This window comes from Klebsiella sp. BIGb0138, from assembly GCF_004342285.1.
Taxonomy (GTDB): domain Bacteria; phylum Pseudomonadota; class Gammaproteobacteria; order Enterobacterales; family Enterobacteriaceae; genus Klebsiella.
In genome coordinates this window covers 56,022-170,230 of record NZ_SMCV01000002.1, presented here as the reverse complement: position 1 = coordinate 170,230, position 114,209 = coordinate 56,022, and the positions used below count along the sequence as shown (strand labels likewise).

Sequence of the window (114,209 nt, the reverse complement as noted above, 5' to 3'; positions counted from 1 at the left end):
CCCCTGTTTTTCCAGAATCGTCAGCGGGATATTAATTTTACCAATATCGTGCAAATAGCCAGCAATCTCTATTTTTTGGCACTCTCTTTTCGCAAGCCCCAGCCAGGCGGCGAGCCGGTAGGATATTTCGCCGACCATAAGACTGTGGCTGGCGGTGAAGCTGCTGTAAGTGTCGACAATATTAGCTATCAATAAGCAAATATCTTTCAGACCAGCAATATCGATATACCGATCGTTAATCGGGCCGATAATTTCCAGCATCCTCTGGATATGCCCGGGGTGAAGGTGCTGCCAGAAATGCTCTTTTTGCGCGAGCTGACACAGGGTATGGCAAAGCTGCGGATCAATCTGCTGGTACAGCGAGCGGAAGGTAGCAATGATAACCGCGGGTTGACATTCCACCGCACCATCCCTGGATGACAGCAGACGTTCGAAAACGTCGGCAAAATAGACAATATGCTCTTCCTGGCTCCCGGTATGCGTCGGGCTAAAATGATGATGGCGAATAATCGGCAGGACAGGGGCAAAGGTGGGCAACCCTGCGAGCATTTCCGCGCCACGACCCTGGTGAGGATCTTCAATATTATCAATGTCATTCAGCGAGGTGATAACCCGCTTATCGCCCAGGACGCCGATGTCATGAAGCAGCGCGGCGCAAAAGATCGTTTGCTGCTGCTGGCGCGACAATCGCAGCGCCAGCGCAAGTTCGAGGGCGATTAACGCCGTTCGCTGCATATGCAGCTGTAATTCGGGGTTGATTATCGCTATAACGCGCGTAGTTAGCATCAATGCTGATTTTAAGGCGAGACGCATCGTTTTTCTCCATCCGCATGACCGGGATACTATCGTTTCATTCTGGTCGTGTGTGCCGCGATAAATTAATCGTGATGAGCGATCGCCAGTGCGATATGAAAGGGTGAGCGCGTGAATCCTGCCGTTTTTCCATTTGCCCAGATATGCATTGCCGGAGCGCGATGGCGTCAACGGCGTGCGCAAAAGTGAAAAAGCCTTGAGTGACCGTTAGTTAATCATTTTGCCGGTGAAAAGAAAATACATTGTGGTCCGCGCTCCGGGCTAATCCGCCGTCACGTTGATAGACAATGAACGATATATCGCTCCGGCAAACTGATGGATAACGCACCGGCGGGACTGGCGCTATTTCACCACGCACATCGGGCGGCGCGCGATCGGCTCAGGATGAATTTCGGCCTCAAGCCGGAACACTTCGCGTAACAGCGCGGGCGTCAGCACCCTTTCCGGGTCGCCTTCGGCCTGCAGCTGACCGCGCTCCAGCACCACCAGATGGTCGCAGTAACGGCTGGCCTGGTTGAGATCGTGCAGCACCGCGACCACCGTTTTACCGGCCTGCTGTAGCTCGCGCATCAGCTTCATTAACTCCACCTGATGATTGATATCCAGCCAGGTGGTCGGCTCATCAAGCAACACCAGCGGCGTATCCTGGGCCAGGATTAGCGCCAGAAAGGCGCGCTGCCGCTGCCCGCCGGAAAGGGCGCTGAGCGGCCGTTCGGCAAGGGCGGCTACGCCGGTTCGGGCGAGGGCTGCTTCGACGCGCAGATGATCCTGGGCGGTGAGTCGCCCCCACAGCGGGAGCCACGGGCTGCGGCCATACCCGACCAGTTCGCGCACGGTGATCCCTTCCGGCGTCAGATGTTGCTGAGGCAGCAGCGCCAGGTGGCGGGCCAATTGACGAGGGCTTAAGACGGAGAGCGGGCGATCGTCCAGCCATATTTTCCCCGCCGTCGGCGTCAGCAGCCGTGAGAAACATTTTAGCAGCGTGGATTTACCGCAGCCGTTTGGCCCCAGCAGGGCGGTGACTTTTCCCGCGGGAAGCGTCAGGCTGAGTCCGTCGATAATCCGTTTTGCGCCGTAGCCGGCGGTCAGATCTTCCGTTTTTAGTTCCATTCAACGCATTCTCACAAGTAACCAGATAAACCACGGAGCGCCGATAATCGCGGTTAATACGCCCGCCGGCAGCTCCATCGGGGGATGCAGCGTTCGCGCCAGCAGATCCGCCAGCAGCAGTACCAGCCCGCCCATCAGCGCTGAATATGGCAGCAGATAGCGATGGCTTGCGCCCGTCAAACGCCGCATGAGATGAGGCACCACCAGGCTGATAAAGGCGATCGGGCCGCATACCGCGACGCCCACCGAAGCCAGGGCGACCGCCAGGACCAGGCCATAAACGTTGAGGCGTATGATATTGACGCCAAGCGTTCCGGCACGGTCGTTGCCCAGCGCCAGCAGATCAAGATCGCGACTCAGAACGAGGCTCAACGGCAGCAAAATCGCCAGAATCGGCAGAGCGATGATGACGAATGAACCGTCTCTGGCCCACAGACTCCCGGTCAGCCACAGCAGCGCGTTGTTGATCTCCTGCGGCTGCGACAGCAGGAGATAGTCGGTGATGCTGGCCCAGCATGCCGACAGCGCCACCCCGCTTAACGCCAGGCGCATTGGTCGGGAGAAACCTGCCAGCGCGACCAGCGCCAGCATCGCCGCCATTCCGCCGACGAAGGCCAGAGCCGGCAGCCAGATGGGCGATAATGTCGGCAGAAAATAGAGGGTGGTGACCGACGCCAGGCTGGCGGCGTGATTGACGCCAAGAATATCCGGCGACGCCAGCGGGTTGCGGACGATGCCCTGAATCAGCACCCCGGAGACGGCTAACGCGGCGCCGACAATCACCGCCAGCACCACCCGCGGCAGGCGATATTGCATCAGGACATAATGGAATTCGCTATCGGCGCGCCAGCCGTCGAACAATGCGCGCCAGGGCAGGGCAATCGCCCCCATCCGCAGTGACAACCCGGTTAGAATGAGCAGCGCCAGCAGCAGGAGACAGAACCGCGTTTTCATCCGCTCCTCCTGACCAGCCAGACAAAGCAGGGGGCGCCAACCAGCGCCAGCACCGCGCCCGCCGGCAGCTCTCCAGGCCAGGCCAGCGCCCGGGCGAGAATATCGGCCAGCTGCATACCGGCCGCCCCCAATAGCGCGCTCATCGGAAGTAAGCGTCGGCGATCGTGGCCCACCCACAGGCGGGCGAGATGCGGCATCAGCAGGCCGATAAATGCGACCGGACCGGCCACGCTGACGCAGGCCCCGGTCAACAGCAGCACCGCGAGATGGATAAGTAGCCGCAGGCGCGGCAGGTTCACTCCGAGCGAATGGGCCGCCGTATCGCTGACGTTGAGTAAATTCAGCGCGTGGGCGAAAACCAATACCGCGGGGATAATCAGCAGCGCAAAGGGGAAAAGCTGCCAGAATTCCGGCCAGCGCACGTGAGAAACGCCTCCCGCCAGCCAGAACAAAATCCCGAAGGCCTGATCTTCTGCGAGCAGCAGCGTGAGCCGGGTCAACGCCATACACAGAGCGGAAAGGGCGATACCGGCAAGAATCAGCCGGTTGCGATCCTGCTCATGACGCCAGCCGCCGCCTGCGGTCATCACCAGCAGCCAGCTGATGCCGCCGCCGCAGGCGGCGATTAAGGCCAGCGAATAGCCCGCCAGCGGTGCCGGACTCAGGGCGCTGGTTAACGCCATCGCCAGCGCCGCGCCGCTATTAATCCCGAGCAGTGACGGTGAGGCCAGCGGGTTATGGGTCAGGGTCTGCAGCAGCGTCCCGGAGAACGCCAGGCTCGCGCCAAGCAGCAGCGCCACCAGGCTACGCGGCAGCCGAAGATTAAGCACCAGCGCCTGCGCAAGGGACGGCTTTGCAGGGGCGAACAGAGCCTGCAGGGCCTCCAGCGGTGAAATCGCTATCGCTGAATAACAAAACAGACTCCACCAGAACAGGCCCGCCAGCGTCAGCAGCGGCAGGCCCCAGATCCACGCCGTGGAATGCGAAGGCTTCATGGCGTTACGTCGACCGCCTGATGGTGAACGAGGTTGACCAGATCGCCGGCAATGCGTTCGGCGGCAAAAATGCCGCGCATCCGCGCCCAGCTGTTACTGTCAACGGCGGCCACCTGGTGTTGTTGCTGCGCCTGCAGCATCTGCCATAGCGGGTCCTGCTGCCATTTGCGCACGATACTTTCCGTACGGTAATGCGCGACAAGCAGCCACCGTGGGTTGATAGCCAGCAACTGCTCAAGATTGATGGCCGCCATCGGCGCGCCGCCGATGGCGGCCGGGACCTTCAGCCCCAGCGCGCTGAGGACGCTGCCGGTATAGGTTTCGCGGGAATGCAGGTTGAACTGCTGTTCGCGGGAGGTACCAAAAACGACCTCCGCCCCGGCGGGAAGGCGGCGGGCGAAATCGGCCATCCGCTGGTGGTGCCGCGCCAGGCGCTCCTGCATCTGCGCTTCGCGACCCACGACCTGGCCGATAATGGCCGCCGAAGCCAGATTCCCGGTATAGGTTTCGTTGCGCGATTTCAGCAGCAGGACCGGCGCGATTTGCCGCAGGGTGGCGTAAATTCCCCGGTGTCGGCTGCTGTCGGCGATGATCACATCGGGATGCAGAGCGCTGATGGCTTCCAGGGAGGGCTGAGCGCGGGTACCGACGGACTGCCACGGTTTCAGGTGCGCGCGGACCTCCGGCAAAATACGCGTGGGATCGCTATCGTCGGCAATCCCAACGGGAGAGACGTCGACCGCCGCCAGCGCGTCGGCAAAGGAGAGTTCCAGCACCACGATACGCTGCGGTACCTTATCAAGGGAAAATACGCCGTGTTCATCCTTAACGGTGACGGCAAACGCCGGCAAGCTGCACACCAGCAAACCGGTCAAAAGGAGACGTAAACAGGTCAACATACTCACTCCGGCAAAAGACGATTAAAAACGCCAGCTATCCTCGCCGCCCCAGGGGCGGGGCGGCGACAGAACACCGTCAGAACTTCATCGAACCCTGCAGATACAAGGTGCGCGGCTGACCGGCATAAATGCCTTTGTTGTTATCGTCATATGAGCGGGTGTAATACTCATGGTCGAAAATATTCTTCACGCCGAATGCGAGGTTGAGATTGGCCATCTGCGGCCCGAAATCGTAAGCCACGCGCGCCCCCCACAGCATATATCCGGGAATACGCCCGTTACTGCCGTCCGCACTCTCTTTCACGGTGTTGGCGTTGTCAGCGAACTGGCTGGACTGGAAGTCGCTATTGAGGTTGAACGTCCAGCTGCCTGGCTTATAGTCCACTCCCAGGGTCCCTTTATGCTTCGGTGAGAACGGAACCTGATTACCGTAGGTATCGCCTTTCTCGCGAATTTCAGCATTCACGTAGGCATAGCTGGCATAGACCGACAGGTTTTCCAGCCGTGGATTAAGATCGCCGAGATCGTAGCGGGTTTGCGCTTCCAGCCCGCTGTGGCGGGTTTTGCCGCGTGCGGTGACGGTATCGTTAGTCTGGTTGGAGTCGTACTGATTATTAAAGTTAATCAGAAACAGCCCCATTTCCGCGCTCAGCGCGCCGTTGTCGTAGCGGGTGCCGACTTCCCAGGTGCGGGCTTTTTCCGGCTCCACATTGCCGCTTTGCACAGCCTTGCCAATCTGGCTGTACTGTACGGTGCCGAACGATCCTTCGGTATTGGCATAAAGATTCCAGCTGTCAGTGAGGTGATAAAGTACGTTCAGCGCCGGCAGCGGAGCGTTATAGCTGACCTGCTGGTGAGTGCCTTTCAGACTGTCGTTCTGGTATGACTCGATGTGCTCGAAACGCATGCCCGGGACGATCGTCCAGTTGCCAATATCAATGCGGTCGTCGATATACCAGGCGTGCGCCTCGGTACCGGAACGGGTATCGCGATCGTAAGGGCTGGCGGTGCTCGGCAGCTCGCCGCTGGCGGTAGTGGCGTAGTAGCGCATCTCGTGCGTGGATTCATTGACGTAGCGATAGCCGACGCCGACTTCATGCGCGGATGGGCCGATCATAAAGCTCTGGCTGTAGCGCGGCTCAACTCCGCGGACCCAGTATTCACGCGGGGAAAGCGTGGTGTTTTTCCCCTGATCCAGATAGCCGCTGCGTAGGGTATGGGTATAGAAGCCCTGAATGTTGAACTTATGCTGCGCGTCCGGCTGGAACTGGTAGCCGAGGCTGGCGAGCTGGCGACGTCCCCAGAAACGATCGTTTGGCCGGGTGGACTGCCAGCGGTCGGCATGATAGTCGGCGCGGGAGAGGCCGCCGGGCATATCGGCTTCGCCATCGTAGTATTGCAGCAGGCTGTTAAAGGTATGCACCTCGTTCGGCGCATATTTGCTTTTCAGCATCAGGTCATCAATACGCGTGGCGCTGTGCTCACGCCAGTCGCTGCCGCGGGTGCCGGAATAGAGCAGGGCGGCGCCCAGACCATTATCGGCCGTCCCGCCGAACATCAGGTTGTGGGTCTCTTTGGGATTGTTTTGTGAAGAGGTCGGGCTGAGCTGACCCTCCACACCGCCGGCGATAGCAAAATCCTGCGGAATGGCGCGGGTGACGAAGTTGACGACGCCGCCTACGCTTTGCGGCCCGTAGCGCACGGCGCCGGCACCGCGGACGACGTCCACCGCATCCATATTCCCGAGCGACACCGGAGCCAGCGACAGCTGAGGCTGGCCGTAAGGCGCGAAAGGTACCGGAATGCCGTCCATCAATACCGTGGAGCGGCTGGCGAGGCGGGGGTTAAGGCCGCGAATACCGAAGTTCATCGCCAGGTCGTGGCTACCGGTACCGGTGTTTTCCGGCGCATTGACGCCAGGAATGCGGTTCAGCACTTCGCGCATGGTGGTGGCGCCGGTTTTGGCGAAATCTTCACGGCGGATAACATCGCGGGCGCCGGCGTGTTCAAAGACATCATTTTCCCGCGCATCGCCGAGCCAGTCGCCGACCACCGTCAGCGTCGATTCACTATTGACCGCAGCGGGTTCCAGCGTCCAGGCGTTATTGCCCAGCGATTTGAGCTGCAGGCCGCTGCCGCTGAGCAGCGTTTGCAGACCCGCTTCGACATCATAACTGCCGTGCAGACCGTCGCTGTGTTTACCGCGCGTCAGGCTGGCGTCCGCCGACAGCGAGATCCCGCTGCGGATGGCATATTGGTTAAGTGCGGTGTCTAAATCCCCGGCGGCAATGTCAAACTGTGCGGCGGCAAACGCCGGCGCGACGGTCAGCCCCACGAGCGGCAGCAGGCCGAAACGGATTGCCATTACCAGAGGCATCGGTTTGCGTAAAACGCGAAAAGCTGTCATGTGTTCTCCATGATCGTTTTTGGTTGTCTTCATCTATCAAGTCGAACGAGCAGGGAAAAAGGGATAATGGAGAATGAGAATTTTTTCTGTTTTTTTCTCAGGCGGGAATAACGGTGACCCAATAGCGGGTCGTGAACTGCAGTTTTACCGGCAGCGTCTGCGCGATAATGTGCAGTATCGCGTCGGTATTGCCCAGCGGGAAAGTGCCGCTCAGCCGTAAACCGGCGACGGCGGGATCGCAGCGCAAAACGCCGGGACGATAGCGGGACAAGGTGGCGATCGCCTCGTGTAAGGGTTGGTCGCGGAAACTGAGCACGCCCTGCGCCCAGCTATCCTCGCCGCTGTTAAGCGGCAGGAGGCGGGAGAAGAGGTCGCGGCTAAACCACTGGCTTTCGCCGGCGTGGATAATTTTGCGCTGCCCGTTCGCCAGTCGCACCTCAACGGCATGCTGTTGTACCGTCAGGCGCGTCTCATCGGTAAACTGGCGGACGCTAAACTCCGTCCCCAGCGCGGTGAGCAGCCCGTCGCGAGTCTGGACGCGAAACGGCCGCTGACGGCTGTCCCGGGCGGTGGTGATGGCGATTTCGCCGTAGCGCAGGCGCACCAGGCGCTGCCGCGCGTCGAAACGAACGTCGGCTGCGCTGTCGGTATTGAGCGTGAGCTGGGTGCCATCTTCGAGCGTGCGGCGCAGAACCATCCCTTTTGCCGCACGGTAATCCGCGCGTAGCCCTTCCGCCAGCTCGCTGCGCCACAGCTGCCAGCCGCCGCCGGCGGCAACCAGCAACAGCAACCCTTTCAGCACCTGACGGCGCGCGAGGCGGCTGTCGTTGAGAGTCCGGCTGGCGAGACCGCCGGGGAGCTGCCCCATCTGCTGGCGCAGGTTTTCCACCTGTTGCCACGCCCATTGATTATCGTGGTCCTGCTCATACCACTGCTGCCAGCGCGCTTCCTGCTGCGGGTTGGCGCGGCCATCGCTTAATACCGCATACCAGTGCGAAGCGGAACGCAGCGCCTGACGACGGGATTCACTTAATGTCGCGCCGCTCATAGTCCATGCTCCAGGCGAAAAAGCAGACAATGCTCGGTCGCTTTCGCCACGTACTTTTTCACCGAACTGACCGATACCGCCAGCCGTCCGGCGATCTCGGCATAGGTCAGACCTTCAAGCTGAGAAAGCAAAAAGGCCTCGCGGGCTTTCCTGCTCAGACCATCCAGCATGGCGTCTATCTGTTGCAACGTTTCGAGCTGGCTTTGCTGCAGCTCGGGGGAGGGGGCCAGCTCTTCCGGCAGTTGAGCGATCATCTCCAGCCAGGCGCGCTCCAGCGCGTTGCGGCGAAACAGATCGATCATCACCCGTTTGGCGATGGTACAGAGAAAAGATTTAGGATCGCGGATGGTGATTAAGGATTCACCGCCCATCACCCGCAGAAAGGTATCCTGGGCGACATCGTCGGCATCGAAGGAGGATTGCAGCTTGCGGGTCAGCCAGTTCTTCAGCCAACCATGGTGGGCGTGATAAAGCGACGCAAGCGTCAACGGGGCGGCGGTGGCGGTAGGCTGGGACATAACCGGGTTCGGAACAGGTGGACAATAGGGGATATGTTAATATGAGAATGGTTCTCATTACAATTGAAACCCACCGCCGGCAGCAGAGGAAAACGCAATAGTGACTATAAGTAATTGTTAACTATTTTAATTACATTGCGATCTTTTTCACCTGCGCAGGCGGAAATCTCCAGTACCGGGCGTCAATGCAAATAAAATTCATTCTCACCATTCCCTCATCAATCATAATGATGTATTTATAATGCATCTTTTTGGGAGGTGACGATGAATGCGAGTGACAAAGCCGGCCATACCTTTTTGGCCAGCCTGGGCAAAACCCGCTTACGCCCGGGCGGAATAGAAGCAACGGAGTGGCTGTTTCAGCAGGCCAGTCTGTCATCTGACGGTAAGGTACTGGAGGTAGCCTGTAATATGGGGACCACCTCGGTTGCGTTGGTGAAACGTTTTGCCTGCTGCGTGTATGCCATCGATATGGATAAAGAGGCATTGGCGAAAGCCCGACAAAACATTGTCAGGGAAGGGGTGGATAATAAGGTCATCGTGATGGAAGCCAACGCCAGCCGTTTACCGTTTGCCGATAACACATTCGATGTGGTGATTAATGAGGCGATGCTGACGATGTATGCCGATAAAGCCAAAGAAAAGCTGGTGGCGGAATATTATCGGGTCCTTAAACCCGGCGGTCGGTTGTTGACCCACGATATTATGTATACCGAGAATATGCTGGAAGAAGACGCCAGAATGACGTTGCAGGGCGTAGTGAAATCTCACGTTAGCCCCCTGAGTCGGGAAGGCTGGCAGGGGCTGTTCGCCCGCGGCGGCTTCACGACCTTTCGCTGTCATCACGGGCCGATGTCACTGATGTCGCCGCGGGGGCTTATCAAAGATGAAGGCGTTAAACAGGCGCTAAAAATTGTCTGTAATGGCCTGTTGAAACGTGAGAATCGCCCGCGATTTTTGGCGATGATGCGTTTTTTTCAAAGTCAAAAGCGGCGTCTGAATTTTATCGCCTGTTGTTCAGTTAAAGATGCGACGGCTGGAAGCGATCGTCTGAAATAAATGCATGGAAGAGCGTGAATTCATCTGAGCGTCATTTAATGTCAGTAAAGTAAAATAAGGTAATTCTTAATTCATACGCGATATTGATAATTAGTTTTTCTTATGAAAAGCGGTTAAGGGATATTCCCATTGACCCTCCCGGCAATCAGTCAGAGGCCAATATATTCCGGGCAACGGTATTATTACCTGATTCAGGGAAAACGCGCGATGATGCCGGCAACGCCAGCAGTGAAGGGGGCTGCGCCGGCATCGTGATGGCTAACCGAGCGGCTATTTTGTCATCTGTGTGCTCATCTGCTGAATGATTAGCTTGAGAACGGTTATACTCGTAAATATTTGTAATAAACGACTGAGCTTTATTTTACATTTTGTTACAAGTGTGCGGGTATTGTGTTTTTTTCGGTTGAAGTTGTTTTTTACTTGCCGGAGTGAATTTCACCGGATTACTATTGTCATACTTGCTATACGTACCGCCTAACGACTGATGAAGGGACTTCGTTTTTTCCTTAAGCGCTACCTCATTTCCAGACGTTTACAGGAATAATCATGTCTTGCGCTTTTAATAAAAGTCTTCTGCACCCTCGCAACTGGGGAACCTGGTTCGGCCTCTCAATCCTGTGGTTAATCGTGCAATTACCCTACCCGCTGTTGCATATCATTGGTACCAGCGCGGGCAAGGCGTCACGTCGTTTCCTTAAGCGCCGGGAGCATATTGCCCGTCGCAACCTCGAACTCTGTTTTCCCGACATGGCGCTGCAGGCGCGTGAAAAGATGATCGAGCAAAACTTCATGTCGCTGGGAATGGGGCTTATTGAGACCGGGATGGCCTGGTTCTGGAGCGACGAACGGGTCAAGAAATGGTTTAACGTTGAAGGCTTCGACAACCTGAGCAAAGCGCTTTGCGCCGAACAAGGCGTGATGGTCGTAGGCGTGCACTTTATGTCGCTGGAGCTTGGCGGCCGTACCATGGGGTTATGCCGTCCGATGATGGCGACCTATCGGCCGCATAACAGTCCGCTGATGGAATGGGTGCAAACCCGCGGGCGCCTGCGTTCGAATAAAGCGATGATCGATCGCCGTAATTTATCCGGCCTGGTGCATGCGCTGAAAGCAGGGGAAGCGGTATGGTTTGCCCCGGATCAGGACTACGGTCCTAAAGGCAGCGTTTTTGCGCCGTTTTTCTCGGTCCCTCAGGCGGCAACCACTAACGGTACCTATGTGCTGTCCCGACTCTCCGGGGCGAAGATGCTGAGTATCAGCATGGTGCGCAAAATGGACAGAAAAGGTTACACCTTGCATATCAGCGATGTGCTGAATGATTATCCAGGTGAGGATAAACAGGATGCGGCCAGCTATATCAACAAAGTCATCGAAAAAGAGATTTTGCGCGCGCCGGAGCAGTACCTGTGGGTCCATCGTCGTTTCAAAACCCGGCCGCTGGGTGAAGCTTCACTCTACTAAGTCAACAAGCACGGTAAGCGCTTTCAAAATCACGACAGTTGCGTTAACGTGAGCGCGATCATGTTTTTTGTTGAACGCGAAGGAGTGCAGTGTGTTCGCTGAGTTTGGTGTATTGAATTATCTGACCTATCTGGTCGGGGCGATTTTTATCATTCTGGTTCCGGGCCCCAATACCTTTTTCGTCCTCAAAACCGGCATTGCTCACGGGGTTAAAAAGGGGTATCTGGCGGCGGCCGGGGTGTTTATCGGTGATGCGGTGCTGATGCTGCTGGCTTTTGCCGGTGTCGCAACCCTGATTAAGACCACGCCGGTGCTGTTTAATATCGTTCGCTATCTGGGGGCGATTTATCTGCTGTGGCTCGGTGGTAAGATGCTTTATGCGGTGCTGACCCAGCGGGAAGGGCAGGCCGATGCCGGCGCGGAACCGGGGAGCGCGATTCTGAAACGCTCGCTGACCCTGAGCCTGACCAACCCCAAAGCGATTCTTTTCTATGTCTCGTTTTTCGTCCAGTTCATCGACGTTAACGCCAGAACGCCGGGAGTGGCGTTCTTTATCCTTGCGCTGACGCTGGAAGTGATTAGCTTCATGTATATGAGTTTTTTAATTCTCTCCGGCTCCTTCGTCACCCGCTATGTGAAAACGAAAAAGAAACTGGCGAAAATTGGCAACAGCCTGATTGGTCTGGTCTTTGTCGGTTTTGCCGCCCGTCTGGCTACCCTGCAATCGTAACGGCGCGGCCGGTATTCATACCGGCCCGGCAGTGTTAACCTCTGTATTGTAACAAAAAACCTTCAATTTTTATTGCATTGATGTTACATATACAGCCGATTATCGGTCAGAGAAAAGGGAACCTGGATGATTCTGCAAAAACTTACCAGCAATAAAAACAGTAAGAAATTCTTCCTGGCAATAGGGATTGTGTTTGCCATCGCGCTCACCGTGGTCGGACGCGCGACGTTCGGTGGCGTCGTCAGCGAATACAATATGCCGTACTCAGAATGGAGTACGTCAATGTTCTTCCTGCAAGGGGCGATGGTGACCGTTTACAGCATCGTGTTTACCCTGCTATTTTCTATTCCGCTAGGCTTCTTCTTTTTAGGTTCTGACCGCCAGGACTAAATAAAACAAGGCGAACTCACGTTCGCCTTGTTCCACTCTGCGATCACCAGCCTCGACCGTCATAATGATGGTGGTGGTGCCTGTGGTGATAACCATGATCAACAATGCATCCCGATAACAGCGTGCATAGCGCAAGAATCAACGATAACACGATCGGTTTTTTCATTTCTCACTTCTCCGGTTGCCTGCCGTCCGCTGGCAATGGGCTTGCGGAATCGGCTGAGGAAGTGAGTGTATCGCGCTAACTTATTGAGTGGATAAGACAACTCTGCAATATTGCACGAGTGAAAAAAAGTGTCGCAACGATTACCACCAGCCGAACTGAACGCCAGCGAGGGCGATGATGGCGATGATAATCATCAGCATGGTGCTTTTTTTCATTACGCGCCGCCCGGAGCCGCATAACCGCTGACAAAAAACCAACCGAGAAAAACAACGGCGACGATAAAGATAACCACCGGAAAAAGAATACCCACTCTCATTATATTGCCCCTGAAACTCAAAGTTACGTCTGTTAAACACCGACCCCTTCAGGCGCATCAAGCCTGATTTGCGCTGAGAAAATGCGGGTTCCCGCGGCCTGGCTTGCGCAACGCGGGCCCGGAATAGCGTGGAAAATCCGCCGCCAGCATAGAGGCCGCCTGAAGGATAACCTGGCTATCATACTGGATATTCCCGCATCTGAGTCAATATGAACGTACAATTCCCATCATCGGGCGTTAGCGCCAGCCGATAGGCTGCGATTTACTGCGAAAAACAATCGCAGATGCAACGAAGGTTAGATCATGGGCTGCGGGAACAGCGGTTAGGGGAAGGAAAAAAAAGCCCCGCCGGGGGCGGCGGGGAAAACTCATTGATTATGGAATGATCTGTTCTCTGGTCAGTCTGAGAACAAGCGCTACTCTAAGGGGCAAAAGTGTAGTTAAAATGGAGAAACCATGAAGAATCAGGGCGAATGGGTGCTCTGTGCAAAGAAGGAGTCAATATGAAGTGGATGACCATTATGCTGCCGCTGGCCCTGGCGGGGTGCGCGCAACAACAGGATGCGCCGCCTCCGCCGCAGTCCATCGGTATGGCTAACCCGGCTTCGGTTTACTGTACCCAGCAGGGGGGGAACCTGATCCCGGTACAGACCCCGCAGGGCGTACGCTCAGATTGCAAACTGCCCGGCGGTGAAACGCTCGACGAATGGGCGTTATGGCGGCGCGACCATCCCGCGAAGTCGTAATTGCCCCGCGATCAGGCGAGATTTTCCAGCCAGTTTGCCAGCACCCGCGCGTGATTTTGCCGGGTATCTTTCGCGGCATACAGCAAGGTTAACGGCTGCTGGCGAGCCAGCGCGGCGAGGCGCAGCCCTTCGTCGCGATGGGCATCGAGCTCCTCGCGGTACTGTTGAGTGAAGTGGGTAAAATCGATGGCCTCACCGTGCAGCGCTTTACGCAGCGCCGACGAAGGGGTGAGTGATTTACACCATTCATCGTAGCGCAGCGCCTCTTTTTTGATGCCTCGCGGCCAGAGCCGGTCGACCAGCACACGATAGCCATCGCTGGTTTCTGGCGGATCGTAAACGCGTTTACACTGAATCATCGCTGTTCTCCTTTTGTGCCATCCAGGCAAGCAGCTGGGGTATTTGCCGGTCGGAAAAAACCGTAATGCCGTGCTCGCGCAGCAGAGCGGCGGCAACGCCGGAACCCGGCTTTCTCTGCCCGCTGAAGGTGCCATCATAGATAAACTGGCTGCCGCAGGTGGGGCTGCCGTCGGTCAACAATGCGGCTGCACAGCCGGCTTCCTGAGCGGCCCGCAATGCCAGCCAGGCGGCCAGCTGATAGTGGGCGGTGACGTCATGGCCGTCGCTTTCGACGATGCGCCCGCGATCCCGCATCACATCCGCCCCCTGGGCGTTGAGAATTTCTGCCGGGAGTCGGGGAACCGGCAAACCGGCGGCCAGTTCCGGGCAGTGAATCACCAGCCGGTTGTCGCGCTGCCAGCGGGCCAGCGTTTCGGTGAGCTGTGCTTTATCACTGCCGTTATAGCGCACCTGAAAACCCATCAGGCAGGCGCTGACCAGAATCTTGCTCTTCATCATTCCGTCCACGATATCTCCTCTGCGCTATACAATAGCGCCTCTCAAGGTAAATTGCCCGAACCGAAAGCAACCAAATATGGCGATGCGTCGGACAGTTACGAGATAAAATAAGGATTGTGTTCCGCGCAGGAGATCGCTAATCTGAGGCTCCTTGTGTTGACCGAAAAACGCCCTGACATAAGGACCCTGCTATGAACACCCCCCTGCGTATTGCCCTGGTTGGCGACTACCATCCCGACGTGATTGCACATAAAGCGATTCCCCTTGCTATCGATGATGCCGCCGCCGTGCTGGAACTGCCCGTTCGCTATGACTGGCTGGCAACCAGCGATATTCATCATGCCGACGCCGTTGCCGATTACGACGCGATTTGGCTGGTTCCCGCCAGCCCGTACAAGAACGCCGAGGGCGCGTTTATCGCCATTCGTCATGCCCGCGAAAATAGCGTCCCTTTCCTCGGTACCTGCGGGGGCTTTCAGCACGCGATTATCGAATATGCGCGTAACGTGATGGGCTGGGAAGATGCGGCGCATGCGGAAACCGACACCGAAGGGCGCATGATCATTGCGCCGTTAAGCTGCTCGCTGGTTGAAAAGTCGGATACGATTGAACTGCGCGCGAATACCCTGATTGCCCGGGCCTACGGCCGCGATAAAATCGAAGAGGGTTACCACTGTAACTACGGCATTGCTGACGACTTTGCCCGTGAGCTGGAGCAGGGCGACCTGCGGGTGACCGGCTGGGATGAAGAGGGGGAGATTCGGGCGGTGGAACTGGTCACCCATCCGTTCTTTGTGGCGACATTGTTCCAGCATGAACGCAACGCGCTGGAAGGGCGCCCATCGCCGCTGGTACAGGCGTTTTTACATACCGCGGCTCAATAACCTCAGCATGGCTTAAGGCCGTTCCCGGACGGCTTCACCTCCCCGGACGCGGTGCTGGTCGGGGAGGTGAAGCCGTCAGCCGCGTGGCGGCCAACGGGGAATGGCAACGCGTTACCCGTTAATCTCCCGGCTGCGCCCGGCGAGGGCGCCACACACGGCCATCGCGACGGAAATTAACGCGACGGCAATCAGGGGGATATGCCAGTCGCCGTTGGCGTCATGAATTTTCCCCATCACCGGCGGCCCGCAGGCGGCCAGCAGGTAACCGACCGTTTGCGCCATGCCAGACAGCGCTGCCGCCTGGTGCGCGGAGCTGGCGCGCAGGCCAATAAAGGTCAGCCCCAGAATCATCGTCGCCCCTGAACCGAAACCGAAGATCAGCGTCCACAGCACCGCCTGGCCGGGCCAGAACCACAAACCTCCGGCGCTGACTGCGCACATCAGGGCCACCAGGATCGCGATGCCGCGCTGATCCTTCAGCCGGTGGAGAATCAGTGGGATCGCGATACCCGGGGCGGCGGTCGCCAGCTGGAGTAAGCCATGCAGGGAGCCGGCCTGCGCTTCACTGTAGCCGAGGCTCTGCAGGATCGCCGGCAGCCAGCCGACAACCACATAATAGACCAGCGAGTTGATGCCGAGGAACAACGTCACCTGCCAGGCCAGCGCCGAACGCCAGATCCCACGATTGTGCATCGCGCCGGAACCGGTGAGCGGTGCGGTGGCCTGCTTACGCGCCTGCGGTAGCCAGAACAGCAGCGCGAGCAACGGGAAGGCCATCAGCATAAAGAGCGCGCCGCGCCAGCCAAAACCGGCGAGCGCCAGGGGGACGACCATTGCCGACCCCAGTGCGGCCGCGCCGCCCATGGTGAGCGAGTACGCGCCGGTCATTTTGGCGACATGTTGCGCGAAATCACGCTTGATTAAGCCCGGCAACAGCACGTTACCTAATGCGATGCCGCAGCCGATGATGGCGGTGCCGATAAAAAGCAGAGCGGTGGACGGCAGGGAACGTAATCCAATCCCCAGGCAAATCAGCACCAATGCTAACAGCAGGCTCCGTTCGATGCCCAAACGGCGGGCGACGCCTGCCGCCAGCGGGGAGACCAGGCCAAAGGCCAGCAGTGGTAGGGTGGTTAACATCCCGGTTTGCGCGGTGGTGAGGCCGTACTCCGCGCGAATCGCATCCAGCAGCGGGGCGGCGCCGGTAAAGGTCACCCGCAGGGTGGTGGCAATTAATAAAATTCCGGCAATCAACAGCAGATTACGGCGGCCGGCAGAAGGCAGAACAGAACTCATAGCGATCTCTGACGAGTGAACAGGAGGGCTACAATAGCGCGTTTACCGACTGTTTAAATCAAGCTAAAATGACAGATTATCGCTAAAATCGGACAATGTGATGATTGGACTTGGTCTGGATGGCTATGACCCGGACAGCGGCCACGAAGCGGCCCTCGCTTTTCGCATTCAGGTGGTGGAGGACGAGCAGTTTATCCCCCAGCATCAGCACCGCAAAGGGCAGCTGATCCTCGCGTTGCATGGTGCATTGACCTGTGAGGTGGAAAACGCCATGTGGATGGTGCCGCCACAATATGCGGTGTGGGTTCCGGGGCGGGTGCCCCACAGCAACCGCGCGACGCCGGGAGCGCAAATCAGCTTTTTGTTTATTGAACCCGGCGCGGCGCCGATGCCGCCGCACTGCTGCACGTTAAAGATTTCTCCGCTGGTGCGCGAGCTGATTCTGACGCTTGCCGGGCGTAACGGGGCGCTGTTCGACCAGCCGGCGACGCAAAGGCTGGTGCAGGTGCTGTTTGATGAACTGCCGCAGCAGCCGCAGGAGCATCTGCAGCTACCGGTTTCCGGTCATCCTAAGATTCGCCAGATGGCGGATGTGATGGCGATCGATCCGGCCCGATGGCAGACGCTGGGGCAATGGGCGGCGGAGTTCGCGATGAGCGAACGCAATCTGGCGCGGCTGGTGGTTCGCGAGACCGGCCTGAGCTTTCGTCGCTGGCGGCACCAGCTGCAGCTGATCCTCGCGCTGCAAATGCTGATTCGCGGGCAAACGGTGCAGCAGACCGCGCAAAGCCTGGGATATGACTCCACCACCGCTTTTATCACCATGTTTAAAAAGGGGCTGGGGCAGACCCCGGGGCGCTATCTGGCGAGCCTGACTACGACTTCCCGATAAACAGCGAGATGATCCCGGCGGCAATCAGCGGGCCGACCGGCACGCCGCGAAACAGCGCCACGCCCAGCACCGTGCCGACCAGCAGCCCGGCGACCAGCTGCGGCTGCGACCCCATCAGCGCCACGCCGCGGCCGCCGAGCCAGGAGACAAATACGCCAATGGCAATCGCCAGCAGCGACTTCCAGTTGACAAAAGAGTGGAGCAACGTTGAGGGCGGCAGCGTACCGCTGGCAATGGGGGCCATGACGCCGATAGTCAGAATAATAATGCCGATCGTCAGCCCCTGTTTTTCAATCCACGGGAAGAAGACGTTGAGCGGGGTGACGCGGACGATAATTAATATGAGGATAGAGATTGCCACGGTGGTGTTATGACTCACAAAACCCAGCGCGGCCAGCCCCAGAAGAATAAACAGGGTCGTATCGAACATGTCGGGAGATCCTTGCCAGAATAATAAGCCCGTCTACTTTACGCGTAATAGCGTGAGTAAACAGGCTTTTTTTGGCGCCAGAATGTTCTTTCTGGCATCTGCATAATGCCGGGCGACAGGCTGGCGTCAGTCTTCGCGGCGGAAGACCACCAGTTCCGGGCGGGCAATGCGCAGATAATCCTCGGTATTCATGATGATCGACTTCTCCAGCAGACCGGCGTTAAAGGCAATTTCACTGAAGCGGTCGAACAGCAGCGGGTCGGCAATTAGCCGTAAGGCGGGGTGAAAGCTGAACGGCGGAATGGCGCCAAAAACGCAGGCGGTTAGCGCATCGACCTCCGCCGGGCTGGCCAGCGAGGCTTTGCTGCCGCCGATATGCCGCGCGACGCGCGATAAATCGGCCTGCCGATCGGCGGCGAGGATCGCCAGAACGTGCTGGTTGACGCCGTTGCCTTTGACCTTACAGACCAGCGCTTTGGCTCCCTGGCCCAGGGCGGTTCCGCGAATCTCAGAAACGGCCTCGCATTGGCCCACCGCTTCATGCTCCACAACCCGATAGCGCGCCTGCTGTTCTGCCAGTAATTCAAGGAGCTGCTGATGCGTGTTCGACCGTGCCGGCATGTTCATGTTGTCCTTCCCGTGATGGCAAAACGGTAAGCTTAATCCTCTTCCTGGCGGATGAAAACCTCAGCGTGCCGCCGCCGATCGGTTCGATGGTCTGTTGCTGAATGAGGAGGTCAGGGAATATCGCCGCCCGCGCAGGAATTATCGTCGCGACACCCGATGTCCATTTCTTTTTTTAGCCGGCGTTATCCATATTTAATTCATGATCAACTCATTTTATCTTCAATAAAAAATGCTGGCGTGGTGAAAGCAAGAAAATGTTATTAAGCAATCGAACTTTTCTTATTTTATTGAGTCCTTAACAAAACGAATAGTAGGGCCGTTGAGGGTTGTAACGAGATGATGATGATGGAGAAACACGCGGTGCAAGGTTCCCCAGGGAAGTTTAAAAAAATAAGAGAGCTGAACAGGCGCCGTAACTATTTTACCAAAAAAGTTCGCAATGCTATGCGCGTGTATATCGCGAAAACGCTTTGGGATAGACATACGCGTAGCGCAGCGGATTTGTCCTCGGCGAAAACGGTGCTGTTGATGCGTAACGAAGGCGCGATAGGCGACGTGGTCGTGGATTCTGCTCTGGTTAAATGTCTCTATGAGTCGGGGTATGTCGTTGATTTTCTTCTGGCGCAGTCGAACAGCCAGGTGATGCGATATCATCCGGGGATTCGCTATATTTATGAAGCTGAGAATGTGGATTCCGCCAGTTTTCTGCGTAAATTTAGGCACAATGTCCCTAAGTCGGTTATTAATGAGCTGGCGAATAATAAGTACGATATTGTTATCGATCCCTCCCTGTTCGATATTCCCGTACATAGAATGTTGCTGTTACGACAGATAAAAGCAAAGGCGGTGTTAGGCTTTAATAAATGGGCCTCGATTAATCACTATACAAAGTCTTTTGAATTTGATTGCGCAAACTGGCACGTCAGCAAAACATTTGCCCTTATTGCCGACTATTTGCAACTGGAGCAAAGGCATCTGCAGACATATGACCTGCATATTCCGCAGGAAGTTTCCCGGCAGGTCGCTCAGTATCTCGCCAGCGTCGAGGGGCGCAAGGTGGTCATTAATATTTTTGCCGGGCATCCGGATCGCAGTCTGTCGCAGGAGCAACTGGCGATAATCATCAGCCGGCTACGCGAATCTTACCCCGATGTGCATATTATTTTGCTGGATCACCGGGATGAAATCCGCATCCCGTTACCTGAGAGAGTCAGCGTTAACCCCTTTAAGACCCTGCATCACGCGATGGGGTTAATTGCCGGGGCCGATATGATTATCTCGCCGGATACGTCAGTGGTGCATATGGCGGCGGCGTGGAACAAGCCCCTCATCGCTATCTACAAAGATGTCCAGTTGAATAACCGGCTGTGGGCGCCGGGATATGACAACGCGCGGCAGATCGTGGTCAAATGCGGCAAGGTTCACCAGAGCCAGGAGGTTGTCGATCTGGTAATGGCGGAGATTGCGAACGGCGCGCTGAAAAAAGAGCCTGGGCGCGATGAGCTGGTCTGCCAGGATAGGTGATAACCCTTAAGCCGGTGAAGAAACGGCCGACAGCAATCTGCCGGCCGTTAAGTTAATTACTGGCGGTCGTACCCTGCTTATGAAACAGCTCGCGGAAGACCGGGTAGATATCTTCCTGGTCGCGGATATGCTGCATGGCGAAGTTTTCGAAGGTCTCCTGCAGGTGTTCATATTCGCGCCACAGGGTCTGGTGCGCGCGGCGGGTTATCTCTATGTAGCTGTAGTAACGCACCACCGGCAGGATATTTTTCGCCAGCAGTTCGTGACACAGCGGTGAATCGTCCGCCCAGTTGTCGCCGTCCGATGCCTGCGCGGCGTAGATATTCCACTGCGCCGGATCGTAACGCGCTTTCACGACTTCATCCATAAGCTTCAGCGCGCTGGAAACAATGGTGCCGCCGGTTTCCTGCGAATAGAAAAACTCGTGTTCGTCGACCTCTTTGGCCTGCGTATGGTGGCGAATGTAGACCACCTCGACGTTTTTATAGGTCCGGCTGAGGAACAGATACAGCAGGATGTAAAAACGTTTGGCCATATCCTTGGTGACCTGGTCCATCGAACCCGACACATCCATCAGGCAGAACATTACCGCCTGGCTGGAGGGTTCAGGTCGTTTTTCGTAATTCTTGTAGCGCAGGTCGAAGGTATCGATAAACGGCACCCGGTCTATTTTTGCCCGCAGTTCGGCAATTTCCTGGCGCAGCCGTTCTTCTTCCAGCAGCTGTGCCGGTTCACTTTTGGCAATGGTGTCCAGGTCCTCCTCCAGCGCCCGCAGCTCGCGTCGCTTGCCGGCGGTCATCGCCGTGCGTCGCGCCAGCGAGTTCTGCAGGGAGCGAACCACGCTGATATTGGCCGGCACCCCGTTGGCGGTGAAGCCTGCCCGGTGGGTTTTAAACTCGGTAAGCTGCCGCTGCTGGTTTTTCTTCAGATTCGGCAGGGCGAGGTCTTCGAACAACAGATCCAGATACTCGTCTTTGGAGATCTGAAAGACAAATTCATCCTGGCCTTCGCCATCGGCGCTGGCTTGCCCTTGACCGCTACCGCCTCCGCCGCCTCCACCCTGGGGTCGTTCGATGCGGTCATTTTGCACAAAGTGGTCGTTTCCGGGGTGTACGCGGTTGCGCAGCCCGCCGCGACCCTGGTGAAACATCGGCTCGTTGATATCGTCCGTCGGAATGGAGACGGACTCACCGCTGTCGATATCGGTCACCGAACGTTTATTAATCGCCTCGGAGATCGATTGTTTAATCTGCGCCTTATAACGGCGCAAAAAGCGCTGGCGATTCACCGCGCTTTTATTCTTTCCGTTCAGGCGCCGGTCTATGAACCAGGTCATATGCCCTCCTGTACTGCCATTGCCAACTCTGCCTTTCGTCATTCGCGGCAGGGCATTAGCGGCGCTTGCCCACCAGGTCGCTGACCTGAGTCTGCTCATCGCCTGCCTGCCATCGACTGATTACGGGCATACGCAGTTGTTATATGCCCGGTAGTTGTCTCACTACCGGGCTTGTACATCAGGACGATTTACGTACGCGCAGATACCATTCGCACAGCAGACGGACCTGCTTACGGGTATAGCCTTTTTCCATCATACGGTCGACAAAATCGTCGTGCTTCTTCTGCTCATCGGTTGAGGTTTTGGCGTTGAACGAAATCACCGGCAACAGCTCTTCGGTATTGGAGAACATTTTCTTCTCAATAACCGTGCGCAGTTTTTCATAGCTGGTCCAGTTCGGGTTCCGTCCGTTGTTGTTGGCTCTGGCGCGCAGCACGAAGTTGACTATCTCATTACGGAAGTCTTTCGGGTTGCTGATCCCGGCGGGCTTCTCAATTTTTTCCAGTTCTGCGTTCAACGACTCGCGGTCGAACAGCTGGCCGGTATCCGGATCGCGGTATTCCTGATCCTGAATCCAGAAGTCCGCATAGGTGACATAGCGGTCAAAGATGTTCTGCCCATATTCGGAATAGGATTCCAGATAGGCGGTCTGGATCTCTTTGCCGATAAACTCGGCGTATTTCGGGATCAGATAGCCTTTGAGGAATTCCAGATAGCGCTCCGACTGCTCCTGCGGGAACTGTTCGCGCTCGATTTGTTGCTCCAGGACATAGAACAGATGGACCGGGTTCGCGGCAACCTCGGCATGGTCGAAGTTAAATACGCGTGACAATATCTTAAAGGCGAAGCGGGTGGACAGACCGTTCATCCCTTCATCGACGCCGGCATAATCGCGATATTCCTGATAGGATTTCGCTTTCGGGTCGGTATCTTTCAGACTTTCGCCGTCATAGACGCGCATTTTCGAGTAAATGCTCGAGTTTTCCGGCTCTTTCAGGCGCGACAGAATCGAGAAGCGCGACAGGGTCTCGAGGGTGCCGGGGGCGCAGGGCGCATGGGCCAGCTCGCTGTTGTTCAACAGTTTCTCATAGATACGCATCTCTTCGGAAATGCGCAGGCAATAAGGCACTTTGACGATATAGACACGGTCAAGGAAGGCCTCATTGTTTTTGTTATTACGGAAGGTCACCCACTCGGATTCGTTTGAGTGCGCGAGAATAATCCCGTTGAACGGCAGGGCGGAAATCCCTTCGGTACCGTTATAGTTACCTTCCTGGGTCGCGGTCAGCAGCGGATGCAGCACCTTAATCGGCGCTTTAAACATCTCGACGAACTCCATAATCCCCTGGTTGGCGCGGCACAGGGCGCCGGAGTAGCCGTAGGCGTCCGGATCGTTCTGGGCATAGTGCTCCAGCTTACGAATATCCACCTTACCGACCAGCGCGGAGATATCCTGGTTATTCTCATCACCGGGTTCGGTCTTCGCGATGGCAATCTGTTCAAGGATCGACGGCCAGACTTTGATGACGCGGAATTTGGTGATATCGCCGCCGAATTCATGCAGACGTTTGGCGGCCCACGGCGACATAATCGTTCCGAGATAGCGGTTAGGTACGCCGTATTCTTTCTCCAGAATCTGCGCATCTTCCTGCGGGTTAAACAGGCACAGCGGATGGTCGTTTACCGGACTGCGTTCGCCGTTAGCGCTCAGGACGTAGATAGGCACGCGCTGCATCAACGATTTCAGGCGTTCGGCAAGCGAAGATTTGCCGCCGCCCACCGGGCCCAGCAGATACAGAATCTGTTTCTTCTCTTCCAGGCCCTGTGCGGCATGTTTCAGGTAAGAGACTATCTGCTCGATAGCATCTTCCATACCGTAAAACTCTTCAAATGCCGGATAGCGAGCGACAACCCGGTTTGAAAAGAGACGGGACAGCCTTGGCTCCAGGGCCGTATCGACCATGACTGGTTCACCGATGGCCATCAGCAGCCGTTCTGCCGCGTTGGCATAAGCACTGCGATCTTGCCGGCAGATGGTAAGAAACTCCTGCAGTGTGAACTCTTCGTCCTTGGCAGCTTCATAACGCTGGCGATAGTGATCGAATATATTCATGGCATGCCGTCCTTTCGTTTTTAGCACAAGTTGAGAGCCGTTCATATGAATAGTGGGAGCTCCCGGAAGAGGTAAGCTGAGCGACGTTCACCGAATCTCCAGCAACCCTTATGCCAGGTTGGCGGAGCGATATAGATAACGTGCGCCACAATTACCTCTTCTAAATTAAAGCGTAGATGCATTTAGAAAACTTGCATGCCGCCAAAAATCAATTTCAATGACATATCAATAACTCATCCGGAAAAAAGGTGCTTTTTCGCACGTCTTGCCAGGTTGCGTCATGCGGTTGTCATCCTGCTGCAAGTTTGTGGTCATCTGTTGATGAGAGATTGGATGGTTTTATGTAATGACGGGTAAAAAATTTGAGGCATGAGGTGCACGACGTTACACTGCCCTCGCGTATATTTGACAAACGGGAATATGGATTGTGAATAAGATCAAACCTCTGGCACTAGGTGTGTGTCTTGTAGCCTCGGTATCGGCTGCGCACGCTGAAGGGAAGCTCACGTTAGGGGCCGGCGTGGGTATCGTCGAGAACCCTTATAAACAATATGATGCTGATATTTACCCTGTCCCTGCGATTAGCTACGAGAGCGAGAATTTTTGGTTCCGTGGGTTAGGCGGCGGCTACTATTTGTGGAATGACGACGCTGACAAGCTCTCCATTACCGCCTACTGGTCTCCGTTGTACTTCAAGCCGGGCGACAGCGACAGCGAGCAGATGCGCAAGCTGGATCGGCGTAAATCGACCATGATGGCCGGGCTGTCTTACGTCCACAACACGCAGTATGGCTTCCTGCGAACCACGCTCGCCGGCGATACGCTGGATAACAGCAACGGTATCACCTGGGACATGGCCTGGCTGTATCGCTATACCAATGGCAACCTGACTTTAACGCCGGGGATCGGCGTAGAGTGGAATAGCGATAATCAGAATGAATACTACTACGGTGTTTCAAAGCATGAGTCGAATCGCAGCGGGATGCGCAGCTACGACCCGGATAGCAGCTGGAACCCGTATCTGGAACTGTCGGCGAACTATCGCTTCCTCGGCGACTGGAGCGTCTATGGCGCGGCGCGTTACACCCGTCTGTCCGATGAAATCACCGACAGCCCGATGGTGGACAAATCCTGGAGCGGCGTGATCTCCACGGGGATCACCTACACCTTCTGATTGTGCACCAATATGAAGATATTTGTGCATCAAAACAGGGCGTCAGGCCCTGTTTTGCATTACGGTGGTGCAGAGGCATAACGGGAGGGTCGATGATGAAAAGAACATTGCGTTTTGGCGATCGTGCGGCGGTTCCTGCCATCGGGCAGGGCACCTGGTATATGGGCGAAAGCGCGGCCCGGCGGGCGCAGGAGGTCGCTGCACTACGAGCGGGCGTCGAGCTGGGACTGACGGTCATCGATACCGCCGAGATGTACGCCAATGGCGGGGCGGAAGAGGTGGTGGGCGAAGCGATTCGCGGCCTGCGTGACCGGGTGGTACTGGTCTCCAAAGTCTATCCGTGGAATGCCGGCGGGCGCAAGATGATCGGCGCCTGTGAAGCCAGTTTACGCCGCCTGGAGACCGATTATCTCGATATGTACCTGCTGCACTGGCGCGGAGACTTCCCCCTTGAGGAAACGGTTGAAGCGATGGAGACGCTGGTGGCGCAGGGTAAAATTCGCCGCTGGGGGGTATCGAATCTCGACCGCGACGATATGCAGGCGTTGTGGCGGGTCGCCGGCGGCAGGCAGTGCGCCACCGATCAGGTGCTTTATCACCTCGCGTCGCGCGGTATCGAACATGATCTGCTGCCGTGGTGCCAGCAACAGCAGGTTCCGGTGATGGCCTACTGCCCGCTGGCCCAGGCCGGGCGCCTGCGCGATGGTTTAATGCATCATCCGGCCCTCAGCAACCTGGCGCGGGAAAAGGGCGTCACCGTGGCGCAGCTATTGTTAGCGTGGGTAATTAGCCACCAGGGGGTGATGGCGATTCCCAAAGCCGGGAGCATTGCGCACGTTAAAGAGAATGCGGGCGCGCTCGACGTGGCGCTGGCTGAGAAAGATATAGCGGTGATGGAACAGGCCTTTCCGGCACCGGGGCGTAAAACGCCCTTAGACATGGTTTAACGGTGCTGATTTTGTGCGGGCTATCTGCGTGATTCGTTGATGAATATCAATGTTCAGTGGTGATTATCCTCCTAAAGATAAAAGAAAAAGGAGAATAACATGACTGAACCTAACAAGCCTCTGGAAGTGAAACTGGCTTTCCCCCTCTGGAAAGCCGCTCTGACGATACTGTTCGGCGCGATTATCTGGTTTACCCCGCCCCCTGATGGGTTGTCCCTCCACGCCTGGCAAATGTTTGCTATTTTTGCCGCGACCATCTTTGCCATCATCCTTAAGGTGCTGCCTATGGGGGCGGTGACGATGATCGCGCTGATCGTCTCCGCGTTTTTGGGGGTGACGCCTCTCTCGCCGGGTAAAAGCGACAAAGTCGCCGCGTTATCCGGGTTTGCTAACGCTACGATCTGGTTGATTGGTATCGCGATGTTTATCTCCCGGGCGGTGATCAAGACCGGGCTGGGGAAGCGGGTGGCGCTGTGGTTTATTGCCAAATGTGGTTCCAGCATGCTGGGCGTGGCCTATGGTCTGGCCCTGTCGGACGTGGTTCTCGGGCCGGGGATCCCCTCAGCGTCAGCGAGGGGCGGCGGCATTATGTACCCCATTACGCAGTCCATCGCGACCGCATACCAGTCAGAACCTGGCGCGACGGCCAGAAAAGCCGGCGCCTTTTTAATGATCTGCGTTTCGCAGATTGACGCCATTGTCTGTACGATGTTTTTAACCGCGATGGCGGGTAACCCGCTGGTCGCCGAACTGGCGCGCAGCCAGGGCATTGAAATCACCTGGACGACCTGGTTTATCGGGGCTATCGTACCCGGGATAGCCTCCTTGATCCTGTTGCCGCTGGTGATTTATGCGATTTATCCGCCGCAGCTGAAAAAAACGCCGGAAATTCCGGCGATCGCCAGAGAGGAGCTGCGCAAAATGGGGCCGATGTCGCTGGCGGAAAAAATCCTTGCGCTGGATTTTATCCTGCTGATAGTGCTCTGGACCGTGGGCGATATTTTCTTTGCCATTCCCGCTACGCTTTCCGCGTTTATTGGACTGATGGTGCTCCTGGTCAGCAATATCATGTCGTGGAAAAATATCATTGAAGAAAAAACGGCCTGGGACACCATGTTCTGGTTTGCCGTGCTGGTGATGATGGCCAACGCGCTGAATAAATATGGCATGATTAGCTGGATATCGGCGCGAATTGTCGATTATGTCGGTCACTTTGAATGGATAACGGTCTTTTTACTGCTGGTCGTCGTGTATTTCTATACCCGCTATTTCTTCGCGTCGGCGATGGCGCATATTTCCGCGATGTATCTGGCGTTTCTTGCCGTTGCCGTGTCAGTCGGCGTACCGCCGCTTTTCGCCGCCCTGGTGCTGGGCTATACGTCTAACTTGTCGATGGGGCTGACGCAATACTCGGGGGGCCCGGGGCCGGCTCTGTTTGGCTCCGGATATAACACCACGGGTCAGTGGTGGGGCGTCAGTTTCGTGGTGTCGATAGCGTCTATTTTCATCTGGCTGGCGCTGGGCGGCGCGTGGATGAAGCTGGTGGGTTTCTGGTAACGCACCAATGCCGGATGTGTCATCAGTAAAAAAACAGGGCGATTTCGCCCTGTTTTTGATCCATTCCGCATTGCGCGAGAAGGGCGGTGTTATCCGCGTTTTACCACCCGAATAGTCTGCGCCAGGCGCGACGGTTTTTCTTCGCTGGCCGTCTGCGGTTCGGTGACGCAACAGGTTTCGACGCAAACGAAGGTTTTGTAACCGTCATCCGGCATATCGCCCATGCTGACGGACAGGGCCGGGCCCGGGTTCCAGCCGACCACGTTGCTGTGGTGATGATGGACGACGTCGATATTGCGGTTCAGCGCATCGTCGTGAATGACGCTGCAGGCTTCGGCATTCAAATACACCCGATCGGTACGGTCAGGGAAAGTTTGTACGCCATCGCTCAACACGCCTTCTTCGGCATGGTTCACTTTATCGATATAGCGATCGCCAAGGCCGCTGACTTTCACCGCCGCGATATCGCCGACGTTGAAGTAGGTGTGCAGCGCCGAGGTGGTGGTAAATTCGCCGTGCGCTTCCAGCTCGATCTCACAAGTTTTACCCAGTTTGAAACGCGCATAGAGGGTGAATTCGTGCGGCCAGTATTTGCGGGTCTCTTCGCTACTTTGCAGCTCAAAGGTCAGCAGCACGCCGCTGTCGTCTTCGTCGTGGCCTTTCAGCGCCCACGGTAGGTTACGGGCGAAACCGTGAGAAGGGAAGCCCTGCTGTGCTGACGGGCCGAACCACGGCCAGCAGATCGGTACGCCGCCGCGCAGCGCGACGCCGGTTTTGAACGGAGTATTCCCGCTGAGCCACAGGACCTCCTCTTCCCCGGCGGGTTTCCAGCAGAGCAGGTGTGCGCCCTGGAAGGCCACGGAGGCTTTGACCTGGGGGTGGTCAACAACGATCAGTTCGAGATCGTCGAGCCGGCGACGGGAAAGGACTGGCGAAATATCTTCAATAACCGGGAGAGCAAAAATTTTGTTAATCATGGTGCAATCCTTGGTGTGCAGGTACTGAGTTAAGCCATAAAAAAAGGCGACCGAAGTCGCCTTTATGGATCAGGTTCTCATCTCAACTTATTTGGAGATGTGAGCGATCAGGTCCAGAACTTTGTTGGAGTAACCCGTTTCGTTGTCGTACCAGGAAACCAGTTTCACGAAGTTGTCGTTCAGAGCGATACCGGCTTTAGCATCGAACACGGAAGTGCAAACTTCGCCGTTGAAATCGGTAGAGACAACGTCGTCTTCGGTGTAGCCCAGAACGCCTTTCATTGCGCCTTCGGAAGCCGCTTTGATGGCTTTCTTAATTTCTTCATAAGAAGCCGCTTTTTCCAGACGAACGGTCAGGTCAACAACGGATACGTTCGGGGTCGGAACGCGGAACGCCATACCGGTCAGTTTGCCATTCAGTTCTGGCAGGACTTTACCTACAGCTTTAGCCGCACCGGTAGAGGACGGGATGATGTTCTGCGCCGCGCCGCGGCCGCCGCGCCAGTCTTTGTGAGACGGGCCATCAACGGTTTTCTGAGTCGCGGTGGTCGCGTGTACAGTGGTCATCAGACCTTCGATGATGCCGAAGTTGTCGTTGATAACTTTAGCCAGCGGTGCCAGGCAGTTGGTGGTGCAGGAAGCGTTGGAAACGATGTCCTGGCCTTCGTATTTGTCAAAGTTAGCGCCTCTAACAAACATCGGAGTATTGTCTTTAGACGGGCCAGTCAGAACGACTTTTTTCGCGCCAGCAGTGATGTGTTTACGAGCGGTTTCGTCAGTCAGGAACAGACCGGTTGCTTCTGCAACCACGTCAACGCCTGCTTCGTTCCACTTCAGGTTAGCCGGATCACGTTCAGCGGTAACACGGATTTTTTTACCGTTAACGATCAGATGACCGTCTTTCACTTCAACGGTACCGTTGAAACGGCCGTGAGTGGAGTCATACTTCAGCATGTATGCCATGTAGTCAGCGTCTAACAGGTCGTTGATTGCAACGATCTCGATGTCAGAACGTTCCTGAGCAGCACGGAAAACAATGCGACCGATACGGCCAAAACCGTTGATACCTACTTTGATAGTCATATATTCCACCAGCTATTTGTTAGTGAATAAAAGGTTGCCTGTAAAATTACAAAAACCTTACGCAGCGTCAAGCGGAATCGTGTCAATCATTGCGACAAATCAATCCTGAGCATACCTTTGCATGATTGATTTGCCTCACTCTCCCTTTGAGCCCAATTCCATATTGGGGCCGCGCCCGGAATTTTAAAGGTCGTTAAAGATAAAAATGTGATGCAAATCACAATTATCTGGGCTGCCTTTTGGCATCGAATAAGTTTAGAACAAAAGTCCACGCTTCATTGTTAATGTTTTGTTAGAATCGACGGGTAAAGTTGTCCTTTCCACAGTGAGAAGCAAGCACATGGCGAATAAACCCACCCCGGACGAGCTCAAAAAAAATTTGAGCGAGATGCAGTTTTACGTGACGCAGAATCACGGTACTGAGCCGCCGTTCACCGGGCGACTGCTCCACAACAAACGAGACGGCGTCTATCACTGCCTGGTGTGCGACGCGGCGCTGTTTCACTCGCAAACCAAATACGATTCCGGCTGCGGTTGGCCGAGCTTTTATGAGCCGGTCAGCGAGGAGGCCATTCGTTATCTGAATGATTACTCCCACGGTATGCAGCGCACTGAAATTCGCTGCGGAAACTGCGATGCGCATCTGGGTCATGTGTTTCCTGACGGCCCGCAGCCTACGGGGGAACGCTTTTGTGTGAATTCGGCCTCATTAAGCTTCAATGATGAGGATAACGGCGAGCAAATCAAAGGTTAAAGAAACGATTCAGCAAATTATTCCAAAGCGGAGTTGAGCGGACGATGGAAATCGAGCAAATTATCGACAGTATGACGCCGGAAGTGTATCAGCGTCTGGCGACGGCGGTAGAGCTGGGTAAGTGGCCGGATGGCGTGGCGTTAACCGCAGAACAGAAAGAGAACAGTCTGCAGCTGGTGATGTTATATCAGGCGCGGCATAACAGCGACGCTCAGCACATGACCATCGACACCAACGGCCAGATGGTGATGAAGAGCAAACAGCAGTTGAAAGAAGATTTTGGCATCGCCCCGAAGCCGATTGCGACATTAAAGCTGCAGTAAGCCGCCGCTGTGCGGCAGGGATTTCCCCCGGCGGGCCGGGGGAAGCATCGGTTAGTGCTTAATGCCGAGCGAGGTGGCCAGCTGCGTCGCCAGCTGGTTTTGCTCATCGGCGCCATACTCCCAGAACATCGCCCCCGCCAGACCTTTTTGCCTGATGTATTCGGCTTTAAGCGCCACGGAACGCAGATTCTCATATGATAGCGCAAACAGCGCCTGGCCATCAGCCGACTGCACCGACAGCCACGGCACCTTCGCTTCATCATCCCAGTGTTCGCTAAAGCGCTTTTGCGGGTCGTTAAGCAATTTGGCGACAATATCGTTGTACTTCACGTAGGTATCTTTGCTGAGATCGAATCCCAGAGCGTTAAATAGCGCCATCTGCTGTGGCCCGAAGTAAGGCCGGGTGACGGGATTTTTTTGCGCATCCGCTTGACTCCAGTCAATGCCCGGCTCGACGGCCCGTTTCGGCACCCGACCATAGAAACCGATCCCCAAATTCATCTGGCCCGCTTTTAAGCCGGCGGCCAGATAGTTATTGACCACAAAATCCACGCTGTATTTGTCGGCGGCGGCGACCGTCGGCCAACGTGTTGAATCATAGAGATTGGCATTGAAGTACTGGGTGCCATAGGCCATGTCATAGGTCATCAGGTTGATGTAATCCAGTAGCGGGGCGATCGCTTGTACATCCACCCAGCTTTTAGGGCTTTCGGCGTTAGCGCCGACGGCGATGGTCACCAGCTTATGCTGACCGAATGCTGCGCGTAGCTCTTTGAGCAGGGCGGTGAAGTTATCGCGATCGCTCGCCTGGCTCTCCACCAGCCCCCAGGCGCCGTTGACCGGATATTCCCAGTCCAGATCGATACCATCGAGGCCATACTTATGGACGATCTCTTGCGCAGAGCGGATAAACACCGCGCGGGTTTCTTTGCTTGCCGCGGCGCCGGAGAAGCCGCGCGCTCCCCATCCGCCGACGGATAGCAGGACCTTCAGCTGCGGATTCTGCTGACGTAAGACGGGGATTTTCGCCAGGTCAGACTGTACTTTCCCGGATAACCAAATTTGGTGCAGCCGGGCAGGATCTTTCAGGGCGTCGTTGGTTTCGTCTTTTTCGTTGTTGTAGACCAGACCGAACGAGTAATTGAGATGGGTTATCTGGCGCACGTCCAGCTTATCAATATCCCCACCGGGGCCTGCGGTGACGTCACCGCCGCCGTTGAAATAGCCGACGGAGAGCAATGAACCGGCGGAGACTATGGAAGCGCAGAGCAGGGGTAATGCTGCCAGCAAAGGCAAAAGTTTCATCGGTAATCCTCTTTGACATAAAAAAAGCCAACACGCCACAGCAAGGGCGTGGCGAAAAAACAACCCGTTAACATTATCAACAATAATGTGTGGAATCTGCGAGTTAGCTCAATTTATGCGCGTAAGCGAGGCGAGGAAAAAAGGCCCGCAGCGGGTGCTCCGGGCGCGAAGATTAAGCCTGAGTTTCCAGCCAGTCGTCGAGGGTGTACAGCGTGGCGCCAGCGGCGGCCATCTCCATAAAGGCGTGCACGCTATCTTGCGGCTGGATGTTGACTCCGCGGCAGCCGTCGGTAATCACGTTGACGGCATAGCCGAGGTCCAGCGCGTCGAGAACGGTAAATTTAACGCAGTAATCGGTCGCCAGACCCACGACGATAAGCTCGCGAATCCCACGCTCCCGCAGCCAGTCATCGAGCCGGGTTTTCTGCCGGTGCCCATTGTCGAAAAAAGCGCTGTAGCTGTCGATCGCCGGATTTTCGCCTTTGTGGAACACCGCTGCGATCGCCTGCTGCTTAAGCAGCGGATGCAGCGCCGCGCCTTCGCTATTCTGCACGCAGTGATCCGGCCAGAAGGTTTGCGCCAGCCCGTCCAGCTCACCCTGCGTGTAGGGTTCCGCCTGATGCTGGCTGGCGAAACTGCCGTGGTTTGCCGGGTGCCAGTCCTGGCTGGCGACGACGGTTTCGTCGCGGGCAAGGCACCAGTCAATCAGCCGGTTGGCGATATCGATGGTGCTGTCGCCCTCCGGGACGGCGAGGGCGCCGCCCGCGCAGAAATCATTCTGTAAATCCACCAGCAGTAGTGCGCGATTGTTCATCGGGATCTCCTTACTCGTCAGGGGTCAGTTCACCACGCAGGTTTTCCTGCATCAGGCCGCGAATCTCCTCGACGCCCAGATTCTGGCTCAGCAGGTAGTGTAGCTTGGTCAGCGTGGCCTCAACGGTCATATCAAACCCGCTAATCACCCCCGCCTGGGCGAGGGCGTTACCGGTGGCGTAGCCGCCCATGTTAACCTTCCCGGACATGCACTGGGTCAGGTTAATCACCAGGATCCCGCGCTGGCTGGCCTCCGCCAGCACCTGAATAAACTCGCCGTTTTGCGGAGCGTTACCGACGCCGTAGGAGCGGAGGATCAGCGCTTTTACCGGCTGGCGCAGGAAGTTTCTCACCACATCGGCGGAGATCCCGGGATAAATCGTCACCACGCCAATCGGCTGAGGGGTGATGGGGTGCACAATCAGCTCGCCGCTGCCGTGCGGCGCCGGCGGGGTACCGAGGCGGCGAATGTGGATCCCGGCTTCCAGTAAAGGGGCCAGATTGGGCGAGGCAAAGGCATCGAAACCGTCGGCATGGGCTTTGGTGGTGCGGTTCCCGCGATACAGACGATTGTTGAAGAACAGTGTCACTTCATTAATCGGGTAATTGGCGGCGACGTACAGCGCATTGAGCAAATTAATTTGTCCGTCGGAACGCAGTTCGGCTAACGGTATTTGTGACCCTGTCACAATGACCGGTTTACCCAGATGTTCCAGCATGAACGACAGCGCCGAGGCGGTAAAAGCCATCGTGTCGGTACCGTGCAGGATAACGAAGCCGTCGTACTCGTCGTAATGGGTGCGGATATCGTCGGCGATATGCTGCCAGTCTTCCGGCGTCATGTCGGAAGAGTCCATCAGCGGCGCATATTCGTGAATGGTAAAGTCCGGCATCTCCGGGCGATGGAACTCAGGCATCAGCGCCAGCTGGCGCTGCAGGTGACCGGAAACGGGGATATAGCCGTGTTCAGAGCGCTGCATACCGATGGTCCCACCGGTGTAGGCAACGTAAATCGATTTCTTTTGCATATCATCGCTTAGGTTGGACGTAGACAGGCGCAGTATAAAGTGACAGGTAAAAAAATACAGCGTCTGTACCCGTCATACTTCGGGTTATGCGTGCGTTGGCGCATGGGGGATGGGTTCACCCCGGTGACATGGTAAACGGTGTCACCGGGGCTTTGCGCTGCGCAATTAACGGATATTGGCGCAGGTCAGGCAGAAGGCGTAACGGTTTTGCGGGTCGTTAAACGCCGCCAGCTTGTCGCTTTCGGCTTTCAATGTATCGGCGGCAGCGGCAACCGGCGCCGGCAGGTAGGCCTGCAGCGCGGCCGGCAGCGACGCGCGCACCGAGCCGGTCAGGCTATCAAGCACCATGGAGAAGAACGTTGGCTCTTCCTGGTAGTAGTTGATATGCCACTGTTTCAGCTTCGCCAGTTCCGCCGCTTTCGCCACGGCGTCGTCAAAGTCGCCAAGGCTATCGACCAGCCCGTTGGCTTTCGCATCTTCACCCGTCCAGACGTGACCCTGGGCGATCTGGTCGATTTTCTCCGGCGTACTCTGGCGCGCATTGGCGACCAGGGTGATAAAGCGTTTATAGCCATTTTCGATGCTCAGCTGCATCAGCTGTTGCACTTCGGGCGGCAGCGATTTGGTGGTTGAGACATCGGCCAGCGCGGAGGTCGCCACGCCGTCGGTATGCACGCCGATCGAGCCGAGGGTATTTTCGACGGTGTTAATGACGCCGAAGATCCCGATTGAGCCGGTGAGAGTGCTCGGGTTAGCCACGATGTAACTGGCCGGGGTGGAGATCCAGTAACCACCGGAAGCCGCCATGCCGCCCATGGAGACCACTACCGGTTTACCGGCGTCTTTCGCCGCGGCCAGCTCTTCACGAATGACTTCCGAGGCGCTGACGCTGCCGCCTGGGCTGTTGACGCGCAGGACGATTGCTTTGACTTTCGGATCGAGGCGGGCGTCGCGGATCTGCGCGGCGGTGGTGTCGCCACCAACGTTGCCCGGGGTTTCTTCCCCATCCATGATCGCGCCGTTGGCGAAGATCACCGCGATGGCGGCACCCTGTTCGGACGGCGTTTTGACGTTGTAATCGTAATAGCTGATGGCGCGATAGTTGTTATCCGCTTTGCTCCAGCCGAACTGTTTGGTAAGCGCTTTTTCCACCTCGGTGGCGGTCCCCAGTTCATCAACCAGTTTGTTGTCCAGCGCGTATTTCGCCGTATCGCCGTCGACTTTACGCAGGCCGTCGAGGATGCCCTGCGCGCCAGGGAACAGCTGCTGCGCGGTGATCTGACGGTTAGCGGCGATCGTATTCAGGTAGTTCTGCCACAGCTCTCCGATCCAGCGGCTATCGGCTTCGCGCGCGGCAGGTGACATATCGTCGCGGATGAACGGCTCTACTGCCGATTTATAGGTCCCGACGCGGAAAACGTGGGTAGAGACCTTCAGCTTATCGAGCAGCGATTTGTAATACAGGCCGTTGGTGGCGAAACCGTGCAGGTCGACTTCACCCTGCGGCGAGAGCCAGATTTTATTGGCGAAGCTCGCCAGATAATACTGCCCCTGGCTGTAGCTGTTGCCGATGGCATACACCGGTTTACCGCTATCGCGGAACTCGCGCAGCGCCTTGCCGATATACTGCATCGAAGGCTGATCGCCGCCGGCAAAATTCTTCAGATCCAGCACGATACCGGTGATATTCCGGTCATCTTTCGCCTGACGAATGGTTTGCACAATATCAAACAGCGAGTTTTCCTGAAGACGATCGGAGCTGGCGCCAAAGAGCTGACGACCAATGACGCCGAGTTTGCTGCTGGCGGACGGTTTATCGACCACCACGCCGGTAATATCCATCAGCAGCGCGCCGCGCGCGGCATGTTCGGTGGTGTTGCTGCTGAACTGCGCCCAGATGCCGACGCAAACCAGCACCAGCAGCAGGAAAACCAGGTTCAGTGCGAGCTGGCGAATGAAATTGAGTACCCGCCATGTCCATTTAAAAAATCCGGCGAGCAGCCGCCAAAGAGTTCGCATGTATTCTCCCTAACATAATTAAAAATGGGCTAACCGCGTGGGTTGCCGCGTCTGGCTATCCTAAAGAGACGACCGGCGGTTGTCAGCAGGAATCAGCCATCGTGCTGTAACAAAATTCTTGCTCATGTTAATTTTATGAAAAATGACCTCACAGGAGTAACACAGATGGATGCTCTCGAGCTACTGGTTAACCGCCGCAGCGCTTCTCGCCTGGCTGACCCGGCGCCGGTCGGTGAACAACTGGAAAACATTCTGCGCGCTGGCCTGCGCGCGCCGGACCACGGGACGCTGCAGCCCTGGCGTTTCTTTATTATTGCTGACGAAGGCCGCGAGCGTTTCAGCCGACTGTTGGAGAAAGGGGCGATAGCGGCCGGGCAGGATGACAAAGGAATTGAAAAAGCCCGCAGCGCGCCGTTCCGCGCGCCGCTGATTATCACCGTCGTCGCGCGCTGCGAAGAGCACCCCAAGGTGCCGATGTGGGAGCAGGAGATGTCGGCCGGATGTGCGGTGATGGCGATGCAGATGGCGGCGGTGGCTCAGGGCTTTAACGGCATCTGGCGCAGTGGCGCTTTGACCGACAGCCCGGTGGTGCGTGAAGGCTTTGCCTGCCGCGAACAGGATAAAATCGTCGGTTTTCTCTATCTGGGGACGCCGCAGCTGAAAGCGTCGACCACCGTTTCCCAGCCGGACACCGCGCCGTTTGTCGTTCGTTTCTGATGAAAGCAGGGCCCGGCAGGCGTTTTCCGCCGGGCCGTCTCTCAGTCTATTTCTGCCGTTTGGCAAACTCGTCTTTGGCTTTCTGTAACTGCTGCTGGAACGCCGGATTGGTGTGCAGCGTCGCGACGACCGCTGAACCCACGATCCGCGCGGCGTCGACATCGCTCTGCCAGTGGTAGCCGCAGATCACCCGACTTTCACCGAGCTCATACCCGCGCTTGAGAATTTCATTCTGCCGCTGCGGATTGATTTCAGCCAGCACCAGCGCGGTGGCCCAGCCGATAGAGGTGTGACCGGAAGGATAGGAGCCGTTCTTCGCCAGCTTATCCTGTTCTGTGGTATTACAGGTGGCGACGCCGTAGAAGGCAAATGGACGAATGCGCATATACTTCTCTTTCGCGCTACGGGTGGCCAGGTCGCCCGCGTCTTCAATCATGTTGGTGAGCAGTTTGTGTAACGCCGGGGCGTCCTTTTCGGTGATCGGGGAGCCGAACGCGCCAGAGAAGGCGTTTGCCACACCGCCGGCGCTCAGGTTCGCATCCTCGGCGGCCAGCTTGCCGCGCTCGGTGGCGCGCAGCAGACGGCCTTTCTCATACATCGCCTGATCGTTTAGAAAGGCGAGGCTGCCCACTTCCGGCGGCGGCGGGAGCAGCGCCAGGCTGTCGATGGCCTGGGCATTTTTCAGATAGTAGAGATCGGGTTTGGTGGTGGCATCGTTACCGGCTGGAACCAGAGCAAAAGCGCTAACGGAAAAGAGGCTGGCAAGACAAAGGGCGAGAACACGCTTTTTCATCAATATATCCTTACTGTGTGATATGTCCGGAGTAACCGTTTTTCGTTGTCACATTGCTGTCATCTTTCAGTAAAAGTGAAAACGGCGATGAAAAAATTGTTGTCTATCGCAAAATCGCCTATTTGTCTGCTTAATGAGCAACCATTCGCGATTTCAGACTGTCGCACTTACCACTCCGCCGTTTGAGCGCTACCATAGCGGGATTGCAATGACAGGAGATGTCCATGAGCGAGCAAGCTATTCGTTTAACGCAATACAGCCACGGAGCCGGTTGCGGTTGTAAAATTTCCCCTAAAGTACTGGAGACGATCCTCAAGAGCGATCAGGCGAAGTTTATCGATCCGCAGCTGCTGGTGGGTAATGAGACAAGTGATGATGCCGCGGTCTATGACCTCGGCAACGGGACGTCCATTATCAGCACCACCGACTTTTTTATGCCGATTGTCGACAGCCCGTTCGACTTTGGCCGCATCGCCGCGACCAACGCCATCAGCGACGTTTTCGCGATGGGCGGTAAACCGATTATGGCAATAGCGATTCTCGGCTGGCCGATTAATACCCTGGCGCCGGAAATTGCCCGTGAAGTGGTTGATGGCGGCCGTTTTGCCTGCCAGCAGGCGGGGATCGCGCTGGCGGGCGGCCACTCGATCGACGCGCCGGAGCCGATTTTCGGCCTCGCGGTCACCGGCGTGGTGCCCACGGAGCGCATCAAGAAAAACAGCACCGCTCAGGCGGGCTGCAAACTGTATCTCACCAAGCCGTTAGGTATTGGCGTGCTGACCACCGCAGAGAAAAAAGCGCTGCTTAAACCGGAACACCAGGGGCTGGCGACGGAAACCATGTGCCAGATGAACCTCGCCGGCGCGGCCTTCGCCACTCTCGACGGCGTCAAAGCGATGACCGACGTGACCGGGTTCGGTCTGCTGGGCCACCTGAGCGAAGTGTGCCGCGGCGCCGGGCTACAGGCTCAGCTGAACTACGCGGCGATTCCGAAACTGCCGGGCGTTGAAGAGTATATTGCCGCGGGTGCGGTGCCGGGCGGAACCGGGCGCAACTTTGCCAGCTATGGCCATCTGATGGGCGAAATGCCGCCGGAGTGGCGCGATCTGCTGTGCGATCCGCAAACCTCCGGCGGTCTGCTGCTGGCGGTGACGCCGGAGGCTGAAGCCGAGGTGCAAGCGGCGGCCGACAAGTTCGGGATTACGCTTGCCGCCATTGGCGAGCTGGTCACCGCTCGCGGCGGGCGCCCGATGATCGAGATTCGTTGATTACATGCGGCTGTTTATTGCGGAAAAACCGAGCCTCGGGCGCGCCATTGCCGATGTACTGCCTAAGCCCCATCGTAAAGGCGATGGCTACATTGAGTGTGGCAATGGGCAGGTGGTCACCTGGTGTATCGGCCATCTGCTGGAGCAGGCCCAGCCGGACGTGTATGACGGGCGCTATGCGCGCTGGAACCTGCTCGACCTGCCGATTGTGCCGGAAAAGTGGCAGCTTCAGCCTAAATCGTCGGTCAGCAAACAGCTCAACGTCATCAAGCGCCTGCTTGGCGATGCCCAGGAGGTGATCCACGCGGGCGACCCGGACAGAGAAGGGCAGCTGCTGGTGGATGAGGTGCTCGACTATCTGCAGCTGGCGCCGGAAAAGCGCCAGCAGGTACAGCGTTGCCTGATTAACGATCTCAACCCGCAGGCGGTCGAGCGGGCGATTTCCCGTCTGCGCGCCAACAGCGAGTTTATTCCGCTGTGCGTGTCGGCGCTGGCGCGCGCCCGCGCCGACTGGCTATACGGGATCAACATGACCCGCGCCTATACCCTGCTGGGCCGCAATGCCGGCTATCAGGGAGTGCTGTCGGTCGGGCGGGTGCAGACGCCGGTGCTGGGGCTGGTGGTGCGTCGCGATGAAGAGATCGAGAACTTCGTGGCCAAAGACTTCTTTGACGTGAAGGCGCATATCGTCACCCCGAAGGATGAGCGTTTTGTGGCGACCTGGCAGCCGAGCGAAGCCTGCGAGCCGTATCAGGATGAAGAGGGCCGGTTGCTGCATCGCCCGCTGGCTGAGCACGTGGTGGCGCGGATCGAGGGCCAGCCGGCGCGGGTAACCGCCTATAACGATAAGCGGGATTCGGAACCGGCCCCGCTGCCGTTTTCCCTCTCGGCGCTGCAGATTGAAGCGGCGAAACGTTTTGGCTTCAGCGCGCAAAATGTGCTGGATATCTGCCAGAAACTGTATGAAACCCATAAGCTGATTACCTATCCACGTTCGGATAGCCGCTATTTGCCGGAGGAACATTTCGCCGGTCGTCATGCGGTACTGAACGCGATCGGCGTGCATGCTGCGGATCTGCTCCCGCAGCCGGTCGTCAACCCGGAGATCCGCAACCGCTGCTGGGATGATAAAAAAGTCGATGCTCACCACGCGATTATCCCTACCGCCCGCAGCAGTCAGGTGAAGCTGTCGGATAACGAAGAAAAGGTCTACGGCCTGATCGCGCGGCAGTATCTGATGCAATTCTGCCCGGATGCGGTATTCCGCAAATGCCAGATCGACCTCGATATCGCCAACGGTAAGTTTGTGGCGAAAGCCCGTTTCCTGGCGGAAGCCGGCTGGCGCGCGCTGCTGGGCAATAAAGAGCGCGATGAAGAGAACGACGGTACGCCGCTGCCTGTCGTGGCGAAGGATGATGAGCTGCTGTGTGAAAAAGGCGAGGTGGTGGAGCGGCAAACGCAGCCGCCGCGCTATTTTACCGATGCTACGCTGCTGTCGGCGATGACCGGGATCGCCCGTTTTGTGCAGGATAAAGATCTGAAAAAAATTCTGCGCGCCACCGACGGTCTGGGAACGGAAGCCACCCGCGCCGGGATTATCGAGCTGCTGTTTAAGCGCGGTTTCCTGGTCAAAAAAGGGCGCTATATTCACTCCTCCGACGCGGGGCGGGCGTTAATCCACTCCCTGCCTGAGATGGCCGCCCGGCCGGATATGACGGCCCACTGGGAGTCGGTGCTGACGCAGATTAGCGAGAAGCAGTGCCGTTATCAGGACTTTATGCAGCCGCTGGTCGGCACGCTCTACCAGCTGATTGAGCAAGCGCGGAGTACGCCGGTGCGTCAGTTCCGCGGTATCGTCGCCCCGGGCGGCGCGAAGAAGAGCTTCAGTAAAGGGAAAGGCAAAAGCAAAGGGAAAGATAAAAAGCCCGCCGCGGATCCCGCCTCTGAAAATCCGTAATAAAAAACCGCTTAGCCTGATGCTGGTTACTTAAGGTAACCAGCATATATTGATGGCTTATCGTGGGCTTGCGTGATGCCGGTAAACGGTGGTTTGGGCGAAGCATATATTTGTGGTTCGTTATGTGGAATATTTCACAGCATAAGCGAAGACCACCGTTAAAGCGAAATTCCGCCTTAACGGCGACGTCAGGCTCAGACTCGCCTGCCAGATGTGCCGGAAACCAGGCTGAACAGCATAAAAAAATCCGTAATCGCACAGAGATTACGGATTCTTAAACAGCCCCCGGCTGGTCCACCGATCCTTAACCGATCGGCATTACCGCTCAGCCGGTTTCTTATACGTTGTTTGCGCCTGCGTGCTGAGCGACAGGGCGGTCTTAAATCACGCCCTGCGCCAGCATGGCGTCAGCCACTTTAACGAAACCGGCGATGTTGGCGCCGCGCACGTAGTTGGTCTGCTGCGCTTCGCCGCCGTACTCCACGCAGGCGTGGTGAATGTCGAGCATAATGTGATGCAGACGGGCGTCCACCTTCTCCGCTTTCCAGCTCATACGGGCCGCGTTTTGCGCCATCTCGAGGCCGGATGTCGCCACGCCGCCGGCGTTAGCGGCTTTGCCCGGGGCGAACAGCACCCCCGCTTCGAGGAACAGATCGGTTGCTGCGATGGTGGTCGGCATATTGGCGCCTTCGGCAACGGCCTTCACACCGTTAGCAATCAGCAGCCGCGCGGCGTCGACGTCCAGTTCGTTTTGCGTGGCGCAAGGCAGGGCGATATCGACAGGAACGGACCACGGCTGTTTGCCTTCCAGATAGGTCAAACCATACTCGCGGGCATAGTCGGCGACGCGGCCATCGCGGCTGGCCTTAATGGCGCACAGGCGGGCCAGTTTTTCCGGGGTAAAACCGGCTTCATCCACGACGGTGCCGCTGGAGTCGGACGCGGTAATCACCCGCGCGCCGAGCGCCATCGCTTTTTCGATGGCGTACTGCGCGACGTTACCGGAGCCGGAAACCGCGACCCGCATGCCTTCAAAGCCCAGACCATGGCGCTTGAGCATCGCATCGGTGAAGTAAACCAGACCGTAGCCGGTTGCTTCCGGGCGAATCAGGCTGCCGCCGAAGGAGAGCCCTTTACCGGTGAACACGCAGGCGCTGTTGTTGGAGAGCTTACGCATCATCCCGGCCATAAAGCCGACTTCACGGCCGCCAACGCCAATATCGCCTGCCGGGACGTCGGTATCCGGGCCTAAATGACGATACAGCTCGGTCATCAGCGCCTGGCAGAAGCGCATGACTTCACCATCGCTTTTTCCTTTCGGATCGAAATCACTGCCGCCTTTACCGCCGCCCATTGGCAGGGTGGTCAGGGCATTTTTAAAGGTCTGTTCGAAACCAAGGAACTTCAGAATCGACAGGTTAACCGATGGATGGAAGCGCATGCCGCCTTTGTAAGGGCCAATCGCCGAGTTGAACTGCACGCGCCAGGCGCGGTTGACCTGGACCTGATTGCGGTCATCGATCCAGACGACACGGAACTGAATCGCACGCTCTGGTTCAACCAGACGTTCCAGCAGCGAGAGCTGACGATAGCGCGGGTTTTCCTCAAGGAAGGGCCACAGGGTGGTCATCACCTCGCGGACGGCCTGAGCAAATTCGGTTTGATTAGGATCGCGCTGTTGAACGCGGGTGAGAAAATCTTCCAGAGTGCACATCTGATCCATAGATATAAGTTCCCCTTATGGTTGTGGTTGCATGTATACGCGTCATTTTCCAGCGCGCCTCATTTACCGCCCGGAAGCGCGTCCGCGGCCGGCCTGTTGCAAGCTGAATGATTTTGCGTATATTTTTTATTATTCGCCCCTTGAAAAGGGCGTATTTCCGACTATAACACCGGCAATCATCAGGCCAGCAAGGAAAAATTATCCTGACAGGAAAATTTATAATCGGCCGGCGGTCATAACTAAAAACGATGACGCCGCAGGGGAAGCCTTAGCGGAGAAGGTCGTCGGCGCGTTGGGCGATAAAGGCGTGTAGCAGCGGAATATCGGCCGGTGCGAGGTCAAAGGTCAGAGCCTGTTGCGGGGAACACCAGCGCAGCTGGCGATGATAATGCGCGACGGGAACGCCGCTAAAGCGCGGTACCCACCAGGCGTGAAGATGGATCGGCCGGCCGGAGACTTCCCGCTGGTGGCTGGCGATATAGCGTTCGACGTGGGCGGCGATACCCAGCTCCTCCTGCAGTTCGCGGATTAGCGCCTGCGGCTGACTTTCGCCTGGCTCCACTTTGCCGCCGGCAAATTCCCACATTCCGGGCTGATCGGCGTGGTCAGGGCGCTGAGCGAGCAGAATTTTGCCGTCCTGTTCAATAATGGCGGCCACAACATCAAGCTTTTTTGGCATCTGAATCATCGTTTCATGCAGGGCAGAGCAGCAGACAAAAACGGACTCTGCGCCCGGCAGAGCCCGCTGCACGACTTTTAAGGTTTAAATGACGCCCATACCGGCGCGTGATCGGACGGTTTTTCCATGCCGCGAATATCATAATCGATGCCGGTTTCGACACAGCGCTGCGCCAGCGGCGAGCTTGCCAGCAGCAGGTCAATACGCAGCCCGCGGTTATCGTCGAAGCCTTTGGAGCGGTAGTCGAACCATGAGAAACGGTCCTGGCTTTCCGGGTTGGCATGGCGCCAGGTGTCGACCAGACCCCAGCTAAGCAGGCGCTCCATCCATTCACGCTCTTCCGGCAGGAATGAGCACTTACCGGTACGCAGCCAGCGCTTACGGTTCTCTTCGCCAATACCGATGTCCAGATCGGTCGGGCTGATATTCATATCGCCCATGATCAATACCGGATTGTCTTTGTTGAGTTCAGTATCGAGATAGTGCTGCAGATTCTGATAAAACGCCGCTTTTGCCGGGAACTTGGTCGCGTGGTCGCGGCTTTCGCCCTGCGGGAAATAGCCGTTGATCACCGTAACGTTGCCGAAGGCGGACGGAATTTCCGCCATGATGATGCGCCGCTGGGCCTCTTCACCGTCGTCGGGAAAACCGCGACGCACGGAAACCGGCGTCTCTTTGGTCAGCAGGGCCACGCCGTAGTGACCTTTTTGTCCGTGGTAGAACACGTTGTAACCGAGTTTCGCCACCTCTTCGAGGGGGAACATGTCGTCGTGAACTTTGGTTTCCTGTAGGCCAATGACGTCGGGCTGGTGCTTGTCGACGATGGCGGCCAGCTGGTGGGGGCGGGCACGCAGGCCGTTGATATTAAAAGAGACAAATTTCATAGTCGCTGCCACTGTGCAAGGTGAATAGTGCAGGGATGGTAGCAGAAATTCGCCGGGCTGGCTGCCGGAAGCTGTTTTATTGTGCCTGTCGCTCTGATTGGCGGGGCAAGTGGACATATTGTGCACCACGCTGGCGCAGGCTGCGCCAAAAAAGGGCGAATATCTACGATAAATTTCGTAGGGGATCACAAATGCAGAATTATATCTTACCGATGCATAACCTTTCTGATTTATTCACTGTTATCGCCCCTTTATCGGATATTTATTCACTATTTATGCATTTGAATTGCATAGATCATGTCTGTAACTCGTTGATATTTCGTGATCAATCTCGGTTTATGCATTTTTACCTCTGGCTGGCACGAAGCGTGCAATCTACATTTACAGCGTAATAACCCATAATTTTTAACATTATTCATACTTTTTATTTACCGGAAGAGGTCGATATGTCTCAGACAATTACGCGTAGCAACTTTGATGAATGGATGATGCCGGTATACGCGCCGGCGGCTTTTATTCCGGTACGCGGTGAGGGTTCACGCCTGTGGGATCAGCAGGGAAAAGAGTATATCGATTTTGCCGGCGGCATTGCGGTCAATGCCCTGGGGCACGCCAATCCGCAGTTGATTAACGCGCTGACGGAACAAGCCGGGAAATTCTGGCACACCGGCAACGGTTATACCAATGAGCCGGTTCTGCGTCTGGCGAAACAGCTGATCGACGCGACCTTCGCCGATCGCGTCTTCTTCTGTAACTCCGGCGCCGAGGCTAACGAAGCGGCGCTTAAGCTGGCGCGTAAATACGCCCACGATCGTTTCGGTAGCCATAAAAGCGGGATCGTCGCGTTCAAAAACGCCTTCCATGGTCGGACGTTGTTTACCGTCTCCGCGGGCGGCCAGCCGGCCTATTCTCAGGATTTTGCTCCACTGCCGCCGCAGATCCAACATGCCGTTTACAACGATCTCGAATCAGCCCGCGCGCTTATCGATGACAACACCTGCGCGGTGATCGTTGAGCCCATGCAGGGTGAAGGGGGCGTGGTGCCAGCGGACCCGGCTTTCCTGCGCGGTCTGCGTGAACTGTGCGATGCCCACCATGCGCTGCTGATTTTTGATGAAGTCCAGACCGGGGTTGGCCGTACCGGCGAGCTGTATGCGTATATGCACTATGGCGTCACGCCGGATGTGCTGTCGACGGCGAAAGCGCTGGGCGGCGGTTTCCCGATCGGCGCGCTGCTGGCGACGGAAAGCTGCGCCAGCGTGATGACGGTCGGGACACATGGCACCACCTACGGCGGTAACCCGCTGGCCAGCGCGGTGGCCGGAGAAGTGCTCTCTATCGTCAATACGCCGGCGGTATTGAATGGCGTGAAGCAGCGTCATCAGTGGTTTAGCGAACGGCTGAGCGCCATTAACGCCCGCTATGGCCTGTTCAAAGAGATCCGCGGCCTGGGGCTGCTGATCGGCTGCGTGCTGAACGACGAGTATGCCGGTAAAGCGAAGGCCATCAGTACTCAGGCGGCGGAAGACGGAGTGATGATTTTGATTGCCGGCGCCAACGTGGTGCGTTTCGCGCCGGCGTTGATTGTCAGCGAGGAAGAGGTGAAGAGCGGGCTGGATCGTTTTGAACTGGCCTGCCGCCACTTTCTTGCGGGAGTGTCATCATGATGGTGATCCGTCCGGTTGCAGCAGAGGATCTGGCTGGCCTGCTGGCCCTGGCCGGCGAAACCGGCGGCGGGCTGACGTCGCTGCCCGCTGATGAAGAGACGCTGGCGGCGCGGATTGAACGTTCGCAGAAAACCTGGCGAGGGGAACTGCCAAAAAGCGAACAGGGCTACGTCTTTGTTCTTGAAGATAGCGTCAGCGGCGCGGTGGTCGGCATTTGCGCCATCGAGGTCGCGGTAGGGCTGAACGATCCCTGGTATAACTATCGCGTCGGGACTCAGGTCCACGCCTCGAAAGAGCTGAACGTTTACAACGCGCTGCCGACGCTGTTTCTCAGTAACGATCACACCGGCAGCAGCGAGCTGTGTACGCTGTTTCTTGACCCGGCGTGGCGGAAAGAGGGCAACGGCTATCTGCTGTCGAAATCGCGCTTTATGTTTATGGCCGCCTTCCGTGAGCGCTTTAACGAAAAAGTGGTGGCGGAGATGCGCGGCGTGATTGACGAACACGGCTACTCTCCGTTCTGGGAAAGCCTGGGCAAACGTTTCTTTGCGATGGAATTTTCGCGCGCCGACTATCTGTGCGGGACCGGGCAAAAAGCGTTTATTGCCGCACTGATGCCAAAACATCCGCTGTATATCGACTTCTTATCTGATGAGGCGCGGGCGGTGATTGGTGAGGTGCATCCGCAAACGGCGCCGGCCCGCGCGGTGCTGGAGAAAGAAGGTTTCCGTTATCGTAACTATATCGATATTTTCGACGGCGGCCCGACGCTGGAGTGCGATATTGACCGGGTGCGGGCGATTCGGAAAAGCCGTCTGGTGACGGTGGCCGAAGGGCAGCCGGCGCCGGGGGAATGGCCGCTTTGTCTGGTTGCTAATGAGCAGTATCAGCAATTTCGCGCCACGCTGGTCCATGCCGACCCGGATACCGATCGTTTGTTATTAAGTGCCCGCGAACTGGATGCCCTGAAATGTCACGTCGGCGACCGTCTGCGGCTGGTTCGTCTGATCCCGGAGGAGAAAAAATCATGAGTTTATGGATTAACGGCGACTGGCAGAGCGGACATGGCCCGGCGCGCACGAAAACTAACCCGGTTAGCCAGGCGCTGCTGTGGCAGGGCAACGATGCCGATGCCGCACAGGTTGCCCAGGCGGTCAGCGCCGCGCGTCGGGCTTTTCCGGGGTGGGCCAGACAGCCGTTTAGCGTGCGCCAGGCGATTGCCGAAAAATTTGCCGCGCTGCTCGAGGCGCACAAAACGGAGCTGACGGCCATCATCGCCGGAGAAACCGGGAAGCCGCAGTGGGAAGCGGCGACGGAAATCGGCGCGATGATTAACAAAATCGCTATTTCGGTGAAAGCCTACCATAGCCGCACCGGCGAAGCGCATACCGCCATGGGCGACGGCGCGGCGACGCTACGCCATCGTCCGCACGGCGTGCTGGCGGTATTTGGCCCCTACAATTTTCCCGGTCATCTGCCCAATGGCCATATCGTGCCGGCGCTGCTGGCAGGCAACACGCTGGTGTTTAAGCCCAGCGAGCTGACGCCGCAAAGCGGTGAGGCGGTGGTGAAGCTGTGGGCGGAAGCGGGACTCCCGGCGGGGGTACTCAACTTATTGCAGGGAGGGCGGGAAACCGGCGAGGCGCTGAGCGCCCAGCCGGACATCGACGGGCTGCTGTTTACCGGCAGCTCGGCGACCGGTTTTCAGCTGCATCGCCAGCTTGCCGGACAGCCGGAGAAGATCCTCGCGCTCGAAATGGGGGGCAATAATCCGCTGATTGTCGATGAACCGCAGAATATTGATGCCGCCGTACACCTGACGATTCAGTCGGCGTTTATCACCGCCGGCCAGCGCTGTACCTGCGCGCGTCGCCTGTTGGTGAAACGGGGGGCCGCGGGCGATGCGTTTCTTGCACGACTAGTGACAGTGTCACAGCGATTGATTCCCGGCCGATGGGATGCCTCGCCGCAGCCGTTCCTTGGCGGCCTGATCTCCCCGCAGGCGGCGCAAAAAGTCCACCAGGCCTGGCTGCGGCATGTGGCCAACGGTGGGAAAACGCTGCTTGAGCCGCGGCTGCTGCAGGCCGGGACCTCATTACTGACCCCGGGGATCATTGAGATGAGCGACGTGGCAGAAGTGGCCGATGAGGAAGTCTTTGGGCCGCTGCTCTGCGTCTGGCGCTATGACAATTTTGATGAAGCGATCGCCCGGGCGAATGCCACCCGCTTCGGGCTTTCATGTGGGCTGATCTCCGCCGAGCGTGAGAAATTCGAGCGCCTGCTGCTGGAAGCCCGGGCCGGGATCGTCAACTGGAATAAGCCGCTGACCGGCGCGGCCAGCACCGCCCCGTTTGGCGGAACCGGGGCATCCGGCAACCACCGTCCGGGGGCGTGGTATGCGGCCGATTATTGCGCGTGGCCGATGGCCAGCCTGGAGACGGCGGAACTGACGCTGCCGGAAACGCTGAGCCCGGGTCTCGACTTTCAGCAGGAGTCCGCGCGATGAAAGCCTGGGAGGTCAACTTTGACGGTCTGCCCGGCCTGACCCACCACTACGCCGGGCTCTCTTTTGGCAACGAAGCATCGATCCGCCATCGCTACCGGGTTTCCAATCCGCAGCTGGCGGCGAAACAGGGGCTGAAGAAAATGAAGGCGCTGGCGGATGCCGGGTATCCGCAGGCGCTGATCCCCCCGCAGGAACGGCCGAATGTGCCGCTGTTGCGCCAGCTTGGTTTTAGCGGCAGCGACCCGCAGATCCTCGAAAAGGCGGCGCAGCAGGCCCCGGATCTGCTATCGGCGGTCAGCTCTGCTTCCTCAATGTGGGTGGCCAACGCGGCGACGGTGTCGCCGTCCGCCGACTCGCTGGACGGCCGGGTACACCTCACCGTGGCCAATCTGAATGACAAATTCCACCGCGCCAGCGAAGCGTCAACCACCGAAGCGTTGCTGCGCGCGCTCTTTCCCGATGAGCAGCGCTTTGCCGTCCATCCGGCGCTTCCGCAGGTCGCGCTGTTTGGCGACGAAGGGGCGGCAAACCATAACCGGCTGGGCGGCGAGTATGGCGCACCGGGCGTCCAGCTGTTTGTTTATGGTCGCCAGCAGGGCGGCGAGGGCATACCGCAGCGCTACCCGGCCAGACAGACGCTGGAAGCCAGCCAGGCGGTAGCGCGGCTGAATCAGGTGAATCCGCGGCAGCTGATTTTTGCCCGACAGAATCCGGCGGTCATCGACAAAGGCGTATTTCACAATGATGTCATTGCGGTGAGCAATCAGCAGGTCCTGTTTTGTCATCAGCAGGCGTTTGTCGATCAGCCGCAGCTGCTGCGCCAGCTTGCCGAACGGGTGCCGGGGTTTACCCCCGTTGTCGTGCCGGCCAGCGCGGTGACGGTAGAAGAGGCGGTGGCGACCTATCTGTTTAACAGCCAGCTGTTGAGTAAGCCCGATGGCGCGATGCGGTTGATTCTGCCCCGGGAGGCGCAAGAGCATGCCGCGGTCTGGCGCTATCTGAACGGGCTGCTGGCGGAAGATAACCCGATTGATGAACTGCAGGTTTACGATCTGCGCGAAAGCATGGCCAACGGCGGCGGTCCGGCCTGTCTGCGCCTGAGAGTGGTGCTGACCGAAGAGGAGCGGCGGGCTGTTAATCCAGCGGTATTTATGACCGACGCGCTGTTTGCGACGCTGAACGACTGGGTCGAACGCTACTATCGCGATCGTCTGACCCAGGCGGATCTGGCGGATCCACAGTTGCTCAACGAAGGGCGTGAGGCCCTCGACCGGCTGACGCAAATTCTGCAGCTCGGCTCGGTTTATCCGTTTCAGCACTAGTTACGGTTTTCGGTATCAAGGAGGCGTCGTGGACGACTTTCTGGCATTAACTCTGGCGGGGCGTCTGCCCCACCATTTTCACGGTGAAACGGCGCATTTTCGCTGGCACTGGCTCGATTGCGGCATCCTGCAGCTGACGCCGCACGCGCGCTGCGAGCGGTCGTTAGTGCTGTCATCAGGCATTCATGGCAATGAAACCGCGCCGGTAGAAATGACCCATCTCTTGCTCCAGCAGCTGTTTAGCGGGGCGCTCCCTCTGCGCTGGCGTCTGCTGGTGATTTTTGGCAACCCGCAGGCGTTACGGGAGAATAAGCGCTATCTGGATAGCGATATGAACCGGATGTTTGGCGGGCGCTGGCAAACATTTCCCGCCAGCGATGAAACGATAAGAGCGCGTCAGCTGGAGCGGGCGCTGACGCGCTTTTATCGCGCCGCGGACGACACTCGCTGGCATCTCGATCTGCATACCGCCATCCGCGGCTCGCATCACACCCGTTTTGGCGTGCTTCCGGTAAGGGAGGAGCCATGGAACGAGGGATTTCTCAGCTGGCTGGGCGCCGCCGGGCTGGAGGCACTGGTTTTCCACCGCCAGCCCGCGGGAACGTTTACCCATTTTAGCTGCGCGCGTTTCGCCGCGCTCTCCTGCACGCTGGAACTGGGGAAAGCGCTGCCGTTTGGTGATAACGATCTGCACCAGTTTGCCGCCACCCAGCGCGCGCTGATGCGTTTGCTGGTGGGCGATCTGGCGGTGGTTGAGGAGGGGCCGGGTCCGCTGCGTTATCAGGTGGTGCAGCAAATCACCCGCAGCAGTGAACATTTCCGCCTGCATATGTCGGCGCAGACGCTCAATTTTACCGCCTTTAAGGCCGGGACCTTACTGGCTGAAGATGGCGATACCCGCTATGTGGTGGAGAAAGCAGAGGAATTTGTCCTGTTTCCTAATCCGTCGGTGGCGCTGGGGCTGCGGGCGGGATTGATGCTGGAGCGCTTACCGTCGCTCCGTACGTAAAATATCGCTGCCGCTCGCCCGCGCGGCGGCGTTAATTCTCCGGCCGGTGTCTACCTCGCGCACCTTATTTTTTTTGTGCCTTTAGTATTGATTGCAGATTATTCCTGGTTAAATGCTTTATTTTTAATCCCTCGTGTTTTATAATCCTAATAATTTCTTTATAAAACACTCTCTTATATATTTTTAGTTGCAATTATCTCCTTAATTTCCTTATTTTCTCCACAATTGGCGAGAAAATGTTTTTTACACTTTCATTGTTTTACGCTTGCTCTGACTAATTGACGATAAACGTCGTAAAGTTTATCTCGTCAACACGGCAATGCGCCGTAAGAATAACTTAAAGTAAGGACTCGATATGAAGAAGATTACTGCTCTGTTTGTTGCCTCTACTCTGGCTCTGGGTGCGGCTAACCTGGCTCACGCTGCGGATACCACCACCACTCAAACCGATAGCAAACCGATGATGCACCATAAAGGTATGCCTCACGGTCAGCACGATATGATGTTTAAAGGGCTGAATCTGACCGATGCGCAGAAACAGCAGATCCGTGACATCATGAAAAGCCAGCGCGCCAACATGAAACGTCCGTCCCTTGACGAACGCCGTGCGATGCATGAGCTGATCGCCAGCGATACCTTCGATAAAGCGAAGGCGGAAGCGCAAATCGATAAGATGGAAGCGCAGCATAAAGAGATGGCGCTTGCGCGGATCGAGACCCAGAACAAGATTTACAACATTCTGACGCCGGAACAGAAAAAACAGTTCAATGCCAATTTTGAGAAGCATCTGACAGACCGCAAAGCGCCGGAAGGTAAAATGCCTGCATCTGCTGAGTAATTCAGCGCACGGAATGAAGACCGCCGGTCTTGCCCAACATACGCCGACAGGCATTGGGCAGGATCGGCGGTTTTTTTTGTGCTAACAACCGGATGGCGCCAGCGGATGCAGCGTAAAACGGCCGCTCAATAGCGGTTTGCAGAGAATTTTATAGCCATCATGGTCAAAGCCAGCCGGCAGGCGCGTTAAGGCCTGGGCCTGCGCCAGCGTATCCACCGCGCCCAGCCACAGCCAGTTATAAATGACGTGATACTGGGTGAGATCGGGGCCCGTTTCTTCCAGCGCGACGGGGCCGGGCCACGGCCAGCACACCACCTGCATTTTGGCCATCTGCGCCTGCAGCCTCTCGTGATGTGCGGCAAGACTTTCCTTGCCGCAGCAGGCGCCGGCGCAGCGCCCTAATGCCGAACGAAAGCAGGCCCGGCCGCGGCTAAGTGCCTCCAGTCCCAGCAGTCCGTAGCACAGACGATGTTCGTCAGCGAGCGTTTTTAACGCCTGCAGCGCCGCCCGGCGGTTGGCAAACAGGCCATACAGATGATTCTGACGGGAGAAGTCCACCTCGCGGGCATACACCACCTGCGGGCGGAGCGCGTCGAGCTGTAACGAGCACAGCTGTTTATTGCGCCGCAGCCGCTTATTGAATAACGGTTGCCGCTCTTTGATAAGTTGCGCCTCCAGCAGCAGCGCCCCCAGCTCCCCGGCGGTTCGTTGCCAGCTGATGCTTCGCGCCTGGCGCAACATCGCCGCTTCATCCGGCGTACGCAGGTGTGAAAGCACCCGGCTGCGGATGTTCACGCTTTTGCCGATATACAGTGGGAGGGTTTCGCTCTCGCCGTGAAACAGGTAGATGCCCGGCAGCCTGGGTAACGCCTCCAGCCAGGGGCGCAGATGTTCGGGATATTCATAGATAGCCGCCGCTTCAAACTCCAGACGCGGGGCGGATTGCTTTCTGACCACAAAGGCTCCTGGTGCTGTTTATTTATCCAGTATAGCAAGCCGGGCCGGGAGCGAAAAGGGCAAAAAATAACCCCGGCAGCGGCCGGGGTTGGGGAAAGCAGGGAGAAGTTATTTTTTCCAGAAGTCGTCGAAGACGGTAATCGGCGGGCGGCGCTTATGCTCGGTTTTCAGATACCAGCCTTCGATAGTGCTGGCGATTTTCTCGTCCAGCGTTTTGCCTTCCAGATAGTCATCAATATTCTCGTAGGTTACTCCGAGGGCGACTTCATCCGGCAGGGATGGACGATCGTCTTCCAGGTCGGCGGTCGGCAGCTTCTTATACAGATGCTCCGGGCAGCCAAGCAGCGCCAGCAGCTGCTTGCCCTGGCGTTTATTGAGGCGGAAGATCGGGTTGATATCGGTGCCACCATCGCCGTACTTGGTAAAGAAACCGGTGACCGCTTCCGCGGCATGGTCGGTACCGACCACTACGCCTTTGGTCATCCCGGCAATGCTGTACTGTGCCTTCATGCGCTCACGGGCTTTCTCATTGCCGCGAACGAAGTCGCTCAGTTCAATGCCTGCTTCACGTAATGCCTGCTCGCTGGCCAGCACGGCGCCTTTAATATTCACCGTCAGCACCCGGTCCGGCTGGATGAAGGCGATGGCGTCCTGGCAGTCCTGTTCATCCGCCTGGACACCATACGGCAGGCGTACGGCAATAAACTGCAAACTTTGATCGCCGGTTTCTGCGCGCAGTTCATTAATGGCCTGCTGACAGAGCTTTCCGGTCAGAGTGGAATCCTGGCCGCCGCTGATCCCGAGTACCAGTGACTTAATAAAAGGGTAGGTCTGCAAATACGACTTTAAAAAATCCACGCTGCGGCGAATTTCACCCTCAGCATCAATCTGGGGCTGTACGCCCAGCGCCTGAATAATCTCTTGTTGTAGCGTCATCGCGCCCTCCGGGAAGTGAATCTGTTTGGCTGCTATTAAGGGTTAAAACTACCTCTTTGACGGTAAAACGACAAGGATCACAGATTTGACTGGTGCAAAAGAAGGCAATCAATGACATAGGATTTTTTTATTAGAAAGATCTTAAATTTAGGCCATTTGTACCTTCAGCTTGAAAAATAACGGTATTTATTCCAGGCTTACTAACACGCCGAATAAAAGAGGACGGAATATGAACAAGAACTTAGCAGGATTTTTGGGCGCAGCGGCAGTTTTAACCATGCTGGCTGGCTGTACGGCTTACGATCGTACCGCTGACCAGTTTACACAGCCGGTGGTGAAAGATGTCAAAAAAGGCATGTCGCGGGATCAGGTCCTGCAGATCGCGGGTAAGCCGGCTTCTGAAGTAACCATGATCCACGCGCGCGGAACCTGTCAGACCTACATCCTGGGTCAACGAGATGGTAAAATGGAGACCTACTTTGTGGCGCTTGACGATACTGGCCACGTGATGAACTCCGGCTATCAGACCTGTGCGGAATACGACACCGACCCGCGTAACAGCAAGTAGCACATCATACTGAGCTCTACGAAAGCCCGACGTCAGGTCGGGCTTTTTTATGTCCACAGACGCTTATTTAATTGCGCGAATTATTTGAGTGAAATGTGAAGGTAGTCAAAACGCGAGGTCAATGAGAGACAATTTTGCCTCGCCAGGAATTATCCAGCGCCTGAACGATGCCGTATACTCAACGCATAAACAATACTCATCGAATGATGACACGTCTTACCCGGTTGTCAGGCATAAGACGATGCTGAGGCCGCCAGGTCTTACACATTGAGGAAGCGCTCATGGAAAAGAAACACATTTACTTGTTTTGCTCGGCTGGAATGTCTACTTCACTGCTGGTGTCGAAAATGCGTGCGCAGGCAGAAAAATATGCAGTACCGGTCATCATCGAAGCCTTTCCGGAAACGCTTGCCGGAGAGAAAGGGCCGCAGGCGGATGTCGTATTATTAGGCCCGCAAATCGCATATATGCTCCCGGAAATTCAACGGCTGCTGTCAAATAAGCCGGTGGAAGTGATCGACTCTGTGCTGTATGGCAAAGTCGATGGTTTAGGTGTCCTGAAAGCGGCCGTTGCGGCCATTAAGAAAGCTGCTGCACAATAATTTAATTTTAAAACTCGCTAGCCTTTTGGGTTTCCGGTGAAATGGTAACATGCTGCGGCATTATCATATTGCCGGTTAGCACAGGGTGAGAGTTTATTTTCCCGTCAAAGAGTAATTTCATACATCATGCCGTAATTATTCAATTACGGCTTTAAAGGGTATTTGCTATGAGTAAAGTGATTGACTCGCTTGAAAAGGTACTCCTTCCTTTTGCTGTTAAAATAGGAAAGCAACCGCACATCAATGCGATTAAAAACGGCTTTATTAAATTAATGCCGCTGACCCTCGCGGGGGCCATGTTCGTATTAATCAACAACGTATTTCTGAGTTTTGGTGAAGGTTCTTTCTTCTATTCAATGGGTGTTCGCCTGGATGGCTCAACCATTGAAACGTTAAATAGCTTTAAAGCCATCGGCGGTAATGTTTATAACGGCACGTTAGGCATTATGTCGTTGATGGCGCCATTCTTTATCGGGATGGCGCTGGCTGAAGAACGTAAGGTCGATCCGCTGGCGGCAGGGTTATTATCGGTGGCGGCATTTATGACCGTGACGCCGTACAGCGTCGGTGAGGCCTATGCGGTAGGCGCCAACTGGCTGGGCGGGCAAAATATTATCTCCGGGATGATCATTGGTCTGGTCGTCGCAGAGCTGTTTACTTTCGTTATTCGCCGCAACTGGGTGATTACTTTACCAGATAGCGTGCCTTCATCGGTATCCCGCTCCTTCTCGGCGCTGATTCCTGGGTTCCTGATCCTCTCGGTGTTCGGGATTATCTCGTGGATCCTCTCCTCCTATGGCAGCAACTTCCATCAGATCATCATGGACTCGATTTCGACGCCGCTGGCGGCGATGGGGAGTGTGGTGGGTTGGGCCTACGTCATTTTCAACTCCCTGCTGTGGTTCTTCGGGGTCCACGGTTCGCTGGCTTTGACCGCGCTGGACAATGGGATTATGACCCCGTGGGCGCTGGAAAACATCGCGCTGTACAACCAGTACGGTTCTGTCGATGCGGCGATTGAGGCAGGCAAACAGTTCCACTTCTGGGCCAAGCCGATGCTCGACTCCTACATTCTGCTGGGCGGTTCCGGTGCGACTTTAGGCCTGATTATCGCCATCTTTATTGCCTCACGCCGCGCTGACCATCGTCAGGTGGCAAAACTGGCGCTGCCGTCAGGTATCTTCCAGATTAACGAACCGATTCTGTTCGGCCTGCCGATCATCATGAATCCGGTGATGTTCATACCGTTTGTGCTGGTTCAACCGATTCTGGCGGCCATTACCCTGGCGGCCTATAGCATGGGGATTATTCCACCGGTCACTAACCTGGCTCCGTGGACCATGCCTACCGGTCTCGGCGCCTTCTTTAACAGTAACGGCAGCGTCGCTGCGCTGTTTGTCGCGCTGTTCAACCTCGGGGTCGCCACGCTGGTCTACATGCCGTTCGTGGTGATTTCGAACAAAGCGCAGAGCACCATCGAGCAGGAAGAGAGCGAAGAAGATATTGCTAACGCACTGAAATTCTGATGTCGAGCGGTACGGGAGGCTTCCCGTACCGTCTGAGAAACGAGGGAATACTATGTTTGATCTGGATAATATCGAAGCGGTAGAGACCCCTGAAAACGACCTCGAAGAGGTGGTGATGGGGCTGATTATCAACTCCGGGCAGGCCCGTAGCCTGGCCTATGCCGCGCTGAAGCAGGCCAAGCAGGGGGATTTCGCCGCCGCAAAAAACATGATGGAACAGTCGCGCATGGCGCTGAGTGAAGCGCATCGCGTGCAGACTCAGCTGATTGAAAGCGATGAAGGCGAAGGCAAAATGAAGGTCAGTCTGGTACTGGTTCATGCGCAGGATCATCTGATGACCTCAATGCTGGCCCGTGAGCTGGTTGCCGAATTGATTGAGCTGCATGAGAAGGTACAATAGGCCATCAACACGATGAGGCAGCCAAAGATGATGACCACAGAGATCAGTACCGCGCGGGAACAGCAGCTGTTTAACGGGAAAAACTTTCATGTGGTCATCTATAACAAAACAGAAAGCGTAAGCGGGCTTCACCAGCATGATTATTACGAGTACACCATCGTGTTAACCGGCCGCTATTATCAGGAGATCAATGGCAAACGGGTGCTGCTGGAGCGCGGGGATTTTGTCTTTATCCCGATGGGGTCGCACCACCAAAGTTTTTACGCCTTTGGCGCGACGCGCATTCTTAACGTTGGCATCAGTAAGCGTTTCTTCGAGAAACACTATTTGCCGCTGTTGCCGTTTGGCCTGGTGGCCTCGCAGGTCTACGCTGTCAAAAGTACCTTTCTCAGCTATATCGAGTCGGTTATCGCTTCGCTGAATTTTCGCGAAACTGAATTTGACGAATTTATTGAACTGGTGTCGTTTTATACCATTAACCGTTTACGGCATTACCGCGAAGAGCCGGCACAGGATGTTATTCCGCAGTGGCTGAAAAATACCGTTGAGGATATGCACGATAAACTTAAATTTGGCGAAGGGGCGCTGGAGCAGATGGTCGAACTCTCCGGGAAAACCCAGGAGTATTTAACCCGGGCGACCCAACGCTATTATGGTAAAACGCCGATGCAGATAATTAATGATATTCGCATCAATTTCGCCAAGAAGCAGCTGGAAATTACCAATTATTCAGTGACCGATATTGCCTACGAGTCGGGGTACAGTAGCCCAAGTCTGTTTATTAAAACATTCAAGAAACTGACCTCATTTACGCCAAGCAATTATCGTAAAAAACTGACCAGTATTAATTAACCCGGAGCGGATTATTCCGCGTCAGGACCTATTCAAGTTAACTGTCCGTATTAATACGGAGAGTAGGCTACGTGCAATTCGTGGCGCCACGAGGGAGAAGATAATGAGCCAGAAATTAAAAGTTGTCACTATTGGCGGCGGCAGCAGCTATACCCCGGAGTTACTGGAAGGGTTTCTCAAGCGCTATCATGAACTGCCGGTAACGGAATTGTGGCTGGTGGATGTGGCGGAAGGCCAGGAGAAGCTCGATATTATCCACGCGCTGTGCCAGCGGATGGTCGAAAAAGCCGGCGTGCCGATGCAGGTCTACAAAACGCTGGACCGCCGCGCGGCGCTGGAAGGCGCCGACTTCGTGACCACGCAGCTGCGGGTGGGCCAGCTGAAGGCGCGCGAGAAAGACGAGCGTATTCCGCTCAGCCACGGCTATCTCGGTCAGGAGACCAACGGCGCCGGCGGCCTGTTTAAGGGCCTGCGTACCATTCCAGTCATTTTTGATATCGTCAAGGATGTACAGGAGATCTGCCCGGATGCCTGGATCATCAACTTTACCAACCCGGCGGGAATGGTCACCGAAGCGGTGTACCGCCACACGGACTTTAAGCGCTTTATCGGCGTGTGCAATATTCCGATCGGTATGAAAATGTTTATTACCGATGTGCTGCAGCTGACCTCGGAAGATGAACTGCATATCGATCTGTTTGGCCTCAATCACCTGGTGTTCGTCCGCGATGTGCTGGTGAACGGCGAGTCGCGCTTTGATGAGCTGCTGGACGGCGTCGCCTCCGGCAGCCTGAGCGCCAACTCGGTGAAAAATATCTTTGATTTGCCGTTCAGCGAAGGGCTAATCCGTTCGCTGCGCCTGATCCCATGCTCCTATCTGCTGTACTACTTTAAGCCAAAAGAGATGCTGGCGATTGAAATGGGTGAGTACTATAAGGGCGGCGCTCGTGCCCAGGTGGTGCAGAAGGTGGAAAAACAGCTGTTTGAGCTGTACAAAAATCCGGATCTGAATGTGAAGCCGAAAGAGCTGGAGCTGCGCGGCGGCGCATATTATTCCGATGCGGCCTGCGAGGTGATTAACGCCATCTACAATGACAAGCAGGCCGAGCACTACGTTAACATTCCGCATCATGGCCATATTGATAACATCCCCGCGGACTGGGCGGTGGAAATGACCTGTACGTTGGGGCGCGAAGGGGCAACGCCGACGCCGCGCATCGCGCATTTCGATGAGAAAGTGCTGGGGCTGATTTATACCATCAAAGGCTTCGAGGTGGCGGCCAGCCAGGCGGCGATGAGCGGTGAGCTGGACGATGTGCTGCTGGCGCTCAATTTGAGCCCGCTGATTCACTCTGACCGCGATGCTGAGCAGCTGGCGCGGGAAATGATTCTTGCGCATGAAAAATGGCTGCCCAACTTTGCAGCGACGATTGAGAAACTGAAACAGTAACGGGAGCGGCTGATGGAACGCGTGTTAATCGTTAATGCCGACGACTTTGGCCTGAGCAAGGGCCAGAACTACGGCATTATTGAAGCCTGTAAAAATGGCCTGGTCACCTCGACAACGGCGCTGGTTAACGGGGCGGCGATTAGCCACGCGGCCCAGCTGAGCCGCTGCGTGCCGGAGCTGGGGGTCGGGATGCATTTTGTCCTGACTCTGGGGGAACCGTTGTCGGCGATGCCGGGGCTGACCCGCGAAGGGCGTCTCGGGAAGTGGATCTGGCAGATGGCGGAAGAGGGGAGCCTGCCGCTGGAGGAAATTGCGCATGAGCTGGTGTGCCAGTATCGCCGTTTTATCGCGCTGTTTGGCTGCGAACCGACGCATATCGATAGCCATCACCATGTGCATATGATTGCCCCGATTTACCCGATCGTGGCCGCATTCGCCCGGGAAAACGGGGTGGCGCTACGTATCGATCGTCAGCTGGCGCAGCGTGACGGCCTGGCGCAGGATGCGGCGCGCAGCAGCGAGGGGTTTACCAGCGAATTTTACGGTGACGCTATTTCTGAGGCACTGTTTCTGCAAACCCTTGATGCGTCTCTCCAGCGTGAAGAGACGTCGCTGGAGGTGATGTGCCACCCGGCGTTTGTTGATAATACCATCATGGGCAGCGCCTATTGCTACCCGCGGCTGACAGAACTGGAAGTGCTGACCTCGGCGTCACTTAAGTACGCGGTTGCCGAGCGCGGGTACCGTTTAGGGACCTACCGCGACGTTTAGCGCGAGGGTTAAAGGGAAGCGCATTGCTTCCCCTGGTTTCACCCGTGCAGCGAATCGCGTGCGATCTGACATCCGCTGAACGGGATCCCGCCCCGCGCTCCGCTATCAGGCAGGAATAGCCGCCGTTTTGCCGGCGCGGGACCACACCCGATGCGCCGCCATCAGCGCGAACAGCGTATCCATCGCCGGAGCGTCAATGGCGTCCGTCTCGACCAGGCCTTCTTCTCCCTGACTGGCGACCTGCAGCAGGGTCTTAAACTGGCGACCGTCGCCCGCCAGCAGTATCGGTTTTAAATGCTTATAAGCCTCCAGCAGGTAGTAATGCAGTTCCCCGCTGTTGCTGAGAAGGGACAAGTCGCCGCCCGGGACGATCACCGCATCGACCGTCAGCGATGGCGAGCCGCTAAAGGTCCCGGCGATAGGCAGCCGCGTGCCGTCATCGGCGATCGCTTCCCCCATCCGTGAATAAAGCAGTCTGGCATGAACGCCTTTCGCCTTCAGGGATTGCAGCAGGGTCAGCACATCGTGCGCTGCCGGGCGCTCGTTGAGCAACACGGCGACAACGCGGCCCTTAATCTCCCCGCCGGGGATGGCATACAGGCTCAGGCTGGGATCCTTTTTCACACCGTTAACGTCCGGCGGCGGCGTGATCTGGCATTGCTCGTCGCTGAGCGTTATGCCTAAATTTTTGCCGACGGCCTGCGCCAGCGGGATATCGATGTGCGCCAGCTGATCGACCACCCGTTCACGGATCCATCCCCGGACCACTTTGCTTAACTCAAAGCTAAAGGCATCGATAATATGCTGTTGCTCAATCGGCGTCTGGCTGCGCCAGAACAGCAGCGGCTGGGCGTAATACTCGGCGAACGAGGGGCTGCGCTGGCGAATTTTCTCACCGTCGACACGCTCGGCGTACGTCTCAAAACCGCCGCGCTTAGGGGCCGGGGGCGTTTCGCGCGGCCAGTTATCGTTGATCGAGTTCGGCTCGTAGTTGGCGGGGTTGGTATCAATATCCATCCGGTGCATGCCGTCGCGCTGGAAGTTGTGATACGGGCAGGTGGGTTTGTTAATCGGGATTTCATGAAAGTTAGGCCCGCCCAGACGGCTAATCTGCGTATCGGTATACGAGAAAAGGCGGCCCTGCAGTAACGGGTCGTTGCTGAAATCTATCCCCGGTACGATATGGCCTGGGTGGAACGCCACCTGTTCATTTTCGGCGAAGAAGTTATCCGGATTGCGGTTAAGCACCATTTTTCCGACCCTCTGTACCGGAACCAGCGCCTCGGGGATCAGCTTGGTGGGATCCAGCAGATCGAAGTCAAACGCCTGTTCATCCTCCTCCGGGATCAGCTGCAGGCCCAGCTCATATTCCGGATAATCGCCGGCTTCTATCGCTTCCCACAGATCGCGGCGATGGAAATCCGGGTCCCGACCGGTCAGCTTTTGCGACTCATCCCAGAGTAAAGAGGCTTTCCCGGCCAGCGGTTTCCAGTGAAAACGGACAAAGGTGGCCTTACCGTCGGCATTGATCAGGCGGAAAGTGTGAATGCCAAAGCCTTCCATGGTGCGATAGCTGCGCGGTAGCCCGCGGTCGGACATCGCCCACATCACGTTATGTAACGTTTCCGGCTGCAGCGAGACGTAATCCCAGAAGGTGTCATGGGCGCTTTGTCCTTGCGGGATAGCCCAGTGCGGTTCAGGCTTCACGGCATGCACAAAATCGGGGAATTTCAGCGCATCCTGGATGAAGAAGATTGGGGTGTTGTTCCCGACCAGGTCAAAAATACCTTCATCGGTATAAAATTTGGTGGCGAAGCCGCGAATGTCGCGCACCGTATCGGCCGAACCGGCCCCGCCCTGGACGGTAGAGAAACGTACGAATACCGGGGTTTTCTTTGCGGGATCGGAGAGGAAATCTGCTTTTGTGACGTCGCTCAGGTTGCGATAGGGCTGAAAATAACCGTGCGCCGCCGATCCGCGCGCATGGACGATTCGTTCCGGGATCCGCTCATGGTCAAAGTGGGTAATTTTTTCACGCAGAATAAAGTCTTCCAGCAGCGTGGGCCCCCGGTTCCCCGCGCGTAGCGAATTCTGATCGTCGGCAATACGTACCCCTTGATTGGTGGTCAGGGGGACGTTTTCGCTGTCTTTGCGCTGATGAGCCAGCGCGTCAAGTTTACGGCTGTGGATATCGGGCGCTTTGAGGCTTCCCGGCGCGCTGGGTTCTTCCCCGGGCGCCGTGGGGTGCGGCGTCGGGCGCCATGATTGATCATCCGGAGCCAGAGAATCCAGACCGGGTTGCGATTCGCTGGCGTCGTGGGGCGCTTTGTGGTTTTGTGATTTATGGTTCTTATCAGACATTGCTCGTCTCCTGTTTTCATTACTGAAAAATGGTCGTTGCGGTACCAAAACCCTTCTAACTATAGAACATCTCACCAGATGAACCGGCTGGAGGCGTGAAAACTATCGCCCGGCGGGGAGAACAGAACACACGTAAGGGGCGACGAAAGGTCAGGCAATCGGCTATGATAGCTGTTTCTGTTTCCCGCTTTGTTTAGTGAATCTATTGGTTATGAAAACACTTCGCCAACAAAACCGCCCTGTCATTAGCTACGTGCCTCGGGTGGAACCAGCCCCTCCGGAACACGCCGTCAAAATGGACGGTTTTCGCGATGTGTGGCTGCTGCGCGGTAAGTATGTCGCCTTTGTTCTGATGGGCGAGCATTTCCGTCGCTCCCCGCCGTTTAGCGTACCGGAAGCGGCGCAGCGTTGGGCCGTGCAGACGCGGCAGGATGGCGAAATGGCCTCCTGACCGGGGCGCGAGAAATAAAAAAAACCGCAGAGGGCTATCTGCGGTTTTTTTGTGCCTGGCGGCTTAGCGATGCGCCAGTTCGGCGTCTTCTTCGCTGTCGAGAATCGTTTTGTCGGTCTGGCGCAGCCATTGGCTGGTCAGGGTACCGGCCGTCATTGAACCGTTCACGTTCAATGCCGTACGGCCCATGTCGATCAGCGGTTCGACGGAAATAAGCAGCGCCACCAGCGTCACCGGCAGACCCATGGCCGGCAGGACGATCAGCGCCGCAAAGGTTGCGCCGCCGCCGACGCCCGCGACCCCTGCGGAACTCACGGTGACGATGCCGACCAGCGTCGCAATCCACAGCGGGTCAAACGGGTTGATTCCCACCGTCGGCGCGACCATCACCGCCAGCATTGCCGGGTAGAGGCCGGCACAGCCGTTCTGACCGATAGTGGCGCCAAAAGAGGCGGAGAAGCTGGCGATAGATTCCGGGACGCCCAGGCGACGGGTTTGCGCTTCGACGTTCAGCGGAATAGACGCGGCGCTGGAACGGCTGGTGAAGGCGAAAGTCAGCACCGGCCACACTTTACGGAAGTATTTCAGCGGGCTCACGCCGTTAACCGCCAGCAGCAGACCGTGAACCACAAACATGATCCCCAGGCCGAGGTAAGAGGCGACAACGAAGCTACCGAGCTTGATGATGTCCTGCAGGTTCGAACCGGCAACGACTTTGGTCATCAGCGCCAGCACGCCGTACGGGGTGAGCTGCATCACCAGACGCACCAGTTTCATCACCCATCCTTGCAGGGTGTCAATGGCGGTCAGGACGCGTTGACCTTTCTCCACGTCATCTTTCAACAGCTTCAGCGCGGCGACGCCGAGGAAGGCGGAGAAGATAACGATGCTGATGATCGAGGTCGGATTGGCGCCGGTCAGGTCAGCAAACGGGTTTTTCGGCACGAAGGAGAGGATCAGCTGCGGTACGCTGAGGTCAGCCACTTTACCGACGTAGTTGCTCTGAATCGCGTTCAGACGTGCGGTCTCCGCGCTCCCCTGAACCAGACCTTCGGCGGTCAGACCGAACAGATTGGTCACCAGCACACCGACCAGCGCCGCAATCAGCGTGGTGAACAGCAGCGTACCGATGCTCAGGAAGCTGATTTTACCCAGCTGAGACGCATTGTGCAGACGGGCGACCGCGCTGAGGATTGAGGCGAATACCAACGGCATCACGATCATCTGCAGCAGCTGTACATAGCCGTTACCGACGATATTGAACCATTGAATGGAATCTTTCAGCACCTGGCTGTCAGCGCCATAAATAAGCTGCAGCGCCAGGCCGAACACCACGCCAATGACGAGGCCGACCAGTACTTTTTTGGCGAGGCTCCACTGCTTGTGGCGGGTTTGGGCCAGCGCAAACAGCAAAACCGCGAACACGACAACGTTCGCTATTAATGGAAAGTTCATCCCCGTTCTCCTGATAGATTTTTATTCCGGCTGGTCTGGTACCAGCTTTAATGGCGCAAGGTTAGCAGAAGAGGCTTTCATTACTTATATTCAAATGGAATTGCTTATAACTATTTTGCTTGTTTTGTCTGTTTATCGCCCGCTCTGGTGACTAATAAAGCGATTGAAGGTGATCTGCAGTGAATTAATCATCCCCGATGACCAGCGCACGGCGCTGTTTTCGGCGATCGTTTGCGGCATCCAGACGGCGTAGACAAACAGCGCCATACACAGCGCCCGCTCCAGCTGGTTGCCTTTACGCGGCGCGAGGATCGGCAGACGAAAACGCCAGCGGCAGGGCCACAGCAGCGGTACGCCTGCGGGGGTGAGCATATCGGCAAGAATATGGCTGAGATAGCCGAGAACCAGCCCCTGGAGGGCATCGGCGGGCACAAACCAGCTCTCGGGTACTTTCAGATAGAATAGCGTCATCGCGCCAAATACCGCCAGCAGGCTATGGGTAAATCCCCGGTGGCCAAACGCGCGGGCCACCGGTTTTGATATCCAGCTTAAGCGCTGCCCGAGAAATGACTTCGGATGGTCGATATCCGGCAGCAGGCAGGTCAGCACCGCGGAGGGGACAATGTGCCACCAGTCGCCCTGTGCCAGTACGGGGGTGAGTTCCGCATTTTTAGCAAATACCGCACAGGCGATAGAAAAGAAGAGATGGCCTTCCGCCGTCATGATAAAAACCCTAAACTGTCAATCCATACAGTATAGGGTTTTTATACAGTGTGTGAAAGAGGTGACGGTGTAACTCTTTGTCACAAAATCATTAACGTGCCAGCCAACCGCCATCTACCGCCAGGGTGTAGCCATTGACGTAATCCGCCGCCCTGGAGGCCAGGAACACCACCGGCCCTTGCAGATCGTCCGCTACCCCCCAGCGCCCGGCCGGAATACGGTCAAGTATCTCCTTGCTGCGATCGGCATCATCGCGCAGCGGCTGGGTATTATTGGTGGCCATATATCCCGGCGCGATGGCGTTGACGTTGATCTGATGCCCGGCCCATTCGTTAGCCAGCAGGCGGGTCAATCCCAGAACGCCGCTCTTGGAGGCGGTATAAGAGGGCACGCGAATGCCTCCCTGGAAAGAGAGCATCGAGGCGATATTAATAATTTTCCCACCGCTGCCTTGCTCAATGAACTGCCTGGCCACCGCCTGCGATAAAAAAAACACCGATTTCAGATTGAGATCAACGACGTCGTCCCAGTCTTTTTCGCTAAAGGTCAGCGCATCGGCGCGGCGAATCGTGCCGGCGTTATTCACCAGAATATCCACATGGCCCATGGCGGCGACCGCAGTCTCCACGATCCCGGTCACTTCATCCTGACGGCTGAGGTCGGCCTGAATCGCGGTGAACCGACGGCCCAGCGCCTGAACCTTTTCGGCGGTTTCATGTGGAATCTTGCGATTGACGCCGACAATATCGCACCCGGCCTGCGCGAGGCCCAACGTCATTCCCTGGCCTAGTCCGGTGTCACATCCCGTCACGATAGCGACCTTACCCGTAAGGTCGAAGGCGTTAAGTACCATATGCACCTCTGTATGCTGATTGCTGCGTTAAACCACGCTGTTTTGCTCAAGCATAGAGGCTGAAGGAGGAAAAAACAATTTAAATTGAAACGGTGTTTTATTTCTTTAATGGCGAGACAGCCTTTGCTCCCTCGCCATGCGGCAGGCGTTTAGCCGAGAAGATCGGCGGCGACAAGTGATTCCAGCGATGTCAGTTTAACGTCTGCGAGAACAAAGCGCGGGTCGTGGCTGTTCTCCCTGGCAGGAACGACGATGGAGCGCATACGCGCCGCTTTGCTGGCGATCATGCCGTTAACGGAATCTTCCAGCGCGACACAGCTCATCGGGTCAACGCCCAGGCTGGCGGCGCAGTTGAGATAGACCTGAGGATGCGGTTTGCTGTAGGGCAGCGATTCTGCGGAGGCAAGGGCGTCGAACTGGTCACGCAGTTCAAACATGGCGAGCACTTTTTCCAGCATCCGCAGCGGCGACGCGGATGCCAGGCCAACTTTCAACCCCTGCGCTTTACATAGCGCTACGGCATCGCGTACGCCGGGCAGCAGCGGACGGGACGCTTCCACCAGTTCAATCGCCCGGCTGATAATCCGGGCGGTGACGTCGTCGCGATCCGGGCCTGGCCATGGCTGTTGGGCAAACCACAGGTCGACGACTAAATCGATGCGCAGTCCCAGCGTGTCGGGCAGTTCGCCGCGGCGGCTGATATCGACTCCGAGGCTTGCGACCACCTCCAGCTCCGCCTGATCCCAGAGCGGCTCGGAATCAATCAGTAATCCATCCATATCGAAAATAGCGGCATGAATTTGTCGCCTGGCTGACATAAGTCCCTCTCCTGTAGCGTAAGTAGATAACGAATTTGTTCTCATGGTATATCATACCGCGCATTATTGGGCGAAATTCGCCGCTGAGGGTAGACTTAGGGTGGATAAGGCGTCTTCAACAAGGGGAATCCATGACGTATCAACAAGCTGGACGCATTGCGGTACTTAAACGTATTTTGGGCTGGGTGATTTTTATTCCAACGGTGATTTCAACGCTGATTTCGGTACTGAAGTTTATGTACGAGCACAGCGAAAAAAAGCCGGGCATTGATGCGGTAATGATGGATTTTGCGCATGTGATGATCGAAATGATGCGCTTCAATACGCCGTTTCTTAACTTTTTCTGGTACAACTCGCCGCTGCCGGATTTTAAACACAGCCTGAATATTGGCTTCTGGATTATCTATATCCTGGTGTTTGTCGGTATGGCGCTGCAGGCTTCCGGCGCGCGTATGGCGCGTCAGGCGAAATTCCTCCGCGAAGGCATTGAGGATCAGCTGATTCTGGAACAGGCGAAAGGGGCGGAAGGCTTAACGCGTGAGCAAATTGCTGAACGTATCGTGGTGCCTCGCCATACCATTCTGGTGCAATATTTTCCGCTGTACGTGCTGCCGGTGGTGATTATCGTTCTTGGCTATAGTTTCTTCTCTCTGCTCGGCTTCCTGTAGAGGAATGGCCCGGCACGCCGGGCACTCTGTTACTCGCCCGGTATCGCGCGCGGCTTACCCTGATTATCCACGGCCACGTAGATAAACAGCGCTTCCGTGGCTTTGTAACGCTGGCCAATCGGCTCTGACGACACCTTCTTCACCCACACTTCGATATTGATGGTGATCGAGGTATTGCCGCGCTTCACGCAGCGCGCGTAGCAGCATACGACGTCGCCCACCGCCACCGGCCGCAAAAAGGTCATCCCGTCGACGCGCACGGTTACCACGCGACCGTGCGCAATCTCTTTGGCCATAATCGCGCCGCCGATATCCATCTGCGACATCAGCCAGCCGCCAAAAATATCGCCATTGGCGTTGGTATCCGCCGGCATGGCCAGGGTGCGTAAAACCATTTCGCCCTTCGGGGCGAGATCTGTTGTAGTCATTCTGTACTCTGTGCTGGTCAAAGAAGATCAGCGCGATGCTACTATGAAAATGGCAGGGAGAAAACAGGGGAATACGCCCGCAGAAGCGGGCGCTGGGGATCAGAAGGAGAGGGTGACGCCGGCGTAATAGGCGCGACCGGGTTCGTTATAGGTCGAAGCCCCTTCGTTTTCGCGATAAATTTGCTTATCGAAAAGGTTGCTGATGCCGGCGTTCAGGCGCAGATCTTTCATCAGCTGATAGTTCGCGCCGATACCGACAACGGAATAGGCGCCGACTTCATTGGTGGCGAGCGAGCCGGTTTCATTGCGGATTTCCGCGTACTGGCGCGGCTTCTGGCGGCCGTACATGGTCCAGTTCACGTTTGCCGACAGCTTGCTGTTCACCTGCCAGTCGAGCATGGTGTTGATGGTATATTTCGGAATGATCGACAGCGGGTTGCCGGTATCTTTGTTTTCCGATTTGATCATATAGGTCGCGTTGGTACGCCAGTTAAGGGTATCGGCAATGAGCGGAACCAGCAGATTTCCTTCCAGCCCTTCCACCACCGCTTTTCCGCCGTTTTGCCACTGCAGTATATTATTCCCGCCGGAGGTATAGCCAAGCACCTCGGTACCGGAGACGATTTTGTTTTTGTAATCGTTGCGGAACCAGGTAATCCCGGCGTTATAGCCGTTGAGGTTAAATTCCAGGCCGAGCTCTTTGTTGATGCTGATTTCCGGGTCGAGATCCGGGTTGCCCAGCAGATAGCAGCTGCCGGTGCTGATGGTGTTCGGGCAGCCGTTACCGCGGGTAGACAGCAGATAGCCTTCGCTGGACTGGTAGAGGTTAGGAGCCTTGAAGACGCGGGCGATACCGGCTTTCACTTTGAACATCTCGCCAAGTTCCTGCGACAGGTTCAGGCTTGGACTCCAGTTGCTGCCAAACTCATTGTGGTAGTCAAAGCGCAGGCCCGGGATAATATTGGTGCCCGGCGTCGCTTCGATATTATCTTCCAGATAGAGGCCGGTAAGGGTGGCGCTGTTTTTGGTGTTGCGCTGCGAAGGATCGCCCGAGGTACCGGGAATGGTCTCGTTGGTGACGCTGGTCGACTGCATCGAAGCCGGATCGTTGAGTTCATCCCGGTTCCACTCCATGCCGAGGGTCAGGGTCTGAGCGGTCAGCCAGTGGAAGGGGAGATTCAGCTCGCCGGTCGACCGCCAGGACTCGAGGCGGCTGGTGGCGTACTCATCGCTGTTGATCATCCCTTCCACGCGCCCGGTCGATCCCTCCTGCAGCCGGGTATTATTGGTTTTTTCGTAGTAGACCCCGGCTTTTGACTGCCCCCAGTCCCAAAGGCCGTTATAGGTCACTCCCCAGCTCTGGCGATACATACGGTTGGTCTCATGGCCGTAGAGATTACTCACCAGGCCGTCGGGACTCAGGTTGCCGTTGCTGTATTGGGTATCGCCAGCGTAAATGTTGCCCTGGCGGCTATAGGCATAGTTAAAATCAACGATCTGCTGCGGCGTCAGTTTCCATGACAGCAGGGCGTTGATATCTTTATTCCGCACCCCTTCGCGCCCGGCGGCATAGGAACCGTTTTGCGCGTGGTTAATGTCCCAGGCGTCAGCGTCGGTTTTATTGATGTTACCGTACAGGCGCATGGTCAGCGCATCGCCGGCCAGCGGCCCGCTGAGGTTAAAGTTAGCGCGATTGGTGGCGCCCTCTTTGTTATTTTCCGGCTGATTGGTGTAAAGCGAGAGCGAGCCATGCCAGTCGTTGGTGGGGCGTTTGGTGATGATGTTGACGACGCCGCCGGCCGCGCCCGAACCGTAGCGAGCCGCCGCCGGGCCGCGCAGAACTTCAATGCGTTCGACCATTTCCGCCGGCACCCAGTTACTGTCGCCGCGGGTATCGCGTTCTCCACGCCAGCTGTAACGTACCGAATTACGCGAGGTAGTGGGAACGCCGTCAATCAGAATCAGCGTGTTTTCCGGGCCCATACCGCGAATATCAATTTGTCGGTTGTTGCCGCGGCTGCCGCTGGCGCTGTTGCCGGTCAAATTGACGCCCGGCATCTTGCGAATAATCTCTGAAAGATCGTTGACCGGCGGGTCCTTAGCGATATCTTCAGCGGTAATGATCGACACGCCAGGCTGTTGCTTCAGCGCCTCTTCAGCCGTGCTGTGCACCACCAGGGTTTCGGTATCTTGTTCTGTTTCTTCAGCAAAGGCATCAGGAGTGAGTAAGCCAGCAAACGCCAGGGCAAGGGGAGTAAGGGCATAATATTTGTGTGGTCTCATTGTAAAAATCCATATCAAATCGTTAAAAAATGAGACTGGGAATATCAATGATAATAATTATCATTACAATATGTGAGGCGCGATCTCCATTAAATCCTCACAATTGGCGCAATTTTCCCTTGTTGTAGCAGAAAGAGTGAATAAAAAAACAGGATGCTCAGATGGCAGAAAGGGGCTTATTGGCGCAGAGGTGGCCTAAAGCCGGGGTATGATAGCGCGAGCGAAATAGCTGGGGAAAACACCGGAAAAGCGACACGCGGGGAGCGATGCGTGTCGCGATAGCGCAGCTTAGTGGTTATCGTCCTGGGGCATGTGGCGATAGATGTAAACGCCGCTCAGCAGGGTGAAAACCAGCGTCAGCGCCGTGAGACCGAAGACCTTGAAATTGACCCAGATATTCTGTGGCAACCAGAACGCGATATAGATATTCGCCAGCCCGCAGAGAATGAAAAACAGCGCCCAGGCGAGGTTCAGACGCGACCAGACCTGCTGCGGCAGGGTCAGCTCTTTGCCCAGCATGCGCTGAATCAGCGGCTTTTTCATGACCCATTGGCTGAACAGCAGCGCGCCGGCAAACAGGGCGTAGATGACGGTGACCTTCCATTTAATAAACTCATCGTTATGGAAGAAAATCGTCAGACCGCCAAAAACGGCCACCAGCACAAAGGTGATCAGCGCCATTTTCTCGACTTTGCGATAGCGTACCCAGGTGTAGATCAGCACGATAGCGGTGGCGATAATAAGGGCGGTGGTCGCGGCGTAGATATCATAGAGCTTGTAGAATGCGAAGAAGACTACCAGCGGTAAAAAATCGAGAAACTGCTTCATACATCGGGCCCGTCGTTCAGGTTGGGCCGGGAATGCTCCCGGCCCAGATTAAGTTTAGTTGCGGATAAGCATATACAAGCGGAACAAATAGATCAGCAACAGTGCGGAAATCAGATTACTGAGGGTATTGATCACCACCGCGCCGACGTTCGGCGTCAGCACCGCGAAGCTGGATGCGAACAGCAGCAGCAGCGTTTTCGCCAGCAGCCAGCCGAGCACCGCCGGAGCGACCAGGCGCATATTGGCCCACACCAGGCGAATGCTGCTGCGCATGGCGCTGAATATCCCCAGCTTGTCCTGCACCAGCATGATGGGGGCAAAGGCGAGGACGATAGCCAACAACACGCCCGGCACCAGTACCAGCATCATGCCTATCTGCACCACAAAGGTGGTGAACAGGATCAGCAGCAGCAGTTTCGGCAGCACCGGCGCGGAAGCGCCGATAGCGCGCAGCGCGCTGACTCGCTGCCCGGCCGAGATCAGCTGAATCATCAGCAGCACGCCGCCGGCAAGAATGGCGTTCCCCACCAGACCGGAGAAGGTCGATGCGGCCGAGGCGCGCAGCAGGATCTGCTGTTGCTCGGGGGTCATATTCTGTACCAGCTCAAACAACCCGGCGCTACCCGCCAGATTATCCCCTTCGCTCAGAATCGAGAGCTGCTCTTCGCTGGGTGAAAAAGCATGGCCAAGGACTACCGTAATTAACGCGCATAACAACGCAATCAGTAAAATGGTGACGAACTGATTACGAAAAAAATTCCCCGTGTCACGGTAGACGGACTTCGCCGTGATAGACATGCACTCTCCTTGAGTATTGCAGGTGTTAACTAGCCGGCGATTGTACCGCAAATCCCTCCTGGGTAGCAGCCTCTGCCGTTGTCAGTCCAGGTATATCTTTGTAAAGAGGGATGAGCGGCGGCAGGCCGTAGCGCGCGCGGGCCCGGTTGCAGGCTTCATTCACCTCGCCGTGTTCACCGGACAGGGCGAATTCGCGGCAGGGAGAGGGGCGATTCGGATAAATCGAGCAGTGCACCGATTGACCGATTTCGCCCTGCAGGGCGGTGCAGCGGCTCTGGCGTTGGTTGGTGCCGCTCATGCAGCGCAGAAAAGGGGTCAGCGGCTCGGTAAGCTGCGTTGGCACAACGCCGCCGGCGTCGTCGGCTTCCGTCCAGTAGAAGGAGACTCGAAAATACGCACAACAGGCACCGCACGTCATGCACGGGTTGATTTCACTCATGATTACACCTGATAAAAACGCATCAACACAGATTGTCGGCAGATAAATTATCCAGACGCCTCGCGGCCGGCAAGAGGAGGCGAAAAATTTTTTTTGCTGTCTGGAAACTGAAAATTGATGCGAAAGTGAGTTTTCCGGTATTGCTATGAAAGTAAAAATTAATCTGGATCAATAAATGTTAAATCTCACGACTTTATGTGATCCAGAACGGATCAAAAGTAACTCGTTATGGGTATATTGACCCGCGCTGAATAACCATAATGAGGAAGTGGATATGAAGAAGTTAGCAGCGGTTGGCATCATTTTAAGTACGCTTTCCGGCAGCGTCTGGGCGCATGAAGCCGGGGAGTTTTTTATTCGGGCAGGTTCGGCCACCGTCCGTCCGACGGAAGGCTCTGATAATGTGTTAGGCAGCCTCGGTGGGTTTAACGTCAGTAACAACACTCAGCTGGGGTTAACCTTTACCTATATGGCGACAGACAATATCGGCGTTGAACTGCTGGCGGCCACGCCGTTTCGCCACAAGGTGGGGACCGGGCCGACGGGCACCATCGCCACCGTACATCAACTGCCGCCAACGTTAATGGCGCAGTGGTACTTCGGTGACGCGCAGAGCAAAGTGCGCCCATATATCGGGGCAGGTATTAACTACACCACCTTCTTCAATGAAGACTTCAACGACACCGGTAAAGACGCCGGGCTGTCCGATCTGAGCCTCAAGGATTCCTGGGGGGCGGCAGGTCAGGTGGGGCTGGATTACCTGATTGACCGTGACTGGCTGATCAACATGTCGGTGTGGTACATGGATATCGACACCGATGTGAAATTCAAAGCCGGCGGCGTGGACCAGAAAGTCAGTACCCGTATCGACCCGTGGGTGTTTATGTTCTCTGCGGGATATCGGTTCTGAGTTTTTGTGCAAAACCCAGCGACAAAACTGGTCATCATATGGCCAGTTTTGTCCGCGTTATCCTGCGCGCATCAGTGTAGCGATCGGTCAGCGTCTTACTGCTATGGCCGGGAAAATCTGCGTGTCATTTCTCTGATAGATAGAGCGCTTGAATATCAGCTGCCTCCTCAAATAATACTTCTTTTATTACTACTGTAAATATCCCGGTAAAATGAACCAGACATCTCAGGATAAACTATATATCCAGATATCCAGGCGATAGTAATTTATTCACCCTAATATTATAGGGGGGTAACGAGAACACCACCAGGTTCATTGTCAGGAGAATTAAGTTCTTCACGTCATTTAATCATCTGCAGATATATCACTGATTGCGCACCTCTTTAGTATTAGGAATAGATGGAGCTTTACTGTATGCAAAGCCTGAAGTGATAGAGTGTGACGCCCGGCGCTGTTGAATAACATTACGCGAAAGCAGGTGCGTAGAAGCGATCGCTGCAGGGAGGAAGATAATTGACAAATACTTCCTCGTAGGATTGGGATGCTCACCTGTGAGCCGTATGCAAGAGCCCGCAGGTGAGCAAGTCGCTATGGTGGCAGACCATAGCCAGAAAATATTACTCTCGCGCTGCTGGTAAAACCATCCATCAGTTAAGCCCGGAAATCACTTTAGGACTTACCTCACTCGATAATCCTGGCGACGTTGGCCAATCGCGCAGCGGGAAGTGGCGGCATCAGACAATAAATCACCCTTGCGGGCGCTGTGACGATCGGGGCTTTATACTGCGTATCCGTGACTGCGGATGAAAAACTCAATGACAAACCTCTGATGCTATTAGATAATTATTGCTTATCATCAGAGAGTGGATTGATAGTAATTTACTATAATTACAGAAACCAAAAACCTTAAACAACCAGGAATGGTAGCTATATGAAGTTTTATGGCATAAGTTATCTGCAAACGCAGTCGAATCTAAATGATTATTTGAAGTATATTATTATCTTCAGCGCGTTGTTTATTTTGATTGTTGTTTTTAGTCTGTATATGCGTCATCGTCTGCAGACTAAGTACCGGGACTTAACGATTATCGCCTTCTTGTTTTTGCTTTTCATTTCAGGTGTTCAATATTCTGATTATACGAACAGTGAAAATATACACTCACAATCATCGCAAATGGTTAATTTTGTCAGGGTATTGGCAAAAGAAAAAAGTGTCAGCATGGATTCTATTTTTACCAGTTCGCTGCAGTTATCGGATGGCGTGATTGTTAAAGTTAATGATCGCTATTATCGGGTGAATTTAAGTGCCGATCAAAACACTTATAGCCTGGTGCCAGCCTGGTTAACCAATCCGGATGCCACTATCATAGTAAAATGAGGAACGAGATGATCATATACATGCCTATTATTATAAAATTGGGACTCGGAATACTGTGTCTGATTGTGCAAATAAATCTCATGGGGAAAGGCAATCTGGCTCCCTCATCTGCAATGGATCAGGTGCAAAACTATGTTCTTGGTGGAATTATCGGAGGCGTGATTTACAATGAATCGATTACCGTACTGCAATTTGTTCTGGTGCTAATTATCTGGACATTGCTGGTGTTTGTTCTTAAGTTTTTAAAAGAAAATAATCGTTTTATTAAGCGAGTTATTGATGGTAAACCCATTACGCTAGTACATAATGGCACGGTTGATGTTAAAGAGTGTCTAAGAAATGGAGTTTCGGCCAATGACTTGATGTTTAAATTAAGAGCTAATGGTGTTTATGAAGTGGAAGAACTGAAGCGCGTGGTTCTCGAGCAAAATGGTCAGTTGACTATTATTCAAAGCGGAGATGAGAACATTCGTTATCCAATAATAGTGGATGGCTTAGCTAATCATGATCTTCTTGAGATTATTAATAAGGACAAAGAATGGCTCGAGGCAAAAATTGCAGAGCAAGGTTTTGGCAAAATCAGTGAAGTCTATTTAGGTGAATATTTGTCTGGCAGAATTAATTTGTATGGATATGAAAGATGATAGCCAGATTAAAGCCTGACTTTAAGTTCTGGCAATTATTGAGAGGGTACTCGTTGTTAAATCATGCGCATGCTATCTGCTATTTATCTCGCTGAGAGGGGCCATCGCGATGGCCGGCAGTTTTTTGTCCGGCGATAACGATTAAAATGTCTTAAAAAATGGGCTTATCGGAGTGTTAGAAGGGTAGCGGTGGTACAGGGAGAACGATGTTAAATGCAATCTTAATCATCATATGGCCAGTTTTCTCACGCTTTCCTGGGCGAAACATTGCCGCGGTTGAGCATAATTTTGCTGATATGGTTCGGTTAAATCTGTGGGTCAGTCTTTGCGCCTGGGGCAGGTGAACAGGCAACGCTCCTGGTTCCTGAAAACCCGGCGGATATTTTATGCCTGTCCTCATCAGGAACAACCGATCTCAGGGGGCACATTCCGCCGGGCGGTAGATTGACGGCCAATTTGGCCTGGCTAATCATGCCGACCGGCGGACTTTGTTATAAATAAGTTATAAATAACGCTTGCGATAAAGAAGGATTCGTGTGACTAATGGAGGGTCGGTTTAGTACACAGACATGATAAAGCGGTTTAGTAAAGCAGTCCTCATCTCAAGTGTTATCCATAGATAATCCTTTCTTTTGAGCCTTCTTATCGTGAGTAATTGTTTTCTGTGCGAAGGCCATTTCGCCGTAAGGCTACTGTTTATAGAAAGGTATTATTTATGTCTAACAAAATGACTGGTTTAGTAAAATGGTTTAATGAGTCCAAAGGATTTGGCTTTATCACCCCTGATAATGGTAGCAAAGACGTGTTTGTGCATTTCTCTGCCATCCAGAGCGGCGGTTTTAAAACGCTGAACGAAGGCCAGAAGGTTGAGTTTACCGTTGAGGATGGCCAGAAAGGTCCTTCTGCTGGCAATGTCTCTGCAATTTAAATGAGTTAAATTCGCCATTAGCTCAACGGGATAGAGCATAGAGCTTCTACCTCTACGGTTCGGGGTTCGAGTCCTCGATGGCGGATCAATCTCTACACACAACCCTGCCTCATGGCAGGGTTGTGTGGTTTCTGAAGCCTGAAATATTCCAGCTGACGGGTAAAGGCCAGAACGACGCCCGTTGGAAATTTAGCTGTCAATTCACCGGTATTGCGCTCAGGCGCTTATTTATTTTTACCCGGTGCCACTCGCGATGACTTTATTGGCTAACGCTGTCCGCCACGCATTGGAAAAATCCTTTTTCTGTGGTGAGTTTTACCCCGATTTTTGTTTATTAGCGAACCTCAGCGCACCAGGCTGAGTCCGCTGTGGATCGCCATATAAATTCCCACGGCGGCAATCAATGCGCTTGAAAAATAAGGGGCTCTTCTGGCAAGCGTGTTCAAACCAGGCCAGCGTTTTGCAACCTGGCGGACGCTAACCGCAGCGCCAACGCCAACCGTAACCAACGTCAGGGCCAGCCCAATGCTGAAACAAACCACCAGGGCTCCTCCCAGGGCCAACGCTTTTAGCTGAATGCAGATTAACATGACCGTAATCGCCGCCGGACAAGGTATCAATCCCCCCGTCAGACCAAACAGCAAAATCTGCCAGTTTGTGGCCTCTTTCCCGCTAAAGCGTTGCTGAATGTCGTTAGCATGCGCCCGTTGGTGGGCGTCCTGATACGCTTTTGAGTTCACATCAAACCCATCGAGCGTGGGGGGGTCATGAGGGTGCCCATGGTCATGGAACTGCAGGGCATAATCGTGAACATGGCCGCGATGGCCCAGAGAAAGACGGACGCTGAAAGCATGTGGTTCAGGAATCGCTGATGCGGATTGCAGGTACTCACCATGATCAACAAAATCAAAAACCTGAGAGGATGTACCTCCTTCACGTTGTGTGACTAATGACACCCCATTGGCCTCCCATTTCCTGCCGCTGAGCGTGCGTAAACGCCAGTGTGGAGGTTGATTCTCGGCAAAAATGGACACTTCAACGCTGCCATGCCCGGTATCGATCACCTTTGATTCATCGTGATGGTGCTGTTTTTCGCTTTCCTGGATAGCAGCAAGCCAGTTTCTCTCTCCATTCCAGGTACGCCAGAACATCCAGAATGCGGTAGCCAGAATGATGACCGCAGAAACCAGCTGCAGCCACGGCTCAGCCGATTCGGCGGTAAATCGCTGGCTGATATACATTCCACCAAAGGCAATGATCCACACGATAGCGGTATGGGAAAGGGTTGCCGCCAGACCAAGCATGGCAGCCTGCCTGGCACTGCCTCTTATGGCGATAATAAACGCAGCCATCATCGTTTTTGAATGCCCGGGTTCCAGCCCGTGGAGGGCGCCTAGCAGAACAGCGCTGGGAATGAAGAACCAGGCATTCCCTTGCTGAAGAAGGGCGGTAAATTCGGGCATGGGAAAGATTCCTGAGAATGTGCAATGTCGGAATTCTACTCCCCCCCAGTACAATATACTACCCCCCAGTAGAATGGTAATGGTATAGTTAAGCACGTTTTTTTGCGTAAGAGATTTCAGTATGTCGCATACAATCCGTGACCAGCAAAAGCTTAAAGCCCGTACCAACAAGATTCAGGGCCAGGTTATTGCGCTGAAAAAAATGCTCGATGAACCGCATGAATGTGCGGCGGTACTGCAGCAGATTGCCGCGATACGCGGGGCGGTAAATGGGTTAATGCGTGAGGTCATAAAGGGCCATCTGGTAGAGCATATCGTTCATGAGGGAGAAGAGACGAAACGAGCGGAGGATCTGGAGGTGGTATTGAAGGTACTGGATTCCTACATTAAATAGACAATCTACACGCCAGTCTGATTGCGTTGGTTCGAGCGCCAGGGCGGCGGCCGTGGCTATCATCAATCCTCGATCTCATACCACTCCCCATTGTGCAAAGCCAGAAGCCGCGATGAAAATCGCTGACGAGAATTCAACACCGGTCGCCGGTACCTGCGCAAAACTGTGGATATTGATGTCCTCGACCGGCTGTGGTCCTGGCGATGTTGACCATTCAGAAAGGTTGTTAAAAAATCCCGCATATAGCGGGATTTAGGATGCTTCAGGCGGTTTCATTTTTTTTCTTTTTGAAGTTTTCATCATTGGTTACATACTGGAAAGCATCTAATATCAATCCTGATATCCTTAGAATATCCTCAGGTTTGTCGAGGTATATTCTTGTACCATCATGCTCAAGTCGGGCTCGTGAGATCTCATTGATTGCAATTGGTGTTAATTCAATAGGTATTTGTATAGACGAACGGCTCTTTTTATCATAATAGCGCACGATCCATCTGTTTGTTTTTCCCTGATAGAGAACACCATAATATGATTCAGTATCTTTAGCCTGAACATCTTTATCGGCACCTATTATTGAAACTATCTTTTCAAAAAGCGAACGCTCATTTGGTGTTGTCACAATGTTTGGATTATCTGGATCAACCACATCGGCTGCGGCGTCAGTGACCGCGACCTCACTGACTTCTTGAGCAGTCGTTTCATCGACGATCTGCGCATTTGCGGAAAGACCGGATACCACCATAGCGCTAACGGAACGTTGTACCGCCTCTCTGACTAAAGGTGTGATTGAGTCAATAAATCGTTGATTGAGTTGACGACCAATATTTGCACGCGATGCAACATATCTTACAAATTCAGAATCAATATCTTTCAGGCTAGAGCTTATAACTTTTGAGAAGGCGGAGATGTATACGCTTTCTTCAGCAAGAGTTCTTAGCGCTTCAGGTTTAAATTTATCATGACGAAACCTAAATAGTTGCTCGGCATCTGCGTCAGTAATGCTGTCCATTCTAATTCTTAAGAATGGTGTTGGGTCCATGATGTTTTTTTCCTGGAGATCAGTGAAAAAACGCCATTCTAATCCATTTGTTATCGCTGAGATTGTTACCTCTGGAGTACAGTTAAAGTAGCGTGAAAGCTGTGGGCAGTGGTTATCAATCTTCTCTTTAAAGGCTTTTGCCTCAATGAACATGACCGGCACCCCCTGGCAAAAGAGAGCATAGTCGACTCTTTCTCCCGCTTTTACACCGGGGAAATCAGCACCATATTCTGCTTTTACTTTCTGCGGATCATACGAATTAAAGCCAAGAGTATCCAAAAACGGTAATATCAATGCCTGTTTGGTTGTTTCTTCAGTTGTGCAATGAATACCAACATTTTTGACATGTTCAATGTGATTTTTAAGTCTTAATTTGAAGTTTTCCATTACCTTCAGTTACCTTTGCGTGTGTAGTAGATTTAAAAGGGCGTTTAACGTGGATGACGGCCCTTAAGGTATTTTTCGACATATTCATCAATTTCTTTTAATCTGCGGCTAAATACTCGTAGCATTTGTTTTTGATCGGGCTTTGGTAACTGCCTGAATATATGCAGTAATTTTTTCTCATCATTGCATAAGGACATGCTGTCATCTTTACCAAACATCAGCTCAGCAGGCGCCATCCCTAAAAATTTGGATAAAATTATTGCATCACTGACGCCGATGCAACGTATTCCCGACTCATAATTGCCAATGCGAGATTGAGTCCAGCCGCACATCTCGGCTAGTGCTTTTTGTGAAACCCCTCGCATCCCTCGTGCTTCTTTCAGGCGGGATGCTATCTTTTCGTTTTCTCCTTTCAGCATATAGTGGCGCGTCCTCGTAACCTCTATTCGTGTTCAGGATAAAGCACAAATTGTGTTTTTTCCTGAAGATAGACGGTTTCATAGACATTTTTTGTGAGTGAAATAACAAACTGAAGGATATTTATTTTCTTTGATACGTTGTTAGGTGATTTTTTAAGAATGAAATAGGATAGTTGGGATTCTTTTTTACGTTTTATTTTATATCTCTTCAGCATTCATTCATGATGCTGTCTTTTTTTTGATATGAGACGATCTTCCTGGCGATGGCTGTTCCGGCGTCAAATTCAACACCGGCGTCCTGCCGCGGTGGGGGATGCACTCTGCGGGCTAATCGTCCCGCTCTCTTTCAGGGCGGGTACGCGCTGAAAGAGAGCGGGATGCCGGGTTCACCACGGAACGGTTCTTCCTTGATAATCCAGGTATTCCAGGCCAGGCCTCTGCTGTTTTGCCAGCAGAACGGTAACCAGATGAGGAATCGTCTCTTCGATACTCAGCGGCGCGTCGTCGCCGCCTAGCGCGGTGCGGATCCAGCCCGGCGCCATCACCACCAGCGGATGTGACGGCGAACGGGCGGCAAAACTGCGCATAAACATATTGAGTGCCGCTTTGCTACCACGGTACAGCTCGCGCTGGCCGCTGATGTTATTGGTCAGGCTGCCCTGACCTGAGGACATCACGCCCAGTAATCCCTGTGCAGCCACATGGTGCTGAAGACGTTCAAGCACCCGCATTGGCGCAAGGGCATTCGTCAGCATCACCTGAATAAACTCCTCGCTGGAGACTTCGCCGATGGTCTGCGTCGGATCGCGATTGGTAGTTCCCGCATTGACAAACAGCATATCCAGGCGGTCAGCGGCGAGCTTTGTATCCAGCGCGGCCAGCTGGTCAGCATCACAAATATCCAGCGTTTCCATGCGCACCCGCTCAGGGTGGTCCTGCGCGAGTTGATGAAGCGGAGTGGGATGCTGAATGTCGCGTACGGTGCCGATCACATTCCAGCCATGGCGCAGGAATTCTCCCGCCATGGCGTGGCCGAGCCCGCGTGAAGCGCCGACAATCAGTACTGTCGGACGAACGATCGTGGTCATAATCAAACTCCTTAAGTAAAACGTGAGTCTCTGACTATAGTGATAGGATATATCAGGCGGAAGACGCAGCATTTGCAGTTATAAGATGCAACAAACGCCTTATCTCAATTCAGGAACGCAGATGAACGACCCCGATTTTAATTTACTTGTCGCGCTGGATGTTTTACTGGCGGAAGAGAGCGTCGCGAGGGCGGCACGGCGCTTGGGCCTTAGCGCTTCGGCAATGAGCCGTACGCTGACCCGCCTGCGCGTTGTGACCGGCGACCCGTTACTGGTGAGAGCCGGGCGTAAAATGGTACTAACGCCCCATGCGCAAAGCATAAAAGCGCGAACGCAAAATGTGGTCTTCGAGATGCGATCGGTATTGCACAGCCCGGCTGCGCCGCTCAATCTCCCGACGCTGGAACAAACATTCACCTTGCGGACTAATGAGGGATTTGTCGAAACCTTTGGTCCGGCATTGATTCGCGCCTGTGCGGCGCAGGCGCCGGGGGTGATGCTTAACTTTGTCGCGAAGAGTGAGAAAGACCCGCAATTTCTGCGCGATGGGCGGGTGGATCTCGAGATTGGCGTCCTGAAAAATATGGGGCCGGAAATTCGCCTGCAGGCGCTGTTTCGCGACCGTTTTGTTGGCGTATTCAGTACCACCCATCCGCTGGCGCAGTCTGGAGAGATGAGCCGGGAGCAATACGCTGCCTGCGAGCACGTGATCGCTTCCCGCCACGGAATGGTCCGCGGACCCGTGGATGACGCGTTAGCGCAATGCGGCCTGAGCCGTAAAATTGCCGCTGTGGTACCTGGGTTTGCGGCTGCGTTGGCGGTTGCCTGTCGTTCTCAGCTGCTTACGCTGGTGCCGGCATCCTATCTACGCTATGGCGTGCCCGAGGGCGTGGTTGTTTTTGAGCTCCCGGTTAAAACCCCGGAGATTACCGTTTCACAGATGTGGCATCCTCGCCAGGAGCAAGAGCCTGGCCACAGGTGGTTACGTCAGCAGGTGCTCAGCGTTTGCCAGCAGAGGGCGTGACAAAAAAAAGCCCGCACAAGTGCGGGCGAAAAATACTGGAAGCAATGTGAGCAATGTCGTACCGAATACCTGAGTGTTTTGCTCAACTATTCGGTAATGAGAAAGATAATAGTTCTCATCTAAGATATCAACCCCATCTTTTGTGCGGAAGCGATTTTTTTTAATTAATCACAAAAACGGTGCGTTTCTGGCTGTCATCGCGCGGCCATGCGCTCGCCACCTCGCTCAGCGGAAGGGGAGTGATGGCGATAGTAAAACCGCCCGCCACGGCGGCCTGCAACATTTCACCGGTAGCCGCCAGCAGCTGCGACATCGACAGGCTGCCAATACCGCTGCCCATCAGCTGTAGCGGGGCGGCTCTCAGCACCGCGCCGTTGAGCGCAATTTCAGCGCCGGAAAGCGAGCCGACCTGCACATAGCGCACCGGCGCGTGACCTGGGCTCTGTTTTGCCAGCGCCGGCAACAGTAATTCGGCGCTATGACCCCATAAATAATCCACGACCACATCAATCTGCTGCGCGGCCTGCTCGCTAAACTGCGCGTGCAGCGTCGGATCGTCCGCCGTTAAATGGATGCAAACATCGGCGCCAAGGGCGGCCAGCGCCTGCGCATTCCGCCCGGTAGCAATGACTTTTCTGGCACCCAGGAAACGTGCGACCTGCACCGCAAGCTGCCCGGCGCTGCCGGTCGCACCATTAATCAGCACGGTTTCACCCGCTTTGAACCCGGCGCGTTTAACCAGCGCGGCCCACGCGGACATACCGGGATTAGCCATCGCCGCAGCGGTGGTCTCTTCCAGCCCGTCCGGTATTGGCAGGCAGTTTTCATGGGGGACCGGCGCCCACTGCGCCATGCTGCCCCAGGGCGCAGCAGGGAAGGCAAAATAGACCCGCTGCCCATCGGCAAGCGTTCCGACGCCATCGATGCCGACCACAAATGGTAGCCGGCCGTCGAAACTGTAATGCTTACCGGAGGCGCGACCTTTCACCACATGGCTGATGGCGGCGGCATTCACCTTTACCAGGGCGTGACGGGCATCGGCCTGTGGATGTGTAAAATCGGCCCAGACAGGACCCTGCTGCAGATCGAAAACGACGGCTGCTTTCATAATGTTATCTCCTGAAGGCAATTATGTGTAAAATGCACATAATGGATAACGGCACTATACCCGGTTAAAAAATATATGCAATATGCACATAATGTTTACGACATCACTGATTTCCACGGCGCGCTGCTCGATATTATCAGCGTGATGAATCAGCCCGTCCGTGATGAACAGCTGCTGCAGGCGGCAGACGTTCAGCTCGATCAGATCCTGTTTCCGCTGCTGGTGGCCATCGGGCGCTATGGTCCGGTTGGGGTGGTTGAGCTGGCGGATAGCCTGGGACGGGACTACACCACCGTCAGTCGGCAGGTAAAAAAACTGGAGGCGCAGGGGCTGGCGCTAAAACAGCCTAATGCCCACGATCGGCGGATCAGCGAAGTCACCTTGAGCGAGCAGGGAAAAACAGTGGTTGAACGCATCGCGGTGGCGAGGACACGACTGATGAATCAGGTGCTGGCAGAGTGGGCTGAGGAAGAGGTAGAGGCGCTGTTTCGCCTGACGCGCAAATACGCCGACAGCTTGCAGCGGAAGTAGTCGTCTGGTGTCCGCCTTCAACATCTGGACAAACGCTCGTAACCGAACTGCGGTTTCGAAGATTATAGGCATTGCCGTCCCCCATACTTGTTGTGGCGTATTCCTCAGCCGCAATAATAATCCGTTGGTGAGAAAACAGCAGGGCTTGCGGCCGAGCATTTTGTCGAATTGGATGATAATGGCAAGGCCATTGATAAAAGCCAGAGACAGAGGTCTTTATTTATCACGATGGAGAATGAAAAAGACAAAAGCATAAGATCTTTTATATTACTTATGATGAAATAAAAATCTGACTTTCTTTCATTGGTTTCTTTAGTGAATATTATTCTGTATTTGATAAATACAATGAATGAATATACTTGCTTTCTTTTATGAAAGAACAGATTAATATATTGAATTTTATAACAATAAAATTATTGTCTGATTTCGTTTGATCTCATTGAGGAACAGGAGTAAATAAAATCCAATTAAATTAGCACTAACAAGTATAAGGATTTTGTATGCAAGGTCAGCTCTGTATCACCCTCAGGCAAAGGCAGTCTGATTCGCCCCAAAACATATTTTTTATAAAACGCTGCTGGCGTATTGTTGCTGTTCTGGTCGGATTGTTTATCCTGGTCATATCGCCATATACTCGCGCGGAGCAATCCAGTGCAGCAGTGGAGCAATCCACAGCAGAGGGGAACGTTGGTAACAAGCCATTAAGAAAACTGTCTCCTAAGCAGTTCTATGTGGAAGTGGGAATTCCAGGGGATTACAACATCAGCATACTTTTTGATACAGGATTGTCCGCCAATAAAAGCAGTAAGGATTATCAGCCTGAAATAAAGAAGTTCATGGAAAGGGAGCGTGAGGTTTTCACTTTGTTCAAAAAGGAAGTTGAAGGGGAAATTAATATTTATAGAATTGCGAATGATAAATTTGTTCGGGAAATAAAAATTCCAACAGAAAATGGGAGAGGTGGGAATGAAACTATTTATCTCATTGATCGTGCAGGAACTGGTCGGTACTATGTCAGTTTTTGGCTAGATAAAGGGCGGCACATAATTATTCCCGACATATATAGTCACCATCCGGATTTTGTTGAATATACTTTTAAGTTTGGTCGGGTTTATGGTAAATGATTTTAGAAGGATGCCGTTATGCCATACACAATAACTGTCAAAAATGACTCTTTGTATTGTCATTTGATAGGTGATTTAAATGTAATGAGTGAGTGTTGTAATAAAGTACTTGTTGGTTGTTATATTGAACGGAGTGTTTGAAGGGAGTGGGGTAATGAGATATGATGGTGTTGAGACGAAATATTTATTAAGAAAAAATTCTTCGAAGATGAGTTTTTTGCTTTTGTGCTCACTTGCTTTTGAAATCATTGGATATGCATTGTATAAGAAATCAATATATGGTTATCAATGGGAATTTTATTTCTGCTGTTTTTTCTTTGTTGCGGTTCTGTTTTGTTTTATTTTGATTTATAAGACATTGATCTTCCCCAGTAAGTTGAAACTTGTTTATGGAAGAGGTGATGTCACTGAAAGAGACTGTTGCTCCATTGTTGATTTATTGAGACATGGTGCAGTCGCTTTATCGGTGGTGCTATATGACATCATTTGCATACTTAGAATTATTAATGGTAATAGTATATGAAAGATAGTGAAGATATTGCCTCAATGGATACGGCCGCAGCCATTGCTGATCTTGTTCAGTCTGTTCTTGAGTTGCAATTTAAGTATAAATTTCCGGCCGATGAGCAGTTTTCCAAGGTTATTAGCGGAAAGTTTGGTGCTGTTTTTTCTACCACAAACTTAATGGATAAATATAAAAACGGAACTGATACGGTTAGTGACTGGTTAGGTGTAGGGGCCGATTTAGCCACAATTGTTGCAGGATATACAGCTAATCCCTTTGTTGCCGGAGTGGCGACAGCCCTGGGAATTGCATCATTCCTGACATCAGACACGGCGAAAACTATGGCAGGGATCTGGCTTGATAGTGTGAATAAATATGGGCTTTTTGATGCTGAAACAGGGCGGTTTATTCTTCCTCCTGGTATGTTGGATTCGTTTCTTTCGTCAGAAGGACCCGATATGTCAAACGCGGAAAACCAGGCCAGCCCCATTATTATTGACCTTGACGGCGATGGCATCGAAACCCTATCCATCAGCAGCGGTGTTTTCTTCGATCATGATGGTAATCAGTTTGCGGAAAATACCGGCTGGGTGGCTCCGGACGACGGGTTACTGATATTTGATCGTGATGGCAACGGGCAGATTGATAGCGGCAGTGAACTCTTTGGCAATAATACGCTGCTGAAAAATGGCAAACTGGCGGCCAATGGCTATCAGGCCTTGCAGGAACTGGATGAAAATAAAGACGGGCAGTTGAACAGCAATGACGCTATCTGGGCATCGTTACGTATCTGGCAGGATGGTAACAGTAATGGTCGGGTTGACGAAGGAGAGTTACTTTCTCTCGAAGAGGCCGGTGTGGCTGCCATTGGCACCGGATACAGCACGTCGCAATATGTTGATGAACAGGGAAATGCCCACCGGCAAACCGGCAGCATTACGCATACCGATGGCTCTGTCGGCCAATCGACGGACGTCTGGTTTGCGGCGAACAAGGGATACTCACGCTACACAGGCAATGTCACCCTGTCCGCTGAAATTCAGGCTCTACCGTATATCCGCGGGTTTGGCAATATGGCCGATCTGCATACGGCGATGAGTCTTAATCCGCAACTTATCGCACTGGTTCAGCAGTTTGTGGCCGATCCTCTGGTCGCTAAAGCGTCTGGCCTCATCGAAAAGCTCCTTTTTACCTGGGCTGGCGTAGCGGATATCGCGGAAAACAGTCGCGGGAGCTATATCGATGCCCGCAAGCTTGCGGTTATCGAAACCGCTGCTGGCAGGGGATACCAGAACACGGTTAACGGTACGGTTAACCCTCTGAGCAACGCCGCGGCCTTATTACAGGATGAATACCTCCGTTTTGCTGCCTATACCGAAGCCTGCCTGCTGACCTCAACACTGTATGCCAGCGATTTTGATTTCATTCATCTGCAACTTGACTCCGATCTCAGCGGTTTGACGCTGAACTTTGAAGCATTTGAGGCACATCTGAATACTTTGATGCATACGGATATGGAGCGTTATTTGCGGGTGAGTAATGTCTTGTATGCATATATGGAATACCTGCCATCCTTTGCGGACGTCCGCATGAGATTAGGGATTCCTGAGGCGTTGACATTTATCGGTAGTGACAATGCGGATGTCGTGACGGGAAAAAACACGAACGATGTACTGTGGGGAGGGAAAGGGAACGATACCCTGAAAGGGGGCAGCGGTAACGATACCTATCTCTTTAACGCCGGAGACGGGCAGGACACGATTATTGAGAACAGCGGGACGGACACGCTGCGGCTCGGGGAGGGGCTGCTGGCGGAGCAGGCAGTACTTTCCCGGCAGCGGGTGCAGGGCCATGACAGCCTGGTGCTCAGCTTCCGCGACCGGGCGGACAGCGTGATTATCCGGGGGTACTTCAGTCTGGACAACTATCAGGTGGAGCAGATTGTCTTTGCCGACGGCACGGTATGGGACGTGGCGGCCGTGAAGGCGATGCTGCTGGCGGGAACGGAGGCGGCGCAGAGCCTGCAGGCCTACCGGGAGGGGAGTGAGATCCGCGCCGGGGGCGGAAATGACGTGCTGACCGGGGACAGCGGCAACGATGCGCTGTACGGCGAGGCGGGAGATGACACCCTCGACGGCAGCTTCGGCAACGATCTGCTCCACGGCGGAACGGGCAAAGACACCCTGAAAGGCGGCAGTGGTAACGATATTTACCTCTTTAACGCCGGAGACGGGCAGGACACGATTATTGAGAGCAGCGGGACGGACACGCTGCGGCTCGGGGAGGGGCTGCTGGCGGAGCAGGCAGTACTCTCCCGGCAGCGGGTGCAGGGCCATGACAGCCTGGTGCTCGGCTTCCGCGACTGTTCGGACAGCGTGATTATCCAGGGGTACTTCAGTCTGGACAACTATCAGGTGGAGCAGATTGTCTTTGCCGACGGCACGGTTTGGGACGTGGCCACCGTGAAGGCGATGCTGCTGGCGGGAACGGCGGCGGCGCAGAGCCTGCAGGCCTACCGGGAGGGGAGTGAGATCCGCGCCGGGGGCGGAAATGACGTGCTGACCGGGGACAGCGGCAACAATGCGCTGTACGGCGAGGCGGGAGATGACACCCTCGACGGCAGCTTCGGCAACGATCTGCTCCACGGCGGAACGGGAAAAGACACCCTGAAAGGCGGCAGCGGTAACGATATTTACCTCTTTAACGCCGGAGACGGACAGGACACGATTATCGAGAGCAGCGGGACGGACACGCTGCGGCTGGGAGAAGGGCTGCTGGCGGAGCAGGCAGTACTTTCCCGGCAGCGGGTGCAGGGCCATGACAGCCTGGTGCTCAGCTTCCGCGACCGGGCGGACAGCGTGATTATCCGGGGTTACTTCAGTCTGGACTACTATCAGGTGGAGCAGATCGCCTTCGCCGATGGCACGCTATGGCTGCCGGAGGATGTGCTGAATTATATCGAACACAATATTCCTTTACCGGTCATGGACACCGCGGAAAGCACGGCAGACATTGCGCTGTTGAAGCAGGAGATCTGCCAGTTTCTGGCCTCGGGAGACGTTGATGATGCGGACGATGCCGGGGTTGCTATACCGCTGGCTACCGCGCAAACGACGGTGGAAAGCTAGCGCACAGCCGTTGGCTATTAGTGGAGCTGCGTTATGTCATCGGATGATAATCTATGGCAGGGGTTGCGATTGATCGCCCGCTACCACGGTACGGCGGTGAATATCCGCGCCCTGCGTGAGCAATTTTTTGTCGATACGGAACATCACATCACCCTGCAACTGGTGCGTGCGGCCCGCCATTGTGGCTTTCGTTGTCGCTACTATCCCCGCCTGCGCGTTACTTCGCGCTTACCTCTGCCGGCGCTGGTTCATTTACCCGATCGGGGATATATCGTTCTGTTGGCGGTTAAGGACGGGCAATGGCTGGTTCAGGAGGTCGATCGGCCGCAACCCTCCGTGTACTCGCCTGTGGAGGGGGCCAGGATCGGCGGTTTTTTATTTAGCCAGCGCTTCTCTGTGGAGAAGCTGGCTAACGAGTTTAATCTGCGCTGGTTCTGGCAGGCGTTTATGCAGTATCGCAGGCTGGTGGGTGAAGTCTTGCTGGCCTCATTTTTTATTCAGCTGCTGGCATTGATCACCCCCCTTTTTTTCCAGGTTGTGGTTGATAAAGTTTTGGCCCATCAGAGTCTGACGACGCTGGACGTCCTGGCGCTGGGAATGCTCTGCGTTACCGTTGCTGAAGTCATGCTGGATGGACTCCGAACCTACCAGCTGGCACATACCGCGCAAAGAATTGATGTCACCCTGAGCTCGTTGCTTTTTCGTCATCTTCTGGCTCTGCCGCTGGCGTGGTTTAAGGAACGGCAGGCAGGAGTGACCGTCGCGCGGGTTCACGAACTCAAAACGGTACGGGAATTTCTCACCGGCAGCGCTTTGACGCTCTGTACCGATCTGCTCTTTATGGTGATCTTTTTTGTCGTCATGGCGTTCTACAGTATTCCATTGACCCTTATCGTCATCATTTCACTGGTTTTTTATGCCATTTTATCGGCAATTATCACGCCATCTCTACGCCGCCGTCTCAACGATCAGTTTCGTCAGGGAGCACAAAATCAGGCTTTTCTGGTGGAGAGCATCACGGCGATCGAGCCGCTGAAAGCGATGGCGGTTGAGCATCATATGGTCCGTCGCTGGGATACCCGAATCGCCGCTTTTGTCAGCAGCTGCTTCAGAACGCAGAATTTGGGCAATATAGCCGGGCAGATTTCCCGCTTTATCAGCCGGGTAACCAGCGTGGCGATCCTGTGGTACGGCGCGCAGCAGGTTATTCAGGGCGAAATGACGGTCGGCGCCCTGATTGCCTTTAACATGTTTGCCGGTCAGGTTACCGCGCCGGTGCTGCGCCTCGTACAGCTATGGCAGGACATCCAGCAGGTCTCGGTTTCCATCAAACGGCTGGGGGATATTCTGAATATGCCTACCGAACAACAGCCGGTGAGCGGCATCGCGCTCGCCCAAATGCAGGGGGCGGTAAGGTTCGCCGGGATCAGTTTTGCCTACCATCCCGGCGGCGTCCAGGTACTGAACAGAGTGACGTTATCCGTAAGGCCAGGTGAGGTCATTGGCATTGTGGGGCGCTCTGGCTCGGGGAAAAGTACCCTGGCGAGGCTGATGCAAAGGCTGTATTTACCTTCTGCCGGCCAGATATTTATCGATGGTACGGATATTGCCCATACCGATCCGCAATGGTTACGCCGTCAGGTTGGCGTTGTGTTACAGGAAACTCAGCTTTTCTCCGGTACCCTGCGGGAGAATATCGCCCTTGCCGTGCCGGATGCTTCTCAGGAGGAGGTGATGGCCGCTGCCGCGCTGGCCGGCGCCCATGAGTTTATCAGTGAACTGCCGATGGGCTATGACACACCGGTTGGCGAACACGGCGGGCAGCTTTCCGGCGGGCAGAAACAGCGTATCGGCCTTGCCCGCGCGCTGATAACCGATCCCAAAGTGCTGATTCTGGATGAAGCTACCAGCGCACTGGACTACGAGTCTGAGCGCATTATTCAGCATAATATGACGGAAATATGCCGGGGGAGGACGGTATTTATTATCGCCCACCGCCTGTCCGCCGTGCGGCTGGCCGACCGTATTATCGTGATGGAAAGGGGCGGTATCGGCGAGCAGGGAACGCATGCTGCGCTGCTTGCCGAGAATGGTCTGTACGCGCGTTTATATGCGCTACAGCAGGGGATGGCCGGATGAAGCGCTACCGGGAATTTCTCCCCGCGGTGCTGGAAGTTCAGGATACGCCGCCTTCGCCTGCGGGCAGGGGCATCATCTGGTGCGTGATGTTGACGATGTCCGCGGCGCTCTTATGGGCAGCCTGGGGCGAAGTTGATATTGTTGCCGTGACGCAGGGGAAAATCGTGGTGAGCGAACTGTCGCGCCCGGTGAATGCCGCGGTCACCGCAGAAGTTGCGGCGGTGATGGTGCGGGAGGGGATGCACGTGGCCCAGGGGCAGCCGCTGATCAAATTTAACGACGGCCATTTACAGGCGCAAATAAAAGAGAACCGGCTGCGTCAGCGTATTAACCGGTTTCACATCGCGCGCCTGACATTGCTTGACCATTACTATCATCAGGGGATCGTTGCCGCTCAGCTTCCTCCCGCGTATCAACAAGAGGATGCTGCCCTGGCGGAACAGGCGGCGTTACGGCTAACGGCGGAAATCGAGGCGGATCGCCGTGAAAAAGCGGTGTTTGACAGCAGAAGAGCGGTTCTGCTGGCGCAGCTGGCTGAGGGGCAGGTGGAAAAAGCGCTGGCTGAAAATTTGCTGCCGGTTTTCAGAGAACAGTATCAGGCGCTGGAATCACTGTACCAGAAAAAGCTCACCAGTCGGGACAGCCTGCTGGAGAGCGGGAAAAAATATACCGAGTCCCGCCATCGGGTGGTGGCCGCAGAAACCCGCTTACAGGAGGTGCGTGACAGCCTCTATCAGATAGATGAAGAAGCGCAGGCCAGAACGGCCGATAAAACCAATGCCCTTGCCAAAGAGCGCGCGGAGCGCAGCGATGAAAACCGGGTGCTGGAAACCCAGCTCAATCAGCTCCGGTCCCTGAGCGCACAATACCTGTTGCGCGCGCCGGTTAGCGGAACGGTGGAGTCATTGGTCTTCAGGGATGCCGGCGGCGCCGTGGAGCCTGCGCAGGAGCTGCTGAAGATCGTTCCCGATAGCGGTGAACGGGTAGCGGAAGTCATGGTCAGGAACCAGGACGTCGGTTTTCTACGGCCCGGGCAAAAGGCGGCGGTGAAAATCAGTACCTTTGACTTCACCCGCTATGGCTGGGTGGCGGGTGAACTCCGGCAGGTCTCGGCCGATGCTATTGAGGATCGGGAGCTGGGGCTGGTTTACCGGGCGGTGATTTCCCTGAAACGGCGAACGTTGCTGGTTGAAGGAGAGGAAAAGCCTCTTGAGCCGGGAATGCAGGTCACCGGCGAAATAAAAACGGGACGCAGGACAATCCTGAGCTATCTGCTGAGTCCCGTGATGGAAGCGCTGGATGGGGGGGGTAAACAGCGCTAGTAACGGCTTTCGCGGTTAAAGCCGTTACCTCGTTACTTTATGTCGCGTTCGATTAGCGCGTCGCCGCCTTCAGGCTCTGCACGAATGCTTTGAGCTCGGCCAGCATGGTCTGCGGATCGTTAACGTTGCGCTCGATGATTTTCACGATCGCCGAACCGGAAATCGCCCCGGCGGCCCCGGCTTCAAGCGCGGCGGTCACCTGCTCCGGCGCGGAGATGCCAAAACCCTGCAGCGGCGGGGCGGCGTTGTACTCTGCCAGCTTTTGCACCAGGTGGTGCAGCGGCAGCGCGGCGCGGTTTTCTGCTCCGGTAACGCCGGCGCGCGACAGCAGGTAGGTATAGCCGCGGCCCCAGGAGGCAATCTGGCGCAGCAGGTCATCATCGGCGTTCGGCGGGCAGATGAAGATCGGCGCGATGTTGTGGCGCAACGCCGCCTGGCGGAACGGCGCGGACTCTTCGATCGGGACATCGGCGACCAGCACCGAATCGACGCCCACGCGTTCGCACTGGGCATAGAATTCGTCGATACCCGGGCTGAATACCAGGTTGGCGTACATCAGCAGGCCAATCGGGATAGTCGGGTGTTTGTGGCGAATCGCCGCCAGCATTTCAAAACATTGCGCCGGGTTAACGCCCGCGGCAAAGGCGCGCAGGGTCGCGCCCTGAATCGTCGGGCCATCCGCCAGCGGGTCGGAGAAGGGGATCCCCAGTTCCAGGGCGTCGGCGCCGGCTTCAATCAGCGTATCGATGATCTTCAGCGACAGTTCAGGGTTCGGATCGCCGAGGGTGACGAAGGGAACAAACGCGCCTTCCCGGCGGGTTTTCAGTTGTGCAAATAGCGTCTCATAACGTTCCATCAGATTTCCCCTCGCGCTTTCAGAATATCGTGTACGGTGAAGATGTCTTTATCGCCGCGACCGGACAGGTTAACCACCAGCAGCTGCTCTTTTTCCGGGTTTTCACGCATCATTTTCAGCGCGTGAGCCAGAGCATGGGAGGACTCCAGCGCCGGAATAATCCCTTCATGGCGGGAGAGCGCTTTGAAGGCCTCCAGCGCTTCGTTATCGGTAATCGACACGTAATCGGCGCGGCCGGTGCTGTTGAGGAAAGCGTGCTGCGGGCCAACGGACGGGAAATCCAGACCGGCGGAAATGGAGTAGGACTCTTCAATCTGGCCGTCTGCGGTTTGCATCATCGGCGACTTCATCCCGAAGTAGATGCCGACGCGACCATGCTTCAGCGGCGCGCCGTGCTCACCGGTTTCAATCCCGTGACCCGCCGGCTCCACGCCGATCAGGCCGACGCTGGTTTCATCGATAAAATCGGCAAACATGCCGATAGCGTTAGAGCCGCCGCCGACGCAGGCGATAACCGCATCTGGCAGGCGTCCTTCTTTTTCCAGAATCTGCGCTTTGGTCTCTTCGCCAATCATCCGCTGGAATTCACGCACGATGGTCGGGAACGGGTGCGGGCCCGCTGCGGTACCGAGCATGTAGTGCGCGGTCTCGTAGCTGCCGGACCAGTCGCGCAGCGCCTCGTTACAGGCATCTTTCAGCGTGGCGGAACCGCTGTGGACCGGGATCACTTCCGCGCCCATTAAACGCATACGGAAGACGTTTGGCGACTGACGTTCGACGTCTTTTGCCCCCATATAGATGCGGCACTTCAGGCCGAGCAGGGCGCTGGCGAGCGCGGAAGCCACGCCGTGCTGGCCGGCGCCGGTTTCGGCAATAATTTCGGTTTTACCCATCCGTTTGGCAAGCAGCGCCTGGCCCAACACCTGGTTGGTTTTATGTGCGCCGCCGTGCAGCAGATCTTCACGCTTCAGGTACAGCGTGGTGCGGGTGCCTTCGGTCAGGTTACGGCATTTGGTCAATGCCGTGGGGCGACCGGCGTAGTTTTTCAGCAGGCCGCTAAATTCAGCCTGAAACTCAGGATCTTTCTGCGCGCTAACGAAAGCTTCTTCCAGCTGGCGCAGGGCAGGCATCAGAATCTGTGGGACGTACATCCCGCCAAATTCGCCAAAATAGGGGTTCAGTAAAGTGCTCATTATTACTCCTTAATATGCGCGCAGGGTTTGAAATACCGCGGCCAGTTTGCTGGCATCTTTAATACCCGGCTGCGACTCTACGCCTGAATTGAAATCGAGTCCGGCACAGCCGCTTTTGGCGGCGTCTACACAGTTATCGGCGCCGAGTCCGCCCGCCAGAATGACGTTCCGCAGGTCCTGGCCTTGCAGCAGCGTCCAGTCGAAACGTTGCCCGCTGCCGCCCTGGCCATTATCGAAAAGGTATTTATCGACATGGTGGAGGTTGCGCGGCGGCAGCGTGTCGCTGACGCTGAGGGCTTTCCAGATCTGCACCGACTCCGCGAGGGCCGCGCGCAGGGCGTCGATATAAGCCTGATCTTCGTTACCATGCAGTTGCACGGCGGCCAGCCGCAGGTTTTGCGCCCGGGCAACCACCTCGTCGATCGGCGCATCGCGGAACACGCCCACGTAGCGCAGCCCGGCGGCCTGAATAATCTCCTTCGCCTGGGGCTCGTTGACGACGCGTGGGGAGGACGGCACAAAGATCAGCCCGCCATAAATCGCCCCGGACTCACAGGCGATCTGCGCATCCTGCGGGCGGGTCAGGCCGCAGACTTTATTCTCGCCAAGCAGCACGCGCTTCACGGCGGCATCGAGATCCGCCTGCTCCATCAAGGCGGAACCGATCAGGAAACCGTTGGCAAAATGGCTGAGTTCGCGCACTTCGGCATAAGTATGAATACCGGATTCGCTGATAACCGTCACATCATGATCCAGGCGCGGCGCCAGCTGGCGGGTGCGGTTCAGATCAATCGACATATCGCGCAGGTCGCGGTTGTTGATGCCGACCACTTTGGCTTTCAGCGCGATGGCGCGCTCCAGCTCCTCTTCGTTGCTGACCTCGGTCAGCACGCCCATGTTCAGGCTATGGGCCACGGCGGCCAGCTGGCGATACTGGTCGTCGTTAAGCACCGACAGCATCAGCAGGCAGGCGTCGGCCTGGTAGTAGCGCGCCAGGTAGATCTGGTAAGGATCGATGGTGAAATCCTTGCACAGAATCGGCTGCGGCGCGATGGCGCTGACGATCGGCAGAAAGTCGAAGCTGCCCTGGAAATATTTCTCGTCGCACAGGACGGAGATGGCCGAGGCGTAATTTTTATAGACGCCGGCGATAGCCGCCGGGTCAAAATCCTGACGAATCAACCCTTTCGACGGCGAGGCCTTCTTGCACTCCAGAATAAACGCGGTGCGCGTCCCGGCGAGAGCATCGTAAAAATTACGCTGGGTCGGGACGACGTCGTTCTGAAAACTGGCTAACGGTTGCTGTTGTTTGCGGGCTTCTACCCAAATCGCTTTGTCGGCAACGATTTTTGCTAAAACGGTCTGCATTATTTACCCTCTTGCCGCTAATGCGGTCACTCTGTCATAGGCCGCTCCGCTGTGCAGCACGTCGATGACCTGCTGTGCGTTGGCCTTCAGGTCTTCGTGCCCGTACAAACGCATCAACATGGCCACATTGGCGGCGACTGCGGCTTCATGAGCGGCTTCACCTTTACCTTGTAGCAAGCGTGTCAGAATGTCACGGTTTTCTTCCGGCGTACCGCCAGCCAGCTGCTCCTGATGGTAAGGCGTCAGGCCAAAATCGGTTGCCGTCAGTTGATAACTCTTGATTTCGCCGTTATTCAGTTCGGCGACCACCGTCGGCGCATGCAGCGACACTTCATCCATCCCGCCGCTGTGAACCACCGCCGCGCGCTGGTAGCCCAGCACGCGCAGGGTTTCGGCGATCGGCAGGACCAGCTCCGGGCTGTAGACGCCAATCAATGCCAGCGGCGGATGCGCCGGGTTGATTAACGGCCCCAGCACGTTGAACAGGGTACGGGTCTTCAACTGCTGACGGACCGGCATCGCATGGCGGAAACCGGTGTGATACTTCGGCGCAAACAGGAAGCAGACGCCCAGCTCATCGAGCGCGGCGCGGGACCTATCGGCTGGCATATCCAGATTGATGCCAAACGCCGCCAGCAGGTCGGAAGAGCCTGATTTGCTCGACACGCTACGGTTGCCGTGCTTCGCCACCTTCAGACCGCAGGCCGCGGCGACAAAGGCGCTGGCGGTGGAGATATTGATACTGTTGCTGCCGTCGCCGCCGGTACCGACGATATCGGCGAACAGGTAGTCAGGACGCGGGAACGGGGCGGCATTTTCCAGCAGGGCGGTGGCGGCGCCGGCAATCTCCTGCGGCTGTTCACCGCGCACCTTCATGCTCACCAGCGCGGCCGCCAGTTGCTCCGGCTTGACTTCCCCGCGCACCACCGCAGAGAACAGCTGATGGCTTTCCTGCTGGCTCAGGGTTTGCGCCTGGTACAGCTTTTCGAGAATCGGCTGGATGACGTTGGTCTGTTCGAGCTTTTGCAGCGCCCATGCCAGGGTCTGTTCCAGCAGACGTGCGCCCTGGGTGGTGAGAATCGACTCCGGGTGGAACTGGAAGCCGCAGACGCGATCGGCATCATGACGCACCGCCATGACCATCCCGTTAAAGTTGGCGTTAATTGTCAGCCCGGCCGGAATATTGCTGCCGACCAACGAGTGATAACGCGCCACCGGCAGCGGGTTGGGCAGGCCGGCAAACATCGCCTGACCGTCATGTTCGATGCTGGAGGCTTTACCGTGCAGGATTTCGCCGGCCTGGCCGACGTAGCCGCCGTAGGCTTCCACGATCGCCTGGTGACCGAGGCAGATGCCGATGATCGGCAGCTTGCCGCGCATTCGGGTCAGCAGCTCCGGCATACAGCCCGCTTCGCTGGGGGTACCCGGGCCCGGGGAGAGCATCAGCACCGGGTTGTCCATGGTGCCGATACGCTCAATTAAGGTCTGCGCCGGCACCGAGTTACGGTAAATCACCACGTTATGGCCGTTCGCGCGCAGCTGGTCTGCCAGGTTATAGGTAAAAGAATCGATATTATCGAGCAGCAGAATGTCGGCCATCAGAAAGTCTCCTTAGCGTGGTGGGCCTGGGCGATTGCGCGCAGCACCGCGCGAGCTTTATTGCGGGTTTCATCCGCTTCGGACTGAGGCACTGAATCCAGAACGATACCGGCGCCGGCCTGGACGGTGGCGATGCCATCCTGCACATAGGCGGAGCGAATCACGATGCAGGTATCAAGGTCGCCGTGGGCGGTAAAATAGCCCACCGCGCCGCCGTAGCTGCCGCGACGCTTGCCTTCGGCGGCGGCGATAAGCTGCATTGCCCGGACCTTCGGCGCGCCGCTAAGGGTGCCCATGTTCATACAGGCGCGATAGGCATGCAGGACGTCGAGATCGCTGCGCAGTTCACCGACCACACGCGACACCAGGTGCATCACGAAGGAGTAACGGTCGACTTTGGTCAGGTCGGCGACGTAGCGGCTGCCCGGCGTACAGATGCGCGCGAGGTCGTTACGAGCGAGGTCAACCAGCATCAAATGCTCGGAAAGCTCTTTGTGATCGGTACGCATTTCCAGTTCGATGCGGCTGTCGAGATCGCGATCCAGCGACCCGTCGGCACGGCGGCCGCGCGGGCGGGTGCCGGCAATCGGGTAGATCTCAATCTGGCGGCTGACGGCGTCATATTTCAGCGAGCTTTCCGGCGATGCGCCGAACAGCGAGAAGTCGTTATCCTGCATAAAGAACATATACGGGCTCGGGTTGCTCTTTTTCAGCACGTCGTAGGCTGCCAGCGCCGATGGGCAGGGCAGAGAAAAGCGACGTGAAGGCACAACCTGAAAAATCTCGCCGGCGCGGATGGCGCGCTGCATTTTACGCACCACGGCGCCGTACTCTTCATCACTCTGATCGCAGTCGCAGGTCATCGCTTCGACTTTGGTGACCGGCAGCGGCGCTGGCGGCTCGTTGAGCTGCTGGCGAAGCTGGGCGATACGCTGGGTCAGACGCTGTTTTTCACTCTCCAGCGGGGTGAACAGACTCGACTGGATACGGGTATTTTTAGTCTGGTGGTCGATAACCAGCAGGGTTTCGGCCAGGTAGAAACAGTAGTCCGGGCAGGCGGTGTCGCTCTCCAGCTCGGGCAGGTTTTCGAAACCGGCCACCAGGTCATAGGCAAACAGGCCGCCGAAGAACATCGCTTCGCGCTCGTCCGGCGGAACGATCACCAGCTCCTGCAACAAACGGAAGGCGTCGAAGACGGATAGCGAGCATAAGCGCGCGTCTTCATCCAGCAGGGCGCTGATCGGCGGAAATTTCATCACCCGACTGTTTGGCTGACGCTGGTTTTCGATGCCCACGGGCAGGGTGTTATCGAGTAAATCCAGCAGCGCCGCGCCGTTGGCGGACTGCGCCTGGATAGTGACAGTGTCACCCAGGGCGGTGATGCGCAGCGCGCTGTCCACCAGCAGCAGGCTTTTTAAATCATCTTTACTGTCGATATCCGCTGATTCCAGCAGCAGCGTGGCCGGGCGGGCGCCGCACAGCTGGTGGAACAATGCCGTCGGGTTTTCACGGTAGATGGCGTCGCTGGTGAGAAGCTCGAGTGCCGGTTTTGATGTTTGCATTATTGTTCTCGCCTTTCGGTATAATATTTTGTCCAATAAAAAGCCCGCTCATTGGCGGGCCGGGTATCTGTATGCTGAGTGCAAAACGCGATCACGCCGCCCGATATCAGGAGGTGCGCCACCAGCCGTGCAGAGTGATAACTTGCGTTTTCATCGTGATACCCCTTCATGTGAACTTGCGTACTAGTTAACTAGTCCAGAGGAATAAAGTCAACCCCTGTTTGCAGATTTTCTCCGCGAGTCGTTATGATAATGCGCTAATTTAAGTCCATGTCCAGCAGGAGTCACCTTGAGCGACACTAATTATGCAGTGATTTACGATCTGCACAGCCACACCACCGCCTCTGATGGGCGACTGACTCCGCAAGAACTTGTTCATCGCGCTCACCAGATGCGGGTCGGGACGCTGGCGATTACCGACCACGACACCGTCGCCGCGATCCCCGCCGCCCGCGCGGAAATTGCCCGCGCGGAGTTACCCCTTACTCTGGTGAGCGGGGTGGAAATTTCCACTCTGTGGGAAAACCATGAGATTCATATTGTCGGCTTGAATATTGATATTGCGCACCCGGCGATGACCAGCCTGCTGGAGGAGCAGAAGGCGCGGCGTCAGCTGCGGGCGCAGATGATCGCCGAGCGTTTAGAGAAGGCGCGGATCCCCGGCGCCTGGGAAGGGGCAATGAAGCTTGCTGACGGCGGGGCGGTGACGCGCGGACATTTTGCCCGCTTTCTGGTCGAAGCCGGTCATGCCGGTAATATCGCCGACGTTTTTAAAAAATATCTCGCCCGCGGGAAAACCGGTTACGTTCCACCACAGTGGTGTACAATAAAACAAGCGATTGATGTCATTCATCATTCTGGCGGCAAAGCGGTTATCGCCCATCCCGGGCGTTACGACCTCTCCGCCAAGTGGTTGAAACGGCTGTTGGCCCACTTTAGCGAGCAGGGTGGCGATGCGATGGAGCTGGCACAGTGCCAGCAGGCCCCGCATGAGCGTACGCAGCTTGCCTCGTACGCCGTACAGTTTGGTCTTCTCGGTTCACAAGGTTCTGATTTTCATCAGCCTTGCCCGTGGATCGAACTGGGCCGCAAACTCTGGCTACCCGCCGGCGTTGAAGGGATCTGGCACAGCTGGGAAACGGCCGCAGAATAAAATTGAGAGGGAAGTATGAGCCAGTTTTTTTATATCCATCCGGACAACCCACAGGCGCGGTTGATTAACCAGGCGGTGGAGATTGTGCGTAAGGGGGGGGTGATCGTTTATCCCACCGATTCCGGTTACGCGCTGGGATGCAAAATCGAAGATAAAGGCGCTATGGAGCGTATTTGCCGCATTCGTCAGCTGCCAGATGGCCACAACTTCACGCTGATGTGCCGGGATCTGTCCGAGCTGTCGACCTATGCGTTTGTCGATAACGTGGCGTTCCGGCTGATTAAAAACAACACGCCGGGGAACTACACCTTTATCCTCAAGGGGACCAAAGAGGTGCCGCGCCGCCTGCTGCAGGAAAAGCGGAAAACCATCGGCATGCGCGTGCCGTCGAATCCGATCGCGCAGGCGCTGCTGGAGACCCTCGGCGAACCGATGCTGTCGACATCGCTGATGCTGCCCGGCAGCGAATTCACTGAATCCGACCCGGAAGAGATCAAGGACCGGCTGGAGAAGCTGGTGGATTTGATTATCCACGGCGGCTATCTGGGCCAGCAGCCCACCACCGTTATCGACCTGACCGAAGACGCGCCGGTCGTGCTGCGTGAAGGCGTCGGCGACGTTAAACCGTTCCAGTAACGGACTCCGTATTCCCCGGCAGCATCGCGACCCTGGCTGTCGGGGTCCCCATTCCTGATGCAGGATAACCCCCCCCGCCGCGCTATTTCGCACTGAGTCGAAACAGCCCATGAAGCATCGTCTTTCTGGCGCAAGGGGGGCGTCGCGTCCTGCAAAGCTTGCCGACAGCCGATCCAGCAGGATGGCAATCAGCACCACCACGAAACCACTCTGTAGGCCAGTGCCAATTTCCGGCTGTTGAGTACTGCTCAAAATCTCGTTACCCAGCCCGCCGGCCCCGAATCGACATAGCCATCATGATTGTCATCATGTGGTGTGACAATTTTAGCCGCGCTTTGTATCACCTCGACATCGCTTTCAAGGGCACGTCGCAGGTAGTGAGCAAAGCCCTGTTTAGTGGCGGTGCGGTAGCCCTGTATCTTTCTCTTAAATTCCTCAATATCCATAGTCCCGTTCTGCACGAGAGGGATATACGGGCGGATCTGATTTATGATCACTCCAGCTTGTTTTTGACTGTCAGTACCGAGACTCAGACGTACAAAACTAGTTGAATCATTTAGTCTAAAATTCGTGTAGTATGTGCGCCCACGAATCATAGTGTGTGACAGCTTGTGTGACACGTTGTTTGCCATACTGTGTACCATGAAATAGTTACAGATCAGTGAGTTAAGTTTAAGTTCAAGCTAACTCGTTGTTTTTGAATGCATACCAGACGCCTGGGAAGGCGACACCTTAAGGAAGCTCAATGAGCGAGAAATTACAGAAAGTGCTGGCTCGCGCCGGCCACGGCTCCCGCCGTGAAATTGAAGCTAAAATCGAAGCTGGTCGCGTCAGCGTCGATGGTAAAATCGCCACCCTCGGCGATCGCGTAGAGATCGTGGCTGGTTTAAAAATTCGTATCGATGGTCATCTGATTTCGGTGAAAGAGTCTGCCGAGCAGATTTGCCGCGTGCTGGCGTACTACAAGCCGGAAGGCGAGCTCTGTACCCGTAACGATCCGGAAGGCCGCCCGACGGTGTTTGACCGTTTGCCGAAACTGCGCGGCGCGCGCTGGATTGCGGTGGGGCGTCTGGACGTCAACACCTGTGGCCTGCTGCTGTTTACCACCGATGGTGAACTGGCTAACCGTCTGATGCACCCGAGCCGTGAAGTTGAGCGTGAATACGCCGTGCGCGTGTTCGGCCAGGTGGATGATGACAAACTGCGTCAGCTGTCACGCGGCGTGCAGCTGGAAGATGGCCCGGCGGCGTTCAAAACCATTAAATTTGCCGGTGGTGAAGGGATTAACCAGTGGTACAACGTGACGCTGACCGAAGGGCGCAACCGTGAAGTCCGTCGCCTGTGGGAAGCGGTCGGCGTTCAGGTCAGCCGCCTGATCCGCGTCCGCTACGGCGATATTCCGTTGCCGAAAGGCCTGCCTCGCGGCGGCTATACCGAGCTGGATCTGGCGCAAACCAACTACCTGCGTGAGCTGGTTGAACTGCCTGCGGAAACTACCTCTAAGGTCGCGGTAGAGAAAGATCGCCGCCGGATGAAGGCGAATCAGATTCGCCGTGCGGTGAAACGCCATTCCCAGGTGGGGAACAGCAACAACCGCCGTTCGGGCGGCAGCCGTAGCAACGGCTAATCTTATTAAATCCGGCGGGGTTCCCGCCGGATTTCTCTGCGCTACCTTCCTTACATGTGATTCTTTTCACACTTCTGCATAAAGACAAAAAACAGGAAACGCCCGGACAAATAACGCAAAGTGCGGTTTCCGCTAACGCCATATACTGTCGCCACTGATTACAAAACAGGTCGCCAAAAATGGATACAGCAGGAAAACTATCGGCAAGCTATGTGGTTATCGGCGTCAAAGAGAAAATAGGTTATGGCTTTGGTGACTTTGCCTCAAATTTATCTTTCGGCTTTGTCTCTCTGTTTTTACTCTTTTTTTATACCAATATTTACGGTATCAGTGCGGTACAGGCTAGCCTGATATTTGTTATAGCCCGGGTTATTGATGCGGTCTTTAATATTGCGATCGGCTTTGCTATTGATAAAACCCACAGCCGATATGGCAAGTTGCGTCCCTGGTTATTCTATGGTTCGCTACCATTAGGCTTGTTAACCGTCTTGTGTTTTGTGCCGGTAGGCGGTGAGGCAAAATTTTATTTTGCGCTGATCTCTTATACGCTGTATTGCCTGGCATATACGGCAGTGAATACCCCTTATTCGGCGCTGACCAATCGCCTGACCCAGCACGAAGCTTCCCGTTCATCGCTGTCGGTATATCGGTTTGTGCTGGCTATTGTCGGCTATTTAATTGTCTCAACCACTGCCGACATACTGATTTCACCGTTTACTGATAAGCAGGCAGGCTACGTCTTCGCCGTCTCCTGTTTTGCGCTGCTGGCGACCTTTCTGTTCCTCGCCTGCTTCGGGATGACGACAGAGCGGGTGGGCGAAGAGGAGGAGATGGCCGCTCCGACGCTGCGTGAAATGCTGCGGGCGGTGATGGGTAATGCCCCGCTGCTTAATCTGTCGCTATTTACCGTATTTTTCTATATTGCCTACACCGTGTGGATGGCGATTGCTATCTATTTTATTAAATACATCATTGGTCATGAAGGCTATACCGCAACGTTCTTTATGATTCAGTCTGCGGCTTATATTGTCGGAACGGTGGTTTCAGAAAAAGCGATTGCCCTGATGGGGAAAAAGAAAATGGCCCTGGTGGCCTTACTGATAGGCGTGCTGGGCGTGCTGATGCAGTATTTTGTCGCGGGCCATAATCTGTGGCTAATTATGACCGGGGTGTGTCTCTACAGTATTACTCTGGGGATGGGGTTTGTGGCCATGTGGACGATGATTGCCGATACCGTAGAATATGCCGAATGGCACCACGGGGTACGTACGGAAGGGGCTATCTATGGCTTCTTTAATTTTATTACCAAAATCGCGATGGCCATTGGCGGCGGCTGTGCAGGCTGGCTGCTGGACTACTACCATTATGATGCGGGGAACATTACCGCCGGCGCAATTAACGGGATTAATATTCTGATGACCTTATTCCCGGGCGCGATGTTTGCGATTAGCGCGATATTTGTCGCGTGCTATTCGCTGGATGAAAAAACCTATCGTGACATTGTTCAGAAAATTAGCCTGCGTAAGCAGAATGCGCTTTAGCCGCAGGGAGTCAGAGAGATGAATACCGAATTTAACCCCCTTCTTGCCGCGATGAGCGCAGAAGAAAAGGTCGCGCTGTTGACCGGCAGCGGCCTGTGGCGCACCGCTTCGTTAGCGCAGCATGGTATTGCCGACATCGTGATGACCGATGGCACCTACGGCGTGCGCTACAGCAGCGCGCAAATAGACGGTGATGAAAAATGGAGCATGGACGACTTTATCTCGGTGATCACCCAGACCGCCGACCAGGCCTGCGTGGAAGAACCTGCGGCGAAGGGCGGCAGTGAAGCCCTGTTCAGCGCCTCGCTACCGGCGACCTGTTTTCCCAATGGTTCCAGCCTGGCCTGCTGCTGGGACGTGGAGCTGGTTTATCAGATGGGGCAGGCGCTCGGGCGCGAATGTCAGCAGATGGGCGTCGGCATTTTACTGGGGCCGGGCATCAATATCCGCCGTACGCCGCTGGCCGGACGAGGCTACGAATACTATGCCGAGGACCCGGTAGTCAGCGGGGATATTGCCGCGGCGTTAATCAACGGCCTGCAGCAGGAAGGGGTCGGCGCCAGTCTGAAACATTTTGCGGCCAATAATTCGGAATACCGGCGTACGGAAATGGATTCCATCATCGAGGAGCGGGCGCTACGTGAAATCTACCTTGCCGGCTTCCAGCGGGCGATAGCGAAATCTCAACCGTGGACGGTCATGTCTTCCTACAACCGTCTGAATGGCGTACAGACCTCGCAGGATCCCTTTTTACTGACCCAGGTTCTGCGTGATGAATGGGGCTATGACGGTCTGGTCATGTCCGACTGGTACGGTATTAAGGACCGTCCGGCATCGCTGCTGGCAGGCAACGATCTGGCGATGCCGGAAACCCGTCGCGACAAGCAGACGCTGCTGGCGGCTATTGAGGCTGGCGAGGTGCCGATGGCCGTCGTTGACCGCGCCTGCCAGCGGATGCTGGCGCTGCTGGAGAAGGTTCAGCGCCATCGCCGCCCGGAAACCGAGGCGGATTTCCCGGCTCATCACGCGCTGGCGCAGCAGCTGGCGGCTGAATCTATCGTGTTGCTGAAGAATGACGATAACCTGCTGCCGCTGCGGGCGGAACGCACCCGGCGGATTGCGGTGCTGGGCAAGCCGGCGCAGGAGCCGGTGATTCAGGGGTCTGGCTGTGCCACAACGGTTCCTTATTTACTCGATCGTCCGCTTGATGAAATTTTCGATCTCGCCGGGGATGATTTTAACGTGAGCTGGGCGATTGGCGCCCCGGATGATATGCAAAGCTGTCAGCAGGCGCTGGCCGAAGCGCGAGCGGTGGCTCAGGAGGCGGACGTGGCGGTTATCTTCGTCAGCACCGCCGTCGGTGAAGATGGCGAGAACGGCGATCGTCACGATCTGAATATCCTTGCGGTACATGAACAGCTGATTCGCGAAGTGGCGGCGGTGCAGCCCAATGTGGTGGTGGTGCTGGCGAACAGCGATGCGGTAGTGATGCCCTGGCTTCCCGGGTGTAAAGCGCTGCTGGAAACCTTCTTCGCCGGGCAGGGAATGGGGCGAGCCGTGGCGGAAATTCTGTTCGGCAAGCGCAACCCGTGCGGTAAACTGACGGTGACGGTGCCGAACGCCCTCGAAGAGACACCCGCCTGGCTCAATTATCCGGGGGAAAACCTGCGCCATCACTATGGTGAAGGACTCTTCGTCGGCTATCGCTATTATGATAAACGTCGCCTGACGCCGCTGTTCCCGTTTGGTTTTGGCTTAAGCTATACCCGGTTTACCTACAGCGCGCTGCAGCTCTCTGCGTCACGGCTCGGGGAGGGCGAGACGCTGACCGTCTCTTTCGATCTGACTAACCGCGGCGATCGCGAGGGCAAGGAGATTGTACAACTGTACGTTAGCGCGCCGTCCGGGGAGCTGATTCGCGAAGAACAGGCGCTTAAAGCGTTTACAAAAGTGGCGCTGGCCGCTGGCGAAACCCGCCGCGTCAGCCTGCGGCTACCGGTCAGCGAACTGGCCTGTTATCATCCGGGCCTTGCGGACTGGGTGATTACGCCGGGGATCTGGCAGATTCGGGTGGGGAGCTCCTCGCGCGATCTGACGCTGGGGGCGCCGCTGACGGTGGATTGCCCGCCTCGCTATGCGCCTCTGCGTGACGACAATTCGCTGCAGCAGCTGATTCTGCAGCCCGAAGCGCTGAGTCGGGTGGTGGCGCTGATCGCCCGCAAGAGCCAGCTGCCGCCGGCGCAGATCCGCGAACGGCTGATCCAGCTGGCGCCGGATCTGTTCTGCGGGCTGTTGATTGCGCTGACGGAGTTTTTAGCGCTTGATATCGATCGCGATGAACTGAATACCGTACTTGCCGGGCGTGAATAATCGTCCCGCGCCAGGAGATTACGCATGTTTCCATTTTCCGTCACCCATCCTCGGCCGGCGACAGAGACCGGGCGGCATACGGTGAGCAGCGGCTATGAGCTGATCGCCTTCGATGCGGAAAAGCTCAACGCCTTTGCCGCTGAGGTACGCTACTGCGAGCCTCACTGGCACCCCGCGCCGGAACTGATCGCCGTCCTGTCGGGGCGCTTTTCTATCGCTATCGGTCAGCAGAGCGTGGAGCTGGTTCAGGGCGAGATGCTGTATATCAATGCTGAAGCGGTGCATTCGCTGTGCGCGGAAGAGGCGGCCAGCTCGCTGGTGACGGTTCAGTTTTCTCCCGGGCTGTTTGATCAACTGCATCCTGCGCCGCTGCTCAACTGGTGTACCCGGGGGCGTTCTCAAACGCCGGCGGATCGCCAGGTGCATCGGCGGCTCATCGCACTATTAAACCAGCTGGTTGATAACTCTGCGCCGTTTCAGCGTATCGCGACGACCTACCTGCTGCTGGATGCGCTGGTATGCGCGGGCGAGCCGGCGGCGCAGGTGGCGAGTTCCCTGCGCGAAGAGGCGATGATCAAAAAAGGGATTGATTTCATTAACCAGCACTTTGACCGGCCCCTGACGCTCGGCGAGGTCGCCAACCATAGCGGCATGAGCTATTCGTGGTTCTCCCGGCTGTTCAAGAAGGTGAGCCGGCACAATTTTAAAGAGTATCTGACGCTGGTGCGGCTGAATAAGGCGCGGGCGCTGTTGCGCGACACCCGTACGCCGATCACCGATATCAGCCATAGCTGCGGTTTTCAGGAGCATAAGTCGCTGATTGCCGCCTTTAACAAATACTGCGGTATGACGCCAACCGAGTACCGCAAGCGTTTTGTCTCACGGCAAAATATTCACCAAAGCGCGCTGGCATCAGGCGAGGATTGCCTGTGTCTGCCGCTCAATCATGCGCTGGTCGAGCGTCTGGCGCTTAGTAATCAATCCCCATCTGCGCTTTGATACCGGCATCGAATGCGTGCTTCACCGGCCGCAGTTCGCTGACGGTATCCGCCAGTTCAATGAGCTCGCGGTGGCAGCCGCGCCCGGTGATAATCACCGTTTGCTGTGCCGGGCGATTGCGCAGCGCGGAAAGCACCTCGGCAAGCGGCAAATAGTCATACGCCACCATATAGGTCAGCTCGTCGAGCAGGACCATATCCAGCGTCTCGTCAGCCAGCATGCGTCGCGCATGTTCCCAGACCGCGAGGCAGGCAGCGGTATCGCTTTCACGATCCTGGGTATTCCAGGTAAAACCGGTGGCCATGACCTGAAACTCAACGCCGTGCGGTTCCAGCAGATTGCGCTCGCCGTTGGGCCAGGTGCCTTTAATAAACTGGATAACGCCCGCTTTCTTGCCATGCCCGATGGCGCGGGTTACGGTACCAAAACCGGCGGTGGTTTTACCTTTGCCGTTGCCGGTGAAAACGATCACAATGCCGCGTTCTTCCTGCGCTGCCGCCACCCGGGCGTCCACTTTCTCTTTTACCCGCTGCTGGCGTTCACGGTAGCGTTCATCACTCATTGTGCAATTCCTGGTTTACGCCCCGGTTGGGCGTCGAAGGTCATTCCCGTCTTCCGACGGCTGTCATCGCCCATCAGCCAGAGATAAACCGGCATGATGTCGGCGGGGGTTTTCAATTTTTGCGGATCTTCCGTCGGGAAGGCGTCGGCGCGCATTTTGGTTCGCGTTCCGCCCGGATTAATGCAGTTCACCCGCAGGTGACGGCTCTGATACTCTTCAGCCAGCACCTGCATCATCCCTTCCGTGGCGAACTTGGACGCCGCGTAGGCTCCCCAGTTGGCACGCCCCTGGCGGCCGACGCTGGAAGAGGTGAAGACCAGCGAACCCGACTCGGATTTGAGTAATAAAGGAAGCAGCGCCTGGGTGAGCATAAAGGTGCCGTTGACGTTGACCTGCATCACCTGCTGCCAGACCTCCGGATTTTGCTGCTCCATCGGACAGACGTCGCCCAGCAGGCCAGCGTTATGCAGCACGCCGTCGAGGCGCGGGTAGTGGATGCTTATCTGCTGGGCCAGCTGCTGGCACTCCTGCGGCGTGCAGGTTAACAAATCGAGGGTAAACCAGGTCGCCGGGATCCCGCCGTCCTGTTGAATTTCTTGCGCGACGTTGCGCAGTTTCTCTTCGTTACGGCCGACCAGGATAACGCTGGCGCTGTAGCGGGAATAGGTCAGCGCGGCTTCACGGCCGATACCGTCGCTGGCGCCGGTAACCAGGATGATGCGGTCTTTGAGTAAATGACTCTGCGGTTGATAGTGCACGGCGACTCCTTGGGTGACCTGCTGACGATCACGCTTTGTATTCGGTATCTCACTTTTGCGTTTTATGCCTGAAACAGCCGGGTATTGCAATCAGCGAAAAGGAAACTCTTTTCGGAATTAATATCTTGCAACGATTTCATCGTCGCTGAAAAAACCGGAAGGCGTTGCGCACAGGACACAAAGCGCAGAGACTTCGCTGTGACGGCTGATGTACACTGTGCGTCAACGTCAGTGGTTTGCACAAGGTGAAAACGTGGAATTACTTGCTCAATATGGCCTGTTTTTGGCCAAAATCGCGACAGTTGTCGTCGCAATTGCGGCGATCGCCGCGATTATCGTTAACCTGACTCAGCGCAAGAAGCAACGCGGGGAACTGCGGGTGACCAATCTTAGCGAGCAATACAAGGAGATGCGTGAAGAGCTGGCGGTTGCGCTGCTTGATGGCCCGCAGCAAAAGCAGTGGCACAAAGCGCAAAAGAAAAAGCACAAGCAGGAGGCGAAAGCGGCAAAAGCGCGGGCGAAGTCAGGTACTGCGGAGCCAAACGGCAAGCCGCGCGCCTGGGTGCTGGATTTTAAAGGCAGCATGGACGCGCACGAGGTCAACAGCCTACGTGAAGAGATCACCGCGGTGCTGGCAACGGCGAAAGCGCGCGATCAGGTCATTCTGCGGCTGGAAAGCCCCGGTGGCGTGGTTCACGGCTACGGCCTGGCGGCCTCACAGCTGCAGCGCCTGCGCGATAAGCAGATCCCACTGACTGTGGCGGTGGATAAGGTGGCGGCCAGCGGCGGCTACATGATGGCCTGCGTGGCGAACAAAATTGTCGCCGCGCCGTTCGCCATTCTGGGCTCGATCGGCGTGGTGGCGCAGATCCCCAACATTCATCGTTTCCTGAAGAATAAGGACATCGATGTTGAACTGCATACCGCCGGTCAGTACAAACGCACCTTAACGATGCTGGGCGAAAACACCGACGAAGGCCGGCGCAAGTTCCGCGAAGACCTCAACGACACTCACCGTTTGTTTAAAGATTTCGTCCACCAAATGCGCCCGACGCTGGATATCGAGCAGGTGGCGACCGGCGAACACTGGTATGGCGTGCAGGCGCTGGAGAAAGGGCTGGTGGATGTGGTGGAAACCAGCGACGAGCTGATCCTCGGCCTGATCGACAACCATGAAGTGATCGGCGTGCGTTATCTGCAGCGTAAAAAGATGCTCGACCGCTTTACCGGCAGCGCCGCCGAAAGCGCGGACCGCCTGCTGCTACGCTGGTGGCAGCGGGGGCAAAAGCCGCTGCTGTAAATAATACAACGCGAGGCTCATGCCTCGCGTTGTCGTAATCGGCCCGGTAAACCTGAAAGGCTTAATCGGCCAGGTGATACTTCTCAGACAGCGTATGCGCGAGGTATTTGAACATATTAAATACCGCCGTACTCTTCGCCGTCGGCAGACCTTGCTCATCAAGATAAAACTCGCCGCTGAACACCAGCACCCCGTTACGTTGCACAACGTCGGTGGCTTCGATCCCGGCTAACGTATCTTCATGCTCCCGAATCAGTTTATTGGCTATTGCAAGCAGCGTCTGGCGCTCGATGGGTTGGGTTGTACCTTGCATAATTCACTCCTGTGATTCTTCGGGCGCTAGTTTACGCCGCGTAGCGGGAAGGGGCAAATTTTCCATTTAGATTGCAGGGATAATTGCAAAGGTCTAAGAAACATGACTTTACTGGCAGGATTTGCTTTTGCATGCTAATAAAGTTGCGTAACGAATTTTATCAGGTACAGTGTGACGCTTTCGGCGATCTGGCAACAGATTTGCTTGACATTCGGCCAAAAATTCTTCGTGCTATGTCACCTGACTGAGAAAAAGTCAGTAAACTCAGCTATCTGGTTTTATGGATGTGAAACCGGACGTGCAAAGGGTTGATATCCATCGACGGCGTCGCAACATCTGACGTACGTCGCCAGTGGATGGTGAATCAAAATGTGCGATGTATTCCTGGATGAATCAAATTAGGTAAAGGTGAATATGGGTAAAGCTCTCGTTATCGTTGAGTCCCCGGCAAAAGCCAAAACGATCAATAAGTATCTGGGTAATGACTACGTGGTGAAATCCAGCGTCGGTCATATCCGCGATTTGCCGACCAGTGGCTCAGCTTCCAAAAAGAGCGCCGACTCTACCTCCACCAAAGGGGCTAAAAAGCCTAAAAAGGATGAACGTAGCGCTCTGGTCAACCGTATGGGTGTGGACCCATGGCATGACTGGAATGCACACTATGAAGTACTCCCGGGTAAAGAAAAGGTAGTTTCAGAACTCAAACAGTTGGCGGAAAAAGCCGACCATATCTATCTCGCAACCGACCTTGACCGCGAAGGAGAAGCCATTGCATGGCACCTGCGGGAAGTTATCGGTGGGGATGAAAAACGCTATAGCCGCGTGGTGTTCAACGAAATCACTAAAAACGCGATCCGTCAGGCCTTTGATAAGCCGGGCGAGCTGAATATCGATCGTGTCAATGCCCAACAGGCGCGTCGCTTTATGGACCGCGTGGTGGGATATATGGTTTCCCCGCTGCTGTGGAAAAAAATTGCCCGCGGTCTCTCCGCGGGCCGCGTCCAGTCGGTTGCGGTACGTCTGGTGGTCGAACGCGAACGCGAAATTAAAGCCTTCGTTCCGGAAGAGTTCTGGGAAATTGACGCCAGCACCACCACGCCGGGCGGTGAGGCTTTACCGTTGCAGGTAACGCACAAGAACGACAAGCCGTTTCGTCCGGTTAATCGCGATGAAACCATGGCTGCCGTTGCGCTGCTGGAGAAAGCCAGCTACAGCGTGCTGGAGCGTGAAGATAAACCGACCAGCAGCAAGCCGGGCGCGCCGTTTATCACCTCGACATTGCAACAGGCAGCCAGCACCCGCCTGGGCTTCGGGGTAAAGAAAACCATGATGATGGCGCAGCGTCTGTATGAAGCGGGCTACATCACCTACATGCGTACTGACTCGACCAACCTCAGTCAGGATGCGCTAAGCATGGTCCGTGGCTATATCGGCGATAACTTTGGTAAAAAGTATCTGCCGGAGAACGCGAACCAGTACGCCAGCAAAGAAAATTCGCAGGAAGCGCACGAAGCGATTCGTCCTTCTGATGTCAACGTGATGGCGGAAGACCTGAAAGGGATGGAAGCGGACGCGCTGAAACTGTATCAGCTGATCTGGCGCCAGTTCGTCGCCTGTCAGATGACGCCAGCGCAGTACGACTCTACCACTCTGACCGTCAAAGCCGGCGACTTCAAACTCAAAGCGCGCGGCCGTACCCTGCGTTTTGACGGCTGGACAAAAGTGATGCCCGCGCTGCGTAAAGGCGATGAAGATCGGACTTTACCGGTGGTTAATCAAGGCGAGAGCTTAAGCCTGGTTGAACTGACCCCGGCGCAACACTTTACCAAACCGCCTGCGCGCTTTAGCGAAGCATCGCTGGTTAAAGAGCTGGAAAAACGCGGCATCGGTCGTCCGTCGACCTATGCGTCGATCATTTCGACCATTCAGGATCGCGGCTACGTCCGGGTGGAAAACCGCCGCTTCTATGCGGAAAAAATGGGTGAGATCGTCACCGATCGTCTGGAAGAGAACTTCCGCGATTTGATGAACTACGATTTTACCGCGCAAATGGAAGATCGCCTCGACCAGGTTGCTAACCATCAGGCCGAATGGCGCCAGGTTCTGGACCACTTCTTTGGTGACTTCACCACCCAGCTGGAAACGGCGGAGAAGGATCCGGAAGAGGGCGGCATGCAGCCGAACCCGATGGTATTGACCAGCATCGACTGCCCGACCTGTGGTCGCAAGATGGGCATCCGCACCGCCAGCACCGGCGTGTTCCTCGGCTGCTCAGGCTATGCGCTATCGCCGAAGGAGCGCTGCAAGACCACCATTAACCTGGTGCCGGAAAACGAAGTGCTCAACGTACTGGAAGGCGACGATGCCGAAACCAATGCGCTGCGCGCCAAGCGTCGCTGCCAGAAATGCGGTACGGCGATGGACAGCTACCTGATCGATCCGAAGCGCAAGCTGCACGTCTGTGGTAATAACCCAACCTGCGACGGCTATGAGATCGAAGAAGGCGAGTTCCGCATCAAGGGGTATGACGGCCCGATCGTGGAGTGTGAAAAATGTGGTTCTGAAATGCACCTGAAAATGGGACGTTTTGGTAAGTACATGGCCTGCACCAACGACGAATGTAAGAACACGCGTAAAATTCTGCGTAACGGCGAAGTGGCTCCGCCGAAGGAAGATCCGGTTCCACTACCGGAACTGCCGTGCGAAAAATCGGACGCCTATTTTGTTCTGCGTGACGGTGCCGCCGGCGTGTTCCTCGCGGCCAACACCTTCCCGAAATCGCGCGAAACGCGTGCGCCGCTGGTGGAGGAGCTGTACCGCTTCCGCGACCGCCTGGCGGAGAAGCTGCGCTATCTGGCCGATGCGCCGCAGCAGGATCCGGAAGGCAACAAAACGCTGGTGCGTTTTAGCCGTAAAACCAAGCAGCAGTACGTGGCGTCAGAAAAAGAGGGTAAAGCGACCGGTTGGTCCGCCTTCTATATTGACGGCAAATGGACTGAAGCGAAGAAGTAAGCGTTTTACTCTCTCAGAAGGGCCGCCATGCGGCCCTTTTTCCTGTGGATTTCCCGCTGAAATGCGCGTTCTTGCGGCGCCTGGCGCCAGCCTTATAACCGGCTTATTATTTTTCGTTAGTATCTATACACTGTAGATATAAATGATATAGTGGTTATAGCTAATCTCTTTTTTATTATTAAATCGTCTTATACATCATCGTTTTCAGGATGCTTTGTGGCGCCATAACGGCCAGTCGCAGGGATGGCAGGGGCCGTGTAACCCACCAGCAGGCGGCCTGAACGTAAAATGTATGAAGCGGATTCATTTTACGCGTTAACGGATATCAGCCATGAAACTACAGCAACTCCGCTACATCGTTGAGGTTGTTAACCATAATCTGAATGTCTCCTCTACCGCCGAAGGCCTGTATACCTCGCAGCCCGGCATCAGCAAGCAGGTTCGCATGCTGGAAGATGAGCTCGGTATTCAGATTTTTGCCCGGAGCGGCAAACACCTGACTCAGGTGACCCCCGCAGGTCAGGAGATCATTCGCATTGCCCGCGAAGTCCTGTCGAAGGTCGATGCGATTAAGTCGGTGGCCGGGGAGCATACCTGGCCTGACAAAGGCTCGCTGTATGTCGCTACCACGCACACCCAGGCCCGCTACGCGCTGCCGGGGGTGATTAAAGGCTTTATTGAGCGCTATCCGCGGGTCTCCTTGCATATGCATCAGGGCTCGCCGACGCAGATTGCCGAAGCGGTCTCGAAAGGCAATGCTGATTTCGCTATCGCTACCGAAGCGCTGCATCTCTACGATGATCTGGTCATGTTGCCGTGCTATCACTGGAACCGCTCAATTGTCGTCACCCCTGAGCATCCGCTGGCCTCCCGCGGGTCGGTGACGATTGAAGAGCTGGCCCAGTACCCGCTGGTTACCTATACCTTTGGCTTTACCGGCCGTTCCGAGCTGGATACCGCGTTCAACCGCGCCGGGCTGACGCCGCGGATCGTCTTCACCGCCACCGATGCCGACGTGATCAAAACCTACGTTCGTCTGGGACTGGGGGTTGGGGTGATAGCCAGCATGGCGGTTGATCCGGTCTCCGATCCTGACCTGGTCAAGCTGGATGCCAACGGCATTTTCAGCCACAGCACCACCAAAATAGGCTTCCGTCGCAGCACCTTCCTTCGCAGCTATATGTATGATTTTATTCAGCGTTTTGCGCCGCATTTGACGCGAGACGTGGTCGATACCGCCGTGGCTTTACGCTCGAATGAAGATATTGAGGCGATGTTTAAAGATATTAAGCTGCCAGAAAAGTAGCCTTGTAAATAATAATGGCATCCTCGCGGGGATGCCAAAACCTATTATGGTCGATAACCGAAGCGCTAAACCTCGTATAAATCACAATTTTCGTTAACTCCTCGTACCACAATTTCAAATATACCTATCGCGATCAAATTAATGGCGAAAGATATCCATTTCTAAGAGAATTAGCTGGATTAATCGAACGGTCATAATTAAGATTTAATCGTACCTGATAATTTTAGCGATTGGTGGTGATAAAATGATTCGTGATATCGATTATATGAAGTTTGCGATGTCACAGGAAAGTGACAAAACGGAGATTGATCCTGTGTTAAGGAGTAGGGCCTGGAGTGCCGTCATCCTTGGGCTTGCGATGTTCTGGAGTCTCATCGCGCTCGTCGTCTGTAACGTTTGGATCATCAGCTGAGCCTGCATTTTCTGAATATGAATATATGTCATTTTTATGACGGAGAAATCGCAACGAATTATTCACTTTAATATACTAACGGCAACAAGGAGGAGTTATTTCGCCACAGTGTCTTTTAATCAATAATCCATTCTGTTGAACTAATCGTCAATCCACTGGCGATTAGTTCTTTTCCTTTTGGCCTCTCGTATAAATTTCATCCGCGGCTATATCCGATCCATCAATCTCTTTCAACATTCCCCCCTGTTGTTATTCAGCTTTTCTGTCGCTGGTGATTTTACCGATTTTAGCAATTTGGGTTGTTATCAAAGTGTTATGCCTGGTATGTGTTATCTTTAATATTAACCCTGAGGAGGATCAGGGCTTGCCATCCCTGTGATAAAGGAGGAGCTATGTCGTCAACCCTACGAGCAGCCAGCAAGGATACGCTACAGGTCAAAGAGAAAACCTACCATTACTACAGCTTACCGCTGGCCGCGAAACAACTGGGCGATTTGAGCCGTCTACCCAAGTCGCTCAAAGTACTACTCGAAAACCTGCTGCGCTGGCAGGACGGTGACTCGGTCACCGCGGAAGACATCCAGGCGCTGGCGGGCTGGCTGCAGCACGCTCACGCCGACCGGGAGATAGCCTATCGTCCGGCGCGCGTTCTGATGCAGGACTTTACCGGCGTGCCTGCGGTGGTGGATTTAGCGGCAATGCGCGAAGCGGTAAAACGTCTGGGGGGAGATACGGCGAAAGTGAATCCGCTTTCCCCCGTCGACCTGGTGATTGACCACTCGGTAACGGTAGACCGCTTTGGTAACGAAAATGCGTTCGAGGAAAACGTTCGTCTCGAGATGGATCGCAACCACGAACGATACGTTTTCCTGCGTTGGGGGCAGCAGGCCTTCAGCCGCTTTAGCGTCGTTCCGCCGGGGACCGGGATTTGCCATCAGGTTAACCTGGAATATCTGGGCAAAGCGGTGTGGAGCGAAGAACAAAACGGCGAGTGGGTCGCCTGGCCTGACACGCTGGTCGGTACCGATT

At 55.6% G+C, this 114,209-nt stretch carries 106 protein-coding genes, 1 tRNA gene and 1 other annotated feature (2 of these 108 cut by a window edge); of the genes, 54 read left to right on the top strand and 53 right to left on the bottom strand.

Translation table 11 applies throughout. The features are described from left to right. The 8 genes from EDF73_RS05235 to fecI form a co-directional block, all read right to left on the bottom strand. Nucleotides 1–813: the 5' portion of an HD domain-containing phosphohydrolase gene (locus tag EDF73_RS05235; RefSeq protein ID WP_132726710.1), read on the bottom strand. 375 nt of this gene lie to the left of the window's left edge; 813 of the gene's 1,188 nt are visible here — the first part of the coding sequence; it begins with the start codon at nt 811–813; its stop codon lies off the left edge, out of view. 342 nt (nt 814–1,155) lie between these two features. Further along, complete coding sequence (gene fecE / locus EDF73_RS05230) at nt 1,156–1,923, bottom strand: Fe(3+) dicitrate ABC transporter ATP-binding protein FecE (RefSeq protein WP_132726708.1); 768 nt, start codon at nt 1,921–1,923, stop codon at nt 1,156–1,158. After that, a complete protein-coding gene (gene fecD, locus EDF73_RS05225) occupies nt 1,924–2,877 on the bottom strand; it encodes a Fe(3+) dicitrate ABC transporter permease subunit FecD (protein WP_132726705.1) in 954 nt (317 codons plus the stop codon). It lies immediately after the preceding gene. Then, nucleotides 2,874–3,872 carry an iron-dicitrate ABC transporter permease FecC gene (fecC, locus tag EDF73_RS05220; protein WP_132726703.1) on the bottom strand — a complete coding sequence of 333 codons (999 nt, stop codon included), beginning with the start codon at nt 3,870–3,872 and terminating at the stop codon, nt 2,874–2,876. Before fecC ends, fecD begins: the two co-directional genes overlap by 4 nt. Further along, entirely contained in the window at nt 3,869–4,771 is a 903-nt protein-coding gene (locus tag EDF73_RS05215; RefSeq protein ID WP_132726700.1) for a Fe(3+) dicitrate ABC transporter substrate-binding protein, read from the bottom strand. Before EDF73_RS05215 ends, fecC begins: the two co-directional genes overlap by 4 nt. Before the next feature lie 76 nt (nt 4,772–4,847). Further along, nucleotides 4,848–7,178, bottom strand: coding sequence for a TonB-dependent Fe(3+) dicitrate receptor FecA (gene fecA / locus EDF73_RS05210; protein ID WP_132726697.1), 2,331 nt, complete (start codon nt 7,176–7,178; stop codon nt 4,848–4,850). A 97-nt stretch (nt 7,179–7,275) separates the two neighbouring features. Further along, nucleotides 7,276–8,226, bottom strand: coding sequence for a ferric citrate uptake sigma factor regulator FecR (gene fecR / locus EDF73_RS05205; protein WP_132726695.1), 951 nt, complete (start codon nt 8,224–8,226; stop codon nt 7,276–7,278). Then, a complete protein-coding gene (gene fecI / locus EDF73_RS05200; RefSeq protein WP_132726692.1) occupies nt 8,223–8,744 on the bottom strand; it encodes a ferric citrate uptake sigma factor FecI in 522 nt (173 codons plus the stop codon). The genes fecR and fecI overlap by 4 nt, the downstream gene beginning before the upstream one ends. Before the next feature lie 264 nt (nt 8,745–9,008). On the opposite strand from fecI, the gene EDF73_RS05195 reads away from it, so the two are divergent. From EDF73_RS05195 to EDF73_RS05175, 4 genes are all read left to right on the top strand, one after another. After that, nucleotides 9,009–9,803: a class I SAM-dependent methyltransferase gene (locus tag EDF73_RS05195; RefSeq protein WP_132726690.1), complete on the top strand. Its 795-nt coding sequence runs from the start codon at nt 9,009–9,011 to the stop codon at nt 9,801–9,803. Between the two features lie 546 nt (nt 9,804–10,349). Beyond that, a complete protein-coding gene (gene lpxP, locus EDF73_RS05185; protein WP_132726687.1) occupies nt 10,350–11,264 on the top strand; it encodes a kdo(2)-lipid IV(A) palmitoleoyltransferase in 915 nt (304 codons plus the stop codon). Nucleotides 11,265–11,355: 91 nt separating this feature from the next. After that, a complete protein-coding gene (gene leuE / locus EDF73_RS05180; protein ID WP_132726685.1) occupies nt 11,356–11,994 on the top strand; it encodes a leucine efflux protein LeuE in 639 nt (212 codons plus the stop codon). Nucleotides 11,995–12,120: 126 nt separating this feature from the next. Further along, the gene (locus EDF73_RS05175) at nt 12,121–12,384 is read left to right on the top strand and encodes a DUF2534 family protein (RefSeq protein WP_132726682.1); all 264 of its coding nucleotides are present in this window, start codon (nt 12,121–12,123) and stop codon (nt 12,382–12,384) included. Nucleotides 12,385–12,427: 43 nt separating this feature from the next. On the opposite strand, the gene EDF73_RS05170 is transcribed toward EDF73_RS05175, so the two are convergent. Then, complete coding sequence (locus EDF73_RS05170) at nt 12,428–12,550, bottom strand: hypothetical protein (protein WP_132726680.1); 123 nt, start codon at nt 12,548–12,550, stop codon at nt 12,428–12,430. A gap of 214 nt (nt 12,551–12,764) precedes the next feature. Beyond that, nucleotides 12,765–12,866 carry a YoaK family small membrane protein gene (locus EDF73_RS05165; RefSeq protein ID WP_132726677.1) on the bottom strand — a complete coding sequence of 34 codons (102 nt, stop codon included), beginning with the start codon at nt 12,864–12,866 and terminating at the stop codon, nt 12,765–12,767. Nucleotides 12,867–13,369: 503 nt separating this feature from the next. Between EDF73_RS05165 and EDF73_RS05160 the strand changes: the two genes are divergently transcribed. Further along, nucleotides 13,370–13,612 carry a DUF333 domain-containing protein gene (locus tag EDF73_RS05160; protein ID WP_132726675.1) on the top strand — a complete coding sequence of 81 codons (243 nt, stop codon included), beginning with the start codon at nt 13,370–13,372 and terminating at the stop codon, nt 13,610–13,612. 11 nt (nt 13,613–13,623) lie between these two features. Here EDF73_RS05160 and EDF73_RS05155 read toward each other — a convergent pair whose 3' ends face one another. Further along, on the bottom strand, nt 13,624–13,971 hold the full coding sequence (locus EDF73_RS05155) for a DUF488 domain-containing protein (RefSeq protein WP_132726672.1): 348 nt from the start codon (nt 13,969–13,971) through the stop codon (nt 13,624–13,626). Continuing rightward, nucleotides 13,958–14,467 (bottom strand): DUF523 domain-containing protein, encoded by a 510-nt coding sequence (locus EDF73_RS05150; protein WP_132728092.1) that lies wholly within the window; start codon nt 14,465–14,467, stop codon nt 13,958–13,960. The genes EDF73_RS05155 and EDF73_RS05150 overlap by 14 nt, the downstream gene beginning before the upstream one ends. A gap of 194 nt (nt 14,468–14,661) precedes the next feature. Between EDF73_RS05150 and EDF73_RS05145 the strand changes: the two genes are divergently transcribed. Next, nucleotides 14,662–15,354 (top strand): CTP synthase, encoded by a 693-nt coding sequence (locus EDF73_RS05145; RefSeq protein WP_132726670.1) that lies wholly within the window; start codon nt 14,662–14,664, stop codon nt 15,352–15,354. 111 nt (nt 15,355–15,465) lie between these two features. Here the strand turns inward: EDF73_RS05145 and EDF73_RS05140 are convergent, their stop codons facing one another. Next, on the bottom strand, nt 15,466–16,650 hold the full coding sequence (locus EDF73_RS05140) for a CynX/NimT family MFS transporter (protein WP_132726667.1): 1,185 nt from the start codon (nt 16,648–16,650) through the stop codon (nt 15,466–15,468). Between the two features lie 97 nt (nt 16,651–16,747). Here EDF73_RS05140 and EDF73_RS05135 point away from each other — a divergent pair, with 97 nt between their 5' ends. Continuing rightward, nucleotides 16,748–17,542 carry a helix-turn-helix transcriptional regulator gene (locus EDF73_RS05135; RefSeq protein WP_165905650.1) on the top strand — a complete coding sequence of 265 codons (795 nt, stop codon included), beginning with the start codon at nt 16,748–16,750 and terminating at the stop codon, nt 17,540–17,542. Here EDF73_RS05135 and EDF73_RS05130 read toward each other — a convergent pair. Together EDF73_RS05130 and EDF73_RS05125 are read right to left on the bottom strand one after the other, a co-directional pair. Beyond that, entirely contained in the window at nt 17,526–17,972 is a 447-nt protein-coding gene (locus EDF73_RS05130) for a DUF441 domain-containing protein (RefSeq protein WP_132726662.1), read from the bottom strand. The two genes, EDF73_RS05135 and EDF73_RS05130, sit on opposite strands and share 17 nt — an antisense overlap. A 126-nt stretch (nt 17,973–18,098) precedes the next feature. Further along, nucleotides 18,099–18,599, bottom strand: coding sequence for a YbaK/prolyl-tRNA synthetase associated domain-containing protein (locus EDF73_RS05125; protein ID WP_132726659.1), 501 nt, complete (start codon nt 18,597–18,599; stop codon nt 18,099–18,101). Between the two features lie 342 nt (nt 18,600–18,941). Here EDF73_RS05125 and EDF73_RS05120 point away from each other — a divergent pair, with 342 nt between their 5' ends. Beyond that, the gene (locus EDF73_RS05120) at nt 18,942–20,123 is read left to right on the top strand and encodes a glycosyltransferase family 9 protein (RefSeq protein WP_132726656.1); all 1,182 of its coding nucleotides are present in this window, start codon (nt 18,942–18,944) and stop codon (nt 20,121–20,123) included. A gap of 52 nt (nt 20,124–20,175) precedes the next feature. On the opposite strand, the gene EDF73_RS05115 is transcribed toward EDF73_RS05120, so the two are convergent. Further along, nucleotides 20,176–21,459, bottom strand: coding sequence for a YeaH/YhbH family protein (locus EDF73_RS05115; protein ID WP_132726653.1), 1,284 nt, complete (start codon nt 21,457–21,459; stop codon nt 20,176–20,178). Between the two features lie 178 nt (nt 21,460–21,637). Further along, complete coding sequence (gene yeaG / locus EDF73_RS05110; RefSeq protein WP_132726650.1) at nt 21,638–23,572, bottom strand: protein kinase YeaG; 1,935 nt, start codon at nt 23,570–23,572, stop codon at nt 21,638–21,640. A gap of 427 nt (nt 23,573–23,999) precedes the next feature. On the opposite strand from yeaG, the gene EDF73_RS05105 reads away from it, so the two are divergent. The 3 genes from EDF73_RS05105 (at nt 24,000) to EDF73_RS05095 (ending at nt 27,250) form a co-directional block, all read left to right on the top strand. Next, nucleotides 24,000–24,746 (top strand): MipA/OmpV family protein, encoded by a 747-nt coding sequence (locus EDF73_RS05105; RefSeq protein ID WP_132726647.1) that lies wholly within the window; start codon nt 24,000–24,002, stop codon nt 24,744–24,746. A 92-nt stretch (nt 24,747–24,838) separates the two neighbouring features. Further along, nucleotides 24,839–25,693, top strand: a complete 855-nt coding sequence (locus tag EDF73_RS05100; protein WP_132726645.1) for an aldo/keto reductase — start codon at nt 24,839–24,841, stop codon at nt 25,691–25,693. Between the two features lie 99 nt (nt 25,694–25,792). After that, nucleotides 25,793–27,250, top strand: a complete 1,458-nt coding sequence (locus EDF73_RS05095; protein WP_132726642.1) for a DASS family sodium-coupled anion symporter — start codon at nt 25,793–25,795, stop codon at nt 27,248–27,250. An 89-nt stretch (nt 27,251–27,339) separates the two neighbouring features. Here the strand turns inward: EDF73_RS05095 and EDF73_RS05090 are convergent, their stop codons facing one another. Both EDF73_RS05090 and gapA read right to left on the bottom strand, forming a co-directional pair. Then, a complete protein-coding gene (locus EDF73_RS05090) occupies nt 27,340–28,227 on the bottom strand; it encodes a D-hexose-6-phosphate mutarotase (RefSeq protein ID WP_132726639.1) in 888 nt (295 codons plus the stop codon). 87 nt (nt 28,228–28,314) lie between these two features. Further along, on the bottom strand, nt 28,315–29,310 hold the full coding sequence (gene gapA, locus EDF73_RS05085; protein ID WP_132726637.1) for a glyceraldehyde-3-phosphate dehydrogenase: 996 nt from the start codon (nt 29,308–29,310) through the stop codon (nt 28,315–28,317). Nucleotides 29,311–29,650: 340 nt separating this feature from the next. Between gapA and msrB the strand changes: the two genes are divergently transcribed. Beyond that, the gene (msrB, locus tag EDF73_RS05080; protein WP_132726634.1) at nt 29,651–30,064 is read left to right on the top strand and encodes a peptide-methionine (R)-S-oxide reductase MsrB; all 414 of its coding nucleotides are present in this window, start codon (nt 29,651–29,653) and stop codon (nt 30,062–30,064) included. A gap of 44 nt (nt 30,065–30,108) precedes the next feature. Continuing rightward, the gene (locus tag EDF73_RS05075; RefSeq protein WP_132726631.1) at nt 30,109–30,387 is read left to right on the top strand and encodes a YeaC family protein; all 279 of its coding nucleotides are present in this window, start codon (nt 30,109–30,111) and stop codon (nt 30,385–30,387) included. Nucleotides 30,388–30,438: 51 nt separating this feature from the next. Here the strand turns inward: EDF73_RS05075 and EDF73_RS05070 are convergent, their stop codons facing one another. From EDF73_RS05070 to sppA, 4 genes are all read right to left on the bottom strand, one after another. Beyond that, nucleotides 30,439–31,692, bottom strand: a complete 1,254-nt coding sequence (locus EDF73_RS05070) for a glycoside hydrolase family 18 protein (RefSeq protein WP_132726629.1) — start codon at nt 31,690–31,692, stop codon at nt 30,439–30,441. Between the two features lie 172 nt (nt 31,693–31,864). Continuing rightward, nucleotides 31,865–32,506: a bifunctional nicotinamidase/pyrazinamidase gene (gene pncA / locus EDF73_RS05065; RefSeq protein ID WP_132726626.1), complete on the bottom strand. Its 642-nt coding sequence runs from the start codon at nt 32,504–32,506 to the stop codon at nt 31,865–31,867. Between the two features lie 10 nt (nt 32,507–32,516). Beyond that, a complete protein-coding gene (gene ansA / locus EDF73_RS05060) occupies nt 32,517–33,533 on the bottom strand; it encodes an asparaginase (protein WP_132726623.1) in 1,017 nt (338 codons plus the stop codon). 165 nt (nt 33,534–33,698) lie between these two features. Continuing rightward, nucleotides 33,699–35,552: a signal peptide peptidase SppA gene (sppA, locus tag EDF73_RS05055; RefSeq protein WP_132726620.1), complete on the bottom strand. Its 1,854-nt coding sequence runs from the start codon at nt 35,550–35,552 to the stop codon at nt 33,699–33,701. 165 nt (nt 35,553–35,717) lie between these two features. Here sppA and EDF73_RS05050 point away from each other — a divergent pair, with 165 nt between their 5' ends. Then, nucleotides 35,718–36,269, top strand: coding sequence for an NAD(P)H nitroreductase (locus EDF73_RS05050; protein ID WP_132726617.1), 552 nt, complete (start codon nt 35,718–35,720; stop codon nt 36,267–36,269). Nucleotides 36,270–36,315: 46 nt separating this feature from the next. Here EDF73_RS05050 and phoC read toward each other — a convergent pair whose 3' ends face one another. Further along, nucleotides 36,316–37,062 carry an acid phosphatase PhoC gene (gene phoC, locus EDF73_RS05045; RefSeq protein WP_132726615.1) on the bottom strand — a complete coding sequence of 249 codons (747 nt, stop codon included), beginning with the start codon at nt 37,060–37,062 and terminating at the stop codon, nt 36,316–36,318. 224 nt (nt 37,063–37,286) lie between these two features. Between phoC and selD the strand changes: the two genes are divergently transcribed. After that, a complete protein-coding gene (gene selD / locus EDF73_RS05040) occupies nt 37,287–38,330 on the top strand; it encodes a selenide, water dikinase SelD (RefSeq protein ID WP_132726612.1) in 1,044 nt (347 codons plus the stop codon). Nucleotides 38,331–38,334: 4 nt separating this feature from the next. Further along, nucleotides 38,335–40,287: a DNA topoisomerase III gene (locus tag EDF73_RS05035; protein WP_132726609.1), complete on the top strand. Its 1,953-nt coding sequence runs from the start codon at nt 38,335–38,337 to the stop codon at nt 40,285–40,287. 379 nt (nt 40,288–40,666) lie between these two features. Here EDF73_RS05035 and gdhA read toward each other — a convergent pair whose 3' ends face one another. The 3 genes from gdhA to xthA form a co-directional block, all read right to left on the bottom strand. Further along, complete coding sequence (gene gdhA, locus EDF73_RS05030) at nt 40,667–42,010, bottom strand: NADP-specific glutamate dehydrogenase (protein ID WP_132726606.1); 1,344 nt, start codon at nt 42,008–42,010, stop codon at nt 40,667–40,669. Between the two features lie 268 nt (nt 42,011–42,278). Next, nucleotides 42,279–42,689 carry a pyrimidine (deoxy)nucleoside triphosphate diphosphatase gene (locus EDF73_RS05025; RefSeq protein ID WP_132726603.1) on the bottom strand — a complete coding sequence of 137 codons (411 nt, stop codon included), beginning with the start codon at nt 42,687–42,689 and terminating at the stop codon, nt 42,279–42,281. Nucleotides 42,690–42,766: 77 nt separating this feature from the next. Next, complete coding sequence (xthA, locus tag EDF73_RS05020) at nt 42,767–43,573, bottom strand: exodeoxyribonuclease III (RefSeq protein ID WP_132726601.1); 807 nt, start codon at nt 43,571–43,573, stop codon at nt 42,767–42,769. 446 nt (nt 43,574–44,019) lie between these two features. Here xthA and EDF73_RS05015 point away from each other — a divergent pair, with 446 nt between their 5' ends. The 6 genes from EDF73_RS05015 to spy all read left to right on the top strand — a co-directional run bounded on the left by EDF73_RS05015 (nt 44,020) and on the right by spy (nt 50,915). After that, nucleotides 44,020–45,240: an aspartate aminotransferase family protein gene (locus tag EDF73_RS05015; protein WP_132726598.1), complete on the top strand. Its 1,221-nt coding sequence runs from the start codon at nt 44,020–44,022 to the stop codon at nt 45,238–45,240. After that, nucleotides 45,237–46,271, top strand: coding sequence for an arginine N-succinyltransferase (gene astA, locus EDF73_RS05010; RefSeq protein ID WP_132726595.1), 1,035 nt, complete (start codon nt 45,237–45,239; stop codon nt 46,269–46,271). The genes EDF73_RS05015 and astA overlap by 4 nt, the downstream gene beginning before the upstream one ends. Then, the gene (astD, locus tag EDF73_RS05005; protein ID WP_132726592.1) at nt 46,268–47,746 is read left to right on the top strand and encodes a succinylglutamate-semialdehyde dehydrogenase; all 1,479 of its coding nucleotides are present in this window, start codon (nt 46,268–46,270) and stop codon (nt 47,744–47,746) included. The genes astA and astD overlap by 4 nt, the downstream gene beginning before the upstream one ends. After that, the gene (gene astB / locus EDF73_RS05000; protein ID WP_132726589.1) at nt 47,743–49,068 is read left to right on the top strand and encodes an N-succinylarginine dihydrolase; all 1,326 of its coding nucleotides are present in this window, start codon (nt 47,743–47,745) and stop codon (nt 49,066–49,068) included. Before astD ends, astB begins: the two co-directional genes overlap by 4 nt. Nucleotides 49,069–49,096: 28 nt before the next feature. Then, nucleotides 49,097–50,077: a succinylglutamate desuccinylase gene (astE, locus tag EDF73_RS04995; RefSeq protein ID WP_132726586.1), complete on the top strand. Its 981-nt coding sequence runs from the start codon at nt 49,097–49,099 to the stop codon at nt 50,075–50,077. 355 nt (nt 50,078–50,432) lie between these two features. Then, the gene (spy, locus tag EDF73_RS04990) at nt 50,433–50,915 is read left to right on the top strand and encodes an ATP-independent periplasmic protein-refolding chaperone Spy (RefSeq protein ID WP_132726583.1); all 483 of its coding nucleotides are present in this window, start codon (nt 50,433–50,435) and stop codon (nt 50,913–50,915) included. Nucleotides 50,916–50,996: 81 nt separating this feature from the next. Here spy and cho read toward each other — a convergent pair whose 3' ends face one another. Both cho and nadE read right to left on the bottom strand, forming a co-directional pair. Continuing rightward, nucleotides 50,997–51,872, bottom strand: coding sequence for an excinuclease Cho (gene cho / locus EDF73_RS04985; protein ID WP_132726581.1), 876 nt, complete (start codon nt 51,870–51,872; stop codon nt 50,997–50,999). A 108-nt stretch (nt 51,873–51,980) separates the two neighbouring features. Continuing rightward, nucleotides 51,981–52,808 carry an ammonia-dependent NAD(+) synthetase gene (gene nadE / locus EDF73_RS04980; protein WP_132726578.1) on the bottom strand — a complete coding sequence of 276 codons (828 nt, stop codon included), beginning with the start codon at nt 52,806–52,808 and terminating at the stop codon, nt 51,981–51,983. 229 nt (nt 52,809–53,037) lie between these two features. On the opposite strand from nadE, the gene osmE reads away from it, so the two are divergent. From osmE to chbG, 7 genes are all read left to right on the top strand, one after another. After that, a complete protein-coding gene (gene osmE, locus EDF73_RS04975; RefSeq protein WP_132726575.1) occupies nt 53,038–53,376 on the top strand; it encodes an osmotically-inducible lipoprotein OsmE in 339 nt (112 codons plus the stop codon). 281 nt (nt 53,377–53,657) lie between these two features. Further along, nucleotides 53,658–53,978: a PTS N,N'-diacetylchitobiose transporter subunit IIB gene (gene chbB, locus EDF73_RS04970; protein WP_132726573.1), complete on the top strand. Its 321-nt coding sequence runs from the start codon at nt 53,658–53,660 to the stop codon at nt 53,976–53,978. 167 nt (nt 53,979–54,145) lie between these two features. Then, nucleotides 54,146–55,504 (top strand): PTS N,N'-diacetylchitobiose transporter subunit IIC, encoded by a 1,359-nt coding sequence (gene chbC / locus EDF73_RS04965; RefSeq protein WP_132726570.1) that lies wholly within the window; start codon nt 54,146–54,148, stop codon nt 55,502–55,504. Between the two features lie 52 nt (nt 55,505–55,556). Then, entirely contained in the window at nt 55,557–55,904 is a 348-nt protein-coding gene (gene chbA, locus EDF73_RS04960; protein ID WP_132726567.1) for a PTS N,N'-diacetylchitobiose transporter subunit IIA, read from the top strand. A gap of 12 nt (nt 55,905–55,916) precedes the next feature. Further along, nucleotides 55,917–56,756 (top strand): transcriptional regulator ChbR, encoded by an 840-nt coding sequence (gene chbR / locus EDF73_RS04955; RefSeq protein ID WP_279387978.1) that lies wholly within the window; start codon nt 55,917–55,919, stop codon nt 56,754–56,756. Between the two features lie 103 nt (nt 56,757–56,859). Beyond that, the gene (locus EDF73_RS04950) at nt 56,860–58,206 is read left to right on the top strand and encodes a 6-phospho-beta-glucosidase (protein ID WP_132726561.1); all 1,347 of its coding nucleotides are present in this window, start codon (nt 56,860–56,862) and stop codon (nt 58,204–58,206) included. Between the two features lie 12 nt (nt 58,207–58,218). Beyond that, nucleotides 58,219–58,977 (top strand): chitin disaccharide deacetylase, encoded by a 759-nt coding sequence (gene chbG / locus EDF73_RS04945; protein WP_132726558.1) that lies wholly within the window; start codon nt 58,219–58,221, stop codon nt 58,975–58,977. Between the two features lie 105 nt (nt 58,978–59,082). Here chbG and katE read toward each other — a convergent pair whose 3' ends face one another. Continuing rightward, nucleotides 59,083–61,338 (bottom strand): catalase HPII, encoded by a 2,256-nt coding sequence (katE, locus tag EDF73_RS04940; protein ID WP_132726556.1) that lies wholly within the window; start codon nt 61,336–61,338, stop codon nt 59,083–59,085. Nucleotides 61,339–61,549: 211 nt separating this feature from the next. Here katE and cedA point away from each other — a divergent pair, with 211 nt between their 5' ends. Next, on the top strand, nt 61,550–61,789 hold the full coding sequence (gene cedA / locus EDF73_RS04935; protein WP_243655201.1) for a cell division activator CedA: 240 nt from the start codon (nt 61,550–61,552) through the stop codon (nt 61,787–61,789). A 63-nt stretch (nt 61,790–61,852) separates the two neighbouring features. On the opposite strand, the gene EDF73_RS04930 is transcribed toward cedA, so the two are convergent. The 4 genes from EDF73_RS04930 to hxpB all read right to left on the bottom strand — a co-directional run bounded on the left by EDF73_RS04930 (nt 61,853) and on the right by hxpB (nt 65,638). Further along, complete coding sequence (locus EDF73_RS04930) at nt 61,853–63,244, bottom strand: L-cystine transporter (RefSeq protein ID WP_132726550.1); 1,392 nt, start codon at nt 63,242–63,244, stop codon at nt 61,853–61,855. A gap of 132 nt (nt 63,245–63,376) precedes the next feature. Further along, nucleotides 63,377–63,967 carry a metal-dependent hydrolase gene (locus EDF73_RS04925; RefSeq protein WP_132726548.1) on the bottom strand — a complete coding sequence of 197 codons (591 nt, stop codon included), beginning with the start codon at nt 63,965–63,967 and terminating at the stop codon, nt 63,377–63,379. Nucleotides 63,968–64,058: 91 nt separating this feature from the next. Next, nucleotides 64,059–64,820, bottom strand: coding sequence for a 2-dehydro-3-deoxy-D-gluconate 5-dehydrogenase KduD (gene kduD / locus EDF73_RS04920; protein ID WP_132726545.1), 762 nt, complete (start codon nt 64,818–64,820; stop codon nt 64,059–64,061). A gap of 149 nt (nt 64,821–64,969) precedes the next feature. Next, complete coding sequence (gene hxpB, locus EDF73_RS04915; RefSeq protein WP_132726543.1) at nt 64,970–65,638, bottom strand: hexitol phosphatase HxpB; 669 nt, start codon at nt 65,636–65,638, stop codon at nt 64,970–64,972. 131 nt (nt 65,639–65,769) lie between these two features. On the opposite strand from hxpB, the gene EDF73_RS04910 reads away from it, so the two are divergent. Then, nucleotides 65,770–66,306 (top strand): YniB family protein, encoded by a 537-nt coding sequence (locus EDF73_RS04910; RefSeq protein ID WP_132726540.1) that lies wholly within the window; start codon nt 65,770–65,772, stop codon nt 66,304–66,306. Nucleotides 66,307–66,335: 29 nt separating this feature from the next. On the opposite strand, the gene yciA is transcribed toward EDF73_RS04910, so the two are convergent. From yciA to EDF73_RS04885, 5 genes are all read right to left on the bottom strand, one after another. Further along, a complete protein-coding gene (gene yciA / locus EDF73_RS04905; protein WP_095096945.1) occupies nt 66,336–66,734 on the bottom strand; it encodes an acyl-CoA thioester hydrolase YciA in 399 nt (132 codons plus the stop codon). 99 nt (nt 66,735–66,833) lie between these two features. Next, nucleotides 66,834–69,017, bottom strand: a complete 2,184-nt coding sequence (locus tag EDF73_RS04900) for a TonB-dependent siderophore receptor (RefSeq protein ID WP_132726537.1) — start codon at nt 69,015–69,017, stop codon at nt 66,834–66,836. Between the two features lie 288 nt (nt 69,018–69,305). Then, nucleotides 69,306–69,845 carry a septation protein A gene (locus EDF73_RS04895; protein WP_004860967.1) on the bottom strand — a complete coding sequence of 180 codons (540 nt, stop codon included), beginning with the start codon at nt 69,843–69,845 and terminating at the stop codon, nt 69,306–69,308. A gap of 54 nt (nt 69,846–69,899) precedes the next feature. Continuing rightward, complete coding sequence (locus EDF73_RS04890) at nt 69,900–70,643, bottom strand: YciC family protein (RefSeq protein WP_132726535.1); 744 nt, start codon at nt 70,641–70,643, stop codon at nt 69,900–69,902. Between the two features lie 25 nt (nt 70,644–70,668). Then, on the bottom strand, nt 70,669–71,082 hold the full coding sequence (locus tag EDF73_RS04885; RefSeq protein ID WP_132726532.1) for a YkgJ family cysteine cluster protein: 414 nt from the start codon (nt 71,080–71,082) through the stop codon (nt 70,669–70,671). Nucleotides 71,083–71,356: 274 nt separating this feature from the next. Here EDF73_RS04885 and ompW point away from each other — a divergent pair, with 274 nt between their 5' ends. From ompW to EDF73_RS04860, 5 genes are all read left to right on the top strand, one after another. Continuing rightward, entirely contained in the window at nt 71,357–71,992 is a 636-nt protein-coding gene (ompW, locus tag EDF73_RS04880) for an outer membrane protein OmpW (protein WP_132726530.1), read from the top strand. 931 nt (nt 71,993–72,923) lie between these two features. Beyond that, nucleotides 72,924–73,370, top strand: a complete 447-nt coding sequence (locus EDF73_RS04875; RefSeq protein WP_132726527.1) for a DUF3290 domain-containing protein — start codon at nt 72,924–72,926, stop codon at nt 73,368–73,370. 8 nt (nt 73,371–73,378) lie between these two features. Further along, on the top strand, nt 73,379–74,014 hold the full coding sequence (locus EDF73_RS04870) for a DUF421 domain-containing protein (protein WP_132726525.1): 636 nt from the start codon (nt 73,379–73,381) through the stop codon (nt 74,012–74,014). A gap of 715 nt (nt 74,015–74,729) precedes the next feature. After that, nucleotides 74,730–74,942, top strand: coding sequence for a cold-shock protein (locus EDF73_RS04865; RefSeq protein WP_132726522.1), 213 nt, complete (start codon nt 74,730–74,732; stop codon nt 74,940–74,942). 11 nt (nt 74,943–74,953) lie between these two features. Further along, nucleotides 74,954–75,027, top strand: a tRNA-Arg gene (locus tag EDF73_RS04860). 259 nt (nt 75,028–75,286) lie between these two features. Here the strand turns inward: EDF73_RS04860 and EDF73_RS04855 are convergent. Further along, a complete protein-coding gene (locus EDF73_RS04855; protein WP_132726520.1) occupies nt 75,287–76,405 on the bottom strand; it encodes a nickel/cobalt efflux protein RcnA in 1,119 nt (372 codons plus the stop codon). 121 nt (nt 76,406–76,526) lie between these two features. Here EDF73_RS04855 and rcnR point away from each other — a divergent pair, with 121 nt between their 5' ends. Further along, the gene (rcnR, locus tag EDF73_RS04850) at nt 76,527–76,799 is read left to right on the top strand and encodes a Ni(II)/Co(II)-binding transcriptional repressor RcnR (RefSeq protein WP_132726517.1); all 273 of its coding nucleotides are present in this window, start codon (nt 76,527–76,529) and stop codon (nt 76,797–76,799) included. 262 nt (nt 76,800–77,061) lie between these two features. On the opposite strand, the gene EDF73_RS04845 is transcribed toward rcnR, so the two are convergent. The 3 genes from EDF73_RS04845 to EDF73_RS04835 all read right to left on the bottom strand — a co-directional run bounded on the left by EDF73_RS04845 (nt 77,062) and on the right by EDF73_RS04835 (nt 79,732). After that, a complete protein-coding gene (locus EDF73_RS04845; RefSeq protein WP_132726515.1) occupies nt 77,062–78,225 on the bottom strand; it encodes a type I restriction endonuclease in 1,164 nt (387 codons plus the stop codon). Nucleotides 78,226–78,269: 44 nt separating this feature from the next. Further along, the gene (locus EDF73_RS04840) at nt 78,270–78,644 is read right to left on the bottom strand and encodes a helix-turn-helix domain-containing protein (protein WP_132726512.1); all 375 of its coding nucleotides are present in this window, start codon (nt 78,642–78,644) and stop codon (nt 78,270–78,272) included. A 386-nt stretch (nt 78,645–79,030) separates the two neighbouring features. Beyond that, nucleotides 79,031–79,732 (bottom strand): SDR family NAD(P)-dependent oxidoreductase, encoded by a 702-nt coding sequence (locus EDF73_RS04835; protein WP_132726509.1) that lies wholly within the window; start codon nt 79,730–79,732, stop codon nt 79,031–79,033. Nucleotides 79,733–79,853: 121 nt separating this feature from the next. On the opposite strand from EDF73_RS04835, the gene EDF73_RS04830 reads away from it, so the two are divergent. Beyond that, entirely contained in the window at nt 79,854–80,756 is a 903-nt protein-coding gene (locus EDF73_RS04830; RefSeq protein ID WP_132726507.1) for a LysR family transcriptional regulator, read from the top strand. 160 nt (nt 80,757–80,916) lie between these two features. On the opposite strand, the gene EDF73_RS04825 is transcribed toward EDF73_RS04830, so the two are convergent. After that, on the bottom strand, nt 80,917–81,864 hold the full coding sequence (locus EDF73_RS04825) for a zinc-binding alcohol dehydrogenase family protein (protein ID WP_132726504.1): 948 nt from the start codon (nt 81,862–81,864) through the stop codon (nt 80,917–80,919). Nucleotides 81,865–81,939: 75 nt separating this feature from the next. Here EDF73_RS04825 and EDF73_RS04820 point away from each other — a divergent pair, with 75 nt between their 5' ends. The 5 genes from EDF73_RS04820 (at nt 81,940) to EDF73_RS04795 (ending at nt 90,613) form a co-directional block, all read left to right on the top strand. Further along, entirely contained in the window at nt 81,940–82,395 is a 456-nt protein-coding gene (locus EDF73_RS04820; protein WP_132726502.1) for a MarR family transcriptional regulator, read from the top strand. Nucleotides 82,396–82,895: 500 nt separating this feature from the next. Next, entirely contained in the window at nt 82,896–83,519 is a 624-nt protein-coding gene (locus EDF73_RS04815; protein WP_132726501.1) for a hypothetical protein, read from the top strand. A gap of 963 nt (nt 83,520–84,482) precedes the next feature. Beyond that, nucleotides 84,483–87,152, top strand: coding sequence for a calcium-binding protein (locus tag EDF73_RS27920; protein WP_165905648.1), 2,670 nt, complete (start codon nt 84,483–84,485; stop codon nt 87,150–87,152). Between the two features lie 33 nt (nt 87,153–87,185). Beyond that, a complete protein-coding gene (locus EDF73_RS04800; protein ID WP_132726493.1) occupies nt 87,186–89,291 on the top strand; it encodes a type I secretion system permease/ATPase in 2,106 nt (701 codons plus the stop codon). Then, entirely contained in the window at nt 89,288–90,613 is a 1,326-nt protein-coding gene (locus EDF73_RS04795) for an HlyD family type I secretion periplasmic adaptor subunit (RefSeq protein WP_132726491.1), read from the top strand. The genes EDF73_RS04800 and EDF73_RS04795 overlap by 4 nt, the downstream gene beginning before the upstream one ends. A gap of 52 nt (nt 90,614–90,665) precedes the next feature. On the opposite strand, the gene trpA is transcribed toward EDF73_RS04795, so the two are convergent. From trpA to EDF73_RS04770, 5 genes are read right to left on the bottom strand one after another with little or no spacing between them, the layout of a single operon-like run. Continuing rightward, the gene (gene trpA / locus EDF73_RS04790; RefSeq protein WP_132726488.1) at nt 90,666–91,469 is read right to left on the bottom strand and encodes a tryptophan synthase subunit alpha; all 804 of its coding nucleotides are present in this window, start codon (nt 91,467–91,469) and stop codon (nt 90,666–90,668) included. Beyond that, nucleotides 91,469–92,662 carry a tryptophan synthase subunit beta gene (gene trpB / locus EDF73_RS04785; RefSeq protein ID WP_132726486.1) on the bottom strand — a complete coding sequence of 398 codons (1,194 nt, stop codon included), beginning with the start codon at nt 92,660–92,662 and terminating at the stop codon, nt 91,469–91,471. The genes trpA and trpB overlap by 1 nt, the downstream gene beginning before the upstream one ends. 9 nt (nt 92,663–92,671) lie before the next feature. Continuing rightward, entirely contained in the window at nt 92,672–94,030 is a 1,359-nt protein-coding gene (gene trpCF / locus EDF73_RS04780; protein WP_132726483.1) for a bifunctional indole-3-glycerol-phosphate synthase TrpC/phosphoribosylanthranilate isomerase TrpF, read from the bottom strand. A gap of 3 nt (nt 94,031–94,033) precedes the next feature. Further along, nucleotides 94,034–95,629: a bifunctional anthranilate synthase glutamate amidotransferase component TrpG/anthranilate phosphoribosyltransferase TrpD gene (trpD, locus tag EDF73_RS04775; protein WP_132726481.1), complete on the bottom strand. Its 1,596-nt coding sequence runs from the start codon at nt 95,627–95,629 to the stop codon at nt 94,034–94,036. Next, the gene (locus EDF73_RS04770; protein WP_132726478.1) at nt 95,629–97,191 is read right to left on the bottom strand and encodes an anthranilate synthase component 1; all 1,563 of its coding nucleotides are present in this window, start codon (nt 97,189–97,191) and stop codon (nt 95,629–95,631) included. The genes trpD and EDF73_RS04770 overlap by 1 nt, the downstream gene beginning before the upstream one ends. 34 nt (nt 97,192–97,225) lie before the next feature. Then, nucleotides 97,226–97,321 (bottom strand) — a sequence feature (Trp leader region). Nucleotides 97,322–97,480: 159 nt separating this feature from the next. On the opposite strand from EDF73_RS04770, the gene EDF73_RS04760 reads away from it, so the two are divergent. Together EDF73_RS04760 and EDF73_RS04755 are read left to right on the top strand one after the other, a co-directional pair. Next, entirely contained in the window at nt 97,481–98,344 is an 864-nt protein-coding gene (locus EDF73_RS04760; RefSeq protein WP_132726476.1) for a PHP domain-containing protein, read from the top strand. A 15-nt stretch (nt 98,345–98,359) separates the two neighbouring features. Next, a complete protein-coding gene (locus EDF73_RS04755; protein WP_032695873.1) occupies nt 98,360–98,980 on the top strand; it encodes an L-threonylcarbamoyladenylate synthase in 621 nt (206 codons plus the stop codon). Between the two features lie 248 nt (nt 98,981–99,228). Here EDF73_RS04755 and EDF73_RS27410 read toward each other — a convergent pair whose 3' ends face one another. Then, nucleotides 99,229–99,426, bottom strand: coding sequence for a hypothetical protein (locus tag EDF73_RS27410; protein ID WP_165905647.1), 198 nt, complete (start codon nt 99,424–99,426; stop codon nt 99,229–99,231). 299 nt (nt 99,427–99,725) lie between these two features. On the opposite strand from EDF73_RS27410, the gene rluB reads away from it, so the two are divergent. From rluB to EDF73_RS04730, 4 genes are all read left to right on the top strand, one after another. Then, nucleotides 99,726–100,607, top strand: a complete 882-nt coding sequence (rluB, locus tag EDF73_RS04745) for a 23S rRNA pseudouridine(2605) synthase RluB (protein WP_132726473.1) — start codon at nt 99,726–99,728, stop codon at nt 100,605–100,607. Nucleotides 100,608–100,786: 179 nt separating this feature from the next. Then, nucleotides 100,787–102,148: an MFS transporter gene (locus tag EDF73_RS04740; protein ID WP_132726470.1), complete on the top strand. Its 1,362-nt coding sequence runs from the start codon at nt 100,787–100,789 to the stop codon at nt 102,146–102,148. An 18-nt stretch (nt 102,149–102,166) separates the two neighbouring features. Beyond that, on the top strand, nt 102,167–104,518 hold the full coding sequence (locus tag EDF73_RS04735; RefSeq protein WP_132726467.1) for a glycoside hydrolase family 3 C-terminal domain-containing protein: 2,352 nt from the start codon (nt 102,167–102,169) through the stop codon (nt 104,516–104,518). Nucleotides 104,519–104,542: 24 nt separating this feature from the next. Continuing rightward, nucleotides 104,543–105,517 (top strand): AraC family transcriptional regulator, encoded by a 975-nt coding sequence (locus EDF73_RS04730; RefSeq protein WP_132726464.1) that lies wholly within the window; start codon nt 104,543–104,545, stop codon nt 105,515–105,517. Here the strand turns inward: EDF73_RS04730 and cobO are convergent. Next, on the bottom strand, nt 105,489–106,079 hold the full coding sequence (gene cobO / locus EDF73_RS04725; protein WP_132726461.1) for a cob(I)yrinic acid a,c-diamide adenosyltransferase: 591 nt from the start codon (nt 106,077–106,079) through the stop codon (nt 105,489–105,491). The genes EDF73_RS04730 and cobO overlap by 29 nt on opposite strands. Next, nucleotides 106,076–106,837: a YciK family oxidoreductase gene (locus tag EDF73_RS04720; RefSeq protein ID WP_132726458.1), complete on the bottom strand. Its 762-nt coding sequence runs from the start codon at nt 106,835–106,837 to the stop codon at nt 106,076–106,078. Before EDF73_RS04720 ends, cobO begins: the two co-directional genes overlap by 4 nt. A 253-nt stretch (nt 106,838–107,090) precedes the next feature. Here EDF73_RS04720 and sohB point away from each other — a divergent pair, with 253 nt between their 5' ends. Then, a complete protein-coding gene (gene sohB, locus EDF73_RS04715) occupies nt 107,091–108,137 on the top strand; it encodes a protease SohB (protein ID WP_132726456.1) in 1,047 nt (348 codons plus the stop codon). Nucleotides 108,138–108,198: 61 nt separating this feature from the next. On the opposite strand, the gene EDF73_RS04710 is transcribed toward sohB, so the two are convergent. After that, on the bottom strand, nt 108,199–108,450 hold the full coding sequence (locus EDF73_RS04710) for a YciN family protein (protein ID WP_132726453.1): 252 nt from the start codon (nt 108,448–108,450) through the stop codon (nt 108,199–108,201). Between the two features lie 414 nt (nt 108,451–108,864). Between EDF73_RS04710 and topA the strand changes: the two genes are divergently transcribed. The 4 genes from topA to acnA all read left to right on the top strand — a co-directional run. Beyond that, nucleotides 108,865–111,462: a type I DNA topoisomerase gene (gene topA, locus EDF73_RS04705; protein ID WP_132726450.1), complete on the top strand. Its 2,598-nt coding sequence runs from the start codon at nt 108,865–108,867 to the stop codon at nt 111,460–111,462. A 331-nt stretch (nt 111,463–111,793) separates the two neighbouring features. Then, nucleotides 111,794–112,768, top strand: a complete 975-nt coding sequence (cysB, locus tag EDF73_RS04700; protein WP_004861036.1) for an HTH-type transcriptional regulator CysB — start codon at nt 111,794–111,796, stop codon at nt 112,766–112,768. A gap of 244 nt (nt 112,769–113,012) precedes the next feature. Then, nucleotides 113,013–113,180, top strand: a complete 168-nt coding sequence (locus EDF73_RS04695) for a YmiA family putative membrane protein (RefSeq protein WP_132726447.1) — start codon at nt 113,013–113,015, stop codon at nt 113,178–113,180. A gap of 392 nt (nt 113,181–113,572) precedes the next feature. Further along, nucleotides 113,573–114,209, top strand: partial view of an aconitate hydratase AcnA gene (gene acnA, locus EDF73_RS04690; protein WP_132726444.1) — the start only. 2,036 nt of this gene lie beyond the right edge of the window; 637 of the gene's 2,673 nt are visible here — the first part of the coding sequence; its start codon is at nt 113,573–113,575; the stop codon falls past the right edge of the window.

Excerpts from the sequence above, each read along its gene's own strand:
- EDF73_RS05120 (WP_132726656.1), top strand. The coding sequence starts at position 18,942 with ATGATGGAGAAACACGCGGTGCAAGGTTCCCCAGGGAAGTTTAAAAAA.
- trpD (WP_132726481.1), bottom strand. The coding sequence starts at position 95,629 with ATGGCCGACATTCTGCTGCTCGATAATATCGATTCTTTTACCTATAAC.
- EDF73_RS05130 (WP_132726662.1), bottom strand. The coding sequence starts at position 17,972 with ATGTTCGATACGACCCTGTTTATTCTTCTGGGGCTGGCCGCGCTGGGT.
- EDF73_RS04770 (WP_132726478.1), bottom strand. The coding sequence starts at position 97,191 with ATGCAAACATCAAAACCGGCACTCGAGCTTCTCACCAGCGACGCCATC.
- astD (WP_132726592.1), top strand. The coding sequence starts at position 46,268 with ATGAGTTTATGGATTAACGGCGACTGGCAGAGCGGACATGGCCCGGCG.
- EDF73_RS04710 (WP_132726453.1), bottom strand. The coding sequence starts at position 108,450 with ATGCAAGGTACAACCCAACCCATCGAGCGCCAGACGCTGCTTGCAATA.
- osmE (WP_132726575.1), top strand. The coding sequence starts at position 53,038 with ATGAACAAGAACTTAGCAGGATTTTTGGGCGCAGCGGCAGTTTTAACC.
- EDF73_RS04840 (WP_132726512.1), bottom strand. The coding sequence starts at position 78,644 with ATGCTGAAAGGAGAAAACGAAAAGATAGCATCCCGCCTGAAAGAAGCA.
- phoC (WP_132726615.1), bottom strand. The coding sequence starts at position 37,062 with ATGAAAAAGCGTGTTCTCGCCCTTTGTCTTGCCAGCCTCTTTTCCGTT.
- fecD (WP_132726705.1), bottom strand. The coding sequence starts at position 2,877 with ATGAAAACGCGGTTCTGTCTCCTGCTGCTGGCGCTGCTCATTCTAACC.
- EDF73_RS04830 (WP_132726507.1), top strand. The coding sequence starts at position 79,854 with ATGAACGACCCCGATTTTAATTTACTTGTCGCGCTGGATGTTTTACTG.
- chbA (WP_132726567.1), top strand. The coding sequence starts at position 55,557 with ATGTTTGATCTGGATAATATCGAAGCGGTAGAGACCCCTGAAAACGAC.
- nadE (WP_132726578.1), bottom strand. The coding sequence starts at position 52,808 with ATGACGCTACAACAAGAGATTATTCAGGCGCTGGGCGTACAGCCCCAG.
- EDF73_RS04825 (WP_132726504.1), bottom strand. The coding sequence starts at position 81,864 with ATGAAAGCAGCCGTCGTTTTCGATCTGCAGCAGGGTCCTGTCTGGGCC.
- EDF73_RS05015 (WP_132726598.1), top strand. The coding sequence starts at position 44,020 with ATGTCTCAGACAATTACGCGTAGCAACTTTGATGAATGGATGATGCCG.
- cysB (WP_004861036.1), top strand. The coding sequence starts at position 111,794 with ATGAAACTACAGCAACTCCGCTACATCGTTGAGGTTGTTAACCATAAT.
- xthA (WP_132726601.1), bottom strand. The coding sequence starts at position 43,573 with ATGAAATTTGTCTCTTTTAATATCAACGGCCTGCGTGCCCGCCCCCAC.
- pncA (WP_132726626.1), bottom strand. The coding sequence starts at position 32,506 with ATGAACAATCGCGCACTACTGCTGGTGGATTTACAGAATGATTTCTGC.
- EDF73_RS04900 (WP_132726537.1), bottom strand. The coding sequence starts at position 69,017 with ATGAGACCACACAAATATTATGCCCTTACTCCCCTTGCCCTGGCGTTT.
- astB (WP_132726589.1), top strand. The coding sequence starts at position 47,743 with ATGAAAGCCTGGGAGGTCAACTTTGACGGTCTGCCCGGCCTGACCCAC.
- EDF73_RS05155 (WP_132726672.1), bottom strand. The coding sequence starts at position 13,971 with ATGATTCAGTGTAAACGCGTTTACGATCCGCCAGAAACCAGCGATGGC.
- EDF73_RS05175 (WP_132726682.1), top strand. The coding sequence starts at position 12,121 with ATGATTCTGCAAAAACTTACCAGCAATAAAAACAGTAAGAAATTCTTC.
- EDF73_RS04930 (WP_132726550.1), bottom strand. The coding sequence starts at position 63,244 with ATGAACTTTCCATTAATAGCGAACGTTGTCGTGTTCGCGGTTTTGCTG.
- EDF73_RS04870 (WP_132726525.1), top strand. The coding sequence starts at position 73,379 with ATGATCATATACATGCCTATTATTATAAAATTGGGACTCGGAATACTG.
- trpA (WP_132726488.1), bottom strand. The coding sequence starts at position 91,469 with ATGGAACGTTATGAGACGCTATTTGCACAACTGAAAACCCGCCGGGAA.
- EDF73_RS04820 (WP_132726502.1), top strand. The coding sequence starts at position 81,940 with ATGCAATATGCACATAATGTTTACGACATCACTGATTTCCACGGCGCG.
- rluB (WP_132726473.1), top strand. The coding sequence starts at position 99,726 with ATGAGCGAGAAATTACAGAAAGTGCTGGCTCGCGCCGGCCACGGCTCC.
- EDF73_RS04735 (WP_132726467.1), top strand. The coding sequence starts at position 102,167 with ATGAATACCGAATTTAACCCCCTTCTTGCCGCGATGAGCGCAGAAGAA.
- EDF73_RS04795 (WP_132726491.1), top strand. The coding sequence starts at position 89,288 with ATGAAGCGCTACCGGGAATTTCTCCCCGCGGTGCTGGAAGTTCAGGAT.
- fecI (WP_132726692.1), bottom strand. The coding sequence starts at position 8,744 with ATGTCCCAGCCTACCGCCACCGCCGCCCCGTTGACGCTTGCGTCGCTT.
- EDF73_RS04845 (WP_132726515.1), bottom strand. The coding sequence starts at position 78,225 with ATGGAAAACTTCAAATTAAGACTTAAAAATCACATTGAACATGTCAAA.
- EDF73_RS04895 (WP_004860967.1), bottom strand. The coding sequence starts at position 69,845 with ATGAAGCAGTTTCTCGATTTTTTACCGCTGGTAGTCTTCTTCGCATTC.
- gapA (WP_132726637.1), bottom strand. The coding sequence starts at position 29,310 with ATGACTATCAAAGTAGGTATCAACGGTTTTGGCCGTATCGGTCGCATT.
- EDF73_RS04855 (WP_132726520.1), bottom strand. The coding sequence starts at position 76,405 with ATGCCCGAATTTACCGCCCTTCTTCAGCAAGGGAATGCCTGGTTCTTC.
- EDF73_RS04875 (WP_132726527.1), top strand. The coding sequence starts at position 72,924 with ATGAAGTTTTATGGCATAAGTTATCTGCAAACGCAGTCGAATCTAAAT.
- fecA (WP_132726697.1), bottom strand. The coding sequence starts at position 7,178 with ATGACAGCTTTTCGCGTTTTACGCAAACCGATGCCTCTGGTAATGGCA.
- EDF73_RS05100 (WP_132726645.1), top strand. The coding sequence starts at position 24,839 with ATGATGAAAAGAACATTGCGTTTTGGCGATCGTGCGGCGGTTCCTGCC.
- cobO (WP_132726461.1), bottom strand. The coding sequence starts at position 106,079 with ATGAGTGATGAACGCTACCGTGAACGCCAGCAGCGGGTAAAAGAGAAA.
- EDF73_RS04950 (WP_132726561.1), top strand. The coding sequence starts at position 56,860 with ATGAGCCAGAAATTAAAAGTTGTCACTATTGGCGGCGGCAGCAGCTAT.
- EDF73_RS27920 (WP_165905648.1), top strand. The coding sequence starts at position 84,483 with ATGTCAAACGCGGAAAACCAGGCCAGCCCCATTATTATTGACCTTGAC.
- EDF73_RS05160 (WP_132726675.1), top strand. The coding sequence starts at position 13,370 with ATGAAGTGGATGACCATTATGCTGCCGCTGGCCCTGGCGGGGTGCGCG.
- kduD (WP_132726545.1), bottom strand. The coding sequence starts at position 64,820 with ATGGTACTTAACGCCTTCGACCTTACGGGTAAGGTCGCTATCGTGACG.
- EDF73_RS04740 (WP_132726470.1), top strand. The coding sequence starts at position 100,787 with ATGGATACAGCAGGAAAACTATCGGCAAGCTATGTGGTTATCGGCGTC.
- katE (WP_132726556.1), bottom strand. The coding sequence starts at position 61,338 with ATGTCTGATAAGAACCATAAATCACAAAACCACAAAGCGCCCCACGAC.
- EDF73_RS05165 (WP_132726677.1), bottom strand. The coding sequence starts at position 12,866 with ATGAGAGTGGGTATTCTTTTTCCGGTGGTTATCTTTATCGTCGCCGTT.
- topA (WP_132726450.1), top strand. The coding sequence starts at position 108,865 with ATGGGTAAAGCTCTCGTTATCGTTGAGTCCCCGGCAAAAGCCAAAACG.
- EDF73_RS05215 (WP_132726700.1), bottom strand. The coding sequence starts at position 4,771 with ATGTTGACCTGTTTACGTCTCCTTTTGACCGGTTTGCTGGTGTGCAGC.
- EDF73_RS04695 (WP_132726447.1), top strand. The coding sequence starts at position 113,013 with ATGATTCGTGATATCGATTATATGAAGTTTGCGATGTCACAGGAAAGT.
- cedA (WP_243655201.1), top strand. The coding sequence starts at position 61,550 with ATGAAAACACTTCGCCAACAAAACCGCCCTGTCATTAGCTACGTGCCT.
- EDF73_RS05140 (WP_132726667.1), bottom strand. The coding sequence starts at position 16,650 with ATGAGTTCTGTTCTGCCTTCTGCCGGCCGCCGTAATCTGCTGTTGATT.
- EDF73_RS05035 (WP_132726609.1), top strand. The coding sequence starts at position 38,335 with ATGCGGCTGTTTATTGCGGAAAAACCGAGCCTCGGGCGCGCCATTGCC.
- astA (WP_132726595.1), top strand. The coding sequence starts at position 45,237 with ATGATGGTGATCCGTCCGGTTGCAGCAGAGGATCTGGCTGGCCTGCTG.
- yeaG (WP_132726650.1), bottom strand. The coding sequence starts at position 23,572 with ATGAATATATTCGATCACTATCGCCAGCGTTATGAAGCTGCCAAGGAC.
- EDF73_RS04865 (WP_132726522.1), top strand. The coding sequence starts at position 74,730 with ATGTCTAACAAAATGACTGGTTTAGTAAAATGGTTTAATGAGTCCAAA.
- EDF73_RS05025 (WP_132726603.1), bottom strand. The coding sequence starts at position 42,689 with ATGCCAAAAAAGCTTGATGTTGTGGCCGCCATTATTGAACAGGACGGC.
- trpCF (WP_132726483.1), bottom strand. The coding sequence starts at position 94,030 with ATGCAGACCGTTTTAGCAAAAATCGTTGCCGACAAAGCGATTTGGGTA.
- ansA (WP_132726623.1), bottom strand. The coding sequence starts at position 33,533 with ATGCAAAAGAAATCGATTTACGTTGCCTACACCGGTGGGACCATCGGT.
- ompW (WP_132726530.1), top strand. The coding sequence starts at position 71,357 with ATGAAGAAGTTAGCAGCGGTTGGCATCATTTTAAGTACGCTTTCCGGC.
- EDF73_RS05145 (WP_132726670.1), top strand. The coding sequence starts at position 14,662 with ATGAACACCCCCCTGCGTATTGCCCTGGTTGGCGACTACCATCCCGAC.
- fecC (WP_132726703.1), bottom strand. The coding sequence starts at position 3,872 with ATGAAGCCTTCGCATTCCACGGCGTGGATCTGGGGCCTGCCGCTGCTG.
- EDF73_RS05150 (WP_132728092.1), bottom strand. The coding sequence starts at position 14,467 with ATGAAGAGCAAGATTCTGGTCAGCGCCTGCCTGATGGGTTTTCAGGTG.
- chbC (WP_132726570.1), top strand. The coding sequence starts at position 54,146 with ATGAGTAAAGTGATTGACTCGCTTGAAAAGGTACTCCTTCCTTTTGCT.
- EDF73_RS05050 (WP_132726617.1), top strand. The coding sequence starts at position 35,718 with ATGGATGCTCTCGAGCTACTGGTTAACCGCCGCAGCGCTTCTCGCCTG.
- chbB (WP_132726573.1), top strand. The coding sequence starts at position 53,658 with ATGGAAAAGAAACACATTTACTTGTTTTGCTCGGCTGGAATGTCTACT.
- hxpB (WP_132726543.1), bottom strand. The coding sequence starts at position 65,638 with ATGTCAGCCAGGCGACAAATTCATGCCGCTATTTTCGATATGGATGGA.
- EDF73_RS04730 (WP_132726464.1), top strand. The coding sequence starts at position 104,543 with ATGTTTCCATTTTCCGTCACCCATCCTCGGCCGGCGACAGAGACCGGG.
- fecE (WP_132726708.1), bottom strand. The coding sequence starts at position 1,923 with ATGGAACTAAAAACGGAAGATCTGACCGCCGGCTACGGCGCAAAACGG.
- EDF73_RS05075 (WP_132726631.1), top strand. The coding sequence starts at position 30,109 with ATGGAAATCGAGCAAATTATCGACAGTATGACGCCGGAAGTGTATCAG.
- chbG (WP_132726558.1), top strand. The coding sequence starts at position 58,219 with ATGGAACGCGTGTTAATCGTTAATGCCGACGACTTTGGCCTGAGCAAG.
- rcnR (WP_132726517.1), top strand. The coding sequence starts at position 76,527 with ATGTCGCATACAATCCGTGACCAGCAAAAGCTTAAAGCCCGTACCAAC.
- EDF73_RS05070 (WP_132726629.1), bottom strand. The coding sequence starts at position 31,692 with ATGAAACTTTTGCCTTTGCTGGCAGCATTACCCCTGCTCTGCGCTTCC.
- EDF73_RS04925 (WP_132726548.1), bottom strand. The coding sequence starts at position 63,967 with ATGACGGCGGAAGGCCATCTCTTCTTTTCTATCGCCTGTGCGGTATTT.
- spy (WP_132726583.1), top strand. The coding sequence starts at position 50,433 with ATGAAGAAGATTACTGCTCTGTTTGTTGCCTCTACTCTGGCTCTGGGT.
- EDF73_RS04910 (WP_132726540.1), top strand. The coding sequence starts at position 65,770 with ATGACGTATCAACAAGCTGGACGCATTGCGGTACTTAAACGTATTTTG.
- yciA (WP_095096945.1), bottom strand. The coding sequence starts at position 66,734 with ATGACTACAACAGATCTCGCCCCGAAGGGCGAAATGGTTTTACGCACC.
- chbR (WP_279387978.1), top strand. The coding sequence starts at position 55,917 with ATGAGGCAGCCAAAGATGATGACCACAGAGATCAGTACCGCGCGGGAA.
- EDF73_RS05195 (WP_132726690.1), top strand. The coding sequence starts at position 9,009 with ATGAATGCGAGTGACAAAGCCGGCCATACCTTTTTGGCCAGCCTGGGC.
- EDF73_RS05125 (WP_132726659.1), bottom strand. The coding sequence starts at position 18,599 with ATGAACATGCCGGCACGGTCGAACACGCATCAGCAGCTCCTTGAATTA.
- trpB (WP_132726486.1), bottom strand. The coding sequence starts at position 92,662 with ATGAGCACTTTACTGAACCCCTATTTTGGCGAATTTGGCGGGATGTAC.
- EDF73_RS05095 (WP_132726642.1), top strand. The coding sequence starts at position 25,793 with ATGACTGAACCTAACAAGCCTCTGGAAGTGAAACTGGCTTTCCCCCTC.
- EDF73_RS04885 (WP_132726532.1), bottom strand. The coding sequence starts at position 71,082 with ATGAGTGAAATCAACCCGTGCATGACGTGCGGTGCCTGTTGTGCGTAT.
- EDF73_RS04835 (WP_132726509.1), bottom strand. The coding sequence starts at position 79,732 with ATGACCACGATCGTTCGTCCGACAGTACTGATTGTCGGCGCTTCACGC.
- lpxP (WP_132726687.1), top strand. The coding sequence starts at position 10,350 with ATGTCTTGCGCTTTTAATAAAAGTCTTCTGCACCCTCGCAACTGGGGA.
- EDF73_RS05115 (WP_132726653.1), bottom strand. The coding sequence starts at position 21,459 with ATGACCTGGTTCATAGACCGGCGCCTGAACGGAAAGAATAAAAGCGCG.
- selD (WP_132726612.1), top strand. The coding sequence starts at position 37,287 with ATGAGCGAGCAAGCTATTCGTTTAACGCAATACAGCCACGGAGCCGGT.
- sppA (WP_132726620.1), bottom strand. The coding sequence starts at position 35,552 with ATGCGAACTCTTTGGCGGCTGCTCGCCGGATTTTTTAAATGGACATGG.
- EDF73_RS04755 (WP_032695873.1), top strand. The coding sequence starts at position 98,360 with ATGAGCCAGTTTTTTTATATCCATCCGGACAACCCACAGGCGCGGTTG.
- gdhA (WP_132726606.1), bottom strand. The coding sequence starts at position 42,010 with ATGGATCAGATGTGCACTCTGGAAGATTTTCTCACCCGCGTTCAACAG.
- EDF73_RS04800 (WP_132726493.1), top strand. The coding sequence starts at position 87,186 with ATGTCATCGGATGATAATCTATGGCAGGGGTTGCGATTGATCGCCCGC.
- EDF73_RS04815 (WP_132726501.1), top strand. The coding sequence starts at position 82,896 with ATGCAAGGTCAGCTCTGTATCACCCTCAGGCAAAGGCAGTCTGATTCG.
- EDF73_RS05170 (WP_132726680.1), bottom strand. The coding sequence starts at position 12,550 with ATGAAAAAACCGATCGTGTTATCGTTGATTCTTGCGCTATGCACGCTG.
- msrB (WP_132726634.1), top strand. The coding sequence starts at position 29,651 with ATGGCGAATAAACCCACCCCGGACGAGCTCAAAAAAAATTTGAGCGAG.
- fecR (WP_132726695.1), bottom strand. The coding sequence starts at position 8,226 with ATGAGCGGCGCGACATTAAGTGAATCCCGTCGTCAGGCGCTGCGTTCC.
- EDF73_RS27410 (WP_165905647.1), bottom strand. The coding sequence starts at position 99,426 with ATGGATATTGAGGAATTTAAGAGAAAGATACAGGGCTACCGCACCGCC.
- EDF73_RS05090 (WP_132726639.1), bottom strand. The coding sequence starts at position 28,227 with ATGATTAACAAAATTTTTGCTCTCCCGGTTATTGAAGATATTTCGCCA.
- EDF73_RS04890 (WP_132726535.1), bottom strand. The coding sequence starts at position 70,643 with ATGTCTATCACGGCGAAGTCCGTCTACCGTGACACGGGGAATTTTTTT.